Here is a 115343-nt window from a genome sequence, read left to right on the forward strand (position 1 = left end):
TCCGTGCGCAGTACGAAAGCTTTCCGTTCCTGGAAGCGACCGGTGAACCGGACGCCGGTAAAACCACGCTGATCATGTTCCTGTGGAAGCTCTTCGGTCGGCACTACGAGGGCTTCGACCCTACCAAAGGCACCCCGTCTGGGCGTAGCCGCTCGATGGGCCAGGTTGCTGGTATGCCGGTTGTATTGATCGAGGGCGATAGGAACAGCGACGGGGCGAACTCAAAATCCTTCGACATGAATGAACTCAAAGACTTTTTCGGTGGTGGCCTGCTGGGCACCCGAGGCGTGAAAAACAATACCAACGAGACATACGAACCTGAGTTCCGCGCAACGATTGCTATCGCCCAGAACGCCACGGTCACCGGTAATGAAGCAGTTATGAGCCGGATCGTAAAGCTGTTCTTCCTCAAGCCAAAAATCACGCAGGAAAGCAGTGCAGCTGCGGACGCACTCAGCCAGATGGAAATAGACGAAGTCAGCAATTTTCTTGTTCAAGCGATCAGCCAAGAGCCACAGGTAATGGCTCGGTTTGCCGAAACCTATCCAAAGCATCGCGAGCATCTGCGCTCGTTACGCACGCTTGGCTCGGCTCGAATCATCAAGAACCACAGCATGATGCTCGCCCTCGTTGATTGCCTCGCCCTGGTGTTGCGCCTGGACGACACCATGATCACCGGTGCACGTAAAGAACTCATCGAAATGGCTCATGAACGGCAGGCCGCCATCGTCTCCGACCCGCCGGAAGTGGTCGAGTTCTGGCAGGTCTACGAGTATTTGGAATCGCTCAGCAGCGAGCCTCTGGTTAATCACAGCAAGAAGCCCGACGTCATCGCAATCAACCTCAACGGCTTCGCCAAAGTCGCAGCCGAGCATCGTCAGAAGCTCGCAGACATCGGCACGTTGCGTCATCTGCTGCGCGACTGCCGCTCCCACAAGTTGATTGACGTCAACCGCACCACGTCCAGCGCTATCAACAGCATTCAACGCAAGAACATGCCTCTCAGCCCAGCCCCTGAATCGGTGAGCTGCTGGCAGTTCAAGGCCTGACCACCACGGAGAGAAAACATGCACGTTCAAGTCATCACCGGCGATGGTTCTATCAGAGATTCATTTCTTCTCAAACGCGTAAGTGGCCAGCTGGATTGGCTCGGGGTGACGATAAAAACTGTCTACGCGGAAGCATACGGCGGTGCTGCACTGGTCGAGATTCTGCATGTTTGTGCAGCCCATAAACGGGAACTTCTAGTGCTGGGCTGCACCGGGGAGCAGATCCGCTCGGTACTGGAATGGCAGTCAGCAACTTACGAAATGATTGAGCTTGAGGATCTGGTGATTCACCTGGTCAAGCGAATGGATTCAACAGCACACCCGGTCGGCCCCGATCGGAAATGAAGGTGGTGCCGAGGAGTTACAGCTCCCCGGCACCGACCACCACTGAGGGCAACACCATGCAAGCACAGCGCCACAGCGGCAGCGAATTGAAGGCTAACACACCGCCCAACGATGACACCCGGTCGGCGCGGCACCTGATGGCCATTCGGATCGTCGGCACCGCGTTGTTCGATTACCAGGTGCGGAAAACGGACGATGCGCGGATTCGTCTCGAATGCCTAACCAGCTTTGCAAAAGAACTTGGCGACATCAGTGCACACGAAGTCGCCGTAGTTGCTCAGTTGCTGGCCGGCCGAGGATCGTCAGGGGTAGCTATATGAGTATCCGTGAACGTCCAGCCATGGCCAGCAAACGGCTGGACCTGCCGAGCATCTGCGATATCTGCGGTACAGCTAGATCCACCCGCAAACACAAGAAATGCAGCCGTATCCGCCAGCACCGCAAAACTGACGAATGGGCCGCAGTGATGGCCGAAAAGGCTGCAATCAAGACAGCAAAGGAACGCCGCTATGTATAACTGCCGATCTCCAGTCAGGTTTTTAGTCCGCCTTCCCGGCGGGCTGCGCGTACAGCCAGAATCTGAAGCCTGGGTTTCTACTACGCTTGTACCTGAATCCGCCTCTAAACTCGGCTTCCATCAGGTGCGGAAATCGTCAGATTTGGGGGCCGTGCCGTGACCTTGGCCACATCAGGAATTTTGACTTTCCAAGACCTGCAGCACATTACTGGCTATCAACGCAGGTCAGATGTTGAACGATCTCTGATCGACCAGGGCGTGCGGTTGTTTCGTGGCCGTACTGGCCCATGGACAACCTTGGATTTGATTAATCATGCCGGCGGGGTCACTTCGGCCAGCGCTGAAAGGTACGACTCAGACATACTATGAGACGAGCGAGGAAGCGTAAGCACAACCCCCACATCCCTGCCCATGTCGATCAGGCCGCCCTTCCGGCGGCCATTTATTTCGATCATCGCGGCAGTGGGGTCTGGTACACCCTTCATTATGACGAGACGGGAAAGCAGCGCCGCAAGAACGTAGCCCCTGCAGACGTATCGTTGGCAGAACTTCACCGGATCATGGACGAGGCGTCCAACATCGACAGGGGAACGCTTCGCTACGTTTGTGATCAGTTCCACCTGAGCGACCGTTACAAAAAGCTCGCTCCGAAGACCCATGACGATTACTGCTATTCCCGGGATGTTCTGCTGAACATCCCCACAAAATTGAGCAAGCCTCTGGGCGAGCTGGCGGTGAAGAAATTCACCGCCGCCCTAGTGCAACGCATTGTCGATCGGCTCGCAGACGAGGGCACGCCCTCGAAAGCTGCTCACGCCCTGAGATACCTGCGCCGCGTTCTGCAGTGGGGACGCAATCGTGGATTCCTGGAAGTGAACCCAGCCCTGGGTATTGAAGCGCCGATTGAGCGAAAGCAACGCCGGTTGCCAAGGCAAACCGTAATGGACGTCCTGATCGATCGTGCAACAGCGCGCGGACGCCTGGCACGCAATGAGCCAGGAGGTTGCCCCGAGTACTTGGTCAGTGTGATGGAGCTGGCCTATCTGTGCCGACTGCGTGGTATCGAGGTCGTGACCCTTACAGATGCTAACGAGTTGGAAGTGGGGATACTGACCAATCGACGAAAGGGAAGTCGAGACAACATAGTGCGATGGACGCCGCGACTACGTGCGGTGTGGGATTGCGCGAAGGCTCTCCGCGCCAGAACTTGGGAACGCCGGAAAACGCCGGTCCCGATCGCAGCGTCCAAGCGATTCATCATCGTGGCCAACCACGGTGGTCCACTTCGCAAGACGAGCCTTGATACGGCCTGGCAGCGATTTATCACTCTGGCCATCTCAGACGGGAACATTGATCCAGGCGACCGCTTCGCACTGCATGACTTGAAGCGGCGCGGCATTACTGACACGACAGGCACCAGAGCAGATAAACAGGAAGCGAGTGGCCACCGTGACGCGAAAATGATGGACGTCTATGATCACAGCGTTCCGATCGTGTTTCCGTCAGCCAATTGATTGCGATCGTCACCGAAATGACACAAAAGCCCTGTACTGTATACCCATACAGTAGTAAAATGCCTTGCTCCCCGAAAAAGCTTGTGTTACGACGAGGGGTATAAAACTTACAGCTAATGCATATATACTCTCGCGCCGCTCGAAACGAGGCGTTTGAGAGCGAGGCAAAGGAGGCTAAGAGATGATTATTTCCACGCAAAAAGCAGTTGAGTTCGCAAAGCATGCGCTCCAGCTCGCCTGGGATGGCAATCTCCCTGTCAAGCCAGATGTGATCGCGCAAGGACTCGTGATCTTTAAAAAAGATCCAGCGACAGGGGATTCTCAAAATATCCCTATTAAAGTGCGGGCGCTTAATTCACAGACGTTGAATGCGAGTGGGCAAGCTTCACTGGAAAACACTCCAGGCGGATATGTTTTCTATTGTGACTATAATTCTGAAGAAATCAGCTATCGGAATAGGTTCACCATTGCCCACGAACTGGGGCACGTCCTGCTGGGACACGTGAACGAGGGGAATCCGAGAGAGCGTGATACTACTTTCGGAAACTCTAATCCAGTGGAGCGGGCGGCTAACATTTTTGCTGCAGAGTTGGTCATGCCCGAGATGAAAGTCCAAGAATTATTTAATGGCGCAAGCTCGGTGCAACAGCTCTCTGAAGTTTTCGGCGTGTCCAACGCAGCCATGTCGTACAGACTTCAAAACTTAGGTTTACTTAGATGACTGATAGCGATATGGAATTTGGTGCAACTGACCTGGGAGGGCCGAAAAACGCCTCTCCCAGCCAGGCCACCACCCCTGACGCTAGTCTGACTAATGAGATAATCAGAAGAAAAGTATTCAGCCGATGGTTCGCTGTATGTGCCCTTGCAGTAATGATGACTGCTGCCGTTGGATGCCTAGTATTTTCGCTCTACGTGGGCTGTCATTACCTCTATTCAATCGATAAAGACGCAGAAAGAAAGCACAAAGTTGAAGACGCAGCCCTGACTGAAAGTCATGTGCCTGACGTGACGACTCCACCTACAAATGGCAAGTCTGACAAAAATAAAACGTCAGGAAAGGCCGCAGCCACGACCGCTAAAACAGCGACTGTCGTAGCTGCTGAAAACCCTTATCTGAGGTTCTTCGCACCTTTGATTCCTGCATCGTTCTCTTCAGCTCTGGCGATAATCCTGTTTATCACTATCGCCCGTTTTGTAACCAATTTTGAACGAATGGGCGGTGAAGGAAAGGAACGCGAGCAAACAGAGGACTACGGCGCGATTGCTACTCTTGTTCAGGAAATTGGAAAGCTTATTCAAAGCTTACGAGGCAAGGAATAGCTGCCACGTTGCTACAAACTCAAAAGCCGCTCGATGCGGCTTTTTTGTGTCCATTTTTTGAGCTGAGCTTTCATCCCTAGGTTCGCCTTCTTATGCTCCTACTTCTATCAAGACACGCGTAACAACTACTTTGACCGCTTGACGAACCGGGGCCTGCGAAAAGGTCGCACGTAACAAGAAATCACGTAACTGATTGATTTTAATGTTTAAAGCACCTTCCTTGTAATCAGTAGGTATGCGTCCGGCCAACACACCTTCCTGACCCCGACGCCAAAGGCGATGGTGTCCACCTGATTTAAGTGGACACCATTTCTAGCCTTTTAAGCGGGTCTTTCATGCAGCCACAACGCCGTTCCTACTCCAAATCCTTCAAGGCCCAGGTCATTCAAGAGTGCTCCCAGCCCGGGGCCTCGATTGCCAGCGTTGCGCTGAGCCACAGCCTCAACGCGAACCTCGTCCATAAATGGATTCGAGTGCAAACGCAGAAAGCCATGGCGCTGCAACCTGCTTTCATTCCGCTGCCCTTGCAGTTAGCCGGAGCAAATTCGCAAGCCGCGTCATCGACTATCTGCCTCGAAATCCCACACCCGCGCGGCACCGTGAAAGTGAACTGGCCGACCGAAAGCGCCGCTGCCTGCGCCACCTTTCTGCGAGACCTGTTGCGATGATCCGCATCGACTCCATCTGGCTCGCCACCGAGCCGATGGACATGCGCGCCGGCACCGAAACCGCGCTGGCGCGGGTGGTTGCAGTGTTCGGTGCGGCGCAGCCGCACTGTGCTTATCTGTTTGCCAATCGCCGCGCCACGCGCATCAAGGTGCTGGTGCACGACGGGTTGGGTATCTGGCTGGTAGCGCGCCGCCTGCATCAAGGCAAGTTCTTCTGGCCGGGTTCTCGACACGGCTCTCAGATAGAATTGGGTGCCGAACAGCTACATGCCCTGGTGCTGGGTTTGCCTTGGCAAAGAGTCGGGCCTGGCAGCGCGATTTCCATCGTATAACACCTGCCATGGCCACCCAGGCCGTGCAATTGTCCGATGAGCCTATCGTCGGTTTTAGCCTGCTCTGGCAAAATCGGCGGCATGACTTCACTGCCCAATCTCGACCAACTAAACCCTGAACAACTGCGTGCTCTGGCGGCGCAGTTGATGCAGCGTGTCGAGAGTCTCGATCAGAAAATCGAGACAATGGGTAAGAAGATCCACCGCGACCAAACGGTTATCGAAAAGCTGACCCACGAGATTGCGCAACTCAAGCGCTTCAAGTTTGCCAAGCGCAGCGAGCAACTGAGCCCGGATCAAGCCAGCCTGCTCGATGACCTGATCGACACCGACATTGCGGCCATCGAGGCTGAACTTGAAGCGCTGAAACTTGCTCCCGCTTCGACCGAGGTTCGGCAAAAACCTAAACGCACCGCCTTGCCGCCGCAGTTTCCGCGCACTCTGATCCACCACGAACCCGACAACAGCCATTGCCAGTGCGGCTGCGCTCTCAAGCGTATCGGCGAGGATGTCAGCGAGAAACTCGACTACACGCCGGGCGTGTTCACCGTTGAGCGGCACATCCGTGGCAAGTGGGTCTGCGATCAGTGCGAAACCCTGATCCAGGCACCGGTTCCGGCGCAGGTCATCGACAAAGGCATCCCGACCGCGGGGCTGCTGGCCCACGTCATGATCGCGAAGTTCGCCGACCATCTACCGCTCTATCGCCAGGAATCGATTTTTGGTCGAGCCGGTTTGGCTATCGCGCGTTCGACCCTGGCGCAATGGGTCGGCAACTGTGGCGTGCAGTTACAGCCGCTGGTCGATGCCCTGCGTAATACTGTCCTCGAACATGGCGTAATCCACGCCGATGAAACGCCGGTGCAGATGCTCACGCCGGGTGCGAAGAAAACCCATCGAGCCTATGTCTGGGCCTACGCCACCAGCCAGTTCTCGGAATTGGCGGCGGTGGTTTACGACTTCAGCCCTAGCCGCGCCGGAGAACACGCCCGCAACTTCCTGCAAGACTGGAAGGGCAAGCTGGTCTGCGATGATTTTGGCGGCTACAAGGCCAGCTTTGAACTCGGCGTGACCGAGATCGGCTGCATGGCTCATGCGCGGCGCAAGTTCTTCGAGCTGCACGCCACCAACAAGAGCCAGCTTGCCGAGCAGGCCTTGAGGTACATCCAGCGGCTGTACGAAATAGAGCATGAAGTCCGCGACCTGGAACCGGATTTACGCCGCCGAATACGGCAAGAAAAAGCCGTACCGGTGATGGACGCTTTGCATGCCTGGATGATCGCCCAGCGCCAGCTCGTGCACGACGGCTCGGCTATTAGCAAGGCTCTGGATTACAGCCTCAAACGTTGGACGGCGCTGTCGCGCTATCTCGATGACGGTGCCGTACCCATTGACAATAATTGGGCCGAGAACCAGATTCGGCCATGGGCGTTAGGTCGCAAAAATTGGCTGTTCGCTGGGTCACTGCGCAGTGGCAAACGTGCAGCCGCGATCATGAGCTTGATCCAATCGGCACGGCTCAACGGACATGATCCGTATGCTTATTTGAAGGACGTCCTCACGCGCCTGCCGACGCAGCGGGCGAGTGCGATTGCCGAACTGCTGCCGCATAGATGGCAACCGGTTTAGTTGCGCAAGACGGTATGCCCGGCCGCACTTTCATCCGAAACCTCCTGCACTTTATTCAGCGCATCGAGCATCTGTTCTGCACCCGCCTGGCCAATCAATGGAATCAATATGCGGATAGCTGCCCCGTTTCGATTTCCATCAGCCAGGCCAACGAGTCTGTGCCACCACCTTTGCTTCTGAGCGCAAGGTAGAGATTTCCCGGCGCTCCTGGTGACCTTGACGGGGTAGCGAAGCCCTTCGCTAACAACGGGGAAGAGGTCGATAGCCTTTTGCAAACTTGAGGCGGCATCCTCCGCCCGTTGTCGAAGGTTCGCCGTATGTAGTGGTCAATCAGGTGCAGCAACGTGTCGCCTCTCGTGATGATCGACACACGAAACTGTTCCGCAAAATTCTCGGACAACTCAGCTATTTTCGGAGGGAACCGAGCAGGCTTCCCTCCGTCAACATCCTTCTTGGCAGTTTGGGTGCTTTGGGTGCGCGCTCTGCCCCGACCGGCACCATCACCGATCCATATAAACCCAGGAACGCCCCGCACCACACTCACCCAACCCTTATAAGCACCCACTGAGCACTCAGCGAGCCCTAATCCGCACCTAAAAAACACCGTCTATTTCTCGACGACTTTCAACTGAAAGCACCGTAGACGCACCTACGCCACACCATCTCAACCCGGACGCCACCCCTAACGCCCCGACACAACCCAGATCAGCACTCATATCGCACCGAGGGCGATATTGTCGTGGCGCACATGGACCCAATTCAGGTTCATTCACGCCTGCACTGGTCAAACCAGCATGGGGCTCCGGTTGCCTGGTCACGCAAGGGGGCCAAGCCAAAGCTAAAACATGGCCAATTGAATTCCGGCAAACCGATGGAGGGTGGCTGAAAACACTCTCGAATCAGTGCCAAATTTGGGGGACAGAAATCAGTTAAAACACCGTCTAATGTAATTATACGAACTGACCCATGTGTTACCTCTGTTTTCCTGCTCTCCCAGGGTGCAAGACGGGATGCCCGGACGCATACATCAGTAGGTCCCGGGTTCGACTCCTGGTGCCGGCACCATACAAAACAAAGCCCTCGTAGAAATACGAGGGCTTTGTTGTTTCTGGGGTGTCCACATTACGTCCACGCCTTAAAAACCTCCGGGCAACGATGGGCGCGCTGATCATCCGTTGTACACTGGCCGCTCGAATAAGGATTTTCGGGAATCAGTACGTTGGCATCCAACACTCAGGCAACAACCCTCGCAATTTTGGATTATTGGCATAAAGTCGAGTTTTTTATCCCTTACGGCCTGGATCAATTCCTGGACGATCTTGACGAGTGGCAAACCAAAACACTTCTTCGCAGCACGCTTGAGCAATCACTCGGCGCAGAGTGGCTGGGCATCGATGTAAATGAAGAAAAGGAAGTGGTTGGCTACAACCTGTTCCTCGGCATTTTCGATAAGTCGGCCATCAGCCAAGTCTGCGAACGTGTTTTGCCCAAGTCCGACACAGCCTCCAATAGCGCAAGCGCTTTTGAGGAAGAGGCGCGGACAGACCTTGAGGGCCTGACGTGCTTTGCCAAGCTGCCGCTGGACAAAGCGGGGCATCCCATCATTGACTCAATCTCCATTTCCACCGCCCCGTGGGCGTTAGGGCAGACGCTGACGGGTGGCCTCCATTCCCTGAGCTATGACGCTTTCGATGGAGCCCGGCAAAATCTGCTTGTGCTGCTGCGCAACTTCATGAGTCAACGAGGACCATTCGCGGGTCATGGGTTAGATGCAACGGAAGTGCTGACGCTTCAATCATTACTATGCGAATGGGCCAGTTTCAGTCCACCGACAGCTCAACCGATTGCGGTGCTCACCGCGAAGATCAAAACACGCAAATCTGCCAAACCTGTAGAAAAAGCCGCACCGCAGACACCACCGGCAGAGGACGACGACGAGGAAGAAGAGGTGCTAGAGGAGTTGGATATCCTCAACAGCTTCTATATCCGAGATATCGAGCGTGCAATTCAGGGCGTACGCAGTGGCAACGTTCCTCTAGCACTTGAGCAATACCTGATTCCCCTGGCGACTGAAAAACGCATCGATCTGTATTCAGACAAGGGCTGTGCGGCGCTTTTACAGGCACTGCGCCCGCGCTTTCTCAACCGGGACACTGGTTGGCCGCCCCTGACCAATCCATGAGCCTGATGCAGCAGTTTGCCCTCAACCAGATACGCGAAGATCTCAAGGATGGCGGTTTGTTCGCGGTCAACGGTCCACCGGGAACGGGCAAGACCACACTGTTGCGGGATTTGTTTGCCGATAACATCGTTCAACGAACGCGAGTACTGGCTGGCTTGGCCAAAGCCGATGACGCCTTTGTCAAAGAAACATCCAAAGTGCGTTTTAAAGGCGATTCGGGCTCAGTCAATTTGAGGCCGCTGATCGACGCATTGACCGGGTTCGAAATGGTTGTTACGTCAACCAATAATGCCGCCGTCGAGAACATCTCCGTCGACCTGGTGAAACGAAAGGCGTTGAACAAACCTTGGCAGTCCGCCGCCTACTTGCAGCCCGTGGCTCACAACATTGCGGTACAGGAAGGCAAGCGCGTCGCGACTTCTCCTGTGGGCGACCAGATGCCATGGGGGCTTATAAGCTGTGCGCTGGGTAACGCCCGAAATCGTAGCCGCTTCAATGAACGCTTCAGCATGTTCACACTTGAAACCCAGAACAACGAGAAGGCATTGCGTATCTGGGATTGGCTCAAAGAGCCGAATGCGCTGACCTTCATTCAGGCCCGTGAGGCGTTTAAAAAGGTCGATCAAGCCGTGCGCGAGGCGCTGGTTGAGCGCGAAAGGCTCGCCGAGCTGCTGGACATATTCAGCCAGGGAACCGAGGTTGATTTTCTCGCCGCCGCTGCTGTCCTGGCGGAACAGGCAAACAGTCGGGTCAGCGGCCTCACGGCATTGAAAGTCACTCATTGCAAAGACCAACAGTCGGCAAAACATACCCTGGAACAGTTGACCGAAGAGCAACACCTTATTGACCGCACTGCACCGGGTTGGTGGGCACGGTTGTGGAGGACTCGCGAAGCAAAGGCTTACGCTGAACGTCGCAAGAGCAACGCGCAAAGTCAGCTGGATGCTCACGAAAAACTCAAGGGTTTGAACTCAGTAGCAACGGCGCTCGCGGAGGATTTGCACGCAGCGACAGAAAGCGCCCGGACCTGTGAACAGCAGCTAAATGGCCGGCAGGCTGAATGGCAAGGCTGGGTTAAGGAACGTGACAACCTTCAGGCCAAGCTGGGCAAGCCACGCCTACCGATCAACCCAATGGAGCTGATGAGCGATGAACAGTTCCAGATAAAAGGTCTCTGGCACGACGAAAAACTGGATCTTCTGCGCTCAGAGCTCTTCGCCAGCGCACTGACTCTGCAACAAGCCTGGGTGCACGAAACGGCGCAGAAGGGTGGCGCGCTTTCCAGTAACCTCGTCGCTATATCCAAACTGCTTTCCAACAAAACGCCTGAAGACCCAAGCCATGCCCTGCAAATCTGGCAAAACCTTTTCATGGTCGTGCCCGTGGTTTCCAGCACCTTCGCGTCCTTCGCCAATCAGTTCCGTGGTGTAGGCCCCGGTTCGTTGGGTTGGGTCTTTATCGATGAAGCCGGACAGGCGGTTCCTCAAGCCGCAGTCGGTGCACTCTGGCGTGCGCGACGATGTGTCGTGGTCGGCGATCCGTTGCAAATCGAACCCGTCTTTACACTCCCTACCCCCCTGATCAATGCGCTGGGCCAGCTCAACCCAGTCACCGCAGACGGCGCATACGCGCCTCATACCGTCTCCGTGCAACGTCTGGCCGACCAGGCCAATCGTTTTGGTGCCTACGCGCCATTCATGGATGAAATGTTGTGGGTGGGTAGCCCCTTACGCGTGCACCGTCGCTGCCACGACCCGATGTTCACCTTGGCCAATCGCATCGCCTACGATAATAAAATGGTCTTTGGCCTGTCTGATCGAAGCCCTGCGGCCCCCCTTTGATTGACCTGCCAAGTGGCTGGGTAGATATCCGCGGAGCCGTTGAGCACAAACAAGCGGTGCCCGAGCAGATTGAATTCATGATCAAAGTGATCGATCACCTTTTTCATCGCGACGAGGTTTTGCCAGCGCTTTACGTGATTTCGCCCTTCAAGGCTATTCGTCTCGCATTGCGTGCACACATCATGAACCACGCCTGGAAACACCCAGCGCCTGACCGCCAAGACCTTAAACGCTGGGCTAAACGCAGCATTGGCACCGTACACACGTTCCAGGGCAAAGAAGAAAAAACGGTATTCATGGTGCTGGGCGCGGACCCCGAAAACGATGGCGGGGCGAAGTGGGCATCCTCCAAACCCAACCTGCTGAACGTGGCACTGACCCGTGCCCAACACCATGTTTACCTGGTAGGCGATATCGAACTCTGGGGGAAGCTGCCTTACTTCGAAAAAGCTGCGATGGGTGAGTCAGCCATGCCTTGTTGGAAGAGACAGGATTTTGGAGTCATCACGCAAAAGGCCGAGGCCTGATTTAAAGCGTATGGATGGTTACCAACTACCCGCTGTGAAGTCTCAAACAACAAAGCCCTGATCGAACGATCAGGGCTTTGTTAGTTATGCATTTTGGAAACGTCTTAGTGTCCGGCGCTCTGCCCACCATCAACGTGCAAAATCTCGCCGGTAACAAAGTTTGCAGTGTCCAGATAGACAATCGCTTGAGTAATGTCGTGAACTTCACCCATATGCCCAACCGGATGCAGTGCGCCCAGGGCCGTGTGAGTTTCTTCACTGTGCATCGGCGTCTTGATAATCCCAGGGCTCACCGCATTCACCCGAATCCCACGCTTGGCGTACTCAATGGCCAACGACTTGGTCGCCGCATTCAAGCCACCCTTGGTCAACGAAGCCAATACCGACGGCACGCCACCAATCGCATGGTCCACCAGGCTGGTGGTGATGTTGACCACATGACCGCTGCCCTGCTTTTCCATCTCGGTAATCGCAAGTTGGGTGATGTAGAAGAAGCCATTCAGGTTCACCGACAACACGGCGGCGTAGTCTTCCTGGGTGTAGGCGGTGAACGGTTTGGCGACGAAGATCCCGGCGTTGTTGACCATGTCCTTCAGGGAAGATCTCTTCCTCGAACTCTTTATCGCGATGTTTGTTTTTTCCAACTGAGTGCTGAGCACCACGTACAGCGGTTTGATCCCCGAGCCAGGAGGGAAGACAAGGATGAAGTTCTTGAATTCGGGCAGATATGGCGCGCGCGAGCAATACGGTTTCGTCCCGTAGCAAAAGCAGCCATTGCGGCAGAGCATCACTTACCCTGGCAGCTCTCTCTGTGTCTTCGTGGCTCATAACCTCGGCACCAACCGTTGAAAAATACTTTATAGATACACAGCATATTGAAGGCCGCCCCCCATGCACTCGCTCCAACGAAATGCGACTCGTCGATGCCGGTGGCAGGGGTCAGAAATAAACAAAGGCGCCATAGCCGCCTTCAATGTGTTTATTTCTATAATTCACTAATCTACTAATCAGACGGCCAGCTCTCGCAACGCCGCTGTGGCCAAAAAGCCGGAGCGTGATGCGTAGCGGTGATCTTTTTTGACCTTCTCGTCTATACGCAACAGTAGATTTTCAGGCAGAGAGGCGTTGAATCGAACTGACTTTCCAAGATAAGGAGTCAGATCGAAATCGACCACTGCCCACACACCGCCTTCGTAATCTGGATTGCCTAAATGGACGTCTACCTCTTTACCCTGGGGTAAAGCGGCACCATCAGCGACCATTCCTTCTAGATGCAACGCCAGTGCTTCGTTTACATTTTCAAGCGCTTGCGAAAAGGTGCTGCCGGAAGAAAAGCATCCAGGCACGTCGGGCACGGTCACCCCGTAATCAGAATCAGCGTCTTTGTGTAGTACGACTGGAAATTTCATTGGTCATTCTCTCCATTGCGGACGTGCTATACGCCCGGTCTATCGTGGAGCTCCAGCAAGATCCCGTAAGGACCATCACTGTTATTTCTACGCCGTCCCAGTGAAGGCCTTGCGATAAGCCTTAGCCGGTACGTGGCCTCATTTGAGGCCCGCGGATTTCAAAATGCTGTGTAGCGTTCCTTTTGCGATTTCCGACTTGGGGTGTGGAACCGTCACCCGACCCGGCTTTGTTGGATGCTTGAACTGGTGATGACTGCCTTTGACCGCAACCTCCTCCCATCCATCCGCCAACATCAGATCAATCACCTCTCTACTCCGCATCCTGCCCCCCCTTGCTCCTAGTTGTGTAAGGTACACACGGCCTCAGGTGTGCACAAGTTATTTATACACACGATACACAACGAAGAGCAAGGAGGATGGTGGCGTGCCTTTGCCAGGAAAAATCTCCGCTTCATGTAGCCCGCTCGGTAACGTGTCGCTATTTCTCAGTTTTTTGCGACACATCCTGAGGACGTTTCGCTGACGATGGCCTATGCGCTTTCCACCGCTTCTCACTGTTTAAGTGCTTGATCTGCGCGGGAGGAAGGGCTCGGCCAGCCTTCATCTCACGCACGGACGCCAGCAAATCCTGCTGAAACTGATTCTGTTCTTCATCCATTCCTGATGCTCCTTGAGCAAATCGACAAAGCGGTCGGCAGACAGTCCAGATTATCAAAATTATGGCTGGCCAATAATTATTGGCCAGCCATAAAAACCACTAAAACGTTCACCCTATGCCACCACCTTGCCACGATTGCGCGTTCTCCCCCCTCAAGCTACCTTCATGCCGTCGCTGCCAATTCAGCGACCGGGCCTGAGAACTCGAATTCGATGCATGGACCCATCGGAGTTCTTATTATGAGTGCCCGCAATATATTCAACATTTGCACTATTCATTTCCACCCCCGCCCAAAAACCGGAGGTGCCCAATGACCATCCCCCAAGACCTGAAAACCATTGGCCTCACCCCCTTCTCCTACCACGCCAATCAACCGCTGTTCCGCATCAACGCCGGTGTCCCGGTGGTCAAAGCCCTCTCCCATGCCTCCGACCTGCTCCACATCGCCAAACTGCTCGCCTACGACGCGGCCATGGTTCGCGACACCGACCGGCATGCCTGGGCGTCGTATTATTTACAGGATATGAGTAAGGCGATCATCGATGACGTGGTGAAGGTGCTCGATGCGCCGGGGAATAATCGCCGTAGTAACGTCGCCACATAACTCACGCTGCACGTATGAAAAAGCCCCGAATCAATCGGGGCTTTTTGCGTAGGCTGAGCGGGCCAAGTCGGTCATCTACCGACTGGCTGAGTAGGGTGATATCGATCACTCACGCTACTGTCTATCGGCTCCTCCTCCCGTACAGACTGAGCCAGCGCTTCGGTAATGGCAGACCAAATTTCCGGCCTGGTCAGCACCGGCATTTCCTTTGCCAATACGTTGGTCAGCTTGCCCTCATTCTGCTCCATCGATCGCAACAGCCGATCAGCCTGATGGTCCGGCATTTCAACGACCTCCATGATCGCCTGCCGGGCCTTTATGTGGCTGCGTAAATACCGCGACTCTTCTCGCATCTGTTCGGTGATGGTGCGACGAATGATGTTGGACATGAACACCACGTGGGGTCCCAGGTTTGGGTAGCGCCACACCGGGCGGGCCTGATCGTGGCCGGTGAATTCAATGTTTGAGACCACGCCGTCAGGATATTGCGTGCGGGTACTGGCGAACGTTACCTGGTCACGAATGCCCTGCATGAGCGGTTTTGAAACCTGGTCCAGCACGCTGTCATACAGGCGTCTCTCGGCAGAGTCGTCGGTGATCACCGCTGAAATCGGCAGAATCACCGTGTCTGGAATGGCCCCATCGCGACGCAAAATATCGTTGATCAGGAAGCGATGCACCCGGCCGTTGCCATCGGCCAGCGGATGGATATAGACAAAAGCGAACGCGGTGACAGCGCTGCGCATGACCGGGGACTGGCCCTTGGTGCGATTCAGAAAGACGCGAAGGCCTTCCAGCATCCGTTCCAGGTCGCTCTCGGGAGGCGCGACGTAATGGACAATTTCCTGATAGCGCACCGTCTCGCCAACAAATACCGGGGACTGACGAATCCCCAGGCGCGTGAGCGTTGTCACGGCGCCCAGGATTTCGTTTTGCATCTGCGCCAGTGCTGCGTCGGTGAGCGGCAGTTCACCCTGGCCGGTGCGTCGCGCCATGACATCGGCGAAACGCTGGATACGAGTGGAGCGATCCGCCTCCCCTTCGATTGCGAAGCTGGCTTTGCTTTCCCTGAGTGTCATCCATGCTGCCGCTCGGAGCAGAAGCGCTTCGCCAAACTCTGCAGTCAATTGACCAAAGAGCTGAGGCACATCGAGGTTGGCAGCCGACTTGACGGCCTCTGTCTTGACGATGGTTGGGCAGAAGTAGCGGGTGCCTGGCAGGTTGTCATTGACTCGCCAACGCGGGACTTTTACCGCCTCTTCAGGTGAGGCGGCCACCATCAAATCGGCGTTGATGGCGTCTATGTACTTACCGCCGATGGGCTCTGGCGCCTGCAGTTGCTCGCCAGTCAGCCACTCAAACAGGAAAGCCGCCCGGCGTACATATTGACCACTGGGCTCGGCGTTCAACCAATCCTGTACGGGTGCAGGGCCGACCTTGGTGAACAGTCGGGCCAGGAACTCAAGGCTGGGAACTTCATGCCGCAGGTGAAATTGCAGATGGGATGAGAGGTGCGAATCGGGGCGCATATTTTCCGTGTAGGTCTCAAGACGAAACCCATCCTCGACCTGAGTCGACCGTCGACTACCGATCTGACTTAACACCGGCAACCGTGCCATCGGCAGGACTGCAAATGTTGTCGCTAACCAGGCAGCACCGACGGGGTCTGCGGGAAAATCGCTCACGGTCACGCTCCTGTACACGCTTCGCCAAATCAAAAATGCCTATAACTGGAGAGTAACGCTCAAAATTAAGTTTTCCTGCATAAAAATGACTATTTTTTGATTGAAATGCATAAAAACGAACATTTATAGCGATTACAAAAGCATTTGCACCTTTAGAGATCAAGTTCTCTACATTTACGCCACATGCATAAAAATGAGTTTATGTGCTCAAAAACGAACATAAAACAGGACTTTTGCATAAAACCGTACAGAAATCGGTCAGCCATTCTGAATGGCCTAACTATTTTTACCCTTCCCTCTCACACCTCACTCACCTCAAACACAAACGAAATCCTCCGACTGCTCGCACTCCACACATACCGAATATGTTTCCCCTGCTTCGGAATGGACACGGCGGGCGGGCGAAACGCGGCAACACATTCATGCCCAGGCAACCGAACGCTGTTGTAGAGCAGCCCCCAGGACAAGGTTTCGCGCAGTTGTCGGGCGAAGGTTTGGGCCGGGCCGTACGCCGTCGTATCCGGATCATGCAGGTGCGGATAGTGCTGGCGAATGTCATGCAGCGGTTTGACGACTTTGTTGAGGTAGGTACGCATGGTCAACTCAAGGTCCGGCTCGTTGGTGGCCGCGAGGAAACGTTCCTGGTGGTAACTCGTTTCGGCAATGGCGGCAGCCTGGCTGCTGGCGGCGTAATAGACGCCGAAGGTGCCGTCGGTAAAGCGGCTGGTTTTGCCGATATGGGTAAAGGCGGCCATGACGGGCGTGGAGCCGGGCCCGGAGATTCGGTCTTCGGGGCGCACGCGAGAAAGCACGCCGGCCTCTTCCATCAATCGGTCATTGGTCAGCGCCTCGAGGGCGTAGGCGGTCGGCAAATCTTCGGGGGCGAGCACGTCTTCGAACAATGCGATCGGCGGGAAGCTGCTGTTGACGATCCGATAGGCCCGCGGCCACTGCGGATCGGCCAGCTCCGGCGCCATCAACCGCGCACGCCGTCGAGGTAGCGGCGCACGTCGGCGATGTCCACCACCCGCCCGACCAGCATGTAATCCAAGGCCGTCTGGCCATTGAACGGCGCGGCGGTGTTCGGGCTACTGACCCATTTGTAAGCACGTTCTCGGCTGTTGCTGAAGATGATGCTCAGCGCCTTGTGGATGCCCATCAGGTAGGAAATGCGCTCCAGGGTGTCGTGGGGCAAACGCACGTTGGGCGGTAGGTGTTTGTACTTGTAGAACGTGGTGTTGCCGACTTTGCCCAGCAAGGTGCGTTGCTGCTCGGCGCTGCAGCCCCAGCGCTCCATGAGGTTGAAAAAGAACTTGAGCGCGACCCGGCCGGCTTCGGGGGCGTCGAGTTGTTGCTGTGGGCTGAGTGCTGGGGATGAGGCAGGCATGCGGATGGCCTCCTTTTAAATAGCGTAAGTCCAGCCTAGTACAGATACGGATAGATAGGTGAATTTAATCCGTAAGCGAACACTGGTCCCTTGCTTCGCCGAATCTAAAAATCCGCACGCCCTTCGCATTTTTTTGATCCCAATCACCCTCAAGTCATCAAAAACCCCGATCCTGTGTAAGCCTCCAGCCATCGGCTGCGGAATCAATTCGCTACTAAAGCCGCGACAACTATGCTCAGGTGCAGGAATATAGCCGGCATAGGCGCCGGATAGGCCGCAAGGTACACAACAATTGCCAGCCCACTTTAGAGGGCATTACCCCATGGATAGCAGAACCTTACGCAACCTCATGCGCATCGTGCAGACCGGCTCGTTGTCGGCGGCGGCAGAGCATTCCTGTTTGACGGTGCAGGCGTTGGCCGCGCAGTTGAACAAGGTCGAAGAGCAGTTTGGTTTTCGCCTGTTTCGACGTTCCAACAAGGGCCTGACCCTGACCGCGCAGGGCACGGAGCTCACGCCCTATATAGACAAGGTCCTGGTCGCCACGCGGCAAATGGAAGAGAAAGTCACTGCATTGAAGGTGCCCGGTCAGCGCACGCTGAAGGTGGCGCTGAATACCACGCTGTCGGAGGATTTCAATCGGCGAATGATCGGACGCCTGTTTGAGGTGTTTCCTGATCATCAGCTGGAATTCAGCTACGCCGAGTCGATGGAAAACCTCAGTAAGCTGAAGAATGAAGATTTCGACCTGGCCGTGCTGATCGGCCCGCAAAAGCCCGGTTTGCCGAGCATTGTGCTGCCCGATGTCCACGTTCAGGTGGTGGGGGCTCATTGCGGCCAGGAGAATGATCCGTTGGTGTTGCTGGGCGATAAGCTTCAGGTGCGTCCGGCGGACGATTGTCCGTATTCCCACAGCTTTTTGCGCTTTCTCGACGCCGGTCTCGGTAATTACGAAACCGGTCAACGGACGATTTACTCCTGCAGCGAGACCCTGACCCTGTCGCTGATCACGCAAATGGACGGCCTCGGCATGGTGTCTCGCGAGGCGGCCCAGCGTAACGGCTTGAGCATTTTCCCGGGTTTCGAGGATTTCCTCGAAGTGCGGCTGGCGGTCAATAACCCCGACTTGTCGGGTCAGACCTTGAGCGATATCGTCGATTTACGCCTACATGAACGAACCGAGCGCAATGTACGCAGCCGTCCCAACCGCCACACTGAGAAAGAGGTTTTTGCTGAAATACGCACATAACAACGTCGGAATCGCGGCATAGAATTCCGGGCGATCGAGCTGCACATGCTGGTCCTTGATCAACAAGGGCGTGAGGCTGATCGCAGCGACGATCGCCACTGGCAGGTATTCCAGCGCCCGGGCGACGAAGGGTGGCCAGTGGTCGGTGTTCACTTGCAGCGGCAATGCGCGCGGCAGGAAGGTCACGGCCATCATCAGCACGACGACCAGGATCAGGAACGTTTGGTCAGGCATACACCCACCCCGCAGCCGACGAATGTGGCGATAAACACGTTGAACGGCGAGCTGCCGACCAGGCTCAGGGCGCCCATGCAGGCAACCGCGGCCAGGGCCGCGATCAGCTTGTTGCGGGTGTTGCACAGCGACACCAGCACGTAGAGCATCATCGAGGTCAGGGCGTAGTCGAGTTGATATTTGATCAGGTGCGCGGCGTACTGTGCGCAGATCGCCCCGAGCAAACCGCCGAGCACCCACGAGGTGTGGCAAAACAGGTTGAAGCCGATCAGGTAACGCACATTGACCGGCGCGCCGCTGCCCAGTTTCACACTGTGGAAGGCGAACGATTCATCGGTCAGCCCGCCGGCATAACACCAGCGCTCGAAACGACTGAGCCCCAACGCCCGCAATGCCTTGGCCATGTAGACCGACATCAGCATGTGCCGCGCGTTGATCAAAAACGTGGTGAGGATAATCGTGGTCAGCGAAGCGCCGCTGGAGATCAGCGCCAACGCGGCAAACTGCGAAGCGCCGGCATACACGAACAGGCACATCGCGACCGGCAACCACACGGGCAACCCGGCGTTGACGGCCATCAAGCCAAACACGAACGCCACCGTGAAGTAACCGGCCACTACCGGGCTGGCTTCGGCAAAGGTGCGCGAAGGTTGTGGCTCGACCATCAGCGGCTGGCTGCTGGACGTCTCATTCATAGGTCCCTCTCAAAGGTCGTTTCGCCACGTGGCTCGCAAAAACCCTGGGCAGTCCAAAAGCGTTTGCCGGCAAGGTTAGCATCGTCGACGAACAGGAACATCCGCAGCACACCGACCCGCTTCATGTCCGCCGAGGCCGCTTCCACCAGGCGTTGACCCACGCCCTGGGCGCGATATTGCGGGCTCACCGCCAAATGGTTGATGGTGCCACGGCTGCCGAGCATACCGCCCAGCACCGCGCCGACCACTTCGCCACTGAGGTCGAGCGCCAGGTACGCGGTGGTGGTCTTCTGCACCAACACGCCGCGCAGGCATTTGGCATCCTGCCACTCGCAGAACGACACTTCGTCGAACTGCCGAAAGAAGCGCTCCAGGCGCACGGCATCCTTTGCATTGGCCCGCCACATCATCACTGATGCACAGGCGCTGTCCATGGGGTCGAGCTGTTCAGCGAACAATGTCGAAAGCGGTCCCGGGCCGCGAGAAGGAAATCGCCAGGATTTGCCGGTACGCCATGTCGTGGGAATGGACATTGCGGGCCGGGGTCACGTAGTGACGCATGTCGCGATCGAGGAAGAAGGTGGTGTCGAGAATTTCCTGATAGGTCGTCGACGCCAGTTGCTCTTCGTGAGCGTTGTAGAGGCGGCTCTCGGCGCCGTCCACATTGTTGCGTCCCCAGAAGTGCACACCGCTGAACGGGTAACCGTCGCAATGAATACCTTCAGGGGTGATTTCCAGTTGTTTGCCCGGCTTGATCTCGATGCGGATCTGATGGATCTGGCATTGCCAGATTTCATCGTGCAACTCCGGCGGCAAGACGTTTTTGTACACTTCAAAATCGATGTCGATGAGGCTGCGCATCACCGGCGAATTGATCACTTCATCGGAGAAGTCCTGGAAGTGGCGAACCATTCCACCGACGTAGCTGTTGTTGGCCTTGGACTGAACATAGGCACGGTGTTCCAGCTGCGTCAAATCGCGGGTCACCGGGTTGTATTCGAAGTCGCTGTAACGACGGAAACGCATACCGGATTCGGCCTGGCCGTAGTAGCTGTCCGGTTCCATGTTTTCCCAACTTCTGGTCAGTCTGACGAAGTCGGCGAAATGACCGTAGAGATTGAAGTCACCACCCTGGACGTTGACAAATTTGTCGCGCCTTAGCGATTCGCCAACTTCTCTGTTTAACACGATCATTACTAGTCTCCGCTGCATTTAGCGGCTCAATCTAGTATCTGTAGGATTTTCGGCCCATGAGAAAGAATTTCAGGCATCTCAAGCGTTGCTTGAAGCGCGGTAAAAAGATCTCTTGAATCGACTTTTTTATGCCAAAAAAAGCGCTTTTAGAACGTTTTCACCAAAATACAGCCAAAAAAACCCCGAGCCAGTCGGGGTTTTTGAGTGAGTTTTATCCACTCAGCCGATCATCAGAAGATGTTGATCGGGTAATCCACGAACACACGTACTTCGTTACCGCTGACGTTGTACTCGCTGGATTTCTGCGACACGCGCAGGATCGAGCTGCGCAGTTTCACGCTAAGGTCTTTGGCCGGGCCACTTTGCACGACGTACTTGAACTGGTTGAAGATCTCGCGCTCGGTCCCGCCTTCGCTGGTGGACGTGGTGATGTTGTCACCGCGCACGTAGGCGAAGTTGTAGCTCAGGCCCGGAACGCCGAAAGCGCCGAAGTCCAGGCCGTAGCCCAACTGCCAGCTGCGTTCGTCTTCAGCGTTGAAGTCGGACCAGTAGGAGTTGGCCAGGTAGATGGTGTTGCCACCGTCGCCGACACGCCCCTGGTCTTTCTGGTAGCCGCCGTAGGCGTAGCCCAGGTTGCTGTCGCCAGTGCTGCGCTGGTGAGCGAGGGTGAACGAGTGCGGGCCGGTGGCGAACGTCGCTGCCAGGCTCCAGATCTTGTTGTCGTCGCCGGTGATCCCGTTTTCGCGGACATAGGCATTGTCCAGCTTGGTGCGGTAGCCGTTGAAGTCCAGGGTCAGGGACTGATCCTTGTCGATCGGGAACACGTAGTTGGCATTCACGTATTGCTTCTTCAACACGTCTTCGACGTCGGAAGCGTAAACCGCAGCCTTGAACTGTTCGGTGAACTGGTAGCTACCGCCCAATACGTTGATCGACTTCAAGCCACCGCTGTCACGGCCTTCAGCGCTCTTACGCGATTCAGCGGTAAAGCGACCGGCGTTCAGCACCAGGCCCTGGATTTCCTTGGAGGTGATCAGCGTGCCGGTGTAGCTTTCTGGCAGCAGGCGCGAGTTGTCGTAGTTCAGCACCGGCAATTCCGGCATCTGGTCGCCGTAGGTCAGCGTGGTGCTGGACAGACGGAATTTGACCGCTGCGCCGCCCTTGGACAGGTCATTGGCCGGGTTGCCGCTGTCGCCCTTTTTGAAGAAGTCGATACCTTGGGCACCGCTGCGGTCTTCACTGCGCTCAAGATTGAGTGCGTACAGACCAAACGCATTCACACCGACACCGACGGTGCCTTGGGTGAAGCCGGACGAGAACGTACCGATGGCCGCTTGGCCCCACTCGGATTTATCCGGGTTGCCGTCTTTGTAGTCACGATTGATGTAGGCGTTGCGCAGCAGCACTTTGAGGCTGCTGTCTTCAACAAAACCCTTGGATTGGGCCTGGTCGTTAGCCATGGCTTGTGTAGCGCTCAACATCCCCAGAGCGATCAGGCTGATTCGCTTGTTCAACATGTTATTTTCCTTATTACCGATTGATACGCGCTGTGCCGAACGGCTGAAATGGCGCTGTCGCGCTCTTTTTTCACCCAAAAACAAAAAGGCCCGCCCACGAAAAATCGCGGCGGGCCTTTTATTGTTTTGTGAGTCGTGGCGGTCGGCCACAGGCGTTGGCGCGAATCCTATCCGCGCCCTTAACCCTGTGTCAATTTCATGAATCGTCTGTGAATAGGCGAAAAACGTCTAAGAAATCAGTTGCCTGCGAGCGCCAGTTGTACGGTATGGCTGTCGACGAACTGCTCGAAGTGGGTGACTTTGCCATCGGCCAAGGTCCACAAATGCGCGACGCGCGCATTCATCGGGCGGCCGGTGGCTTTGTAGGTTGCGCTGTAGTTGCCGTAGGCAAACACCTTGTCGCCCTGTGCGACGTAGTTCTCGACCTTGAACTGAAAACCTTCCCATTCGGTGGCCAGGCGCTTGAAGACATTTTCGACAATGGCGTCGAAACCCACGTAGGTGCCGGCGTAGGGAAAACCTGCGGCCTCGGTCCATTGCGCATCAGCGGCCAGGACGGCGGCGGTGTTGCGCGCGTTTTCCTGGGCGTTCGCGCCTTCGTAAGTGCTTTTGATCAGGCTCAGGTTATCCATGGGTGACTCCAGGTGAAATCAGGGGGCGCAGCCGTCGAGGCCACAGGCTTTAAACTCGGACGAAGACGCTTGGGTTGGCAGCGACTGACGCAGCCAGGCCGCGAAGGCTTCGGGCTTGCCCAGCCAGGGGCCGATGTCGATCAAGGTGAATTGGCCATCCTGTTCCAGGGCGAAGGTGGGGAAGCCCTGGCCGCCGACTTTGGCTAACAGTGCGCGGCTTTCCTTGATGTGGCGATCGGTGTCGACTTGCTCGAAAGCCGCCTGGAACATTTGAGGTTCGAGGCCCAGACCCGTCGCGAGTTCAAACAACACCGCTTCATCGGCAATGCGTCGCCCTTGCACGTAGTGAGCGGTCTGCAAACGGCCCAGCAATTCCAGCCCGCGGCCGGCAATCTGCTCGGCGGCGAGCACCGCCGCCGTCGGCGGTGTGGAATCGAAGACTGCGCTTTCATCGCGCAGCAATCCTTCGAAATAGGCCTCACCGAACGGCTGGCCGGTGTACTCGGCGATGCGTCGATCATGGGGCATCACATAGTTGCGCAAGTGTGGCGAGACGGTCTGGCGATTGGCGCCGCTCATCATCCCGCCGCCGTGGGCAATCACTGGCAGGACGGTTTGGGCCGCTTGCACCAACGGTTTTGCACCGTAGCACCAGCCGCACAACGGGTCGTAAATGTAGTGAAGGCTCATGGGAAGGCTCCGGCAAAAAGGTAGGAAAACTCGATGCCGGCAGACTAGCCCTCAGATCGTGTCGGAAAAACGCCGGAATGGAGGTCAGTCTGTTTCAGGAATCGGTCGAATGCCCGGGTGGCCGGCAACCGCAACGACTTGAGCCCGGAGCGGACCCGACCAGACACCACCCAACCTGTGGGAGCGGGCTTGCTCGCGAAGAGGCCGTGTCAGTCGATAGAGATGTCGCCTCACCGACCGCTTTCGCGAGCAAGCCCGCTCCCACATTTGATCTCCAGTGATCAAGAAAAATCTTCGCCCATAAAAAAGCGCCGCCTTCCCGGCAGCGCTTTTATCAATCCGTTGTTTTTCTTTTTATCCTTCCATCACATCCCACAACGCTTCCAGCTCCGCTTCGCTGAATAAACCAGCGGGGTAGCGCTCGATCATCATCCGGCGCGGATCAGGTTCTCTGATCTGACGCGTTCCATTGGACTTCAACCAGTGCGCAAGGATCTGGAGCGATTCGCTATTGACTGCCAGGGGATGCAATGTCCGCTCGCTCACTACATTCACTTCGGCGTTCATTTCAGCGCTCTCTCCCGGTTTGTGAGCGGCTAACTTATCCAAGGTTTATGACAGAACATCGCAGCTCTCCCCTCCCTGTTTTGCACCATCACAGATACAAGAGCTGTGCCAATATTTCGCAAGTGTCGATCAGTGGATACAAAAAAGCCCGCGGTCCTGACGGGCTGCGGGCTTTCTCTCATACGCTGTGCGGCAATCGCTGCCCGGTTGAATATGCAATCAACTCAAGCTGTTACAACCCCACTCACTCCTTGTGCGGCGCGGGCTGCTGTTGGGTAAGGCAGTGGATATTCCCGCCGCCCAGTAACAGTTCGCGGCCCGGCACCATCACCACTTCGTGCTGCGGGAACAGGCCCTGCAGAATCTCTTTGGCCGGGCCATCCAGCGGATCGTCGAAGCTTGGCGCGATGATGCCGCCGTTGACGATCAGGAAGTTCACGTAGGAGCCGGCCAGACGAACGGTCGGGTTGCGCTCCTGTGTGCCGTCCACCGGATCGACACCCGCGCACTCTTGCTCGGTCGCATACAGCGGTCCCGGAATCGGCATTTTGTGCACCGTGAATGGGCGACCCTTGGCGTCGGTGCTGCTTTGCAGCACGTTCATCGCGGCCTGGCAGCGCGGGTAGTTCGGGTCTTGCGGGTCATCGGTCCAGGCCAGCAATACTTCACCTGGGCGCACATAGCAGCAGAAGTTATCCACATGACCGTCGGTTTCGTCGTTGAACAAACCGTCCGGCAGCCAGATGATTTTATCCACCGCCAGATTCGCGCCGAGCACCGCTTCGATGTCTGCGCGGTTGAGGTGCGGATTGCGATTGCGGTTGAGCAGGCATTCTTCGGTGGTGATCAGCGTGCCTTCGCCGTCGACGTGAATCGAACCGCCTTCGAGCACGAAGCCCTCGGTGCGGTAGCGCTGGCTGCGCTCGATTTCGAGGATCTTGCCGCCGACCTGCGAGTCACGGCTCCACGGCGAGTACAGGCCGCCGTCAAAACCGCCCCAGGAGTTGAAGTCCCAGTTCACCCCACGGACTTCACCACTGTTATTGATGACGAAGGTCGGGCCGGTGTCGCGGACCCAGGCGTCGTCGCTGGACATCTCGACCACACGAATATTCGGCACATCCAGACGGGCACGGGCGTTTTCGTACTGGCCGGCGGAAACCGCGACGGTCACCGGCTCAAAACGGGCGATGGCCTTGGCCACTGCGACGTGCGCGGCTTGCGCCGGTTTGCCGCCCAGGCGCCAGTTGTCCGGGCGCTCGGGCCAGATCATCCAGGTCTGGGTTTGTGCTGCCCACTCGGCCGGCATGTAGAAGCCGTCGGCGCGTGGGGTGCTGTGTAAAGTGCTCATGGGATCAGGACTCCAGGGAACCGTCGAGGGTTTTGATCGCATTGTATAGGTTCGGGCGACGATCACGGAACGAGCCCCAGGCACTGCGGATGTGCTCCAGCTCGTCGAGGTCGAAGCGTTGAACCAGCACGCCTTCTTCAGTTTCGTTGAGTTCCTGGACCTTCTCGCCAAACTGGTTGGCAATGAACGATGAGCCGTAGAAGGTAATGTCGTAGCCGTCCTGCTCTTCATTGCCGATGCGGTTGCTGGCGATCAGCGGCATCAGGTTGGCGCCGGCATGGCCCTGCTGCACGCGCTGCCAGTGGTCACGGGACGAAATCGTCTTGTCGTGCGGCTCGCTGCCGATGGCGGTCGGGTAGAACAGGATTTCCGCGCCCAGCAACGCCATGCTGCGGGCGCACTCCGGGAACCACTGGTCCCAGCAGATGCCCACGCCGATTTTCGCGTAACGGGTGTTCCAGACTTTGAAGCCGGTATCGCCCGGGTTGAAGTAATACTTCTCGTGGTAGCCAGGGCCGTCCGGGATGTGGCTTTTACGATAAATCCCGAGGTTTGAGCCGTCGGCATCGATGATCGCGATGCTGTTGAAACGCGCGCGGCCGGCCAGTTCGTAGAAGCTGATCGGCAGCACGACTTGCAGTTCTTTGGCGACTTTCTGGAAATGCTTGATGGCGACGTTGTCTTCAACGGTCGTGGCCAGTTGCAGGTACTCGGGGTTCGGCTTCTGGCAGAAGTACGGGGCCTCGAACAGCTCCTGGATCAGGATGATCTGCGCACCTTTGGCCGCGGCCTCACGGACCAGCTTCTCGGCGGTCTCGATATTGGCTTCAAGGTCCCAGGAACAAGCCATCTGGGTAGCGGCGACGGTAACGATACGGCTCATGAATCATCTCCTGGGCAATTGCTTGAAGGTCGAGTGTGAGGTCGACCGATGACAGAACGAGAAGCACCGGGCGTGGTTGATCACGCCGTGGGCAGTGGCGACTTTATAGCCGATAAATATCGGCTTTAAAAGCTACAACAACTCCATCCGTCTAAATAAAAGCAAATTAACCAGATAATAATCGAATTTAAACCCTGCCCCTGTGGGAGTGAGCCTGCTCGCGGTAGCGGTGGACCAGCCAGCATCAATGGCGCATGTTCCACCGCTACCGCGAGCAGGCTCACTCCCACAATGGATCAGGTGTTTACAGGCCCTCTGCGAGCACCTTCGAGAGCATGTCGACAAAGAAATCCACGCTCTGGCGCGAGGTCACCATCGGCGGTTTGATCTTCAGGACGTTCAGATAATCGCCGGTCGGCTGCATGAAAATCCCCAGCTCACGCAACCGGTCACACAGCGCCGTGGTTTCTTCGGTCGCCGGTTCCAGGGTTTCACGATGGCGGATCAGCTCGACACCCAGGTAGAAGCCGGAACCATGCACCGCGCCCACCAGCGGATGAATATCGATCAGCGCTTCAAGCCGTTCCTTGAAGTAGCCGCCCACGACCAGAGCATTTTCCCAGAGCTTCTCCTCTTCCATCACATCGAGCACCGCCATGCCGATCTGGCAACTGACCGGGCTGCCACCGGCCGACGAGAAGAAGTAACCCTCGGCCTCCAGCGCTTCAGCGATTTCCCGGCGGGTGATCACTGCGCCCAATGGCTGGCCGTTGCCCATGCCCTTGGCCATGGTGATGATGTCCGGTACCACGCCCTGCTCTTCGAAGCCCCAGAAGAAGTGGCCCATGCGGCCGTAACCAACCTGTATTTCGTCGGCGATGCAGACGCCACCCTGAGCGCGGACCCGCGCATACACCTGCTGCAAATACCCCGGCGGCAATGAGATACCGCCGGCATTGCCGTACACCGGTTCGCAGATGAAACCGGCCAGTTGGCGTTTCTGCCCGGCGATTTTCGCCAGGTTGTGTTCGACGCTGCGCACGTAGTCCGGCGCGCTGTCCGGGCCACGGAATTCGCCCCGGTAGGTGTTCGGCGCAGTCACCGGATGCACCCAGTCAGGGCGGCTGCTCAAGGCTTTCGGGTTGTCGGCAATCGAGGTCGAGACCGCGTCCGCGCCCACCGTCCAGCCGTGATAGGCCTCAAGCACGCTGAGCATGTCACGCCCGCCGCTGTAGGCCCACGCCAGGCGAATCGCCAGGTCGTTGGCCTCGCTGCCACTGTTGACCAGGAACACTCGGTCCATGGAATCCGGCGACAACTGCAACAGGCGCTCGGAGAACTCGGCAACCGCCGCATAGTTAAACCGCGAGTTGGTGTTGAGCATCGACCACTGACGGCTGGCGACGGCAGCCATGCGTGGATGACCGTGCCCCAGCACCGCGACGTTGTTGAGCATGTCGAGGTAGGAGCGGCCCTGCATGTCGATCAGGTGGTTGCGCCAGCCGCGCTCGATGCGTGGCGGGTCGACGTAATAGTGTTTTTGGGTGCGGGCGAAACTGGCGTCGCGACGGGCCAGCAATGTCTGCGAATCAAGCTCTGCTTCAGCGTCACAGGCCAGCCCAAGCAAGGCTGCGGGCGAAGGGCACAACGCTTGCCAGGCCGCCGCGCGTGACGGCGTACAAAACAACGGAGCGTTAAGCGAAGCCTCACGGCTCAACTGCACGACCAAAGACCCGCTGACCGAACCCAGCACCTGGCCTTTGACCAGCGCCGCACCGGTATGCAGCGACGGCGTGACGCCCCACAGCCGCACGCTCAGTTGCGGACCATCCAGTTGCAGCACACCCACTTCCGGCTGGTGGACGACACCGGCAAACGGTGACTCGACCGTCGTACCGTGGGGCACTCGTAGCTCGACGTGCAGCGGGCAAGTGTCCGGTTCTGCGGCACTGTCCGGTCGGGTACGGGACAAACGATATTGACCATAACGGCTGGCCGCCAAACCGTGGGCTGCCGCCGCTTCGGTCAGCAGACGCCGATCGATACCTGCTTGCTCCCAGTTACCAGCCTCAAAATGCGGACTGAGCACGCCCAGATCGATCAAGGCAAACTCGCACCCCACCAGCCCCGGCAATAACGGCGCAAACCCTTCCCTGCCAATACTCGGCAGGCTCTGGCCGACGGCGGTCAGGATCGCCGCTTCCATCAGCGCCAACGGCACCGATGTAGCAACGCGGAAAATTTCCCACTCATGAGTGAGATTGTCGCGACTGTAGGCGTTGCCCGGATCGATGCTGACCTGCTGCTCGCCACTGAGCACCAGCACCGCCGCGCGGGCCATGATCAGCGGCCACAACGCCAGCAGCTCTTCAGGCTGCAACGGATTGACCGCGTGATAGGCCTGAACCGCCGGCAAGATGTAAAACGGATCGCCATCGGCGTGATGCAGCAGCGCCGCGCACGTCACCGACAGATCGGTAATGCGCCAGGTACGAATCAGGTCGCCAAAATCGATCACCCCCTGCAACTGCCACCGGCGTTGTGCATCGCGCTGCCAGACCACGTTATCGTCGGTGACGTCCATGTGAATCGCCTGCACCGGCAGCTTCGCCACTAACGGCAGCAAACGTCGTTCTGCCTGTTCGGCGGCCTCGGCAATCGACGCGCGTTGCCGATCATCCTGGATGACTGGCAACAAATGGGCGATCAATGCGTTGGCGTGGCGGGCGTCCCATTGAAGGGTGCGTTCAAGGCCTGGATGGTCGAAAGCGGCCAAGGCCAGATCCATTTCGCCGCAGAGCCGGCCAAATCCGGCCACCACCGAGCCCGGCAAGTAATCGAGGTGCGTCAACGGCTGGCCTTCAATGTAATCCAGTAGGCGCATATGGACAGGCTGACCGCCGACTTCCAGCGAGAGCAGGTCTGCGCCATTGTTGGCGGGAATCACCCGCGGCACCTGCACACCGCCATGTTCGGCCAAATGCTTGAGCCCTGCGTGCTGGGCCTGCAACTCGAGCGCCGAGTAGTCGCCACGACATATTTTCAGGACGAAACGACCACGATCGCTGTCGACACGAAAGTTGAGATCCTGCTGACTGCCCAGGGGCTGCAATATCCCGTTCAACCCGTAATGTGCCTGCAACAGCTCTAGTGCTTGCTCCGCAGACACTTGCGGGCTGGGCAAACTGGCGCGGTGAATCAACGTGGCGAGCGGCATACAACGACCCCTGAAATTTTATTAGGCGCTTATATCGCCACCGCTTGGAGCCAGACGCAACCCCCGCCCTGGTTGGCGCACAGCAAAAGACAATCGCAGGACTCGCACCAGCCGGCACTTTGCGCAAGAATGTCGGTCATCAATGTCCCACGCTGGAGAAACCCATGAACATAGTCACCACCGACCTGCCCGGTGTACTGATCATTGAGCCCAAGGTATTTGGTGACGAGCGAGGTTTTTTTACGAAAGCTTCAACGCCAAGGCTTTCGAAGAAGCGACCGGCCTGAGCACTCAGTTCGTTCAGGACAACCACTCGCGCTCGCAAAAAGGCGTACTGCGTGGCCTGCATTACCAACTGGAAAATACCCAGGGCAAACTGGTACGTGTCACGGCCGGTGAAGTGCTCGACGTGGCCGTGGACATCCGTCGCAGCTCGCCGCACTTCGGTAAATGGGTGGCGGTACGTTTGTCCGCCGACAACCATCGTCAACTGTGGGTGCCAGAAGGTTTCGCCCACGGCTTCGTGGTACTGAGCGAGTTCGCCGAGTTCCTCTACAAGACCACCGACTACTACACCCCGTCGGCCGAGCGCAGCATTCGTTGGGACGATCCGGACCTGGGCATCGACTGGCAACTGGATGAAGCGCCAAAACTGTCGGGCAAGGACGCGGCCGCCTCGTTCTTCAAGGACGCTGACGTCTTTTCCTGAAACGCCGTGTGAATCTTCGTTTCAACTGCGCTCGCAACCCTAGGCATAATGCGTCTGTTCCCCCAGGCGCCCGATGCTCATGACTCCACCCCTCCCCGCAGACCCCGCTGGCGCAGCCTGGCCCTGCTCGCGCTGTGCCTGGCGCCGTTGCTGTGGCCGCTGCAGCATCTGGCCGAGCGTTACTACCGTAGCGAACTGGCCGGGCAGAACCGTCAGACCCTCGACCTCTATGTCGCCAACCTGCTGGGCACCCTGCACCGTTATGAAGTGCTGCCGCAGATCCTCGGCGACTTGCCCGCCCTGCGCGCCGTACTGGGCGCGCCCGACGATGGCGTCACCCAGGGCAACGCCAACCGCTTGCTGAAGAACATCAGCGCCCAGACCGGCGCCGAAGTCATGTACCTGATGGACACCTCCGGCAAGACGCTGGCGGCCTCCAACTGGGACAAACACGACAGTTTCGTCGGGCGTAATTTTTCCTTCCGGCCGTACTTCAGCGAAGCCATGGCCGGGCGGCTCGGGCGCTTTTTCGGGCTGGGTACCACCTCGGCCAAACGCGGTTACTTCTTCGCTGCCGCCGTACGCGAGGGCGAGAAAGTCGTCGGTGTGCTGGTGGTCAAAGTCGATCTCGATCTCACCGAAAGCCTCTGGGGCAAAACCCCGGAACAACTGCTGCTGACCGATCACAACGGTGTGGTCATCCTCACGTCCCGACCCGAGTGGCGTTTTCGCTCGACCCGTGTTTTGAGTGAGGAGGAAAACAAAGCCATCACCGCGATCCAACCCTACCCGACCCGCGATCCCAAGCCATTGATGCTCAATCCCGGCGCCTGGCTGACCCAGACCCGGCATATCGAGGAAACCGGCTGGAGCGTCAGCATCCTTGCGCCACGGACCCTGATTGACCGCCCGGTGCGCACGGTCGTGGCCATCGGTGGCGCGACGCTGCTGGTTGTGATGCTGTTGCTCGGCCTGATGATGCAGCGCCGGCGCCACTATCTGGAGCGGATAGCCTTCGAAGCCAAGGCCCGCCGCGAACTCGAAGGCCGGGTGGCCGAGCGCACCAGTGACCTCGAAGGCCTCAACCGACGCCTGAAACAGGAAGTGCTGGAGCGCGAACACGCCCAGCAAGAACTGGTGCGAGCCCAGGATGACTTGGTGCAGGCCGGCAAACTGTCGGCGCTGGGGACGATGTCGGCGAGTATCAGCCACGAACTCAATCAACCGCTGGCGGCGATCCGCAGCTACGCAGAAAACGCCGAAGTGCTGCTCGATCATCAGCGCACCGACGATGCCCGCGGCAACCTCAAGCTGATCAGTGAACTGACCGGGCGCATGGCCTCGATCATTGCGCACCTGCGCGCCTTCGCTCGCCGTGATCGCCACGCCCCGGAAAGCGTCGCCCTGCAACCAGCGCTGGACGACGCCCTGGCGTTGCTGGCCAAGCGTCGACGGAGCATGGAAGTCGAGCTGATCCGTGACCTGCCAGCCGCCACGTTGTGGGTCGAGGCAGGGGAAACCCGTTTGCGCCAGGTGCTCGGCAACCTGTTGGCCAACGCCCTCGACGCACTGACCGAAAAAGGCCCGCCGCGCAAACTCTGGCTGAGTGCCCAATCCACCAGCGAGGGCGTCAACCTGTACATTCGCGACAACGGCCCCGGGTTCTGCCTGGAGGCGCTGGGTCGCGCCGGCGAGCCCTTCTACACCACCAAGACCCGCACTCAGGGCCTTGGGCTGGGGCTGGCGATCTGCGACACCCTGATGCGCGCCTTCGGTGGTGAACTGTCGTTCGCCAACCATAAGGAGGGCGGCGCCCTGATTACCCTGAAGCTACGCGCAGGCGCACCCGGTGTGAGCCTGCAACCGCCCGAGGACCGAAGTGCATGACCATCGATAACCGCATCCAGGTCGTGCTGATCGACGATGATCCGCACTTGCGCCAGGCCTTGAGCCAGACGCTGGACCTGGCCGGCCTGAAGATCCTGCCGCTGGCCGAAGCCAGGGGCCTGGCCGGGCAACTGGAGCGCGACTGGCCGGGCGTGGTGGTCAGTGACATCCGGATGCCGGGCATGGACGGCCTCGAGTTGCTGAGCGAACTTCACGCCCAGGACCCGGAGCTGCCGGTACTGCTGATCACCGGCCACGGCGATGTACCGTTGGCCGTGCAAGCGATGCGCGCCGGGGCCTATGACTTTCTGGAAAAACCTTTCGCCAGCGACGCCCTGCTCGACAGCGTGCGCCGCGCCCTGGCCCTGCGCCGGCTGGTACTGGACAACCGCAGCCTGCGCCTGGCCCTGAGCGACCGCAATGAATTGAGCGCCCGACTGGTCGGGCAATCGGCGCCGATGCTGCGTTTGCGCGAGCAAATCGGTGCACTGGCGGCGACCAGGGCCGACGTATTGATACTCGGTGAAACCGGTGCCGGTAAAGAGGTGGTCGCCCGGGCACTGCACGACTTGTCGAATCGTCGTAACGGCCCGTTCGTGGCGATCAACGCCGGGGCGCTGGCCGAATCGGTGGTGGAAAGCGAGCTGTTCGGTCACGAGCCCGGCGCGTTTACTGGCGCGCAAAAACGCCGCATCGGCAAGTTCGAATTCGCCAACGGCGGTACGTTGTTCCTCGATGAAATCGAAAGCATGACCCTGGATGTGCAGGTGAAACTGCTGCGCATGTTGCAAGAACGTGTAGTCGAGCGCCTGGGCGGCAATCAGTTGATCCCGCTGGACATCCGCGTCATCGCCGCCACCAAGGAAGACCTGCGCCAGGCCGCCGATCAAGGGCGCTTCCGGGCCGACTTGTATTACCGGCTGAACGTCGCACCGCTGCGCATTCCACCGCTGCGCGAACGTGGCGAAGATGCTCTGGTGCTGTTCCAGCATTTCGCCGACGAAGCCAGCACTCGCCACGGTTTGCCGCCCCACGAACTGCAGCCGGGGCAACGGGCGCTGTTGCTGCGTCACGCCTGGCCAGGCAACGTGCGCGAACTGCAAAACGCCGCCGAACGCTTTGCCTTGGGCCTGGAACTGGAACTGGACAACAGCGCGCCGCAGGGCAGTGCCAGTACCACGGTGGAAGTGCTCAGCGGTGGCCTGAGCGAGCAGGTGGAAAACTTCGAAAAAAACCTGATTGCCGCTGAGCTCGCGCGCTCTCACAGCTCGGTACGCAGCCTTGCCGAGGCCTTGGGCATTCCGCGCAAGACCCTGCACGACAAGCTGCGTAAACACGGTCTGAACTTCGCCGACAGTGGCGCCAGCAGCCACGCCGACGACCTTGATTGAATCCAACCGCAGAGGCCATGCATGAATCGCGACAGTCGTTACCTGGAATCAATCCTGCACCATGACATTCCCCTGACCCGGGACATGGGCCTCAAGGTCCTCGACTGGCACGACCAGCAACTGCGCCTGCACTTGCCGCTGGACGTCAACGTCAATCACAAGAGCACCATGTTCGGCGGCAGCCTGTATTGCGGCGCCGTGCTGGCCGGTTGGGGCTGGCTGCATTTGCGTTTGCGTGAAGAAGGCATTGAAGACGGGCACATCGTGATTCAGGAAGGGCACATCAGCTATCCGCTGCCAGTGACGAGCGATGCCACGGCGATTTGCCAGGCGCCGAGTGCGGCGGTGTGGAAGAAGTTTCTGGCGATGTATGAGCGCTATGGGCGGGCGCGGCTAACACTGCATTCACGGATTGTGAATGCAGGGACTGAGGAGGATGCGGTAACGTTTAGCGGGCAGTACGTGCTGCATCGGTAAAGCAAAAGATCGCAGCCTCGTTTCACTCGACAGCTCCTACAAGGAAACGCGCCCCCCTGTAGGAGCTGTCGAGTGAAACGAGGCTGCGATCTTTTGATCTTCAGGCCCGAGCTAACGCCAACAATTTCTCGCGCCACGCAGCCTTCGCCGGCAACGCCAAAAAGAACTCATTGAGCAACGATTCCCGCGCCGGATAACAAAACGGCGCGCCACTCAAATCCAGCACCTCACCGCCCGCCCCTTCCAGCACGCCTTGCGCCGCCGCCGTGTCCCACTGAGAGGTCGGTGCCAACCGCGGATAACAATCCGCCGCCCCTTCCGCCACCATACAAAATTTCAGTGAACTGCCAAAGTTCGCCAACTGCAGCTCACCCAGGCTCTCACTCAACCCCGCCAGCAAGCGCTCCTGCTCAGGGCTCGAATGCCGACGACTGGCGACCACGGTAAACGCCTCGCCTGCCGCCGGTACGTCGCGAACCTGAATCGGCAACGGTGTTGCGCCGGCATCACCCCGCCACGCCCCCAAACCGCTACCACCGACATAGAACCGCCCGCTGGTCGGCATCGACACCACGCCAAATACCACACGGCCCTGCTCGATCAGCGCGATGTTGACGGTAAATTCTTCACTGCCGGAGATGAACTCCTTGGTCCCGTCCAACGGGTCCACCAGCCACCAACGCTGCCACCCGGCGCGTACGCTTTGGGGGATGTTGGCGTCTTCTTCGGAAAGCACCGGAATGCTCGGATCCAGTGCGCTCAGCCCATCCACGATCACATGGTGAGCGGCCAGATCAGCCGCCGTCACTGGCGAGTCATCGGACTTTGCAGTAACCGCTACGCCGTTGCGCCAGAACGGCAGGATCGCTTCACCCGCCTTCAAGGCCAGTTCAACCACTGGCGCCATCAAAGGATGAGGAAAATTCAAACTCATGGCAAAAACACCCCACGCTGGGTCAATAAGTCTCGGGCCAGATACAGCGCCGCCAAGGCACGGCCCTCGGTGAATTGCGGGTTCTGGGCCAGGGCCGACAACTCACGCAGGTTGACCTTGTCCACCCGCATCGGCTCGGGCTCGTCACCCTCAAGGCTTTCTTCGTACAGATCGGTGGCCAAGACCACCTGGATCTTCTGGCTCATGTAACCGGGCGACAACGACAACTCGGTCAGGTGTTCCAACTGCCGCGCGCCAAACCCGGCCTCTTCCTTGAGCTCGCGCTCGGCGGCGGCCAGCACGTCTTCGCCGGGCTCGATCAAGCCTTTGGGCAAGGACAGTTCGTATTCATCGGTGCCGCCGCAATATTCTTCGACCAGCACCGCGTGGTCTGCATCGAGCATCGCCACGATCATCACCGCGCCATATCCGGCACCCCTGCCGACCAGACGCTCGTAAGTGCGCTCCACGCCATTGGAAAAGCGCAGCTTGAGCTCTTCGACGCAGAATAAACGGCTGGTGGCGACGATCTCGCGGGCAAGTACGGTGGGTTTCTGGCGCATAGACGGCTCCTTGGCGTGAACGCGTTACTATACCCGGCCTATCCTGATTGTTTACCTCGGATATCTTTTTACCGCTGGAGAAGTTTTTATGTCCCTGCTGCCCTGGCGCGACATCGACACCGTTCTGCTGGATATGGACGGCACGCTGCTGGACCTGCACTACGACAACCATTTCTGGATGGAGCACCTGCCGCAGCGCTATGCCGAATTGCACGGGGTGAGCCGGGCCATGGCGCAGATGGAGTTGCAGCCACTGTTCGAACGCAACGCCGGCCAGTTGCAGTGGTACTGCCTGGATTTCTGGAGCGCAGAGCTGAAAATTCCGGTACGCGAGCTGAAGCTGGAAACAGCCCATCTGATTGCCCTGCGCCCGGATGCGGATACGTTTCTGGCGGCGATCAAACAGGCTGGCAAGCGTGTGGTGATGATCACCAATGCCCATCGCGATTCGCTGTCACTCAAGTTGGAGCGCATAGAACTGGCGCCGTATTTCGAGCGGTTGATCAGTTCCCACGATTACGGCTTCGCCAAGGAGAACCCGCAGTTCTGGGATGCGTTGCAGGCGGACATCGGTTTTGATCCGGCGCGTAGTCTGTTTATCGACGATACGTTGCCGATCCTGCGCAGTGCGCGGAATTTTGGGGTGGCGCATTTGTTGGCGGTGCGTGAGCCGGACAGTCGCAAAGGGCCGAAGGACACGGCGGAGTTTGCGGCGGTCGGGGATTATCGGGAGTTGATCGAAGGGCTCTGATTCCCTGTAGGAGCTGCCGAAGGCTCGGGCCGCGTTCGGACGATCTTTTGATCTTGATCTTCGGCAGCTTTGAAACCGCCAAGATCAAAAGATCGCAGCCTTCGGCAGCTCCTACGGGCCTCACATTATTCAGGAATGCGCAACGACTGCCCCGGATAGATCTTGTTCACATCCTTGAGCATTGGTTTGTTGGCCTCAAATATTTTTTGATACTTGTTGGCATCGCCATACACGCGCAGGGAAATCGCGCTGAGGGTGTCGCCCTTCACGACCGTGACAAACTTCGCGGCCACTACCACCGGCCCGGTCACGGTGATCTGGTCGTCCACGCTGCCGACACCGGCGATATTGCCCACGGCCAGCAGGATTTTTTCCTTCTCTTCCTGACTCGCGACTTCACCGGTGACCGTGACCTTGTCGCCATCCACCGTGGCCTGCACATTCGGATTACCCAGGCCGACCTTGCTGATGTGATCCTTCAACTGCTCACTGGCATTGGCGTTGCCCGGTGTCAGCAGATCGATAAGCTTTTCGCCTGCTTCTTTCACAAAGCTAAAAATACTCATGGTGCACTCTCCTTGGGTTTAGGGTTCCAGACGCAAAAGACTAGACCAAGGCTGCAAGCCACGGTTCCAACCCGACCAATGACCCCACCCCCTTGCAAGCGCTAGAATCGCAAACCCTGCCAGCGCCCTGGAGCGAAGATGGACATCAAGCAGCTCAAATTCCTCATCGCCCTCGACGAAACCCGGCACTTCGGCCAGGCGGCCGCGCGCTGTCACATCACTCAGCCGACCCTGTCCATGCGCCTGCGCAGCCTTGAGGAGGAACTCGAGCTGCCGCTGGTCAATCGCGGCCAGCGCTTCGAGGGCTTCACTGCGCCGGGCGAGCGGGTGCTGGCCTGGGCGCGCACGGTGCTGGCGGCTTATGACGGCTTGCAGGCCGAAGCGGCGGCCTGTCGCGGCAATCTGGTGGGTACATTGCGGTTGGGCGTGGTGCCGCTGTCGAGTTTCGATCCGCTGCCTTTGATGCAGCGCCTGCATGCCAAACACCCGAACCTGCGCTTCGAGCTGTCGGCGCTGAGTTCCGAGCAGATCCTCGAACAACTGGCGAACAATCGTCTGGACCTCGGTGTGTCCTACCTGGAGCGTCTCGACGGCGAGCGCTTCGACTCCCTGGCGTTCAGCGAAACCCGCATGGGGTTGCTCTACGACCAGCGCTTTTACACCTTCGGCGAGGCGCCGCTGAGCTGGGAGTCGCTGATCGAACTGCCGCTGGGCATGCTCACCAGCGGCATGCACTTTCGCCAGTCCATCGACCATAACTTCCACAGCCGCGGGCTGACGCCACAGCCGTTGTTGCAAACCGATGCGGTCCATCAATTGTTACAAGCCGTGCACGGCGGGTTCTGTTGCGCGGTGATGCCGTTGGACGGCGGCCTCGAAAACCTGACCGACCACCTGCGCCTGCAACCCATCGAAAACGCTCAAACCCTTGGCCGGCTGGGGTTGATCATGCGCCGCAGCGCCCCGCGCTCAGCCCTGGCGGAAGCCTGTTTCGCGATTTATCAGAAATCGCTGAAGGACTCTTGATCGACGGCATCTATCGGTAGATCGGTATTAGCGATTAGACGCGACATGTTGACGCGCCTAGTCTTAAAGCTACCCAAACCGTCGGTGATGCCCCATGAACGCCAAGCGCCCAGCCTGCGCGGCGCCCGCCCTCGAAACGCCCGCGCCCGCCGCCAGCCAGACCTACAGTTACAGCACACTCGACTACGCCGAAACGGACAGCACCGCGCTGGCCGAGGAAGTGGCGTTGGCGATCGCCTTTAATGGCATCAGCCAGGCTGTGATGCTGGTCACCCCGACCGATCTGGAAGACTTTATCGTCGGCTTCAGCCTCGGCAGCGGCATCATCGAAGACGCCGCCGACATCTATGACCTGCAACTCAGCGGCTCGGGTTCGGCGCAGTACGCGCAAGTGACCATCGCCAACCGCGCCTTCTGGAACCTCAAGCAGCAACGTCGGCAACTGGCCGGCACCAGCGGTTGCGGGCTCTGTGGCGTGGAAGCCGTCGAGCAAGCGCTGCCAGACCTCAAGGTCTTGCCCGGCGCACCGTTGCCACCCGCCGCCTGGCTCGATGGCCTGCGCCAGCGTATCGGCGCGTTTCAGCCGCTGGGCCAGCATTGCGGCGCGGTGCATGCGGCGGTGTTCATGAATGGCCAGGGCGAGTTGCTGTTGGGCCGCGAAGACATCGGCCGGCACAACGCCCTCGACAAGCTGATCGGCGGACTGATCCGCCAGAACATCCCGACCACCGGTGGCCTGGCGATTGTCACCAGCCGTTGCAGCCTCGAACTGATCCAGAAAGTGCTGCGCGCAGGGATTCAAACCCTCGTCAGCCTGTCGTCGCCCACGGGCCTTGCCGTGCAATGGGCCCGGCGTCACAACCTCAATCTCATCCACCTGCCGCAAAAAGTGCACCGCGGGTCTACAGCCCAGCGATGGAGAATCAAGCGTGAGCCAACATCAACAAGCCGATCAGAAACCCGTTCCCCGTTACAAGCCCTATAAAGGCGCGGCCGGTGGCTGGGGTGCGCTGGCCAGCGTTGCCCGGGCCTGGCTGACCAGCGACAACGCGCTGAAAAATCTGCGCATGATGCTCAAAACCAACAAGAACGGCGGGTTCGACTGTCCCGGTTGCGCCTGGGGCGATTCCAAGGAAGCCGGCATGGTGGCGTTCTGCGAGAACGGCGCCAAAGCGGTGAACTGGGAAGCAACCAAACGTCGGGTGGACGCTGCGTTCTTCGCCAAACACAGTGTCAGTTCGCTGCTGGATCAGAGCGACTACTGGCTTGAGTATCAGGGCCGCTTGACCGAGCCGATGAGCTACGACGCCGAAACCGATCGCTACAAACCGATCAGTTGGGAAGCCGCCTACGCCCTGATCGGCAAACACCTGCAAGGCTTGTCGAGCCCGGATCAGGCCGAGTTCTACACCTCGGGCCGTGCCAGCAACGAAGCGGCGTATCTCTATCAGTTGTTCGTGCGTTCTTTCGGCACCAACAACTTTCCCGACTGCTCGAACATGTGCCACGAGGCCAGCGGCGTGGCGTTGGCGCAAAGTGTCGGCGTCGGCAAAGGCACCGTGACCTTCGACGATTTTGAACACGCGGATGCGATTTTTGTCTGGGGCCAGAACCCCGGCACCAACCACCCCGGATGCTCGAACCCCTGCGTGAAGCGGTGAAACGCGGCGCCCAGGTGGTGTGCGTCAACCCGCTCAAAGAGCGTGGCCTGGAACGCTTCCAGCATCCGCAACATCCGATCGAAATGCTCACCAACAGCGACAAGCCGACCAACACCGCGTACTTCCGACCTGCGTTGGGCGGCGACATGGCGCTGCTGCGCGGCATGGCGAAATTCCTGCTGCACTGGGAGCGCGAAGCGCAACAAACCGACCAGCCTTCGGTGTTCGATCACGACTTCCTCAATGAACACAGCGCCGACGTGCTGGAATACCTGGGCGCCATCGATGACACGCCGTGGGCGCAGATCGTCGAGCAGTCCGGCCTGACCCTGGTGGAAATCGAGCAAGCGGCGCGCATGTACGCCAAGGGCAAGAACGTCATCATGTGCTGGGCGATGGGCATCACCCAGCATCGCCATTCGGTGGCGACCATCCAGGAAATCGCCAACCTGATGCTGCTGCGCGGCAACATCGGCCGGCCGGGCGCCGGTCTGTGTCCGGTGCGCGGGCACAGTAACGTGCAGGGCGACCGGACCATGGGCATCAACGAACGTCCGCCGGTGGCGTTCCTTGATTCCCTGGAGCGGCGCTTCCAGTTCAAAGTGCCGCGTGAAAACGGCCACAACGTGGTCGAGGCGATTCACGCCATGGCCGCTGGCCGCGCAAAAGTATTCATCGGCCTGGGCGGCAACTTCGCCCAAGCCACCCCGGACAGCCCGCGCACCTTCCAGGCCTTGAGCAATTGCGACCTGACCGTGCAGATCAGCACCAAGCTCAACCGCAGCCACTTGGCTCACGGCAAGGACGCGCTGATCCTGCCGTGCCTGGGCCGTACCGACATCGACATCCAGACCGAAGGCCCGCAAGCCGTCACCGTTGAAGATTCGTTCAGCATGGTCCACGCCTCCAACGGCCAGTTGCAGCCGCTGTCGAACCAGATGCGTTCGGAGCCGGCGATCATCGCCGGCATCGCCGCCGCGACCCTGGGCAGCAAACCGGTGGACTGGAACTGGCTGGTGGCTGATTACGCACGCATCCGCGACCTGATCGCCGACACCATCCCGGCTTTCGCGACTTCAACCAGAGGGTGAAGAATCCGGGGGTTCTACCTCGGCAACAGTGCCGGTGCCCGCAAGTGGAGCACCCCGTCGGGGCGGGCCAATTTCCGTGCGAACGTCCTGCCCAGGGATCTGGTTCACGAGCGCACGCGCGCCACGGGGATTTTGCCGGATCTGATCATGCAGTCGATGCGCTCCCACGATCAGTACAACACCACGATTTATGGTCTTGATGACCGCTATCGCGGGGTGAAGGGCCAGCGGGATGTGTTGTTTGTGAACGAAGCCGACATCATTCGCCTGGGGTTCAAACCGGGGCAGAAGGCTGACATCGTTTCGATCTGGGACGATGGCCGTGAGCGTCGGGTGAAGGGCTTCACGCTGCTGGCGTTTGATATTCCTGCCGGGCAGGCCGCCGCGTATTACCCGGAAGTGAATCCGTTGGTGCCACTGGAAAGCACCGGGGATGGCAGCCATACACCGACGTCGAAATTTGTGGCGATTCGGTTGGAAATGGCGAGTGAGACCGGGTTGATTATGGCCAAGTCGGCTTAACGCAAGATCAAAAGATCGGGCCGCGTTCGGACGATCTTTTAGCAATGGCGCTGACACGACACTGTCCAATCGCCCACAAAAAAGGCCGTTTTTTCACAAAAACGGCCTATCCCAAGTAGCTAAAGACCGGCGAAAAATATTTAAGTTCCGCCCTAAAAACAGTTACTTATAGAATTGTGTACAAGTCGTGTTACTCGTCGGATTTCGATTGTCACAACTATGACACAGCCTCAGGATCGCGCCGTCATCCCCTTGAGGTTCCTCTATGAAGTTCTCCTCGATTCTCTTGTTGTCCCTTAGCCTGGCCAGTGGCTTCGCTTCTGCCGGAGGCACTGCCGAAGCAGGTGTGGGCGGCGCATTGGGCGGGGTGTTGGGCTCGGTCGTCGGTCAGTCACTAGGCGGCAATACCGGTTCTACCATCGGTGCGGCCCTGGGCGGCGCGGGTGGTAGTGCCGTCGGCGCAGACAGACACAGCCGTGGCCAAGCCGCCATCGGCGGTGCGTTGGGCGCAGCCGGCGGTAACGTGGTCGGCCGCAGCATCGGCGGCACCTCCGGCAGCCTGATCGGCTCCGCAGCCGGCGGTGGCGCTGGTGGCGCGCTGGGTAACTACATGGGCAACTCGAGTCGCGAGGATGATCGTGGTTCCTATCGTGGCGACCATGATGATCGTCGCTACTACCGTGATGACCGCCGTCACCGCGGCCATGCTTATGGGCATCGCAAGCATCACGACTACTATCGTCATCGCTGATTGCTGATTGCTGATTGCTTAGCGAGAAGATCAAAAGATCGCAGCCTTCGGCAGCTCCTACGGGTGTACACAAATCCCTGTAGGAGCTGCCGGAGGCTGCGATCTTTTTTTGCTCGTCAAACCACTAACAGCTCCAGCGCCCCGCGCAAACCGGCAGGAATCGCCACGGGCTGATTCGACGCCCGATCCACGAACACATGCACGAAGCGCCCGGCCGCACAGGCTTCGTCTTCCCCTTGCTTGAACACTGCCAGCTCGTACTGAACCGAGCTGTTGCCCAACTTAGCGACCCGCAGGCCGATCTCGATGCGATCAGGGAAGGCGATGGACGCGAAGTAATCGCAGGCCGAACTCACCACAAAACCCACGACTTCGCCGTCATGAATATCCAGCCCGCCAACGTCGATCAGGTAGGTGTTCACCGCGGTGTCGAAGAAGCTGTAGTAGGTAACATTGTTGACGTGACCGTAGGCGTCGTTGTCGTGCCAGCGGGTAGTGATGGGCTGGAAGTGCGGGTAGTCGGTGCGTTGGGGCATCGGGTTGGACATTAGCGTCGGTTCCTGGGGTTGGATGGCCAGTCTAAGGGGAAAACCGCGTTATCGTTCTTCGCGAGCAAGCCCGCTCCTACAGTGGATTCTGGTCGTACAAAAAATCTGCGTTCACTGAAGATCAAATGTGGGAGCGGGCTTGCTCGCGAAGGCGCCCTGACAGACGCCACATCAATCACTTATCAGCAAACCCCTTACCCACTGCCGCCAACTCCCCGATCAACCGCGCCGGTTTCCACTGGTCACCCTGCCTCGTCTCCAGCGCCAGCAACCGCTGATGAATATCCGCCAACCCTTGCTGATCCGCCCAGGCCATCGGCCCGCCCTTGTCCGCCGGGAAGCCATAGCCGTTGAGGTAAACCAGGTCAATGTCATGGGCCGATCCCGCAATGCCTTCCCGGAGGATCTTCGCCCCTTCGTTGACCAGTGCCAGCAAGCAGCGCTCCAGAATCTCCTCCGGGCTTATCTCACGCCTTTGGAAGCCCAAACCCTCGCTGACCTCCAGCACCAGCGCATCAACCTCTACGTCGTGCTCAGCCTGCCGACTGCCCGGCTCATAGTGGTAGTAGCCGGCGCCGCTCTTTTGACCAAACCGGCCCAGCTCGCACAACCGGTTGTCTATCTGGACTTGCGGCGCATCCTGCCCTTTGCCGGCCAGTTGCCGGGCACGCCATCCCAGATCGATGCCGACCACGTCGTACATGCGGAACGGCCCCATGGCGAACCCGAAACCTTGCAGCACAGCATCCACCTGATAAGGAAACGCCCCCTCAAGCAGCATTTTGCGCGCCTCAAACACGTAGGTATTGAGCATTCGATTGCCGATAAAACCATGACAGTTGCCGGACACCACGCTGACCTTGCCCATGCGTTTGCCCAGCGCCAACGCAGCATCGAGCACCGCCGGGGCGGTTTGCGCGCCGCGGACGACTTCCAGCAGTTTCATGATGTGTGCCGGGCTGAAGAAGTGCAGGCCCAGGACGTGTTGCGGGCGGCGAGTGGCAGCGGCAATCGCGTCGATGTCCAGTGCCGAGGTGTTGCTGGCCAGGATCGCCTGGGGTTTGAGCAGGCCATCCAGTTCACGGAAAATTTTCTGCTTCAGTTCGAGGTTTTCGTAAACCGCCTCGATCACCAGGTCGACATCACGGATCGCCGCGTAATCCGCCACGCTGGTTACTCGCGCAATACGGGCGTCTGCTTCGGCCTGATCGATCCGGCCCTGACGCACATTGTGGGCGTAGGTGTCGGCGACAGCGGCCAACGCCTGTTCAAGCATCTGCGGATTGTTATCGACCCATTGCACCGGCACCCCGGCGTTGGCCAGGCACATGACAATGCCACGGCCCATGGTGCCCGCCCCGATCACGGCGGCGCGCTGAATATTGAACGGCGTCTGGCTCATTGTTGTTCTCTTGTTGGCGATCCAAAGACAGCCTTCACCATAGTCAGCCGCCGCGTTGTTTTGAAATTTATTCCTGTGATGAGCAACATTCAGCGGATGGATGTTGGCCGCGAATACACCGCAGCTCCCTGTAGGAGCTGCCGAAGGCTGCGATCTTTTGATCTTCAGTGGTGCTGAGACTGCCAAAGACCAGGATCAAAAGATCGCAGCCTTCGGCAGCTCCTACGGGTCAGAGGTGTGATAGCGCCCACTCCCGCACTTGGGCATATGGATAATCCTCAAGCGCTCCAGACCCCGGAATCGCCCGCGCCTTGAGCTTGGTAAACAGCGGCACGCTGATCCCGCACAGGAACCGCGTCACCCGTTCCGCCGACGGCACATGCCCGGTGTGTTGTTCGTGCCTGTGGATAAAGTCGCCGCATAACGCTTCGAAGTTTTTATCCACAAGCGCCGGCAACGCTGGCGGTGCTGGCAGTCGCGCCACGTCCCCGTGACACACCGAACAATGCCCGCACTGCCGTGGCGCGTTTTCGTCGCCGAAATACTCGGCCAGGCGATAGCCCAGGCAATGGTCGGTGGCGAACAGATCAAGCATCGCGTGAATACGGGCGATCTCGGTTTGTTCGTGGCGGGTGAAGTAGGCGTGCAGTTCCTCGCTCAGGGCTTGAGCATCAAAGTCGGTTTGCAGCAGGCTGTAGACCTCGGTCATCTGCTTGCTTTCAAGCTCGACCCAGCCTTTTTCCTGGAAGTAATCCAGCGCCTTGACCACCCGATTGCGCTCGGCCGAATGCTGTTCGTACAGCGCATCGAAATTCACCGTGGCCCAGGTTCGCGCACGGCTGGAGGTCTGGATGATCGCCGCGACGAAGTCCTTGCGCTCACCCTCGAAACGGGCGAGCAAGACCTCCGGTTCCTGCAAATACTTAAAGCGGTATTCAGCGTAATAGGCATATCGCGGGGCGATGATTGCGCGCAGCTCCAACTGCACCAGCAAGGTCTTGAGCGGCAACTGGCGAATGTTGCTCTGATCCGCCAATGGCCCCAGCAGAAACTCCCACTGCCCCTGCGGCGCGGCGGCTTGCAACTCGTCGAGTACGCAGCGGATGCCATCCAACTCCGGGGTGTCGCCGTAGACGAAGTTTTCCAGCACGTTGAGGCTGTCGCGGTTGGCCAGCACCAGGCAGTCCGACGGCTGCCCGTCACGCCCGGCGCGGCCGATTTCCTGGCTGTAGTTTTCGATGGATTTGGGCAGGTCGAAATGCACCACGTTGCGGATGTCGCTCTTGTCGATGCCCATGCCGAAGGCGATGGTGGCGACGATGCAATTGGACTGCCCGCCCATGAAGCGCTTTTGAATGCCTTCACGTTGCTCGTGTGGCAAACCAGCGTGATAGGCCTCGGCCTGAATGCCGTTGCGGCCCAGATGCTCGGCGATGTGCTCGGCGGTTTTCTGCAAGGTGACATAGACGATGCTCGGCTGGCCGGGACGCTGGCTCATCCACTCGACCAGACGTCGGCGCTTGTCCTGGCCGCGAACCGGTTCCACCAGCAGGTTGAGGTTCGGCCGGTAGAAACCGGTGGTCACCACGTCTTCAGGCGCGATGGCGAATTTCGCCTCCATGTCCGCGATCACTTTGGGCGTCGCAGTGGCGGTCAGCAGCAGCGCTTGGGGGATGTTGAACTGACGCTGGTAGTCCGGAAGCTTGAGGTAGTCGGGGCGGAAGTTGTGGCCCCACTCCGAGATGCAGTGCGCCTCGTCCACCACCAGCAGCGAGATCGGCACTTGCTGCAAGAAATTACGGAAGCGCTCGTTCTTCAGGCGCTCCACGGAAATCATCAAAATCTTCAATTCGCCGGACTTGGCCCGGGCCATCACGTCACTGGCGTCGTCGCGGCTCTGGGCCGAATCGATGCTGCCGGCCGAGATGCCGTGGCGTTGCAGGAACGCCAGTTGATCCTGCATCAGCGCCAGCAGTGGCGAGACCACCAGCGTCAGGTGCGGCAGCAGCAATGCCGGCAATTGATAACAAAGAGACTTGCCCGAGCCGGTGGGGAAAATCGCCGCCGCCGAGCGCCCGGCCAACACCGCGCTGACCGCCGCCTCCTGGCCGGGTCGAAACTGTGGATAACCGAAAACCTGTTCCAGGGTGTTGTGCATAAGCTGTCACTCCGTTGACCTGCGACGCCAAAAGCCTAGCCGGCGATTGCAGCGGGTCGAGAAAAGGTCGGGGCCAAAACGATACGGGATGATACAGCGGATGGCTCGGGGGAATTGCCAGGCTGGCGCAATGATCGACGTCCACAACAGCGTAAAATCAGGCTTAATCCGTCTCATCGACACGCCCCAAACGGAAGATGCACCATGAACCTCGCCCCCGATTTCCCCGACGACCACACCATGCACCTGCTCATGCAGCTGCTCCACGAAGAACTCGGCCTGCCCGAACGCAAAACCATCGGCCTCACCACCTCGATCAATTTCGACCTGGGCTGCGACGGCGCTGATGCGCGGCATTTGATGGAAGCGCTGGAAGAACAGTTCGGGATCGACTTCGTGGACTACGACGCCTATCGCTACTTCCAGCCCGAAGGCTACGATGTGTCCCTCAAACGCAGGGCCAAGGGTCGTGGCGACAAAGTCCCGCTGACCATCGGCATGCTGTACCAGGCGGTCAAAGTGCAACGCTGGGATACGCAACCTCTGGAAGGTCTCTAACGAATACGTAAGTGGCAATATTCTGGCTGTTTATCGAGAATTCAGCTGGAACAATGGCAGTTATAACAATCCGCCGATGGCTACGGCCGTACTGATAGATGGCGTCTTGATACGCCCTGAAGGCGTCCGGCAAATCACAACATAAGTGCTATTATTCTGGCAGTTAACGCCTAAAAGTGAAGGAATAATGGCATATGGCTAAGAAAACAGCGCCTCTCATGCCTTCCGCATCCAGACTGCTCGCAGAATTTGGCGAACGCCTGAAACTCGCTCGACTGCGTCGCAGGCTGACCGCAAAGCAAGTCGCCGAAAGAGCAGGCATGTCGCTGACAACGCTTCGCTCACTGGAGTCCGGCAGTTCAGGCGTGACAATGGGCGCCTACATGTCCGTGATGCAGGTACTGGGCTTGGAGAAAGACGTGAGCAAGCTCGCAGCAACGGATGAGTTAGGACGCCAATTGCAAGATGCGCAATTAACCCCGCAAGCGAATGCAGCCGCCAGTAAACGCCAACGAGTGCGCAACGTGGCTTCAACGAAAGCGTCGTCACCGATCCAAGACCAGACGTTGGAAGCGGCGCAAAGCCCTATCTCAGATGCGGATATAGAGGTTGATTTTCCATTGAACAGCCACTCTTTTTCCAAGCTGTTTACCAAGAAAAAACCCAAACCTGAGACGAATTAAAAATGACACTGATCGCGGTGTATGCCGATTGGGAAACCCTGAACGGGCCAAGACGTCTTGGGTTCCTACATGCCAGACAAGCTCGCTCCACCAACGTGTTCGAATTTGAGTACGACACTGCCGCTTTGGCCGATCCTCAGTTGAACTTCACCACGCTGGATCCCCGCATCAAGCTCTTCGAAGGTCAACAATTTCCCGGACAGCACCAGACTCGCTTCGGCGTTTTTGCCGACTCAAGTCCGGATCGCTGGGGCCAACTGCTGATGAAGCGCCGTTTGGAACGAGACATCCGCGACGGCCTGGTCCTAAAGGGCACCAAGCTCTACGAGTCAGATTTCCTGTTGGGTGTTCATGACCTCTATCGAGTCGGCGCTATCCGCTACAAGCTCAATGACGAAGGCAGTTTTCTGGACGATCGAGATGGGTTGGCAGCGCCCCCTTTATCAAGTTACGTGAGCTGGAGCAGGCAAGTCGTGCGCTGGAAAACGATCCAGATAACACCTCACTCGATGGGCGCGAGTGGCTGAGAATGTTGATTGCACCCGGCGGTTCACTGGGCGGCGCCAGACCCAAGGCCAGCGTTGCTGACAAGAACGGTCATCTGTGGATCGCCAAGTTTCCGAGCACTCGCGACGACTATGACGTCGGTGGATGGGAGTTCGTGGTGAATGTCCTGGCTAAACAATGTGGTCTGCGTGTGGCGAGGGGGATGGCGCAACGTTATGCGAGCGATCATCACTGCTTCATGGTCAAACGCTTCGACCGCACGACAATGGGAAAGCGACTGCATTTCGCCTCAGCCATGACCATGACCGACCGCGTGGACGGTGACGATGCGTCGGTAGGCGCCAGCTACATTGAGCTGGCTGAAGTGCTCCTGCAGCACGGCTCAGAACCCGACGAAGATCTCCGAGAGTTGTGGTCACGGATCGTATTCAACATCCTGGTCTCCAATACCGACGACCACCTGCGCAACCATGGTTTTCTCCTTGATCCCGGTCGGGGGTGGCGCCTGTCTGACGCCTACGACATGAATCCGGTAGCACACGCCGAAGGGTTGATGCTCAACATCACAGATGCCGATAATGCTTTGGATCTTGAGCTTGCTCGCGAGGTGGCCGAGTACTTTCGGGTTAGCCGAGATGATGCAGAAGAGATTATTGGAAGTTTCCAGGATGTGGTGAGCCAGTGGTCAAAAGTGGCCAGCAGAGCGGGGCTGTCGAAGCGCGAACAAGACAATATGGCGCCGGCGTTTAGGCTATCAGGCAAATAGCTGAGCGGAGGCCATTGCCTCTTATCATCGAATAAGACGCCTATCGCTACTTCCAGCCCGAAAGCTACGATGTGTCCCTCAAACGCAGGGCCAAGGGTCGTGGCGACAAACTCCCGCTGACCATCGGCATGCTCTACCAGGCCATCAAGGCCCAACGCTGGGACACTCAGGAGCTTGAAGGCCTCTAAACGTGCGCAGCGAACATCTATAAGGACATAGCGTGGACGTACTGATGGGTTTACTTGCCGCCCTGCTCTGGGGCGGTACGGATTTTTTGGTGGGGCTGAACGCCCGAGCAGTCGGCGTCAAACGCGCCGTGTATTTCGGTCAGGCGCTGGGTTTTACCATCATGAGCCTACTGCTGATCGCCTTCCCTGCCTTCCTCCTCAAGTCCATGGCAGCACCCCTCGACATTTGGCTGATCGGCATTGCCGCCGCCATTCTGACCGTGTCTGGTGCTTTGGCCCTGTCCAAAGCGTTCGCCCTTGGCAAAGCCTCCATCGTCGCACCGCTGGTGACGTCCTATGGCGTAGTGACGACGTTGCTGTCGTGGGCCGGCGGTCAGCAGATCAGCCTGACCCAGTCGCTGTGCATCGCCTTGTGCGTGCTCGGGGTCATTCTCTCCAGCATCCACTCTGACCCCAAGGTTCCACACACCACTGCCGCCAGCAGTTCGATTGCCTACGCATTGTTGGCGGCAGTGTTTTACGGCACCAGTTTCTGGTTGCAAGGACACTTCGTCCTACCCGTTCTGGGGCCGGTGACGATGCTTTGGCTCGCCTACCTGGTTGGGCTAATCGTGCTGGTTGTCATGGTTTTGAAGATCAAGGACGGGTTGAAAATTCCGCCGTTGAAAAACTGCATGGCGCTGACGGGTGCGAGCCTGATGAACCTGGGTGGTTTTTCGTCGTTCGCTTGGGGTGCGGTGGCGGGATCAGTTTCGGTGGTGACCGTGATCAGCACATTGTCGGGCGCAATTGCGGCGATTTTGGGGTATGTGTTTTTCAAGGAGCGATTGGCAAGGGTGCAGGTGCTGGGCGTTGTCTTGGTGTTGGTCGCAGCGTTTGTGCTGCACCTCAAAACCTGAAGCAAGCGCCCACAAAAAAGCCGCCCTGAAAGGGCGGCTTTTTCATTTTGCTACATCCAAGCCTTACAGCTTAGGACCCGCAGCCTTGATCGCATCGCTCACATCGAACTTCTTGAAGTTCTCAACAAACAACCCGGCCAACGCCTTGGCAGCTTCATCGTAAGCAGCCTTGTCAGCCCAGGTATTACGTGGGTTCAACAGGCCAGTCTCGACACCAGGAACAGCCAATGGCACGTCCAGGTTGATAGTGTCCAGGTGCTCGGTTTCAGCACCGATCAAAGCACCGCTCTGGATCGCTGCAATCACGCCACGAGTGGTCGGGATGTTGAAGCGTTTGCCGACGCCGTAGCCGCCGCCGGTCCAGCCGGTATTAACCAGGTAAACCTTGGAGCCGAAGCCGCGGATGCGCTTGATCAGCAGTTCTGCGTATTCGCCAGCCGGACGCGGGAAGAACGGTGCGCCGAAGCAGGTGGAGAAGGTCGACTTGATGCCGCTGCCGGAACCCATTTCGGTCGAGCCCACCAGTGCGGTGTAGCCGGACAGGAAGTGGTAGGCCGCTTGTTCTTCGCTGAGGATCGAGACTGGCGGCAGGACGCCGGTCAGGTCGCAGGTCAGGAAGATCACAGCGTTTGGCTCGCCACCGAGGTTTTTCGGTGCGCGTTTTTCGATCAGTTCACGCGGGTAAGCGGCGCGGCTGTTCTGGGTCAGGCTGTCGTCGGCGTAGTCGGCCTTTTTGTTGGCATCGAGTACGACGTTTTCCAGTACGGCGCCGTGCTGGATGGCTTTCCAGATGACGGGCTCGTTCTTCTCGGAGAGGTCGATGCACTTGGCATAGCAACCGCCTTCGATGTTGAACACCACGCCCACGCCCCAGCCGTGTTCGTCGTCGCCGATCAGGTAGCGGCTTTCGTCGGCGGACAGGGTGGTTTTACCCGTGCCGGACAGGCCGAAGAACAGGGTTACATCGCCCTCTTCGCCCATGTTGGCAGCGCAGTGCATCGGCAGAACGTCGACCGCTGGCAGCAGGAAGTTCTGAACCGAGAACAGGGCTTTTTTCATTTCGCCAGCGTAACGCATGCCAGCCAGCAGCACTTTTTTGCCGCGAAGTTGATGATCACGGTGCCATCGGAGTTGGTGCCGTCACGCTCTGGTACGCACTCGAACTCAGGGGCGTTGATCACCTGCCATTCATCTTTGCCACCCTGGTTGTATTGCTCAGGGTTGATGAACAGGCAACGGCCGAACAGGTTGTGCCAGGCCGTTTGCGTGGTCATTTTGACCGGCAGGTAGTGCGCAGGGTCGGAACCTACATGCACGTGGGATACAAAACGCTCGCGCTCGCCCAGGTAGGCTTCAACGCGGTTCCACAGGGCGTCGAACTTGTCGGCCGGGAACTTGCGGTTGATCGGGCCCCAGGCAATGGCGGCCTGAGTGGTTGGCTCTTCCACGATGAAACGATCGACTGGCGAGCGACCGGTGCGGTGACCGGTGCGAACAACCAGCGCGCCGGTATCGGCAAGTTCGCCTTCACCGCGATTCAGAGCTTCTTTTACCAGATCATCAACACTCAGATCGGTGTACACGGCGTTATTGGCTTGCGTCATGAGATTCCCCGTCGGCCAGTGGCCGAGTGTGCTCCAAACGTTTTGTAGTAGAAAGTCGTGCACTACTACCGCGACAAAAAGTGGGCCGGATTATGCCAGAAACGCCCAAAAATAGTAGGGCCCTCCCGTCGTAACGGCGTTATTCCGGCGCCAAGCAGTGAATTTACCTACGCTGAACCGTTTTAGTGCCGGGTATCTGACGGCGTATCAACGCCCGCACCCGCGAACAATTGGGTGATATCCGCGGCATCAAACAGGTAGCGCTGGTTGCAAAACTGGCAATCGATCTCGATATTCCCGCCATGTTCGATGACCAGCGACTGGGCGTCTTCCAGACCCAGGCTGACCAACGCATTGGCCGAACGCTCGCGCGAGCAGCTGCAACGGAAGCGCAGTTTCTGCACATCGAACAGGCGAACCTGCTCTTCGTGGTAGAGGCGATGGAGCACGGTTTCGTTGTCCAGGCTCAGCAACTCATCGGCGGTCAGGGTGCTGCCCAACGCGGTGATGTGCTGCCAGCTGGCGGCGCGTTCTTCTTCGTCTTTCAGGCGGTCGGCGGGCAATTGCTGCAGCAGCAGGCCACGGGCGCGACGGCCATCGGCGTACAGCCAGAAACGCGTGCCGACTTGCTGCGACATGACGAAATAGTTGGTAAAGCACTCGGACAGGGTTTCGCCGTCAAGGTCGACGATGCCCTGGTAGCGCTGGCCCTGGGTCGGGTCGACGGTCAGCGCCAGTACGCCGTTGGGCATGAGGTCGGCGAGGGTCGCGTCAGGGGCGATCCGATCGGCGTCGTAACGGGCCAGGCCACGGATATCGCGCTCGCTGGAGCACTCGATCATCAGCAGCGGAATCGGGCCATCGGAACGGGCCTGCAGGATCAGCAAGCCATCGAACTTCAAGGTCCCGACCAGCAATGATGCGGCCGCCATCAGTTCGCCCAGCAGTTGCGCGACCGGCTCCGGATAGGGGTGTTTGGCGAGCACTTCAGCGTAGCTACGTTCCAACGCAACCAGCTCGCCACGGGTGTCGCTGTCATCAAAGATGAAGCGTTGGGTGAAGTCGGTATCCGATAGATCGGTCATAGGTCTGGGTATCTGAATGGATGACAAAAAGGTTACGGAACGTAGAATTGCGCCTTTTCAGCACCTTTTTGGTGCGCTACGTTCAGCCATTGGAGGCATTTTATGAACAATCCGGGTTTGTTCCAAGCAAGGTGAAACCTGCGCCGGCTGGTTTTGCGCGATTTTGTGCCTTTGGCGCTGTCGCGCATTCTGGTTATGGCCTACGGGTCAGATGTTGTGCGTGCTTTTCGACGAGTGGCTGGTTCGCCGACTCAATGCCCCGTTGGCCAGTCACCCGATATGGCTCCATGTGTGGGCAATTGCAAGTCTGGGTCCATTAGACGCGGTGGTAACGAGGTGAAGCTGAAAAGATCGCAGCCTTCGGCAGCTCCTACGGGTGTACGCATTCCCCCTGCAGGAGCGGCCGAAGGCTGCGATCTTTTGCAGGCAACACACATTTGACGGCCCTACTCGTCGTTGCTGCTGCCCCGAAACTTGAACAAATCCCGCCGCTGCTTCTTGCTCGGCTTGCCATCGGTGCTCACGCCCAGCGACCCGGCCTTGCGCATCGCCGCAGCCGCTTCACGCTTGACGACGCTCGCCTCCGTTTCGGCATACAACGCCTGAGCCTCTGGCGCGCCACGGCGCACGATCGATAGCGCCTGTACCACTATCGTCTTTTCCTCAAACCCGATGCGGATCTGAAACTCGTCACCGATACGTGGTTCCTTGCCCGGCTTACAACGTTCGCCCCGGCAATGCACCTTGCCGCTCTCGATGGCCGACTTGGCCAAGGCACGTGTTTTGTAAAAACGCGCGGCCCACAACCATTTATCGAGACGGACCTTGTCGTCCTCTTCCTGTTTTTGTGCCATACGAATTCCTCTTTCAGCCAATAGTCGGAACTGTACTACCGATTCTGTCGGACGCAAGAACCTGGCCCGCCAGCTAGAATCTGGTCTCGGCCGGCTCACCGGCATGGAGTAATCGAGTGACTATATATCCGTCTTCATTAACTTCTCCCCAAAGCGGCTGCAAGGGTTGCCAGGAAAGCGAACCACTGGGCTTCGATTTTGCCTTCGCCTACCAGCCCATCGTCGATCTGCGCGATCAGACGATTTTCGCCCACGAAGCCTTGGTACGGGGCCTGGCCGGTGAAGGAGCACTGTCGGTCCTGGACCAAATCACCGACGCCAACCGCTACCGCTTCGATCAGCGCTGCCGGACCCTGGCCATTGAAGGGGCGGCGAATCTTAATATGCAGACACATTTGTCGATCAACTTCATGCCCAACGCCGTGTACCGTCCGGAGCTCTGTATACGCAGCACCCTGGAGGCAGCGAAAAAACACAATTTTCCCATCGACCGGCTGATTTTCGAAACACTGGAAAGCGAGCACGTAGATAACTATCGCCATTTGACCAATATTCTGCGTGAATACCGCGAATTCGGCTTCATGACGGCCATCGACGATTTCGGTGCCGGTTATTCGGGGCTCAATCTGCTGGCTGATTTCCAACCGGACCTGATCAAACTCGACATGGCGCTGATCCGCGATGTCGACCGCGACCGTGTTCGTCAGGCTATCGTCCGGGGGATTGTCACAATCTGTGCGGAGTTGAACGTTACAGTCATTGCCGAAGGCATTGAGAGTGCCGGTGAACGGGATTTCCTGGCGGACTGTGGAATTTTTCTGATGCAGGGTTACTGGTTCGCCAAACCTGCATTCAAAGCGTTGGCCCAGGTAAAACCTGAAGCCTGGACGCGCTAATCGCTGGTTTTTCCTATTGAAGACATTTGACCATTTGACCGTTGTCGGTCTGCGCGAGTGGGTGGCGCTTCCGGATTTGGGAGTCGCGGGCCTTCGGGCAAAAATCGACACCGGCGCCAGCACCTCCAGCCTGCACGCCACCGACATCGAACCCTTCGAACGGGACGGGCAAGAGTGGGTGCGCTTCACCGCGCACCTGGGCACGGTGGTGCAATTGCGCCACCGACGCTGCGAGGCGCCGCTGGTGACGATGAAAACCATTAAAAGCTCCAATGGCCACGCGCAGATGCGCTACGTGGTCAGCACCACCCTGGCCCTCGGTGATCGGGTCTGGCGGGTCGAATTCACCCTCGCCTGCCGAAAATCCATGCGCTATCGCCTGCTACTCGGTTCCAAAGCCCTGATCGACGGCCAGTTGGTGGTCAATCCAGGGATTAAATACGTACAAGACAAGCCGGTGTTCCCGGTATCTACCTCCTCCACAGGTGTTGCATGAAGATCGCTGTGCTGTCGCGGAACCCGCGTCTGTATTCCACCCGTCGTCTGGTCGAAGCCGGTATCGAGCGTGGCCATGAAATGGTGGTGATCGACACCTTGCGCGCCTACATGAACATTGCCAGCCACAAGCCGCAGATCCACTACCGCGGCAAGCCGCTGGAAGGCTTCGATGCGGTGATCCCGCGGATCGGTGCCTCGGTGACGTTTTATGGCTGCGCGGTGTTGCGCCAGTTTGAAATGATGGGGGTGTTCCCGCTCAACGAGTCGGTGGCCATCGCCCGTTCGCGAGACAAACTGCGTTCGTTGCAACTGCTGTCACGCCGGGGCATCGGCTTGCCGGTCACCGGGTTTGCGCACTCGCCGGACGACATTCCCGACCTGATCGACATGGTCAACGGCGCACCACTGGTGATCAAGGTGCTGGAAGGCACCCAGGGCATTGGCGTGGTGCTGTGTGAAACGGCGACGGCGGCGGAGTCGGTGATCGAAGCGTTCATGGGCCTGAAGCAAAACATCATGGTTCAGGAGTACATCAAGGAAGCCGGCGGTGCGGACATTCGTTGCTTCGTGGTCGGCGACAAGGTGATCGCGGCGATGAAGCGCCAGGCCAAGCCCGGGGAGTTCCGCTCCAACCTGCATCGCGGTGGCAGCGCGAGCCTGATCAAGATCACCCCGGAAGAACGCATGACTGCATTGCGTGCAGCCAAGGTGATGGGGCTGGCGGTGGCGGGTGTCGATATCCTGCGTTCCAATCACGGGCCGCTGGTGATGGAGGTGAATTCGTCGCCGGGCCTGGAAGGGATCGAGACCACCACAGGGAAGAACGTGGCGGGGATCATCATTGAACATCTTGAGAAGAATGGTGGGCCGAATATGACTCGGACCAAAGGCAAGGGCTAAAGCGAAAAGATCAAAAGATCGCAGCCTTCGGCAGCTCCTACATGGGAATGCGTACCCTGTAGGAGCTGCCGAAGGCTGCGATCTTTTTCAGCGGTTAAACCGCATCCCGCGGCAGCATCAACCCCAACGGCAACCGCACCCGCGCCTCAAGCCCGCCACCCGAGCGGTTACGCAACTCAACATTGCCGCCATGCATCGAGGCAATCCGCTTCACGATTGCCAGGCCCAACCCGGTACCCTTGCCGCCCCGAGCCCGATCGCCACGGGTAAACGGATTGAAGATCGCCTCCAGCTCCGACGGATCAATCCCCGCCCCACGGTCCATCACGCTCAGTACCACATACGGCGCGCTGGTATCCCCGGACACATAAGCCGCGACCTCAACACCGTTGCCCGCATGGTGCAAGGCGTTGCCGATCAGGTTGTTCAACAAGCGCTTCATCGACACCCGACGCAGCGGGAACGGCTGGATCGGTTCCAGGCGCAAGCGCACTTTCTCTTCGTTCTGGTTGTACGGCGCGGCGACTTCGCGCACCAGATCGCTCAGGTCCACCTCTTCCACCGACTCGTCACGACCGTCGCGAATGAACGCCAGGAACTGGTCAAGAATCGCGTCCATGTCTTCGATGTCGCGCACCATGTCGTCACTCAGGTCGCTGTGGTTGCCCATCAGTTCCAGGGACAACCGCAGGCGGGTCAGCGGTGTTCGCAGGTCGTGGGACACCCCGGCCAGCATCAACTCGCGCTCGCGCCCTGCCTGTTCGACGTCTTCGGCCATCTGGTTGAAGGCGCGGTAAACCTCGGCCATTTCGCTTGGCGTGTCACTGATCGGCAGGCGCACGCTGCGGCCCTGGCCGAGCTGCCTCGCGGCATAGACCAGGCGTTTCAACGGTTGATTGAGCTGGCTGACGAAGATCCACGCCGAGGCGGTGGACAGCAAGCCGATGGCGAGGAACCAGCCGAGCACGTTCCAGATTTTCTGGCCACGCAACGGATGCGGGTACAGCGGCACTTTCAGCCAGCCATCGCCCAGGCTTGGCGCCCGGACCCACAGCGCCGGCGGGGAATGCATGCGTAACCGGACCTCAGTGTCGGCACCCAGCTCCGCCTGCATCTGCCGCTGATAGATTTCGCTGTACGGCCAGTGTTGTTCGCCTTCCGGCACACCCGCGCCAACTACCCGGATCAGGGTTGCGGCATCGGCAATCTTGGCGCGGTTTTCTTCATCGGCGGCCCAATAGGCGCGCAGCGTCAGCGCGACGCCGTGGCTGTATTGGCGGTCCACCAGCACGTCTTCGTTCATCAACAGATAAACCAGGGTCAGCGCTTTGGAGAACAGGACGACAATCAGCACCAGCCACAGGGTGCGGGAGAAGAAACTCTGGGGGAACCAAACGGGGGTTTTCATGAATAACCGCTACACACTTGCAGGAGCGAGCGATGCTCGCACATTGCGGGTCGCGAGTCTGCGGGCAAAGTCGATTGACCCGTTGCCCGCACACCCGCTCCTACAAATCGCCGATCACTTGGTGGCGGCGCCGTCCGGAACAAACACGTAGCCCACGCCCCAGACTGTCTGGATGTAGCGTGGCTTGGATGGATCGGGCTCGATCATCCGGCGCAGACGGGAGATCTGCACGTCGATGGAACGCTCCAGGGCATCCCACTCGCGGCCCGGGCCAGGTTCATCAACTTGTCGCGGGTCAGTGGCTGACGGGCGTTCATGACCAGGGCCTTGAGTACCGCGAACTCACCGGTGGTGAGCATGTGCACTTCATCGCCGCGCTTGAGTTCGCGGGTGGCCAGTGACAACTCGTAGTCACCGAAGGTCACGCTTTCGTCTTCGCTGCCCGGCGCGCCCGGCACGGGTGCAGCCTGACGACGCAGGACCGCTTTGACCCGGGCCATCAGCTCGTCCGGGTTGAACGGTTTGGCCAGGTAATCGTCGGCGCCCAGTTCCAGGCCCTTGATGCGGCTCAGCTCATCGCCCTTGGCCGTGAGCATGATGATCGGGATCTGATTGTTCGCGCCGCGCAGACGGCGGCAGGCGGTCAAACCGTCTTCACCGGGCAGCATCAGGTCGAGGACGACCAGGTTGAACACTTCACGGGCCAGCAAGCGGTCCATCTGCTCGGTGTTCGGTACGGCACGGGCACGGTAGCCCTTGCTGACGAAAAAGCGTTCCAGCAGGCTGCTCAGCCCTGGATCGTCGTCAACAATAAGAATTTTTTCGCCTTCAGCATTGTTTACAGTGCTGCTCATTGGATGCTCCTTTTAGCTCGGCGCGCATTATGGCGTAGCTGCCGTTATACGCACCGTGTGCATTGTTAGCAGATTTTTCCTTCAGCGCCAGAAAACCGGCTTTTATGCCTGCAGGGTGCAATGCCCCCGAATCGCGGAACGCTGGTTATAATGCGCGGCGTTTTGTGTCAGGCAACGTCTGATCGTTACTGTAGTAGGCCGCTTTTTATTTTTAAGGCGTGCGCAGTAATTGTTCGATTTCACGGGTCAACGGGATGCCTGTTGACCCAGGTAGCGGCGCAGGCCAGGCCGCTCAACCAGTCTCGCCGAGCCTTTAACCCTGCGCCTGCGAGCCTGCTTTCACAATTTGTCAGGTGGTTTTATGGACAGCATCAACAGCCGCATCGCCGAGGAACTCGGTGTACGCCCACAACAGGTCGAAGCGGCCGTCGCGCTACTCGATGAGGGCTCTACCGTTCCCTTCATCGCCCGCTACCGGAAAGAAGTGACCGGCAGCCTCGATGACATCCAGTTGCGGCACCTGGAAGAGCGTCTGCGCTACCTGCGGGAACTCGACGAACGGCGCATCAGCATCCTCGCCAGCATTCAAGAGCAAGGCAAGCTGACCCCGCAACTTGAGCGTGACATCAAACTTGCCGACACCAAGACCCGCCTCGAAGACTTGTACCTGCCGTACAAGCAGAAGCGCCGCACCAAGGGCCAGATCGCCCTGGAAGCCGGCCTCGGCGACCTGGCCGACGGCCTGTTCAACGACCCGTCCCTGACGCCAGACACCGAAGCCGCGCGCTTCATCGACGCCGAAAAAGGCGTGGCCGATGTGAAGGCCGCCCTCGAAGGCGCCAAATACATCCTGATGGAACGCTTCGCCGAAGACGCCGGCCTGCTGGACAAGCTGCGCAGCTACCTCAAGCAGGAAGCGACCCTCAGTGCCCGCGTGATCGCCGGCAAGGAAGAGGAAGGCGCCAAGTTCCGCGACTATTTCGAACACGATGAACCACTGAAAAGCATGCCGTCGCACCGCGCGCTGGCGATTTTCCGTGGCCGCAACGAAGGCATTCTGAGTTCGGCGCTGAAAGTCGGCGACGAGCTGCCGGGCACCATGCACCCGTGCGAAGGCATGATCGGTCAGCAATTCGGTATCCAGAACCAGAACCGCGCCGCCGACAAATGGCTGGGCGAAGTGGTGCGCTGGACCTGGAAGGTCAAGCTCTACACCCACCTCGAAACCGACTTGCTGGGCGAACTGCGCGATGGCGCGGAAACCGAAGCGATCAACGTGTTCGCGCACAACCTGCACGACTTGCTGCTGTCGGCCCCGGCCGGCCCCCGCGCCACCCTGGGCCTCGACCCGGGCCTGCGCACCGGTTGCAAGGTGGCCGTGGTCGATTCCACCGGCAAGCTGCTGGATCACGCCACGGTTTACCCGCACGTGCCGCACAACAAGTGGGACCAGACACTCGCGGTCCTCGCCGCCCTGTGCGCCAAGCACGCGGTGGACCTGATCGCCATCGGCAACGGCACCGCCAGCCGGGAAACCGACAAACTGGCCGCTGAGCTGATCAAAAAATACCCCGCCATGAAGATGACCAAAGTCATGGTCTCCGAGGCCGGCGCATCGGTTTACTCGGCGTCGGAACTGGCTTCCAAGGAATTCCCGGACCTCGATGTGTCGATCCGTGGCGCGGTGTCCATCGCCCGTCGCCTGCAAGACCCGCTGGCCGAGCTGGTGAAGATCGATCCGAAATCCATCGGCGTCGGCCAGTACCAGCACGACGTGTCGCAGCTGAAACTGGCGCGCGGCCTGGACGCCGTGGTCGAGGACTGCGTAAACGCCGTGGGCGTGGACGTGAACACCGCTTCGGTGGCGCTGCTGGCGCGTATCTCCGGCCTCAACGCGACCCTGGCGCAGAACATCGTCAGCCACCGCGACGAGCACGGCGCGTTCAAAACCCGCGCGGCGTTGAAGAAAGTCGCGCGGCTGGGTGAAAAACCTTCGAACAGGCTGCCGGTTTCCTGCGCGTGATGAACGGCGACAACCCGCTGGATTCCTCGGCCGTTCACCCGGAAGCCTATCCGCTGGTGCAGCGCATTGCCGCTGAAACCGACCGCGACATTCGTTCGCTGATCGGCGATGCGAGTTTCCTCAAGCGCCTCGATCCGAAGAAGTACACCGACGAAACGTTCGGTCTGCCGACGGTCACCGACATCCTGCAAGAACTGGAAAAACCTGGCCGCGACCCGCGTCCCGAGTTCAAGACCGCCGAGTTCCAGGAAGGCGTCGAAGACCTCAAGGACCTGCAACTGGGGATGATCCTCGAAGGCGTGGTGACTAACGTGACCAACTTCGGCGCGTTCGTCGACATCGGCGTGCATCAGGACGGCTTGGTGCACATCTCCGCGCTTTCGGAGAAGTTCATCAAGGATCCGCGTGAAGCGGTGAAGGCCGGTGATGTGGTGAAAGTGAAGGTCATGGAAATCGACATCCCGCGCAAACGCGTCGGCCTGTCGATGCGCATGAGCGACACCCCGGGCGAGAAAATCGACGGTGCCCGTGGCGCACGGCCGGGGTCGGCGCCGCGCCAATCCCAGAACACCGCACCGCGCAAGGAAACCACGGCGCCAGCCCCGGCCAACAACGCCATGGCTTCGCTGTTCGCCAACGCCAAGCAGTTGAAGAAACGCTGATGGACATCCCTGCCGGCCTGACCGAAAGCGCTTTTTTCAAGCTGCTGGGGTGTCGCTTGCACAGCCTGGAAACCGGGGTGGCGCAAGTCGCCCTGGCGCTTGAGCCAGAGCTGCGCAATCGCGGCGGCAAGCTGCACGGCGGGGCCTTGTTCAGTCTGGTGGACATTGCCATGGGGCTGGCCTGTTCCAGCACCCACGGCTTTGACCAGCAGAGCGCAACCATCGAATGCAAGATCAACTACATTCGCGCCGTTGAAAGCGGCGAAGTGCTGTGTACGGCGCGGGTGATCCATCCGGGCCGTCGTACGCTGGTGGTTGAAGCTGATGTAATGCAAGGCGACAAACTGGTCGCAAAAGCACAAGGTACGTTCGCTGTCCTGTAGATGAATGCCATCAATTTGAGTTAATTTCGGCGCTACAACTGCGGCGTCGAACTTTTCCGTGTCCGCGACAGCCAGATTCAGGGAGTGAAGTTGGCAATTAACTGTGAGCCTGTGCGGCTGATGCCCGCCAGTTAAGACGCGCAACCTGTGGGAGCGGGCTTGCTCGCGAAAGCGGTGTGTCAGGCGACGTTAATGTTGACTGACACTCCCTCTTCGCGAGCAAGCCCGCTCCCACAGGGGGTTGCGGTGATCAATCCTTAACTGGCAGGCATCAGGTCTGTATGACTCAAGAACCAGGCGAAAACGCCAGTTTTAACTTCACCCTTGTAGACCGTCTTGCCCACCCCCATATTGGGGCGACTGACGCGTGAAGGAATCCAACTTGAGCGAACTTCTCAACCGCCGCCTGGCTCTGCTCGGCGAGCGCGCTAACCTCTCTCTGCTCGAACAGTGCCTTCACGGCATCGAACGTGAATGCCTGCGCGTGACCGATGAAGGTCGCCTGGCGCAAACGCCGCACCCGGAAGAATTGGGTTCCGCGCTGACCAACGAACAAATCACCACCGATTATTCCGAATCGCTGCTGGAGTTCATCACGCCCGCCCTGCCCGACCCGGCAGACACCCTGGCAAGCCTGGACAGCATTCACCGTTTTGCCTACAGCAAACTCGGCAACGAGTACCTGTGGAGTCCATCGATGCCGTGCCCGTTGCCGGCCGAGGAAGACATCCCGATTGCCTATTACGGCACGTCCAACATCGGTCAGCTCAAGTACGTCTACCGCAAGGGCCTGGCCCTGCGCTATGGCAAGACCATGCAGTGCATCGCCGGGATTCACTACAACTTTTCCCTGCCGGAAAAGCTCTGGCCGCTGCTCAAGGAGGCTGAAGGCTTTGTCGGTACCGACCGCGACTATCAATCGTCGGCCTACATCGCGCTGATCCGTAACTTCCGTCGCTACAGCTGGCTGCTGATGTACCTGTTCGGTGCCTCGCCAGCGCTGGACGCCGGCTTCCTGCGCGGTCGCGCGCACCAGTTGGAACAACTGGACCCGGACACCCTGTACCTGCCGTACGCCACCAGCCTGCGCATGAGTGATCTGGGTTACCAGAGCAACGCCCAGGCCGGCCTGACGCCGTGCTACAACGACTTGGCCAGCTACACCGACAGCCTGCGCAAAGCGGTGGCCACGCCGTATGCGCCGTATGTTGAAGTCGGCACGCACAAGGACGGTGAGTGGGTGCAGCTCAACACCAACATCCTGCAGATCGAAAACGAGTACTACTCCAACATCCGCCCGAAACGCGTGACCTACACCGGCGAACGGCCGATTCAGGCTTTGGTGGCCCGTGGCATTCAGTACGTCGAAGTGCGTTGCCTGGACATCAACCCGTTCCTGCCGATGGGCATCGACTTGCAAGAATCGCGGTTCCTCGACGCGTTCCTGCTGTATTGCGCGCTGAACGACAGCCCGCTGCTGGCCAGCAATACATGCAACAACGCGACTTCGAACTTCCTCAGCGTGGTCAAGGAAGGTCGTCGCCGGGCCTGCAATTGCAGCGCGACGGTCAACCGGTGGACATGAAGGAATGGGCCACCGAGTTGCTGGAGAAGATTGCCCCATTGGCGGCGTTGCTCGATCAGAGCCATGGCGGCGATGCGCATAGCAAGTCTCTGGACGTGCAATTGGAGAAGATCAAGGACCCGTCCCGCACTCCATCGGCCCAAGTGTTGGCGGCGATGGCGGAGCATAAGGAAAGCTTTGCTCAGTTCTCCCTGCGCCAGAGCCGCGTCCACGCGGAGTACTTCCGTAGTGAGCCGTTGAGCGTTGAGGACCAGGCGAAGTTTGAAGCACGGGCGCGCTCGTCGCTGGCTGAACAGGCGGAGCTGGAGCAGAACGAGGTGGGCGATTTCGATGTGTTTGTCGGGTCGTATCAGGCGAGTATTTTGTCAATCAGCAACTAAGCGGCGCCTGTTAAAAGATCGTCCGAACGCGGCCCGAGCCTTCGGCAGCTCCTACGGAACGGTGCCAGGGCTGCGATTTTTTTGCCCGCACCACACAATTTCGGATCCACACGCTACCTTTGTAGGAGCTGCCGCAGGCTGCGATCTTTTGATCCTTGTAGGAGCTGCCGCAGGCTGCGATCTTTTGATCTTGTAGGAGCTGCCGCAGGCTGCGATCTTTTGATCCTTTAGAATTTTCCGCTCATAAGCTAATTCGAAAAAGTTATTTATTTTCTAATTCTTATATCATTTAGTCTCCTTTCACGCCGACTCTCGGTCGCCTGACAAGGAGCTTCCCCAATGAAACTGAACGTCCCTCTTCGCCTCCTGGCGGCCGCGGCCCTGGCTGCGGCGAGTTTCTTTGTCCAGGCGGCTGACGTGACCGTCGCCTACCAGACCACCGTGGACCCGGCCAAAGTCGCCCAGGCCGACGGCGCTTACGAAAAAGCCACCAACGCCAAGATCGACTGGCGCAAATTCGACAACGGTGCCGACATCATTGCCGCCATCGCGTCCGGCGACGTGCAAATCGGCTACCTCGGCTCCAGCCCTCTGACGGCGGCCATCACCCGCAAAGTCCCGGTCGAAACCTTCCTCATCGCCACCCAGATCGGCGCCGCTGAAGCGCTGGTCGCTCGCGACGGCTCCGGGATCAAGACCCCGCAAGACCTGATCGGCAAGAAAATCGCCGTGCCATTCGTTTCCACCGGCCACTACAGCCTGCTCGCCGCGCTGAAGCACTGGAACATCGACCCGTCGAAAGTCACCATCCTCAACCTCGCGCCGCCGGCGATCGTCGCTGCGTGGAAACGCGGTGATATCGACGCCACCTACGTTTGGGACCCGGCCCTCGGCGTAGCCAAGGAAAACGGCAAAGTGCTGATCACTTCCGGCGAACTGGCCAAGTTCGGTGCACCCACCTTCGATGCCTGGATCGTGCGTAAAGACTTCGCCCAGAAGCACCCGGAAATCGTCACCGCGTTCGCCAAAGTGACCCTGGATGCCTACGCCGACTACCGCAAAGACCCGAAAGCCTGGCTCGCCAACCCATCCAACGTCGACAAACTGGTGAAACTCTCCGGCGCCAAGGCCACAGACATTCCATTGCTGCTGCAAGGCAACGTCTACCCGCTCGCGGCTGACCAAGTGATCACCCTCGGCGCGCCGACCACCAAGGCCATCACCGACACCGCCGCGTTCCTGAAAGAACAAGGCAAGGTCGAAGCCGTACTGCCGGACTACGCCCCGTACGTCAGCGCCAAATACATCACCAACTGATCGGAGTTAACCGCGATGGCTTTGCTACAGCTGGAGCGCATCAGCGCACAGTACCCCGGCAGTCCGGAACCGGTACTGACGGATATTTCCTTGAGCCTTGGGCCCCAGCAATTGCTGGTGGCCCTCGGCCCGTCCGGCAGTGGCAAGACTTCGCTGTTGAACCTGATTGCCGGTTTCGTCGAGCCCAGCGCCGGGCGTATCACCCTTGACGGTGTGCCGGTCAAAGGCCCGAGTGCCGAACGCGGCGTGGTGTTTCAGGACGACGCGTTGCTGCCTTGGCAAGACGTTCTGGCTAACGTCGGATTCGGCTTGGAACTGGCTGGCGTTTCCCGCGATAAACGGGAAATCCGCGCTCGGGAAATGCTCGCGTTGGTCGACCTTTCCGGATTTGAAAACCGCCGCATCTGGCAGCTCTCGGGCGGCCAGAAGCAACGTGTCGGTTTGGCCCGAGCCCTCGCCGCCGACCCGCGCGTGTTGTTGATGGACGAACCCTTCGGCGCCCTCGATGCTTTCACCCGCGAACAGATGCAAGAGCTGCTGTTGCAAGTCTGGCGGCGCACCGCCAAACCGGTATTCCTGATCACCCACGACATCGAAGAAGCGGTATTCCTCGCCACTGATTTGATTCTGCTGGCTCCAAACCCTGGGCAAATCGTCGAGCGCTTGAGCCTGGACTTCGGCCAGCGTTACGCCGCTGGCGAGTCGGCACGAGCGATCAAATCCGACCCGCGCTTTATCGAAACCCGCGAACACGTGCTCGCCAAGGTGTTCTCCCAACGCAGTGCCGCCCAGCGGCAGGAGCGCGCATGAGCAGCTATGAAATTCCGGCCGTGACGGTTAAACCGGGGTCGACGGTGATCCCGGTCCGTCGCAGCTTCAGTACTCGCTGGATCAGCGTGCTGACGCTGGTCGCTCTCGTGTTCATTTGGTGGGCGGTGACTGCCACAGGAATGATCGAACCGCTGTTCCTGCCCCCACCGTCCGCCGTGCTGCAAAAAGGCTGGCTGCTGGCGACCACCGGCTACATGGATTCAACGTTGTGGCAGCACTTGGGCGCGAGCCTGAGCCGCATCGGCCTGGGCCTGGGCTTCGCGGTGCTGACCGCCGTGCCGGTCGGCATCGCCATTGGCCACAACCGCATCGCTCGCGGGATTCTCGATCCGCTGATCGAGTTCTACCGCCCTATTCCACCGCTGGCTTATCTGCCGCTGATCGTGATCTGGTGCGGCATTGGTGAGCTGTCGAAAGTCTTGCTGATCTACCTGGCGATTTTCGCCCCGATTGCCATCGCCACCGCGACGGGCGTGCGCACGGTTGACCCGGCCAAGTTGCGCGCCGCGCAGTCCCTGGGCGCGACGCGAGCGCAGTTGATTCGGCATGTGATTCTGCCGAGTGCCTTGCCGGATATTTTGACCGGCGTGCGGATTGGCCTGGGCGTGGGCTGGTCGACGCTGGTTGCCGCCGAATTGATTGCCGCCACCAGCGGCTTGGGGTTCATGGTGCAATCGGCCGCGCAATTCCTGGTCACCGATGTGGTGGTGCTGGGGATTCTGGTGATCGCGCTGATCGCCTTCGCCATGGAAATGGGCCTGCGTGCCCTGCAACGCAAACTGGTGCCATGGCACGGCCAGGCACACTGAAGCTTCTGAATTGGATCAGCCCTGTAGGAGCTGTCGAGTGAAACGAGGCTGCGATCTTTTGATCTTGCTCTCTAAAAACAACATCAAAAGATCGCAGCCTCGTTTCACTCGGCAGCTCCTACAGGTGCGGTGTCGTTCACAAAATTCATATACGACACCCAGAATTGAAGAGAACCTCCATGAGCATTCTGACCATCGTCCCTTTAAGCTCGGCCCTCGGCGCGCAGATCAGCGGCATCGACGTCAGCCAGCCGCTGAACCTGGAACAGCGCGACGCCATCGAACAGGCGCTGCTCAAGCACCAGGTTTTGTTCTTCCGCGACCAGCCGATCACGCCGCAGCAACAGGCGCGTTTCGCCGCCAATTTCGGCGACCTGCACATTCACCCGATCTACCCCAACGTCCCGGAACAACCGCAGGTGCTGATCCTCGACACCGCCGTCACCGACGTGCGCGACAACGCGATCTGGCACACCGACGTGACCTTCCTGCCCACCCCGGCCATGGGCGCAGTGCTCAGCGCCAAGTTGCTGCCGGAGTTTGGTGGCGACACGTTGTGGGCCAGCGGGATTGCGGCGCATGAAGCCTTGTCGGCACCGATGAAAACCTTGCTCGAAGGGCTGACTGCTACTCACGATTTCACCCGTTCGTTTCCGCTGGAACGCTATGGCAACACGCCCGAAGCGTTGGCTCAGTGGGAAGAAGCTCGGCGCAAGAACCCGCCGCTGTCACACCCGGTGATTCGCACACATCCGGTGAGCGGGCGCCGTTCGTTGTTCGTCAATGAAGGGTTCACGTCGAAGATTAATGAGCTGTCGGAGACGGAGAGTGAGGCGATTTTGAAGCTGCTGTTTGCTCATGCGACGCGGCCGGAATTTACCATTCGCTGGCGTTGGCAGACGGATGACGTGGCGTTCTGGGATAACCGCGTGACGCAGCATTACGCGGTGGACGATTACCGGCCGGCGCGGCGGGTGATGCAGCGGGCTACGGTGTTGGGGGATGTGCCGTTTTTTAAGTAAACCCTGATTCCCTGATTGACTGATATGGCCCCTTCGCGAGCAAGCCCGCTCCCACAGTTGGAATGCGTTCCAACTGTGGGAGCGGGCTTGCTCGCGAAGGCGATATGACAGGCGCCAGATAATCCGGCGCCGAGCGCTTACTCAGCCGTCGAAGGCTTCTCCCACAGATTGATCCCGCCTTCCTGGGCAAACCGATCGATCTCCGCCAACTCTTGCGCGCTAAAGCTCAAGTTCTTCAACGCCCCGACGTTTTCGATGATCTGCTCCGGCCGGCTCGCGCCGATCAGGGCCGAGGTCACGCGCGAGTCGCGCAGGGTCCAGGCCAACGCCAGTTGCGCCAGGCTCTGGCCGCGACGCTTGGCGATCTCGTTGAGCCCGCGTACGTGGGCGATGTTGGCTTCGGACAGGTGCGATTCCTGCAACGAACCACCACCCGGACGATTAACCCGCGCATCCTTCGGAATGCCGTTGAGGTATTTGTCGGTCAACAGACCCTGGGCCAACGGAGTGAACGCAATCACGCCGGCACCGAGTTCGTCGGTGACGTCCAGCAGGTCTTTTTCCACCCAGCGATTGAGCAGGTTGTAGGCCGGTTGGTGAATCAACAGCGGTACTTTCCACTCTTGCAACAGCGCGGCGATTTCACGGGTTTTTACGCCGGAGTAAGACGAGATACCGATGTATAGCGCTTTGCCCTGCTGCACAGCGGTGGCCAGGGCGCTGGCGGTTTCTTCCAGCGGGGTGTCCGGGTCGAAGCGGTGGGAATAGAAGATGTCCACGTAATCGAGGCCCAGGCGTTGCAGGCTCTGGTCGAGACTGGCCAGCACGTATTTGCGCGAGCCGCCGCCCTGGCCGTAAGGGCCTGGCCACATGTCCCAACCAGCCTTGCTGGAGATGATCAGCTCGTCGCGGTACTGCTTGAAGTCTTCGCGCAGCAAACGGCCGAAGTTGATTTCGGCGCTGCCGTACGGCGGGCCATAGTTATTGGCCAGGTCGAAGTGGTTGATGCCCAGGTCGAATGCGGTGCGCAGCAACGAGCGCTGGGTGTCGATCGGCGTGCTGTCGCCGAAGTTGTGCCACAGCCCCAGGGAGAGGGCCGGCAAAACCAGCCCGCTGCGGCCTACGCGGCGGTATGGGATGGAGTCATAGCGGTTTTCGGCAGCGGTGTAAGGCATCGAATCCTCTCTTGTCTGTTTTGTCTGAAATCTTTTCGGTCGTGCCGACCTGATCTTTTTGTAGGAGCCAAGCTTGCTGGCGAAGGCGTCTTCAAGATCGCCTTCGCGGGCAAGTCGGAACGCCGCCCGCTCGCTCCTACAAGGGGGTGTTACGCAAATCTATTGTCTGGCCTGACGAGCCCAAGGTTCTGGCGCAAGGTCCGGCCTTCGTACTCTGTTCTGAACAACCCGCGTCGCTGCAGTTCCGGAACCACGCCATTGGCGAAGTCTTCCAGGCCGCCCGGCAGGTGCGGCACCAGCACATTGAAGCCATCTGCCGCGCCCTGTTCGAACCAATCCTGCAAGTGGTCGGCAATCTGCGCCGGCGTTCCCACCAAACTGTAATGCCCCCGGCCGCCGGCAATCTTGCGGCCCAACTCGGCGAGGCTGAGGTTTTCCTGGCCGGCCAGTTCGGTCAGCAGTTTCTGACGACTTTGCTGACCGCTTTCTGTCAGTGACAACGCCGGCAGCGGTCCGTCCAGCGGGTACTTCGACAAGTCGAAGTTGCCCAGCATACGCCCAAGTAATGCGACGCCAACCCCGGGTTCGACTAATGGCTGAAACGTTTCATATTTTTCCGGGCTTCGCTTTCGGTACGCCCGACGACCACAAAAACACCGGGCATGATTTTCAGCGAATCGGCGCTGCGACCGTACCGAGCCAAGCGGCCCTTGAGGCCGGCATAAAACGCCTGGGCGCTGGCCAATGAGGTCTGCGCGGTGAACACCACCTCGGCAGTTTGTGCCGCCAGGTCACGACCGAGCTCGGATGAACCGGCCTGCACAATCACCGGTTGGCCCTGGGGCGAGCGCGCCACATTCAGCGGGCCTTTGACCCGGAAGTGTTCGCCGACATGATCAAGGATGTGTACTTTTTCCGGGTGGTAGTACGTACCGCCGGCCTTGTCCCGTACAAAGGCGTCGTCCTGCCAACTGTCCCAGAGCCCGTGACCACCTGATAGAGCTCCCGAGCCCGGCTGTAGCGGTCTGAATGGCCGATATGCTCGTCGCGGCCAAAATTCTGCGCCTCAGCAGCAGGGTCGGAAGTCACCAGATTCCACCCCGAGCGCCCCCTGAAAGATGGTCCAGAGAGGCGAATTTTCGTGCTACATGGTACGGTTCGTTATAGCTGGTTGTGGCCGTGGCGATCAGCCCGATGCACTCTGTCACGGCGCTTAATGCAGACAGCAAAGTCAGGGGCTCAAAGTGGTCTGAGCGCGCCATGCGGCTGGCAATCGGTCCAGTTGGCGCCGCCACGCTGTCAGCGATGAACAACGCGTCAAACTTCGCCGCTTCGGCGATCTGTGCCAGTCGCTTGTAATGGCCGAAGTCTAGTCCCGCATCGGCCGGCACGTCGGGATGCCGCCAGGCGGCAACGTGGTGCCCGGTAGCCATCAGGAACGCGCCGAGCTTGAGCTGTCGAGCCATGGTCAGAAGTCCTTGCGCAATTTCTCGGCTGGTCGCCGGCAGCGTTGGTGCTGACCCGCCACTTCCACGGCGCCGGCATCGAAAAGATGATCGCCGATATCCCTGTGATCGAAACCCGGGATTACCAACCCGAGCACGAGCCACTGCAGATTGGTTTTCCGCATGTTGAGGTCGACGTGACAGCCGCGCAGTATCTGCACGGCAAGGGCTATCGGCGGATCGCGTTTGTGCAGAACAGCGCACCGGGGATTCAAACGCGCTGGAATGGCGTGACGGCTATGCGGCGACGATGTGCGAGTTGGGGCTGGAACCGTGGGTGTTTGCGCCAGAGGCGGATCGTGCGCCGTTTGAGGCGGGTAAACAGGCGACGGAAGCGCTGATGAACACCTCACCGCGCCCTGACGCGATCATCTTCGCCAACGACAACCTGGCGGCGGGTGGTTTATTGGCCGGGCAACGCGCCGGACTGAAAATCCCCGCAGACTGCGCCGTACTCGGGTTTGGCGATTACCCGTTCGCCGAAATGCTGCTGCCAAGCTTGAGCACCATCAAACCGCCAGCGCTGGAGATTGGCGTGCTGGCGGCGACGCGGGTGTTGGAGAGTTTGGGGCTGTTGCCAGTGGAAGATGAAGTGCAGCGATTGAATTTGCTGGAGTGTCAGGTGATTGAGCGCGAGAGCGCCTGACACCCTGTAGGCATCCTGAAAAGATCGGAGGCTCGGGCCGCGTTCGGACGATCTTTTGATCTTGATCCTCGCTCAAACGGCCCCCGAAAATACCTCCCCCAACCAATCCACAAACACCCGAACCCGTGGCGACATGTGTCGATTGTGCGGGTACAGCACCGAAACCGGCATCGGCGGCGGTGGTGTGTCGGTGAGGATTTCCTGCACCAGCCCCTGGGCTATCTGCGTTTCCATGCGGTAATGCGGGCACTGGATGATGCCGAGCCCGGCAATCGCCGACGCCGCATAAATCTCAGCGCCGAACACCGACAGCGCACCATCGATGGCCACTTCTTTCAGTTCGCCATCGACCATGAATTCAAACGGAAACTGTTTGGCGGTGGTACGTGAAACGTAGTTCACCGCGCGGTGCTGGCTCAGGTCGGCAAGGCTTTTCGGTTCGCCGTATTTGCGCAAATACGCCGGGCTGGCGCAGGTGATCTGGCGCAGGCTGGCGACGCGTTTGCCGATCAATGCCGAGTCGCCCAAGGTGCCGGCACGCAACACGCAATCGACGCCTTCGGCGATCAGGTCGACAAAGCGGTCGGCCTCGCTGAAGGACAACTCGATGTCCGGATAACGGGCCATGAACTGCGGCAATGCCGGGATCACAAAGTGCTTGGCCAAGGTGCCGTGCAAATCCACCCGCAACCGCCCTTTCGGCGCCACGCCACGAAACGCCAGTTCGGCCTCTTCCAGCTCCGCCAGCAACTGCACGCAACGCTGGTAATACGCCTCGCCGTCCAGTGTCGGACGGACCTTGCGCGTGCTGCGCTCCAGTAAACGCGTGCCGAGCCAGGCTTCGAACTGGTTCAGCGTATGGGTCAGCGTGGCCCGCGGCAGGTTCAGGTCATCGGCCGCCAACGTGAAGCTGCTGCGCTCGTAAATCCGCACGAACACCTTCATTGCTTTGACTTGGTCCACGGTCGGCCCCTGACTTTCGATTGTTGGTGATTATTGAACAGTCAAGGCAACTCTGGTGCATTTATCGCCCTGAGTAAACATGTGAATCTGGCTTCACCCCAAGCAAACACCTTCAAAGGAACCACCGCCATGACTACTCAGACTTCAAAAGTTGCCATCGTGACCGGCGCCTCCCGCGGCATCGGCGCGGTGATCGCCAAACAACTGGCCAGCGAAGGTTTCGCCGTCGCCATCAACTACGCCAACAGCGCCACCGAGGCCTCGAAACGGGTGGTCGAATTACGTCAGGCCGGTCACCGGGCCATAGCGATCAAGGCTGACGTGGCGAGTGCCGACGACGTACGCCGGTTGTTCGACGAGACCGAAGCCCAGTTGGGCAAGGTCGACGTGCTGGTCAACAACGCCGGCATCCTCAAGGTCATGCCGCTGGCGCAACACACCGACGAGTTGTTCGACCAGAACTTCAACATCCACACCCGCGGTACGTTCAACGCCCTGCGTGAAGCCGCCACGCGCCTGAACAGCGGCGGGCGGATTATCAACTTCTCCAGCAGCACCGTCGGCATGAACCTGCCGGGATACGCGGTGTACATCGCCAGCAAAGCGGCGGTGGAATCCCTGACCCAGGTGTTCGCCAAGGAAATGCGCGGTCGCAACATCACCGTCAACGCCGTCGCACCTGGCCCGGTGGCCACCGACCTGTTCCTGCACGGCAAGAGTGAAGAGCAAATCCAGACGTTCGCCAAGATGGCACCGCTGGAGCGCCTGGCTCAGCCGGAAGACATTGCCCGCGTCGTGAGCTTCCTGGTTGGCCCGGACTCGGCTTGGGTCAACGGGCAAATCCTGCGGGTTAACGGCGGTCTGGTCTGAGGATAATCCCATGAAAAACGTCATTCTGATCACGGGCGCCGGCACCGGCATCGGCAAACTCGCCGCCGAATCCCTCGCCCGGGCCGGGCACATCGTTTACGCCAGCATGCGCGACGTGAACGGGCGCAACGCCACACGGGCCGAGGCCTTTCGCCTCTGGGCCAAAGAACAAAACGTCGAGTTGCATCCGCTTGAGCTGGACGTGTTGTCACAGGATTCGGCCGACGCTGCGGTGGCGACCATCGTCAAAGAACAAGGTCGTCTCGACGTGGTCATGCAGAACGCCGGGCATCTAGTGATCGGCCCGACCGAAGCCTTCACCGCCGAAGAAATCATGAAAGTCTTCGACACCAATTTCTACGGCGCCCAGCGGGTCAGCCGTGCGGTGTTGCCGCAGATGCGCGCTCAGGCCTCGGGGTTGGTGTTGTGGATCAGCAGCACCACGACCAAGGGCGGTTTCCCGCCGTTCATGGGCCTGTATGCTGCCGCGAAAGCGGCGATGGATTCCCTGGCGGTGAGCATGTCCTACGAACTGACCCGCTTCGGCATCGAAACCTCCATCGTGGTGCCCGGCGCCTTCACCCGCGGCACCGATCATTTTCCGAGTGCCGGCAAACCGGCCGATGTGGCGCGCAGCAACGCCTATGCTCGATATGACGGGGTGATGGATAAAGTCGGCGAACGCCTGAGTGCGTTGACCCCGGACGATGCTGACCCGCAAGCGGTGGCAGATGACATCGCGAGGATCGTCGGACTGCCGCAGGGCTCGCGGCCGGCGCGGTCGGTGATCGATTTTGTCGGGGATGGCGCAGCGCAAGTACTGGAAGTGTCGGAGCGGGTTCGGATCGAGTTTGCCGAGCGGATTGGTATTGATGATTTGCTCGAGCTGACACCTCAGTGACCCCTTCGCGAGCAAGCCCGCTCCCACACTGGATCTGCGTCGAACACAACACGGTTGGACACACAGACCTCATGTGGGAGCGGGCTTGCTCGCGAAGGCGGCCTATAAGGCAACACATCGCTAAAGGACGGAACACACCATGCACACCACCATCATCATTTTCTTCGGCCTGGTCCTGCTGGCAATGATGCTCTACATCGGCGAACGAATCGGCTTCAGCCGCCAAACATTGACCTACAGCTTCGTCGCCTTGTGGCTGGCATTGACGGTGATCAACGGCGCAATCGGCGTGGTCACGGCCGGCCAGCCCGTCAGCTCGGAACTGGTGGTCGGCACGGTGGTGTTTGGCGTGCCGGTGGCGGCGCTGGTTCTGTTCATGGTGTTGAACAATGCCTAGGCGCCACCGGTTATCGATCAACGAACCAGGTGCAGGAACTGCATGTGCCGTTCGTACTGGTCGAGGATGTCGTTGATGATCTGGTCCTTGGTGTACCCCACCAGATCGTAGTCCTGACTGCCTTCGGCCAGATGCACTTCGGCGCGGTAATAACGACGGTTGTTGAGTTGCTTGGACCCCATACCGCCACGGGCAAAGGACGGCGTGAAGTAACCGCGCATCTGCACCTGGTAGATGAACGGATGCTGCTCGCCATGACCGATTTCCAGGCTGACACTGTCATTCGCCGGATCCGGCTGAGTGACCACACTCAAGCCCTTCTCGACAAACACTGCCGTTACTTCTTCAATCGCCGGACGCACCGTCGTTTCGAGGAAGCGGTAAACCTCATCCCGCGACGGGAAGTGCACCGCCTGACCCAAACGCTGACGCCAGCCGCCACGCTTTGAACCGGAGACCGGTGCCAGGGAATGCATCTGCGCGATCTGCTTCTGCGATTCCAGATAAAACGCTTTGTGCAGCCCCCACATCATCAGCAGCAGGATCATCGAGAACGGCAACGACGTCAGCACCACCGCTGATTTCAGCGCATCGATGCTGCCGGAGAACAACAGCGCACTGGTCACCAGCGCGGTCATCGCGCCCCAGAACACCCGCAGCCATTTCGGCCCGTCTTCATCCGGATTGCCGCCCTTGGCGGACAGCGTCGACAGCACCACAGTGCCCGAGTCGGCGGACGTCACGAAGAACACGAAGCTGATAAACACCGTGACCGCAATCACGGTTTTGCTCCACGGGTAGGTTTCCAGCAGCAGGTACAGGGTCATCGACGGGTTATCGATGGCCGACATACCGAGCGCGCTCATGCCGTGATTGAGCACTTGGTCGATGGCACTGTTGCCAAAGATCGACATCCACGCCAGGGTAAAACCGAGCGGAATCAGCAGCACGCCGAAGACGAATTCGCGGATGGTCCGGCCACGGGAAATACGTGCGATGAACAGGCCCACGAACGGCGACCATGCAATCCACCAGGCCCAATAGAACACCGTCCAGCCGCCCAGCCAGTCGCTGGGTTTGTCGTAGGCGTAGAGGTCGAAACTCTTCATCGGCAACGCGCCGAGGTAGTCGCCGATGTTCTGGATCAAGGTGTTGAGCAGGTGCTGCGTCGGGCCGGCGAACAACACGAACAGCAGCAGCGCACAGGCCAGCAGCATGTTGATATCGGACATGACCCGCACGCCTTTATCGACGCCGGACACCGCAACAATGATTGCCGCGCCCATCATCAGCGTGATCAGGCCGACCTGAATCCACTGCGTATGGGCGATACCGAACAGGTAGTCCAGGCCCGAATTGAGGTGCAATACCCCAAAGCCCATGTCGGCGCCGAGGCCAAACACCGTGGCGATGATGCCAAAGCCGTCCACCGCGTAACCGATGGGGCCGTTGATGCGCTTGCCGATCAGCGGGTACAGCGCTGAACGCAAGGCCAGCGGCAGGTTATGTCGATACGCAAAATACGCCAGCGCCATGCCGACGAAGGCGAACACGCCCCAGCCATGCAAGCCCCAGTGCAGAAACAGAATCTGCATCGCCTGCCGCGCCGCTTCCGGCGTACCGGCCGTGCCTTGGGGGGGTTGCGACAAGTGCGTCAACGGTTCGGATACGCAGAAGAAAAACAGCGTGATGCTGATCCCGGCGGCGAACAGCATGCCGGCCCAGGACAGGTAACTGAATTCGGGTTCGTCGTGGTCGGCACCGAGCTTGATCTTGCCGTAGCCAGACAAGGCGGTGACCACCACGAAGACCAGATACAGGGTCATTGCGAGCATGTAGTACCAGCCGACCGTATTGGCCGCCCAGTTTTGCGCTTCCAGTAACCAGGCACCGGCCTGTTTGGGCATGGCGATGACGACAATGCCGAACAACAGAATGAACCCGGCCGAGAAATAAAACACCGGCGGATTCATGCGGACCTGGCCGCTGGGAGGGGTGGACGGCGCACTCATGAAAGGCGCACCTCAAGGGGGTGAAACAAGGCAATCAATAACGGACTCGGCAAGGGCAAGCCTCCTGTTGTGAGCGGGCAGCAAACCGGCGGTTTAACTTGAATGAGTGTTCAAGTTAAACATGGATGGGCTCTGAGGACTAATCGCAAGGCTCGGCGGTACCTTTCGTACGCTAGCTCAAGGAAGCGTATGACGTGGGGTTTGGGGGATGATGTAGGAGCTGTCGAGTGAAACGAGGCTGCGATCTTTTGATCTTGTTTTTAAAATCAAAGTCAAAAGATCGCAGCCTCGTTTCACTCGACAGCTCCTACAGACAGCGAAGGCAATTCTTACTTCTGCGTCCCATCATCATGCTGCAAATTCGCCTGCGTCAGGTTGCACCCCGCCGGCACACTGCGGGTCAGCCACACGTTGCCACCAATGGTCGACCCCTTGCCGATGGTGATCCGCCCCAGAATCGTCGCCCCGGCATAGATCACCACATCATCCTCAACAATCGGATGCCGCGGGTGCCCCTTCTGCAACTGGCCGTCCTCGTCCGCCGGGAACCGCTTGGCGCCCAGCGTCACCGCCTGATAAATCCGCACCCGCTCACCGATGATCGCCGTCTCGCCAATCACCACACCCGTCCCGTGATCGATAAAGAAGCTGCGGCCGATTTGCGCTCCAGGGTGAATATCGATGCCGGTCGCCGAGTGAGCGATTTCGGCGCTGATCCGCGCCAGTAATGGCAACCCGGCGCGGTACAAGTGATGGCCGAGGCGATGGTGAATCACCGCCAGAATCCCCGGATAGCAGAGCAACACTTCATCGACGCTGCGGGCCGCCGGGTCGCCGTGATAGGCCGCCAGCACGTCGGTGTCCAACAGACTGCGCAGCCCCGGCAAGGCGAGGGCAAATTCCTGGATGATCTGGATGGTTTTGGCCTCGACTTCAGTGTCGGCCTGGGCGCTGTGGCGAGCGGCATAACGCAGTTCGAGCCGCGCCTGGGCCAACAACGCGTTCAGCGCAACGTCGAGGGTGTGCCCGACGTAGAAGTCTTCACTCTCTTCGCGCAAATCCACCGGCCCCAACCGCATCGGGAACAACGCACCGCACAAGGCTTCGAGAATGTCCGCCATGGCCGCCGGGACGGTAACTCGCGACCACCCTGCTCGCCGCTGGCGCGGCCGTTTTGTGCACGCCATTGATCACGCGCCGTGCGCAGCTGGCTGACGATGGTCTGCAATTGCCAATGGCTGGAACGCTCACTCACGGTAAAAACTCCTCACGGGCGGCCGGACTGTCTGGCCGCGTTGACGGCGATTACTCTACGGCATGGTCCGGAAGCGGAATTAAGAACCAATAGTGCTGTGCTCAGCATATTCGGATATAAGCGATTGGCGGTTGCCGGTACAAATAGCCGTGCTTATAGTCCTGACATCCTCCCCCGCCAGTACGGACCCATGATCAAACAACAGCTTGCCCGCTTTAACCGCCTCGACCTGCTTGGCCACCCTACGGCGCTGGAAAAGCTCGAACGCCTGTCGACCTGGCTCGGCCGCGATGTCTATGTCAAACGCGATGACCTGACGCCATTGGCCATGGGCGGCAACAAGCTGCGCAAACTCGAATACCTGGCCGCCGATGCGCAGGCACAGGGCGCCGATACCTTGATCACCGCAGGTGCGCTGCAATCCAACCATGTGCGCCAGACTGCCGCCATCGCCGCCAAACTTGGCTTGGGCTGTGTTGCGCTGCTGGAGAATCCGCTGGGCACCGACGACGCCAACTATGTTGGCAACGGCAATCGGCTGTTGCTGGACCTGTTCGACGCCAAAGTCGAGTTGGTGGAAAACCTCGATAACGCCGACGACCAACTGCAAGCCTTGGCCGATCGTCTGCGCAACAATGGCAAGAAGCCGTACCTGGTGCCGATTGGCGGCTCCAATGCCCTGGGCGCTTTGGGTTACGTACGCGCCGGGCTGGAACTGGCCGAACAGATCAAGGACACCGGCCTGCAATTCGCCGCGGTGGTCCTGGCCTCGGGCAGTGCCGGTACTCACAGCGGTCTGGCGCTGGCCTTGAGCGAAGTACTGCCGGATCTGCCAGTGATTGGCGTAACGGTCTCACGCAGTGAAGAAGATCAGCGGCCGAAAGTTCAGGGCCTGGCCGAACGCACTGCAGAGCTGCTGGGTGTAAGCCTGCCGGCGAGTTTCAAAGTCGAGCTGTGGGATGAATACTTCGGCCCGCGCTATGGCGAGCCGAATGCCGGGACATTGTCGGCAGTGAAGCTGGTGGCGGGGCAGGAAGGGTTGCTGCTCGATCCGGTGTACACCGGCAAGGCCATGGCCGGTTTGCTGGATGGTATTGGGCGCGGGCGTTTTGATGAAGGCCCGATTATCTTCCTGCACACCGGTGGGGCGCCGGCGTTGTTTGCCTACAAGGACTTTCTGTAATGCCTGGATAAGATCAAAAGATCGTCCGCACGCGGCCCGAGCCTTCGGCAGCTCCTGCAGGGCATCGGCGTACACCGTAGGAGCTGCCGAAGGCTGCGATCTTTTCAACAGACACCGCTTATCTCAAAAAAGAATAATAAAATCGATATTTAGTATTTTCCTATCTAACGACATCATCATATAGTCGCGCCGCAGGCGAATTTGGCGCGAGACGCATAAGCTGCTTTAGGGCAGGATATCGCAGTCGTCCAAATCCCGATTTTGCCAACTTTCCTAAAAGCGTCTTCATAAGAAAACACAGGGGCTTGTCATGAATTTTTCCGCACTACGTCGCAACCTGCTGGTCGGTTCGCTGGGCCTGGCATTGAGCGCTGGCCTGTTGGGGCAAGCGGTTGCCGGTGAGCAGCTGCAAAAAATCAAGGACGCAGGCGTGATCAACGTCGGCCTGGAAGGCACGTACCCACCGTTCAGTTTCGTCGACGCCAACGGCAAACTGGCCGGCTTCGAAGTCGAGCTCTCCGAAGCCCTGGCCCAAAAGTTGGGCGTCAAGGCCAAGATTCAGCCAACCAAGTGGGACGGCATCCTCGCCGCTCTGGAATCCAAGCGCCTGGACGTAGTGGTCAACCAGGTGACCATCTCCGACGAGCGCAAGAAGAAGTATGACTTCTCCGAGCCGTACACCATCTCCGGGATCCAGGCGCTGGTTCTGAAGAGCAAGGAAGCCGCGCTGAACATCAAGACAGCCGCTGACCTGTCCGGCAAGAAAGTCGGTGTAGGCCTTGGCACCAACTACGAACAGTGGGTCAGAGCCAATGTGCCGGGTGCTGACGTGCGCACCTACGACGATGATCCGACCAAGTTCGCAGACCTGAACAATGGCCGTACCGACGCCATCCTGATCGACCGCCTGGCTGCACTTGAATACGCCAAGAAAGCACCGAAAACCGTTGCTGCCGGCCAGGCATTTTCCCGTCAGGAGTCCGGCATTGCCCTGCGTAAAGGCGAGCCAGAACTGTTGGCTGCAGTGAACAAGGCCCTCGACGAGCTGCGTGCCGACGGCACCCTGGCCAAGATCTCGGCAAAATACTTCCAAGCTGACGTCACCCAATAATGGAAGAAGCTTTCCAACTCGCACTGGACTCCGCGCCCTTTCTGCTCAAGGGCGCGTACTACACGGTCATCTTGAGCCTGGGCGGGATGTTCTTCGGCCTGGTGATGGGCTTCGGCCTGGCGTTGATGCGCCTGTCGCGTTTCAAATCGGTAAGCTGGCTGGCCCGCATCTATGTGTCGTTCTTTCGCGGCACGCCGTTGCTGGTGCAGCTGTTCGTGATCTATTACGGCTTGCCGCAATTGGGTATCGAACTTGATCCGTTGCCGGCAGCCCTGATCGGCTTCTCGCTGAACATGGCCGCCTACGCCTGCGAAATCCTCCGTGCCGCGATCAGCTCCATCGAGCGTGGCCAGTGGGAAGCTGCCGCCAGTATCGGCATGACCCGCGCGCAGACCCTGCGCCGGGCCATTCTGCCGCAAGCGATGCGCACGGCCCTGCCGCCGCTGGGCAACAGTTTTATTTCGCTGGTCAAGGACACCGCGCTGGCCGCCACCATCCAGGTGCCGGAACTGTTCCGCCAGGCGCAATTGATCACCGCCCGGACTTTCGAAGTCTTCACCATGTATCTCGCCGCCGCGCTGATCTACTGGGTTCTGGCCACGGTGCTGTCGCACCTGCAGAACAAGTTGGAAGAGCGGGTCAATCGGCACGACCAGGAGTCCTGACCCAATGATTGTCGTGGAAAAACTGACAAAGCAGTTCAAGGGTCAAGTGGTGCTCAACGGCATCGATCTGGAAGTGAAGGAAGGCGAGGTCGTCGCGATTATCGGACCAAGCGGTTCGGGTAAAACCACGTTCCTGCGTTGCCTGAACTTCCTTGAAGAACCCACCAGCGGCCGGATCAAGGTCGGTGACATCGAGATCGATGGCAGCCGCCCGCTGAACCAGCAGCAAGGTCTGGTGCGTCGTTTGCGCCAGCACGTCGGTTTCGTGTTCCAGAACTTCAACCTGTTCCCTCACCGCACGGCCCTTGAGAACGTGATCGAAGGCCCGATCGTGGTGAAGAAAATGCCCCATGCCGAAGCCGTTGCCCTGGGCAAAAAGCTTTTGGCCAGGGTCGGTCTGGCAGGCAAGGAAGACGCTTACCCGCGACGCCTGTCCGGTGGTCAGCAACAGCGTGTGGCGATTGCCCGCGCGCTGGCGATGGAGCCGGAAGTCATTCTGTTCGATGAACCCACCTCAGCGCTCGACCCGGAACTGGTCGGCGAAGTGCTGGCAACCATCCGCAGCCTCGCCGAGGAGAAGCGCACCATGGTCATCGTCACCCACGAAATGGGCTTTGCCCGTGACGTGGCGAACCGCGTGGTGTTTTTCGACAAGGGCGTGATTGTTGAGCAAGGCGAAGCCAGGGCGTTGTTTGCCAATCCGAAAGAAGAGCGGACGAAGCAGTTCCTCAGCAAGTTCCTGAATAACACGCACAACTGAAACATCATTTCACTGCTTGTTAACTTCCAGGGACGGAAGTGGCATTTATCTCGTTTTATTAAATCCCTCGTTTTTGCTTATTCAAATCCCACCAATAATAGATCGACCCTCGCCCCTGTGTGCGTTACCTATTTATGTCCTGCAACAGACTCATTTCGTCTGACCTTCATAAAAACCATCGCTGACAAGGCTCCAGGCGTCGTCGACTCACGCCCGTGAACCCCGCAAACGCTGAGGTCGCTGCAGCAACTGCGACGTCCGCCTGTAGCAGCTGTCGAGCAGCGCGAGGCAGCGTTCGACGGCGAAGCCGTCGTGAAATCAGACAACCCGGTATCTCAGAAAGACCGCGCACTCAGGTTTCACGACGGCTTCGTCCGATCGCGGCCCACACCGAACGCTGCCTCGCGCTGCTCGACAGCTGCTACAGGCGAACTCAGGCGCCACTGTTGCTCCATCAACAAGTGTTGCTCTGCAGACAGACACCCTTCTATGCATATTCCTAAAAGTTAGTTTATTAATTATTTATACGCGTTTAGGGTATATGCACCGGACCACCGGACATTCTTGTTATTCGTTCGCCGCATTGATCGCGGCGTTTCCATGAGATGTGAGGTAGGTATGGTCCGGAACACAATCACCCCAGTGCAGAACGCCAGGGCATTGCGTGCAGCCAAGGAGTGGCGCTGATGTCCAGTCTGGCAGAAGCCACGATCCAGAGTGATCTGGATATCGCCCCCCTGTTGTTGCCCGCGCAGGTTTTGCGCAACGACGCACACGCCATCAAGGCGGCCCACGAGCTGGCGCAAGTCGCCCGTCTGCAAGCCGCCAAACGTGACCAGCAGCGCAAGCTGCCGTGGGCGGAAATCGAACAATTCACCCGCAGCGGCCTGGGCAGCATTGCCATCCCGCGCGAGTACGGTGGCCCGCAGGTTTCGTTCGTCACCATTGCCGAGGTGTTCGCGATCATTTCCGCGGCCGACCCGGCACTCGGGCAGATCCCGCAGAACCAGTTCGGCATCCTGAACCTGGTGCTCGGCAGCGCGACGGAATCGCAGAAAAAACAGCTGTTCAAAAGTGTCCTCGAAGGCTGGCGCATCGGCAATGCCGGGCCAGAACGCGGGACCAGGAACACCCTCGAACTCAAGGCGCGGATCACCGCTGACGGTGACGGCTTCGTCATCAGCGGCCAGAAGTTCTACTCCACCGGTGCGCTGTTCGCCCACTGGGTCGCGGTCAAGGCGTTGAACGATGACGGCAAGCAAGTGCTGGCCTTCGTCCGCCGTGGCACACCGGGCCTGCGCATCGTCGATGACTGGTCGGGCTTCGGCCAGCGCACCACCGCCAGCGGCACCATTTTGCTCAACAACGTGCGGGTCGATGCCGAGCTGGTGGTGGATAACTGGAAGATCAACGACAGCCCGAATATCCAGGGCGCCGTGTCACAACTGATTCAAGCGGCCATCGACGCCGGGATTGCCCGCGGCGCCATCGACGACGCCATCGAATTCGTCAAAACCCGCGCCCGGCCTTGGATCGACGCCAACGTCGAACGGGCCAGCGATGACCTGTACGTGATTGCCGACATCGGCAAACTGAAAATCGAATTGCACGCCGCCGAAGCGCTGCTGCGCAAGGCCGGGCAGGTGCTCGATCAGGTCAACGCCGCGCCGCTCACCGCCGAGTCTGCTGCCCGCGCGTCGATTGCCGTGGCCGAAGCCAAAGTGCTGACCACCGAGATCTCGCTGCTGGCCAGCGAAAAGCTGTTCGAACTGGCCGGCAGTCGCGCCACCCTCGCCGAATTCAACCTCGACCGTCACTGGCGCAACGCCCGCGTGCACACGCTGCACGATCCGGTGCGCTGGAAATACTACGCAGTCGGGACTTATCACCTGAACGGTACTTTGCCCGCACGGCACTCCTGGATCTAACGACCAGAACACTTTTGACCAGATCTCTGGAGAAACACATGACTCTTTCTCACCACGTCGCGGTCATAACCAGCGATGAGCAAGCCCTGATCGTCGCCAGTGACCTGGCCGAAGATTTCAAACGCGACAGCGCCCTGCGCGACCGCGAACGTCGTTTACCGCACCCGGAGCTGGAAGTGTTTTCCCGTTCGGGCCTTTGGGGCATCAGCGTGCCCAAGGAGTACGGCGGCGCCGGGGTTTCCAACGTCACCCTGGCCAAAGTGATCGCCTTGATCGCCCAGGCCGACGGCTCCCTTGGCCAAATCCCGCAGAACCATTTCTATGCCCTCGAAGTGCTGCGCGTGAACGGCAGCGAAACGCAGAAAGAACGCCTGTACGCCGAAGTATTGGCCGGCCAGCGCTTCGGTAACGCCCTTGCCGAGCTCGGTACCAAAACTGCCCACGACCGGGTCACCAGCCTCAAGCGCGACGGTGACGGCTATCGCATCAACGGCCGCAAGTTCTACGCCACCGGGGCGATTTACGCCCAGCGCATTCCGACCTCGGTGGTGGATGAACACGGCGTGCAGCAACTGGCATTCGTGCCGCATAACAGCAAAGGATTGACCGTCATCGACGACTGGAGTGGTTTCGGCCAGCGCACCACCGGCAGCGGTTCGGTGGTGTTCGAAGACGTCTACGTCGGCGCCGAAGACGTGATTCCATTCCAAAGCGCTTTCGAACGTCCGACCACCGTCGGCCCGCTGGCGCAGATCCTTCACGCCGCCATCGACACCGGCATTGCCCGCGCAGCCTACGAAGACGCCCTGCATTTCGTGCGCACCAAAACCCGGCCGTGGATTGACGCCACCCATGAAAAAGCCATCGAAGACCCGCTGACCATCAAGAGCTTCGGCCACCTGGCCATTCGCTTGCACGCCACCGAAGCCCTGCTGGAACGCTCCGGCGAATTCCTCGACCAGGCTCAGGCCCAGATGAACGCCGAGACCGTGGCAGCGGCGTCGATTGCCGTCGCTGAAGCGCGGGCCATCAGCACCGAAATCTCCCTCGCCGCCGGCAGCACGCTGTTCGAACTGGCCGGCAGCCAGGCCACCCTGATCGAACACGGTCTGGATCGCCACTGGCGTAACGCCCGGGTGCATACGCTGCACGACCCGGTGCGCTGGAAGTATCACGCCGTGGGCAATTACTACCTCAACGATGAAAACCCGCCACTGCGGGGGACCATCTGATGAGCGAGGCCAAGAAAAAGATCCTGCTCAACGCGTTCAACATGAACTGCATCGGGCACATCAACCATGGTCTCTGGACGCATCCCCGGGACAACTCGACCGAATACAAAACCATCGAATACTGGACCGAACTGGCTCAATTGCTGGAGCGCGGGCTGTTCGACGGCTTGTTTATCGCCGACATCGTCGGGGTATACGACGTCTACCAGAACTCGGTGGACGTACCGCTCAAAGAGTCGATCCAGTTGCCGGTCAACGACCCGCTGCTGCTGGTCTCGGCCATGGCTGCCGTGACCAGAAACCTCGGCTTCGGCCTGACCGCCAACCTGACTTATGAGCCGCCGTATCTGTTCGCCCGGCGCATGTCGACGCTTGACCATTTGAGTCGCGGCCGGGTCGGCTGGAACATCGTCACCGGTTACCTCGACAGCGCCGCCAAGGCCATGGGCCTGAGCGAACAGGTCGAACATGACCGCCGCTACGACCAGGCCGACGAGTACCTGCAAGTGCTCTACAAACTCTGGGAAGGCAGCTGGGAAAACGGCGCGGTGCTCAACGATCCCCAGCAACGGATCTACGCCCAACCGGAAAAAGTGCACAAGGTCGAACACAAGGGCGAGTTCTATCAGGTCGAGGGTTATCACCTCTGCGAACCGTCGCCGCAGCGTACGCCGGTGCTGTTCCAGGCCGGCAGTTCGGATCGCGGTTTGCTGTTCGCCGGACGCCACGCCGAGTGCGTGTTTATCAGCGGCCAGAACAAACCGTCGACCAAGGTGCAAGTGGACAAGGTCCGCGCCAGTGCCGTCGAGGCCGGGCGTAATCCTGAGGACATCAAGGTGTTCATGGGGCTGAACGTGATCGTCGGCGCCACCGAGGAGCTTGCCTGGAAGAAGCACGCCGAGTACCTGAGCTACGCCAGTGCCGAGGCTGGCGTGGCGCATTTCTCGGCATCGACCGCGATCGACTTTTCCCAATACGAGATCGACGAACCGATCCAGTACGTGAAGAGCAACGCGATTCAGTCGGCGACCAAGAACCTGCAAAGCAACGACTGGACCCGGCGCAAATTGCTTGAACAACATGCCCTTGGCGGGCGCTACATCACCGTGGTCGGCTCGCCTGAGCAAGTGGCGGATGAGCTGGAATCGTGGATCGCTGAAACCGGGCTGGATGGTTTCAACCTGACGCGGATTGTCACGCCGGAAAGCTATGCGGATTTCATCGATTTGGTGATTCCGCAGTTGCAGCGTCGTGGGTCGTACAAGACCGCTTACGACACGGGCAGCCTGCGCGAGAAGCTGTTTCACGGTGAGGCGCATTTGCCTGAACAACATACCGGCGCAGCGTTCCGCCGCTAAAAGCATCGCGAGCAGGCTTTGCTCCTACAGGTATTGGTCGTTCGGCACGCCCCCTGTAGGAGCAAGGCTTGCCCGCGATGAGGCCCGCACATACACCACATATCTCATGCACTGACTGGAAAACCCATCATGACCAAGCCATACCTCTCCCACCCAGTCAAAGCACTGGCCCTGGCCCTCGGCCTGTTTAGCTCCGTCACCTTCGCCGCCGAAGCGCCGCTCAAAGTCGGCACCACCGCCGCCTTCGCCATCCCGCTGGAAGCCGCCGTCGAAGAAGCCTCCAAACAAGGCCTGAAGGTCGAACTGGTGGAGTTCAGCGACTGGATCGCCCCGAACGTCAGCCTCGCCGCCGGCGACATCGACGTGAATTACTTCCAGCACATCCCGTTCCTGGAAAACGCCAAGGCTGCCGCCGGGTTTGACCTGGTGCCGTTCGCGCCGGGGATCATCAATAACGTCGGCCTCTACTCGAAGAAATACAAAAGCTTCGACGAGCTCCCGCAAGGCGCCACCGTGGCCATCGCCAACGACCCGATCAACAGCGGTCGTGGCCTGCAACTGTTGGCCAAGGCCGGCCTGATCAGCCTCAAACCGGGGGTGGGCTACAAAGCCACCGAAGAAGACATCATCGCCAACCCGAAGCACATCAAAATCCTCCAGGTTGAAGCCGTGCAACTGGTCCGCGCCTACGACGACGCCGATCTGGTCCAGGGCTACCCGGCCTATATCCGCCTGTCGAAGACGTTCGATGCCGGCTCGGCGCTGCTGTTTGACGGGCTCGATCACAAGGAATACGTGATTCAGTTCGTGATCCAGCCGAAAAGCAAAACCGACCCGCGCCTGATCAAATTCGTCGACATTTACCAGCACTCGCCAGCCGTTCGAGCCGCGCTGGATAAGGCTCACGGCAAGCTGTATCAAGCCGGCTGGGAAAGCTGAACATGACGGCCGCCAGCCAACGGCGACTGGATATTCCAGAGCCTCAGAACGCCGAACAGACGGAACTGCACCCGGACCTGAACCGCGCCCATGTGCGCTTCATCGGCCTGGGTAAAACCTACAAGGGTCAGCAAGGCCCGGTAGCGGCATTGCATGGCATTGATTTGGCGATCCAGCGTGGCGAAGTGTTCGGCATCATCGGCCGCAGCGGCGCCGGCAAGTCGTCGCTGATTCGCACCATCAATCGCCTCGAACAGCCGAGCACCGGGCGGGTGCTGATCGATCAAGTGGACATCGGCGAGTTCGATGAAGACCGCTTGGTGGCGCTGCGGCGGCGGATCGGGATGATCTTCCAGCACTTCAATTTGATGTCGGCCAAGACGGTTTGGCAGAACGTTGAGTTGCCATTGAAAGTGGCGGGCGTGCCCAGGGATCAGCGTGATCGCAAAGTCCGTGAACTGCTGGAATTGGTGGGCCTGCAAGAGAAGCACAAGGCCTACCCGGCGCAGCTTTCCGGCGGGCAGAAACAGCGCGTCGGGATTGCCCGGGCATTGGTGCACGACCCGGAGATTTTGCTGTGTGACGAGGCGACTTCGGCGCTTGATCCGGAAACCACGCAATCGATCCTCGGCCTGCTGCGCGAGATCAATCAGCGCCTCGGTTTGACCATCGTGCTGATCACCCACGAGATGGCGGTTATCCGCGATATCTGCGACCGCGTCGTGGTGCTTGAGCACGGACGTGTCGTCGAGCAAGGGCCGGTGTGGGAAGTCTTCGGCAACCCGCAGCATGAGGTCAGCAAGACCTTGCTCGCGCCGCTGCAACACGCCTTGCCGGAGGAATTGCAAAGCCGTTTGCGCCCACAGCCACAGTCTTCGGAGGCCTCGGTGGTGCTGCGCTTGCAATTCACGGGCAGCGCGACGGATGAACCGGATTTGGCGGCGCTGTTTGCCGCGCTCAACGGTCGTGTGCGCCTGCTTCAGGGCGGCGTCGAGAGGATTCAGGGCCATGCACTGGGGCAATTGCTGCTCGCGGTCGCAGGCTCGTCCCTGGGCGTCGAGCAATTGCGTCAGCGTGCCGGCCACTGGGCGCAACAGGTGGAGGTGCTGGGTTATGTGGTTTGATCGCTTGCTGCAGGGTTTTATCGACACCTTCCTGATGGTCGGTGTTTCGTCGCTGATCGCGCTGCTGGCGGGCATTCCGCTGGCGGTGATTCTGGTGACCAGCGCCAAGGGCGGCATCTACCAAGCTCCGGCGCTGAACCGCGCATTGGGCGTGTTCGTGAACCTGTTTCGCTCGATTCCCTTTTTGATCTTGATGGTGGCGTTGATTCCGTTCACGCGGTTGATCGTCGGCACCACTTACGGTGTTTGGGCGGCCGTCGTTCCGCTGACGATTGCCGCGACACCGTTTTTGCGCGCATCGCCGAAGTCAGTTTGCGCGAGGTCGATCACGGCTTGATCGAAGCGGCGCAAGCGATGGGGTGCCGGCGCTGGCATATCGTCTGGCATGTGTTGTTGCCGGAAGCGCTACCGGGGATTGTCGGGGGCTTCACCATTACCTTGGTGACGATGATCAATTCGTCGGCCATGGCCGGGGCGATTGGTGCGGGCGGGTTGGGGGACATTGCGTATCGGTATGGGTATCAGCGCTTTGACAGCCAGATCATGTTGACGGTGATCGTGCTGCTGGTGGTGTTGGTGGCGATTATTCAATTGGGTGGGGATCGGTTGGCTCGGGGGCTGAACAAGCGTTGAGCGAAGATCAAGAGATCGCAGCCTGCGGCAGCTCCTACGGGGATTCGTGGTGCCACGGAACATGGTCGCCTCTACCCGGAATTTTCGGCGGGCACGGCTTCTGTAGGAGCTGCCGAAGGCTGCGATCCTGGCGGCACTGAATTCCCCACCGGATCGGGAATTTTTCCTACAAGAAAATCAGAGTGCCAGCAGGCCCGTTCCCTTTCTTTTGCAGGACATTTCCTAGATCATTCCGCTCGCTTGCGCCGACAGATTTCCGTGCCTAATCTCCGTCCGTCACTGCTCATCAGTGATCGGGTTTAGTAGCCCGCCTCAATAGGTGCATAGCGTCTCATGCTCATGCCCGGCACTCTGTCGGGTACTGAATATGGCGGCTGTGCGTGGGGCATCTTCGGGTGCACCGGGTTTCCTATTGACCGGTCTACTAACCTGCGCACAGCTGCCACCCATCGTTTTAGTAGGCGAAAAGTGTCGGCTCCCACGCAGCAATAGGAGCAACACAGATGAAAAAACCTGTCCCTGATCCACCCTCCAATTCAACCAAAAACGATGAACGACCCAGAGACCGCTCCGCGCTCTATCGTGCAATCGATTTCTACCTGACCGGCGAACAACCCTCAGCACCGGATGAGCTACGGTTCTACAACATCAGCGACGACGTGAGCTTCGAAGACATCCAGCTCTATGTCGCCGATCTGCTGCGCTGTGCGTCGGTCACGGCGTATCAATGTGGTGATCACCTCAAGGGGGCCGATCGAGCCTTGGTGTTTTCGGTTTGGCATTTGCTGGAGATTGCCAAAGCGATGGTTGATCGCTCGATTGATTGCCTGGGGATGAAACAGGCCTGAGGCAAGATTAAAAGATCGCAGCCTTCGGCAGCTCCTACAGGGTGTCGGGCATGATCCATGTAGGAGCTGCCGCAGGCTGCGATCTTTTAAAGCGCGAAAGCGCTTATAGTTTGCGCATCTCCAATTGCCTGCGCAGCCGACCATGAAACAAACCCCCGACGACCTCCAGAAAATCACCGCCACCACCCTGGGCCATTACAACTCGGTGGCCGAAGGTTTTCGCGAGGGGACGCGCGATCACGATGTCAGCCAGAACATCGATGCGCTGTTGCGGCACATCCAGGGTGAAGCGCCGTTCAGCATTCTCGACTTCGGCTGCGGGCCGGGGCGGGATTTGCAGACGTTTACGCGCATGGGCCACACCGCCGTCGGCCTCGACGGGTCGGAAAAATTTGCGCAGATGGCCCGGAGGACAGCGGATGCGAGGTCTGGCAGCAGGATTTTCTGAAGCTGGATTTGCCGGCGGAGCGCTTTGACGGGATTTTTGCCAATGCGGTGCTGTTCCACATTCCGCGTCAGGAGTTGCCTCGGGTGTTGAAGCAGATGCACGGGACGTTGAAGCCCGCTGGGGTGTTGTTCAGTTCCAACCCGCGTGGGGAGAACCAGGAAGGCTGGAATGGGCCGCGGTATGGGGCTTATCACGACTTGCAGGCGTGGCAGGCGTTGCTGACCGAGGCCGGGTTTGTCGAGCTGGAGCATTACTATCGGCCAGCGGGGTTGCCGCGCGAGCAGCAGCCTTGGTTGGCGAGTGTTTGGCGCCGCGCTGACTAGGGCGAAGATCAACAGATCGCAGCCTGCGGCAGCTCCTACAGGGTGTACGTCATCCCAATGTAGGAGCTGCCGCAGGCTGCGATCTTTGCTTTTGATTACGCAGCGCCCTCCTTCGGCTCGCGGATTTTGTACCAGGCCACGTAAAGCGCCGGCAAAAACAGCAGTGTCAGCAACGTCGCGATGATAATCCCGCCAATCATCGCGTAGGCCATCGGCCCCCAGAACACTTCCCGCGCAATCGGGATCATCCCCAGGCTCGCCGCCGCCGCCGTCAACAGAATCGGCCGGCGACGATGTTCCGTCGCCTGCACCACGGCGTCCCATGGTGAAGCACCGCTCTTCTCGAACTCATCGATCTGGGTCACCAGAATCACCGAGTTGCGGATGATGATACCGATCAGCGCCAGGATCCCGAGGATCGCTACAAAGCCCATCGGCGTACCGGTCGGAATCAGCGCCAGCACCACGCCAATGAGGCCGAGCGGCGCGACGCTGGCCACCAGGAACAGCTTCTGCACGCTGTGCAGCTGGATCATCAGGAACGTCGCCATCAAGAACAGCATCAGCGGCACAACCTTGGCTATCGGCCCTTGGGCCTTGCCGCTTTCTTCAACGGTGCCGCCGGTGGCGACCTTGTAGCCCACCGGCAGACCGGCAGAGAATTTATCGATGGTCGGTTGCAGTTGTTTCACCAGGTCAGTCGGCTGGATTTCGTCGCGCACCGCCGCCTTGATGGTGATGGTCGGTTTGCGGTCGCGACGCCACACCAGCGGTTGCTCCAGTTCATAACGAACCGTGGCGAAGGCCAGCAGTGGAATAGAGGTGCCGCCCGGCGTGACGATTTGCAGGTTTTGCAGGGTTTCCGGCGTACCACGCTCGGCGTCTTCGGCGCGACCGACGACGTTGATCAGGTAGATATCGTCGTCAACCTGAGTGATCGGCGAGCCGACGACGATGCTGTTCATCAGGTTGGCCACGTCTTCCGACGACAGCCCCAATTGCCGCGCCTTGTCCTGGGCGATGTCGATGCGCAAGACTTTGCCCGGTTCGTTCCAGTCGTAAATGATCTCGCCGATGTGCGAGTTTTTATCCAGCTCGGTGGCCAGTTCGATCGCGTGTTTGCGCACCTGATCGATGTCCTTGCCGCTGACCCGGTACTGAATCGGCCGCCCCACTGGCGGCCCCATTTCCAGGGCCTGGACGTAGCTGCCAATGCCGACAAAGTCTTTGCGCAGCCGCTCACGCAAGCGCTGGCTGAGCGCGGTGCGCGACTCCAGGCCTTTGCTGACGATCACCAGTTGCGCGTAGTACGGGTTCTGCAATTGCTGGTCGAGGGGCAGGTAGAAACGGATCGCGCCCTCGCCGATGTAGGTGCTCCAGCGCACGATGTCCGGGTCATCCTTGAGCGTCGCTTCGAGCTTGTCCACCGCCTTGCGCGTCTCGTCGATCGAGGCGTTTTGCGGCAGGTTGAGGTCGACGAGGATTTCCGGGCGGTCCGAGGACGGGAAGAACTGGTTCTGCACAAACTGCATCGAGAACACCGACGCCACGAACAGCGCGACGGTGATGCCAATCGCCCACCAGCGATTGCGCATGGCCCAGAGCATGCCGTAATTGAAGGCACGGCCGATGCGGCCAGGCTCGGCGCTGTGCGGTTTAACGTTGGTGCTGAGGATGTGCACGCCGATCACCGGGGCGAACAGCACCGCGACAATCCACGACACCAGCATCGCCACGGCAATCACCGCGAACAGCGTGAAGGTGTATTCACCGGCCGAACTGGCGTTCAAGCCAATCGGCACAAAACCGGCCACCGTCACCAACGTACCGGTGAGCATCGGGAATGCCGTGGAGGTGTAGGCGAACGTCGCCGCCTGCTCCTTGGTCTCGCCCATTTCCAGGCGCGTGACCATCATCTCCACGGTGATCATCGCGTCGTCCACCAACAGGCCGAGGGCGATGATCAGCGCACCGAGGGAAATCCGCTGCATGGTGATGCCGCTGTATTCCATGAAGACGAAGACCATCGCCAGCACCAGCGGGATCGAGCACGCCACCACCAGACCGGCGCGCACCCCGAGGCTGATGAAGCTGACGATCAGTACGATCACCACGGCTTCAAACAGCGCGCTGGTGAAGCCGCCGACGGCTTTTTCCACCACATCGGCCTGGTCGGACACGTTGTGCACACCCACGCCCACCGGCAGGTCGGCGGTCAGGTCGGTCATGCGCTGGTGCAGGGCCTTGCCGAATTCCTGGATGTTGCCACCCTTCTTCATGGCAATCGCCAGGCCGATGGCTGGGTGACCGTTGAAGCGGAACTCCGGGGTGGCAGGGTCGACGTAGCCACGGCTGATGTCAGCGATATCGGCCAGGCGATAGAAGCGGTCGTTGAGCCGCAGGTTGACGTTGGCCAGGTCTTTCTCGGACGCAAACTGCCCGGAGGTGCGCACGGAAATCCGTTCCGGCCCGGCCTCGATCACCCCGGCCGGCGTTACGGCGTTCTGCGATTGCAGGCTCTGCACAACCTGGCGCTGATCGATGCCCAAGGCTGCAAGTTTGCGCGTGGAGAAATTCAGATAGAGGACTTCGTCCTGCTCGCCGACCATCTCGACCTTGCCCAGTCCTGGCACGTCGCGAATTGCGGCGCGCACCTGTTCCACGTAATCGCGCAACTGACGCATCGACAAGCCGTCGGCGGTAAAGGCGTAGATCGAACCGAACACATCGCCGAATTCGTCGTTGAACCCCGGCCCTTGCAGGCCTTTGGGGAAATCGCCGCGAATGTCGTTGATCTTCTTGCGCACCTGGTACCAGATTTCCGGGATGTCCTTGGCGCTGGTGGTGTCGCGCAGGTACACGAACACGGTCGATTCGCCGGGTCGGGTGTAGCTTTTCACGTAGTCGAGGGAGTCGAGCTCTTCGAGTTTTTTCTCGATGCGGTCAGTGACCTGCTTGAGGGTTTCCTCTTGGGTCGCACCCGGCCAGCGGGTCTGGATCACCATGGTTTTGATGGTGAACGAGGGGTCTTCCTCGCGACCGAGGTTCATGTACGAGAACACGCCCATCAGCAGCGCGACGAACATCAAATACCAGACAAACGACTGATGTTTGAGGGCCCATTCGGATAAGTTGAAACTCCCTTTCATCGCGGGCTGCCCTCGTCGACTTTGACTTTTTGCCCGGGTTTCAGGCTGTTCACACCGGCGCTGACTACTCGCTCACCGGACTTCACGCCATCGACCAGCACCACCGTTGAGTCGGTGCGGCTGATCAGGCTGACGTCCCGTGGGGAAACGGTCTGGTTCTGCGGGTCGATGACCCAGATACGGGTTTTGCCATCGACCTCTTGCAGGGCGCTGGCCGGCAATTCGATGCGCGGCTTGATCGCCGAGCTGAGGGTCACGCTGATTGCCGTGCCGAGGCGAAAGCCCGGCGGCGTATCCGCCAGGGTCAGCCGGGCGCGTCGGGTACGGGTGGCACTTTGGGCCTGGGGTTCGATTTCGCGCAGGGTCGCGGTGCTGGTGATGCTCGGGTCCAGTTGCGCGGTGACCTGGAACACTACGTCCGCAGGCAACCGATCGACCAAGGTGTCGGGCAGGTCGATCACCGCTTCCTTGATGTCCGGTTGCGCCAGCGTGACCACTTGCTGCCCGGCGGTGACCACTTGCCCGGCTTCGGCATTCCACGCGGTGACGATGGCTTTGTGATCGGTGCGCAGTTCAACGTAGTTGAGCTGGTCCCTGGCCTGGCTGACCGAGGCCTTGGCCTGATCGAGGGACGCCTGGGTGGTTTTCAGGTCAGTCTGGGCAATGTCCAGTTGCGCCTGGGCTCCGACTCCGCGATTGAACAGTTCCTGCTGGCGGCGGGCGCTGGCCTGGGCATTGATGAATTGCGCCCGGATGCGCGCCAGATCGCCCTCGGCCGAGCGCAATTGGTTCTGCTGATCGGTAGGGTCAAGGGTGGCGAGCAACGCGCCCCTCTCCACTTCGGCGCCGACATCGACATTACGACTGGCGATGCGACCCGGCACGCGAAAGCCGACATTGCTTTCGTAACGGGCCTGGATGCTGCCGGCGAAGCGGCCGAGTTCTTCCTGATTCAACGCTTTGACTTCGATGGAGAGCACCGGGCGCACCGGTTCGGGCGGCGGTTCTTTTTCGAGCAGGCGACCAGCAGCAGGCCGGCGGACAACAGCATCAGGCGCTTCATGGCTGGGCTCCCGGTGCCAGATCCTTATAGGTGTTTTCGGCGATCTCGACTTTCATTCCCGGTGCAGCAACTGGCCGCCGGCGATGATGACTTTTTCGCCGCCCTCCAGACCGGCGCTGATGATCACTTTGCCGGTCAGGTAGCGGCCGACGGTGACGGTGTGTAATTGCGCCTTGCCGTCTGCGTCCACCAACCACACGGCCGGGTCGCTGAGGTTTTTGGTCAGGGCTGACCACGGCAGTTCCACGGCGGATTTGCCCGGTGCCTTGGCGGTGGCGCTGACCACCGAACCGAGTTGCATGCCTTCGGGCAGGCCGTTGAGGGTGACTTTGACCTGCACGGTGCCGGTCTGCGCGGACACGGCCGGGGTGATTTCCCGAACGGTGCCGGAGGTTTTGATCGCGGGGTTGTCGAGCAGGCTGACCACCACCGATTTGTCCGAGGGCGGCTCGGCCAGCAGCGATTCGTAGACGTTGAACACCGCGTCGCGCTCACCGTCCCGGCCAGGCTGTAGATCGGCACCGTGGCTTGCACCACCTGGCCGACTTCGGCCTGGCGCGCGGTAATCACGCCCGGCGCTTCGGAAATCAGCGCGGTGTAGCTCAGTTGTTCGCGGGCGTTGGCCAGTTGCGCCTGGGCGGCGGTCAGGGCGCTTTGGCTGCTGCGCAACGCCGCTTGGGCGGCGTCATATTCGCTTTGACTGGTATAGCCCTTGGGCAGGAGTTTTTGCTGGCGGACGAACGCGGCGGCGGTCTGTTTGACGCGAGCCTGTTCGGCGACGACCTGGGCCTGGGCCGAAGCGACGTTGGTCTGCAGGTCTTTCGGGTCGAGTTTGGCGAGTACCTGTTTGGCCGAAACCCGGTCACCCACGTCAACCATGCGCTGGATGATCTTGCCGCCCACGCGGAACGATAACTCGGTCTGAACCCGGGCCTGGACGTCGCCGGTGAGTGTCACCGAAGCGGCGTAATCCGCGGGCTTGACGGTTTGCACGAAGACACGCGGCAGGTCTTTCTCGACTGGTTTTTTATCGCCGCAGGCGGATAGCAGGGCGAAGACGCCCAGGCCCACTATTATTTTCAACCCGGTACCCGCCATGCAGACTCCTTTTCGTTGTACGAACGTGCAAGTGACGATACGACTGTGAGCTTAGAACAGGGTTCCACCTTCGCTTGCGTGAATGGGCATTTGCCCCTGTAGGAGCTGCCGTAGGCTGCGATCTTTTGATCTTCTGGCGAGCTCGCCATCATTAAAATCAAAAGATCGCAGCCTTCGGCAGCTCCTACAATGTAAATTCGCCAACGCGGTTATCCTGATATGGATTCGGACCACAGAGAACGTCCTCCATGCTCAAAACCCTCGCGGTGGCCAATTACCGCTCGATCAATAAACTGGTGATCCCGCTGGGTCGGTTGAACCTGATCACCGGCCCCAACGGCAGCGGCAAGTCCAACCTTTATCGCGCGTTGCGTCTACTGGCGGAAACCGCCCAGGGCGGCGTGGTCAATGCGCTGGCCCGTGAGGGCGGGCTCGATTCGACGTTCTGGGCCGGCCCGGAAACCATCACCCGGCGCATGCGCAACGGTGAAGTGCCGATCGAGGCCACCGTGCGCCACGGCGTCAAACGCTTGCGTCTGGGCTTTGCCGGGGAAGACTTCAGCTATTCGATAGCCCTGGGTTTGCCAGCGCCGACAGAGTCCTGCTTTGCCCTCGACCCGGAAATCAAAAAGGAATGCATCTGGTCCGGGCCGTTCTACCGCCCGGCCAGTTTGCTGGTGGATCGCGACGGCCCGATGATTCGTGCCCGCGAGGGTCGCAATTGGGAAGTGCTGGCCCAGCACACGCCGAATTTCGACAGCCTGTTCGATCAGGTCGGCAGTTTTCGCACCTCGCCAGAAGTGATGCAGTTGCGTGAGTTCATCCGCCGCTGGCGCTTCTACGATCACTTTCGCAGCGACGCCGATGCTCCGGTGCGTCAACCACAGCTGGGGACGCGCACGCCGGTGCTGCATCACGACGGTCGCGATCTGGCGGCAGCGTTGCAGACCATCCGCGAAATCGGTGACCCGGACGCTTTGCAGACGGCCATCAGCGACGCATTTCCCGGTGCGCGGTTGAACATCGCACCGTTGCAGGGAGGACGGTTTGCGATTGAGTTTTATCAGGAAGGGTTGCTGCGACCGTTGTCGGCGGCGGAGTTGTCGGACGGGACGTTGCGTTATTTGCTGCTGGTCGCGGCACTGCTGACGCCTCGACCACCGACGCTGATGGTGCTGAACGAGCCGGAAACCAGCCTGCATCCTGACCTGTTGCCAGCGTTGGCGCGGTTGATCATCCGTGCGTCCGAGCAGTGTCAGGTGTGGGTGGTGTCCCACGCCCGGCGGTTGATTTCGGCGTTGCAGGAGGACCTGGAGTGCAATTGCATTGTGCTGGAGAAGACGTTGGGCCAGACCGGGATTGTCGGGCAGCGGATGCTGGATGAGCCGGCGTGGTATTGGCCGGATTGATTGAAAAACGCAAAAGATCGCAGCCTTCACCAGCGCCTACAGGTATACGCGTTCCTCTGTAGGAGCTGCCGAAGGCTGCGATCTTTTCAACGATCACTTACCGCTTGGGCCAATCACCCCTGCCACTTCCCACCCTCAACAATCACACTCTCAGGCTTGGTGTCATCGCTCAGTTCTTTACGCACATATTGGTCGTACAGCTTGAGCAGATATTTCTCTTCACCCAACTTCGCCAACTCGGTGTTCACCCAGTCACGCAGTTCGATGTTGCCCTTCTTCACCGCCGGCGCAATCGGTGCTTCTGCGCCCAGGGTCTGTTCCAGCACGCGGTAGCCTGGATTTTGCTTGGCCCAGCTGAACAGCACCAGATTGTCCTGCGCATACGCATCGCCACGACCATTGGCCAGGGCTTGCAGGGATTCGGAGTTTTTCTCGAACTTCAGCAGCTTCCAGTCCGGGTGGTTTTTGGTCAGCCAGATATCGGCGGTGGTGCCCGTGGTGACGATGGTGGTGCGGCTCGCCAGGTCATCGAGGTTTTTCACCGAGCTGCCCTGCGGGACAAGCGCCTGCACCGCAACCTTGAGGTTCGGGTTGGTGAATTCCACCGCTTCCTTGCGCTCCGGGGTGACGGTCATGTTGGCCAGGATCAGGTCGACCTTGTCGCTTTGCAGGAATGGAATCCGGCTGGCGGGCTCCACCGCGACGAACTCGACCTTGTTTTCATCGCCGAGCAGATCCTTGGCGAATTGACGGCCGATGTCGGTATCGAAACCGACATAGCGCCCCGCCTCATCGACGAAACCGAACGGCGGTTTGTCGGTAAACACGCCGACGATCAACTTGTCCCGGGCCTTGATTTTTTCCAGGTAGCTGGCCGCCGGGGCCGCACTGGCGCTGGTGGCCGCAGGCTTGGCGGGGGCTTCGGATTTGTTGCAGCCGGCCAGCAGCGCGAGGCCGAACAGCGGCAGTAGCAAGAGTGAAGACTTGGCAGTTTTCATAGCAGTTCCAGTTCCTTTGTTTGAGTCTTTCTGGGCAGGGCTTCGACGTAGGAGAACTTCTCCAGGAACTGCTGCGCTCGTGCGGTTTGCGGGTTCGTAAAGAAAAGCTCGGGAGGGTTTTGCTCAAGGATGCGCCCGGCGTCCATGAACACGATGCGATCGGCCACCGCGCGGGCGAAGGCCATTTCGTGGGTGACGATCAACAGGGTCATGCCTTCGCGGGCCAAGCCCTGAATCACCTCCAGCACTTCCTTGACCATTTCCGGATCGAGGGCGGCGGTGACTTCATCGAACAGCATCACTTTAGGGTTCATGCACAGCGAGCGGACGATGGCGATGCGTTGCTGCTGGCCGCCGGAGAGCTGGCGCGGATAGGCATCGCGCTTGTCCAGCAGGCCGACGCGTTCGAGCAAAGCCTCGGCCTGGGTGCGGGCGTCGCGGCGATCACGTTTCTGCACTTTGAGCGGACCGAGCAGCAGGTTATCGAGCACGTTCATGTGCGGGAACAGGTGATAACTCTGGAACACCATGCCGATCTGCTGCCGCACGTCGCGCCAGTCGGTGCCCTTGTCCAGCAGCTCGCGGCCGTTGAATTTCAAGCCGCCGCTGTGGGCGACTTCCAGGCCATTGAGGCAGCGCAGCAAGGTGCTTTTACCGCAGCCGCTGGGGCCGAGGATCACGATGACTTCGCCTGACGTTACTTGCAGGTCGATCTCTTTGAGCACCTGCTGCTCGCCGAAAAACTTGTTGAAACCCTTGAACTCGATCAATGCGCTCATACTTGCGTCCAGCGCCGCTCCAGCACACGCGAGGCGGCCGACAGCGGGTAGCAGATGAAAAAGAAAAACAGGAACAGTGCGCCGTAGATCAGCACCGATTCGTAGGTGCGCTCAATGATCTGCTGGCCGACCTTGATCACATCCACCACACCGATCAGCACCGCCAGGGAACTGGTCTTGATGATTCGCGTGTAGACGTTGATGGTCGGTGGCGTCATGCGTTTCAGCGCCTGGGGCAACAGTACGTAGCCAAACAGTTGCGGGCCGTTCAGACCGATCGACAACCCCGCCTCACGTTGCCCGCGCGGCAACGAAAGCAATGCGCCGCGCACCACTTCGCCAACCTCGCTGGCGCCCCACAACGACAGCACCAGCACCGCGCACCAGAAGCTTGGAATGCTCAGGCCGAAGAAAATCGGCAGGCCGAAAAACAGCAGGTACAGCCAGACCAACACCGGGATCGCCCGGAACAGTTCGAGGTAGACCCGCAGGATCGCGTTCAGCCATTTCGAATTCAGCGTGCGCAACACGCCATAGAGCACGCCGCCGACGGTGCTGATGGCGATGCTCAGGAAGGAAATCGATAACGTTTGCACAGCGCCCTTGCCCAGTTGCGGCAACGACACCCAGAGCAACTCAAGACCCGAACTGGCCATGCTGGAGCCTCCTTTCCAGACGGCTGAGCAACAGCGACAGCGGCAAGAACAGCAGCACGCAAATCAGCGTCAGCACGGCGAGCATTTCGTAGGTTTTGTAGTAGAGCGCGATGTAGCTTTTGGTGGTGTAGAGAATCTCCGGCACCGCCACCGCCGAAACCACGGTGGTTTCCTTGAGCAGGAAAATGAAATTGGCGAACAGCGACGGCAGGCTGAGGATGCCGGCCTGAGGCAAGATCACGTAGCGCAGCAATTGCCCGTGGGACAGGCCGATGGAGCGACCGGATTCGAGTTGTGCTTGCGGTACGGCATCGACTCCGGCGCGCAGCACTTCGGTGAGGTAAGCACCGCCGAGAAAGGTCATGGTGATGATCGCCGCCGCAAACCCGGAAACGCTGATACCCAGCGCCGGCAAGGCGAAGTAGACGAAGAACAGTTGGATCAACAGCGGCGTGTTGCGCGCCAGCTCCACGTACAGTCCGACCAGGCGCTGCAAGTAAGGCGTGCGTAACACCAGAATCGTCGCGTTGATCAGCGCCACCAGCAGCGAGGTGCCGATGGCAATGAAGCCGACCTGCAGCGTCACGCCCACGGCTTTGAGAAACGCCGGCAGGGTGCTGAGGATAAAAGCGTAATCGAAGGTCATTGAACATCCTGGACGCCGCTCGGTAAGCGGCGGTGGTGCAGTCCATGGGCGGTGGATAACCACCCGGCAGGCACTGACTTTAAAGGTATAAAAATAAGAATTTAAATACCGTTAAAGCATATTGATATCACGCAAAAAACTATCTCGCGGATTTGCGGTGACCTAGGAAGACGACTATTTTCCTTTGCGCTGTAGGAAGGATCTTTTTTTCAAAAAACCCCTCCAAGGACGGACAGCTTTTGGCCAGACTCCCCGGCCAAACCATCACAAGGAAGAGAAAAATGGCTGACGTAAAAGTGCCGCAGCGGCTGGACCCACAAGACATCTTGAAATTGCTGGTGGCGTTGCACAGGGCGTTGAAGGCCAGGGTGGCTTAGGTCCAAATCAAAATCAAAAGATCGCAGCCTTCGGCAGCTCCTACGCGCCTGTGGGCGCTGCCGACGGCTGCGATCTTTTGACCTTCTGGCGTAATAAAAAACGCCGACGCTATGACCAGCCGTCGGCGTTGAAACCTTGAAGGGGTTTGATCTTGCGTCGAATCAGAACGCCGGCAGTACCGCGCCTTTGTATTTCTGCTCGATGAACGCTTTCACTTGCGGGCTGGTCAAGGCTTTGGCCAGTTTCTGGATGGCATCGCTGTCCTTGTTGTCCGGACGAGCGACCAGGAAGTTCACGTAAGGCGAATCTGCACCTTCGATCACCAGCGCATCTTTAGCCGGGTTCAGGCCCGCTTCCAGTGCATAGTTGGTGTTGATCATGTCCAGGTCGACCTGGTCCAGGACACGCGGCAACATCGCGGACTCAAGCTCCTTGAACTTGAAGTTGTGCGGGTTCTTGGCGATGTCTTTTGGGGTAGCCAGGGCGTTTTTCGGGTCTTTCAACTCGATCAGGCCAGCCTTCTGCAGCAGGATCAGGGCACGGCCGCTGTTGCTGCCTTCGTTAGGGATCGCGATGGTTGCGCCGTCCTTGAGCTCAGCCAGGGTTTTGACTTTCTTCGAGTAGCCGCCGAACGGTTCGACGTGCACGCCGATCACGGTGACCAGGTGAGTGCCTTTGCCTTCGTTGAAGCTTTTCAGGTACGGCAGGGTCTGGAAGTAGTTGGCGTCCAGACGCTTCTGGTCGACCTGCACGTTCGGCTGAACGTAGTCGGTGAAGACTTTGATTTCCAGATCCACGCCTTCTTTGGCGAGGGTTGGCTTGATCAGTTCAAGAATCTCGGCGTGGGGGACCGGGGTCGCCGCAACCACCAGTTTCTCGTTAGCCTGGGCCAGGCCCGCAGTCAGGGCAGCCGCCAATGCGGTGAACAACAGAACCTTTTTCATGCAGTGTCCTTATGGAAAATCACGGTCGTTTATGACGACGGCTATTAGTACGAGTGCCAGTGAAGTGCTATCGCTGGCGTGAAGCGGACAATACCGGGATTTTTTATTCCCGAACAATATCTTTTATTCACTTTGATATTCCATTTTGTTCATACAGCGTAGGAGCTGGCGCAGCCTGCGATCTTTTGATTTGGCAATGCTCTGGATTGCCAAGATCAAAAGATCGCAGGCTGCGCCAGCTCCTACAAAAGCGCGGTGTTTTTGAGCAGTTGTTTCAGGGCCGCTTGATCGGCGGCCGAACCACTGGCGAGGATCTGTTTGAGTTGCCGCTCGATCTGCACCAATGAAGCAGGTACCTCGGGCAGATTCAGATGCTCCGGCAAGATCTCGTCCCCGGTACTCACCAGCAGCGCAAAGTGAATGACGTTCTCCAGTTCCCGGGTATTACCGGGCCAGCTATGCGCCTCCAGCACCTGCTGCGCCGCTTCGCTGATCAACGGCACCGGCAAATCCAGACGCTGGCTGTAGATGCCGAGGAAATATTCAGCCAGGGACAAAATGTCGCCCACCCGCTCGCGCAACGCAGGCAGTTCGAGCTGCCCCTCGCTGAGGTAGTGATAAAGCCGTTCGTGGAACTTCCCGGCCGCCACCGCTTGGCCCAGGTCGATGCTGGTCGCAGCGACCAGGCGCACGTCGACCGGGCTCGGCTGATGAGCGCCAACGCGGGTGACTTCGTGGTTTTCCAGCGCTGAGAGCAGTTTGATCTGGATCGGCAGCGGCAAGTCGCCGATTTCATCCAGATACAGCGTCCCGCCATTGGCCGAACCGAACCACCCGGCACGGCTGCTGGCCGAGCCGGTGTAGCTGCCGGCGGCATAGCCGAACAACTCAGCATCAGCGTACGTCGGGCTGATCGCGCCGCAATTGACCGATACGAATAACCCGCCGCGATCACTGGCGCGGTGGATGTGGCGGGCGAGCAATTCTTTACCGCTGCCGGTTTCACCGCGAATCAATACGGAAATGGCCCGCGGTGCCAGTTGCTCCAATTCCTGGCGCAACTGCCGCGAACGCGGATCAACAAACACCAGCGCTTTGGCGCGGATGCTCAGGGGACTTTTTCTGCGTCGGGGAAGGTCAGCAATGGCTGACCGAAGGCTTCAAAACTCATGGCAGACTCCCGCCCAAAACCGCCGGGAGACGGGGGCGTTTAAAAAAGAAAAAATTCAAGCGCGGCGCAGGGCGTGATGTTCCATGCGGTTTTGCAGGCGATAGAGATAGGCAAAACCCTGCTCCCAGCGCTGGTGGCCGGACTTGACGTTGATGTGCCCGGCACCCGCCAGAATCCCCGCCTCGGCGCCCCAATTGCGGGCCAGCTCCATGGCGCGGGACGCGCTGACGGCGCTGTCGTTGTCGGAACTGACGACCTGGCTCGGGAACGGCAGCAGGGTGGCCGGAATCGGTGCAAAGTTGCGCAGGGCCGGCGAGCAGGCCGGGCGTTCGACGTCTGCCGGCGCAACCAGCAAGGCACCACGCACCTGACGCAAAAACTGCAACGGCGCAGTGGCCGCCCAATGGGCAACGGTGATGCAACCCAGGCTGTGGGCGATCAGGATCACCGGCGTGCTGTCGGCGGCAATCGCCTCGGCCAGCGCTGCGACCCAGTCTTCACGGCGCGGCGTCAGCCAATCGGCCTGCTCCACCCGTGCACTGTTCGGCAGACTGTTCTGCCAATGGCTTTGCCAATGATCTTCTGGCGATCCTTGCCAGCCCGGCACAATCAGGTAGCGAATTGATTCGTTGCGCATGGGGAGCTCTCCTGCTGCGTGTCTGTTCCTGATCGAGTATAGGGACGAGAGTTATATTCGTTAAGGAATAAGAAGCTATTTATTAAGACCTATATCGAATATTAAACATCACTCCCCGTAGGAGCTGCCGAAGGCTGCGATCTTTTGATCTTGCTTTTAAAAATCAAAATCAAAAGATCGCAGCCTTCGGCAGCTCCTACAGGGGTTGGTGTTTCAGGCATAAAAAAGGGCCGCACCCTGCCAAGGAGACGGCCCCGGAAAACTTGAAAGGGGTTAACGCGCGGTAATCACCGACAACTTGGTAATCCCCGCGCGCTCAATCGAGGCCATGGCTCGCGCCACTTCGCCGTAATTCACCCCGTCATCCGCCTGCAACTGCACACGCACTTCGGGGTCCTTGGCTTTCGCCGCTTGCAGCTTGAACTCCAGTAAACCCGGCTCAATCTGGTCCTTGTTGATGAACAACTTGCCGGCGCCATCGATGCTCACCACCAGCGGGTCTTTCTGCTCCACCGGGGCCACGGCCTCGGTCTTGGGCAGGTTGATCGGAATCGCGTTGGTCAGCAGTGGTGCAGTGACGATAAACACCACCAGCAGCACCAGCATCACGTCCACCAGCGGTGTCACGTTGATCTCGCTCAGCACCTCATCGCTGTCTTGCGTGGAGAAGGCCATATCAGGACGCCTCCTTCACTTTCTGTGCGCCGCCCTGGGCCACGACTTTGTGCGAGGTCGGGTGTATCAACAGGCGGAACGAACTCTTCTGCGCCAGGCTGTAGAAGTCATGGGCGAAGTCATCCAGGTCCGCCGCCGTCAGCTTCAGGCGTCGCAAAAAGTAGTTGTAAACCAGCACCGCCGGCACCGCGACCGCGATCCCCACACCGGTGGCGACCAGTGCTGCACCAATCGGCCCGGCCACCGTTTCCAAGCTCGCCGAACCTGCCGCGCTGATGCCTTTCAACGCTTCCATGATTCCCCACACCGTGCCGAACAAGCCAATGAACGGCGAGGTGCTGCCGATGCTCGCGACCACCGCCAGCCCGGTTTCCAGTGAACGACGCTCGCGCACAATCTGCTGACGCAAGGCCCGCTCCAGACGATCCTGATGATTGATCGCCTGGCTCAAGTCATTCGCTTGCGGCGCTTCACCGACCTGAATCGCCGCATATCCGGCCTGGGCCACACGCGCCGCAGCACCCGGTTGGGTTTCGCTCAGCTCGGCCGCTGAGTCGAGACTCGACGCGGCCCAGAACTGCTTATGAAATTTTTTATCCTGGGCTTTCAGGCGAGCAAACTGCACGCCCTTGAGCAATGCCAGGCCCCAAGTGGCAACAGAAAAAATCACCAGCAGCCAGATTACCGCGCCTTCGATGGATTCAAGTGGAGAGGCTAGTAACGTCATGATGTATTCCCTCGTGTGTGGGAGCCGAGCTTGCTCGCGATGGCGGTTCCAGACACACCGCGAGATTAGCGCCGGCTGATTACCAATTAATGAATCTTGAAATCGATGGGCACGCTGACCCAGCCATCCTGGGCCACATCACCTTGCTTGGCCGGCACGAAACTCCAACGCTTCACGGCGGTTAGCGCCGCGTCGTCGAGCTGGTCGCGACCACTGCTTTTCTGAATCTGGATCTCGCCGGGCTTGCCGTTGGCCAGCACATGCACCCGCAACAACACCGTGCCTTCCCAACCGCGACGCTGAGCCAGCGACGGGTATTCCGGCGCCGGGTTTTTCAGGTACGCGGCGTTGGCCGAGGCCGGGGTCACTGGCGCGGGCGCCGGTGGTGCAGGTGGCGCCGGGGCCGCGACAGGTGCCGTCGATTGTGGCGGCGCTGGCGGTTGTTCGACGGCTTTGGGTGCCGGTTTCGGTACGGGTTTAGCGACCGGTTTGGGCACGGGTTTCGGAATCGGTTTTGGTGGCGGCGGTTTCACGGCCAGCTCGTCTTCGACGGGCGGCGGTGGCTCGTCCACGGGCTGAGCAGGTTGTGGCGGTGGCGGCTCGACCACCGGCGGTGCCGGGCGCGAAAACTCGATGGTCATCGGCGGAATTTCCGGTGGCACGATCGGCAGCACGGTGGTCGGTTGCTGATTGACCCAATAGATCACGGCGCCATGCACCAGCAACGCCAGCACACCAAGCAGGATCGCTTCGCGCCGGCTCAGAATGCCCTTGGGCGCACGCTGCAAACGCAACTGACCCAACGGCACGCGGTGCACCCGGCCGAGGTCGACCAAGTCGCCACTCGGCGCCTGGCGCCAGAGCACCTCATGTGCGCCAGCGGCGGTCTGGACATTGCCCATTGATTAACTCCCTGCGGTCTTTTGCGATCTCTTTACAAAAAACGCGATACACCCGCACTTGAATCCCCCGCGAGGCGTATCGACGGGCCAATCATTGGGCCAGACGCTTATCTCTTAAAGTAATATTTGAAGTCATGTATAGATCTTAATCGAATATAAAAAGTAGTCAATTTCGCCAAAGCCCCGTCCTGCAAGGGCTGGAGCGATGCGCGCGAAAAACGATGCTTTTCAAGCATTGAAAGTATTCGCCGAAGGCATCGATTCAGGATAGAAGTGCGACGTAGAACAGCCAAAAACAACTAACAACAAAGTGATAGCCCACACAAAAAAACAGGCTGATGCACATTCAGCGCATCAGCCTGTTAGTTATTACAGCGATGTTTATTGCTTGACGAACTCGCCACCCAATGTCACGACATCACCATCAAAGTTATTACGCGAACCCGCGGCCCGTAGTCGGGAATAATTGTGGTCCGGCGAGAACAGCGTCCAGGCTTGATAACCCGTACCATCATTCAACCCGGTGAGGGTGATGATGGTCGGTTGCCCGGTGCTGTTTTGGAAGTGGTAGTGCCCGTAGCTGACATCGTAGTTCACACCGCCCTGGCTCAGCTTGCCGCTGAAGGTGCCATTCGAATCATTACCATCGGTAATAACCAGTTTGGCGCCAGAGTTTGAATTAACGTAAGTACCATTAATGCTCGACATGGTTCGACTTCCTTTATCGTTTAAATTAAGTGTCTTCCGATGAGAGCAAGTTTCCTCCTGGAAACTCACGAAACAAAGCATGGTTCCACATTCGCTTATTGTCCACGCCGAAACGCAGTTATTAATCAACGAAAAAGCGATATTAACTATGCAAAGTCTTCATAAGTTATTCCAGATAGAACCACTATTACTTCTGCTGGCGATAAGCCGAAAAATTCAACGACTGGCACTCGTCTGCTGCACGCCCGCCGCAGGTGCAATCACCGCCGTTTCCGACCGTGGCGTCCCCTTTGGCACCCCGTCATAACTCACAGGCAACACACGATAGACCCAGTTGCTGACGGCCTCGCTGCCCGGCGCCTTGTCACCCCACTGCCAGACCACTTTAGCGTTCCAGTCCAGTTCGCCGACACTCTGGTTGTCCAGGCCATTACCGGCCGAGCCGAGTTTGCCGGGGTCTTTTTCGCTCAGTTGCAGCAACATATGGCCACGTTCGCCGCCGACCAGTTTCAGGTCGATGATTGCCGAAGGGAAACCGGCCTGGGACCAGGTTTTCTCCGCATTGCCGTTCATGTCGATCAGGTGCGTCTGCTGGTCGGCGCCGCTGAAAATCACGTACTGGTTGAAGGCCTTGGCCGTGGCGTAACAGGTAACGCCGTTTTGATGCTCACTATGATGAAGCTCCCGGAGTTACCCATCAGAAGTCGTAGCGACCGGTCAGGCCGAGGGTGCGCGGCGTGCCGAGCAAGCCTTCATAACCGCCGTTGGCGCCGGTCCAGAGGGTTGTGTAGTAGGTTTTGTCGAAGGCGTTTTTCAGCCACAGCGAGACGTCCCACTGGCCCTGGTGGAAGTCGCCGCGCAGGCCTGTGGATAAGTTGACTACGGCATAGCTCGGGATCTGCCCGAAGTCCGAATCCTCCACCGTGCCGACCGCTTTGGAGCGGAAGGCGTAGCTGCCAGTGACGTACTCTTCCAAGCCGTTGCTCAGGTTCCATTTGTATTCGCCGTTGGCGTTGCCGATCCATTTCGAAGCGCCGACCACTTGGTGGCCGCTGAGGTCGCAAGAGGCCGGTGCGCCTGGGCGCAGGCTGACTTCCGGCGGGCACGGCGCATCTTTGTAGGAGAGGTAGCTGACGTCGTTGAAGGAGCCGTTGAGGTTCAGGGTCAGGCCGCGCAACGGGATGATCGTGCTTTCGACTTCCACGCCACGGGAGCGCACGGAGCCGGCGTTGGTCAGGTATTGCACGCGGTTGACGTCGTCATAGGCGTTGGTCTGGTAGGCGTTGACCTGGGTCCAGAAGACGTTGGCGTTGAGTTGCAGGCGCTTGTCCCACAGGGTGCTTTTGAAACCGAGTTCGGCGTTGTTGGCGCGCTCGGTGCCGATCAGCAATGAGTCCGCGCCGGCCGTCGGTGCCGAGCCGACCGCAAGGTTCACGCCGCCGGATTTTTCACCGTGGGACAGGGTCGCGTAGCCGAGCAGGTCATCGGTGAAGCGGTAGCTCAGGTTCAGCAAGCCTGAAGGGCTGGAGCTGTACTGATTCAAATCGCCGGAATCGTAGGCGCCAGCACGACCGCGTCGTGCCGTGGCCGCCGCGCCCGTCACTGCCGCACCACCGACCGGCGCATCGCGCGTCACCCAGGCGTTTTTCTCTTCGTAGGTACCACGCAGCCCGGCGGTGAAATCCAGACGCGGGGTGAGGTGCCAAGTACCCTGGGCGAACAGCGCAAAGCTGTTGGTTTCGATATGGCCGTTGCCGACGCTGTCGACGTTGGCCAGTGCACCGCGTGGCGTGCCGTTCCAGATGTCGGCTTGCGGGCCGTAATAGGAGAAGGATTTGTTGTCCAGGTTCGAGCCGAAGTAATAGGCGCCGAGCACGTAGTCGAAGAACTCGCCTTTGGGTGACGCCAGGCGGAATTCCTGGGAGTACTGCTTATCCTCCACCGAGACCCCGGCGTTGTAGCTCGCCGGCACGTTAAGGCCATCGTCGTTGCGCGGGGTGAAATTCCAAAAGCGATAGGCGCTGATTGAGGTCAGGGTGAAGTCACTCGGCAAGGTCCAGTTGGCTTCCACCGAGGTGCCGCCCTGATGCACCGTGACGTGTTGATCGTTGTCGAGATTGACCTCGCGATGAGAGCCGTTGACCAGCGTCGCGCCAGCGGTAGCGGCCCGCTGCGAGTAGAGGTTGAGGCCATTGATGGTCGGCCCGGTGTTGTACAAGACACGGGTGCCGGCGCTGGAGTCTTCTTCGTTGTAGTCGCCGATCCAGCGCATGTTGAACGATTCGTTGGGCTTGAACAGCAACTGGCCGCGCAAGCCATCGCGCGAGCCGCCGTTCAGTTCATGGCCGTTGTATTCGTTCTTGATGTCGCCGTCACTGCTGGAGCGATAGGCCGAAAAACGCCCCGCCAGTTCATCGTTCAATGGACCGGAGATCGTACCCTTGGTCTGGAAGTAGCCGTCCTCGCCCACCGAGGTTTCGATGCTGCGCTCGGGGGTAAACGACGGCGCCCGAGTGCTGATGTTGATCACCCCGGCCGTGGTGTTTTTGCCGAACAACGTGCCTTGCGGACCGCGCAAAACTTCGAGCTGCTCGATGTCCATCAGGTCGAACACCGCCATGCCCGGGCGCCCGAGGTAGACGTTGTCGATGTAGAGCCCGACGCTGCCTTCCAGACCGTCGCTGGCCGGGTTGTTACCGAGGCCACGGATCGACACGCTGGACTGGCGCGCATGCATGTAGGCGACGTTGACGCTGGGCACCAGTTGCTGCAAATCCTGGATGCGATAAACCCGCTGGGTTTCCAGGGCCTGGCCGCTGATCACGCTCATCGGCGTTGGCACGTCCTGGGAACTTTCTTCCCGGCGGCGGGTGGTGACGGTCACGGTTTCCAACTGCGAACTGTCGGCCGACGTTTTGCCGGTGGGCGCTGCTTCCGGGGGCGTGGTGTCGGCCGCATAAGCCTGGGCGCTCCCCGCCAGCAACAGGGCCAGGGGCAGGCGTTTGAGCCGTCGGGGCGAAAGGGGTGAAGCAAGGTTCAACGGACTCATAGGGCGGCTCCTGGTCAAAAAACACGCAGTGACATTTAGCAGTGCATATTCTTTTAAGTTATTTATTTATGTTTTTACAAAGATTTACTGCATAAGAGATTGCCTTTATAAGGAGTCCACCTGATGCATATCCAATGCATTCGCCCGATATTTTTATGTGAAAAATGCATATCGATTTGCGCCAACTCCGCCACTTCATCGCCCTCGCCGACCAGCGCAGCTTCGTCGCGGGTGCGCTGACGGTGAACCTCTCGCAATCGGCGTTCAGCCGCAGCATTCAGGCGCTGGAACACAGCGTCGGTTGTCAGTTGGTGGATCGCGCACGCAAGGACCTGGCGCCGACCAAACAAGGCCAGGTGTTACTCGAACATGCGCGGCGGCTGGTCAGCGGCGCGCAGCAGATGGCCAACGAGATCAGCCAGTTCAATGGCCTGGAGGCCGGCGAATTACGCTTCGGTTGCGGCCCGGCACCGGCGGCAGGATTGATCCCGCGGGCGATTGGCGCCTTCATCGGGCGTTATCCAAAAGCGCGGGTGCAGTTTCAGGTCGACGATTGGCAGAGCCTGAGCAAGCGACTGCTGGGTGAGGAGTTCGAGTTCTTCGTCGCCGACACCCGCTATTTCGAGGCAGACCCGGACTACCTGACCCAACGCCTGCGCCCGCGCAAATGGCATTTTTGCTGCCGCGCCGGGCATCCATTGGCGGGACGTGAAAGCGTCAGCGCTGCCGAGTTGATGAGCTATCCGATGGCGGTGAGCATCCGCCCGCCGAACCTGCGTAAAGTCATTGTCGACTTGAGTGGCCGCCCGGATTTCACGCCGAATGTGGAATGTGAGAACAGCTACAGTTTGCTGAGTGTGGTGATGCGTTCGGATGCCATCGGGATTGTCGGCGCGTATTCAGATGCGCTGCACCTGGCCAAGGGTGAACTGGTGTGTTTGAAGATCGACGGGGTGGCGGATGATCTGGAGGAGCTGTATACGCGGTACGGGATTGTCAGCCGGGCGGGGTATCGGTTGTCGCCGTTGGCCGAGGCGATGATTGCGCAGATCAAAGAGATTGATGTGCAGGATGAGGAAGTGTGTTCGCTGGAGAATCTTGCCGTTTGAACCACCGCTTTCGCGAGCAGGCTCGCTCCCACAGGGAATGCGCAAGACCTTGTGGGAGTGAGCCTGCTCGCGATAGCGTCATCCCCGACACCGATGCACCCACTGCATAAACCCCATTCCCCAAATGCACTTGCCTCAACCCCGCCCCAGCAGCGAAAACCCTCGCCTGTCTTCTGATCGGTGAACCCCATGCCCAACCCCCAAAACCCCGTGCGCAATGTGCTGTACATCATGTGCGATCAGCTGCGCCGCGATTACCTGTCGTGCTACGGCCATCCGCATTTGCACACGCCAAACATCGATCGCCTGGCCGCTGCCGGCGTACGTTTCAGCCGCGCTTACACCCAAGGCACGATCTGCGGGCCGTCGCGGATGTCGGCCTATACCGGACGCTATGTCAGCAGCCATCAAGTGACGTGGAACGCGGTGCCGTTACCCCTGGAAGAATTGACCATCGGCGACTACCTGCGCCCGTACGGCATTCGCACTGCGCTGGTGGGCAAGACCCACGCCACACCCAATCTGGATGCCTTGCTGCGGCTGGCCATCGACCCTTCCAGCGATCAGGCCTCAGGGCTCAACGAAGTCGGTTTCGAAGCTTTTTTCCGGCACGACGGCATCTTCCCCGACGACCCGTTGTTCGACGACAAACGCGAATCCGCGCCCTACACCCATTACCTGCGTGCCCATGGTTTCGAAGGCCGAAACCCGTGGCACGACTGGGCCAACGCTGCCGAAAGCGCGCAGGGGGAAATCCTCAGCGGCTGGAAAATGCGCAACGCCCGTTTGCCCGCGCGCGTGCCCGAGCAGCATTCGGAAACCGTCTACACCACCGACCGCGCCATCGACTTCATCGCCGAGCAAGGTGAACAACCGTGGTGCCTGCACCTGTCGTACATCAAACCGCACTGGCCCTATATCGCCCCGGCGCCGTATCACGCGCTGTATGGCGCCGATCAAGTGATTGATCCGGTGCGTGCAGCCGTTGGCGAGGAAAGCGATCACCCGGTGTACGGGGCGTTCCGACAGCATGAAGAGAGCCTGAATTTTTCCCGTGATGAGGTGCGCTTGAACGTGGTGCCGACCTACATGGGGCTGATCAAACAGGTCGATGATCAGCTCGGGCGCTTGTTTGATTTTCTTCAGAGCAATGGTCGCTGGGACGACACGTTGATTGTGTTCACCAGCGATCACGGTGACTTCCTGGGCGACCATTACTTGGGGGAGAAAGAGTTTTTGCTGGAACCGGCGGTGGGAATTCCGTTGATCGTGCGCGACCCGCGTGTGGCGGCGGATGTCACTCGGGGATCGGTGGATGATCGGCTGGTGGAAACCATTGATGCGCTGCCGACCTTTCTTGAAGCACTAGGATTGCCGAGCGCCGACCATCGTCTTGAAGGACGCTCGCTGATTCCCCTGCTGCACGGCGTGAAAACCGATTGGCGTCGTTATGCGATCAGCGAGTACGACTACGCATTCCAGGCCCCGGCGCGGGAGCGTTTGGAGCAGCCAATCGACCGTTGCCGCATGACCATGGTACGCAGCGAGCGCTGGAAATATTTGGCGTACGACGGGTTTCGGCCGCAGTTGTTTGATCTGTTGAATGATCCGCAGGAATTACGGGATCTAGGGGCGGATCCGGCTTATGCGGCGGTACGTGAAGAGCACGCAGGGTATTTGTTTGAGTGGGTGCGGGGGTTGAAGCGGCGCACGACCATCAGTCATCAGGAGATCGATTTGCGCGGGCAGCGGTTTCGTTATGGTGAGCCGGAGACCGAGAAGTTAGTCCAGATCGGCGTGTGGTAACCCAATCAAATGTGGGAGCGGGCTTGCTCGCGAAGACGGAGTGTCAGTCGATAAAAATGTTGACTGATACACCGCTTTCGCGCGCAAGCCCGCTCCCACAGGGGACCGTGTTTTACGCGCCTTTGATGGTCTGGCTCCGCTGCCCCGCCACACCCACCGGCACCTCGCCCTTCAACGTCACCCGGCGAACGATCCGATCCTGAGTCCCATAATCATCCACCGCGTAATGCTGAGTAGAGCGGTTGTCCCAGATCGCCACGTCGCCAGCCTTCCAGCGCCAGCGCACGGTGTTTTCCAAACGGGTGACATGGCTTTGCAGCAATCCGAACAAGTGTGCCGAGTCGGCTTGGGAATAGCCCTTGATGCGCTTGACGAAATGCCCCAGCAGCAAGCTCTTCTCGCCGCTGATCGGGTGCACACGGACCACCGGGTGCTCGGTCTCGTAAACGGTGGAGGTGAAGATCTTGCGGTAGCGCTCCAGCTTTTCCGCCGAGACGTCTGGCTTGGCCCCGGCGTAGTCGTATTCGTTGCTGTGCACGGCGACCAGTTTGTCCGCCAGCTCACGCAGCTCCGGTGCCAGTTCGTTGTAGGCCGTGGCGGTGTTGGCCCAGAAGGTGTCGCCACCGAAGGCCGGGGCCACCACCGAGCGCAGGATCGAAGCTTTCGGGTACGCGTCGACGAAAGTCACGTCGGTGTGCCAGGAGTTGGCGCGCTGACCTTCAGCACCGTCCAGCTCCAGCAGGTAACGGGTGCCATCGCGTACCGGTACGGTCGGGTGCGCCACGGGCTCGCCGAGCAGGTGAGCGAAGGCTTCCTGGCTTTGATCGTCGAGCTGGGTCTGCTCGCGGAAGAACACGACTTTGTATTGCACCAGCGCCTGCTGGATCGCTTCAACGGTGCTGGCGTCCAGCTCACCGGAAAGTTGCACGCCACGGATCTCGGCGCCGATCCGGCCGGCCACCGGATGGACTTCAAGCGCGTGAACAGCGGGTTTTACAGCTAAAGCGGCATTGCTCATGGGTAGACCCTCGATCGGACTGCTGACGGTTGGACGGCAGCGAAACAATGCTCTATCTATATTCAATTTAGGTCTAATAGATATTCACATGCTTCGTTGACGGAATAAGAGCTTGCATTTAAAACCTCTAGCAACCCTCGTCGCAAATGCCTTCGAGCTATTTTTAGGATGCCGGAAAAGCATATGGATCTTCGCCAGTTGCGCTACTTCATCGCCCTCAACGAACACCGCAGTTTTGTCCGCGCGGCCGACGCCATGGGCATCACTCAACCGGCGTTCAGCCGCAGTATTCAGGGGCTTGAACAAGAGTTCGGCTGTGTGTTGGTGGACCGTGGCAACAAGGATTTGCGTCCGACACCCGAAGGTCAGGTGGTGCTGCAACACGCCTTGACCCTGGTCCAGGGCGCGGCGCTGCTCAATGCCGAGGTCACGCAGATGACCAAGCTCGACGCCGGTGAACTGCGCTTCGGTTGCGGCCCGGCGCCAGCGGTGAAACTGGTGCCCGATGCGGTGGCGCAATTCATCAACGCGCACCCGAAAGTACGCACCTGTTTTCAGGTGGATAACTGGGAAAAACTCAGCCGCGCCCTGAGCCGTGAAGAGATCGAGTTCTTCATCGCCGACATCCGCCATTTCGAAGCCGACCCGAACTTCCAGACCCAGGCCCTGACGCCCAGGCGCGGAGTGTTCTTCTGCCGGCCGGGGCATCCGCTGCTGGTCAAGGACAGCCTGTCGACCAACGACATGTTCGACTACCCGCTGGCGACCACGTTGATCCCGCCGGGTATTCGCAAACTGCTGGCGAATCTCAGTGGCCGGATGGATTTCTCGCCGACCATCGAGACCGAGCACTTTCCGGCGCTGGTAAAGATCGTGCTGCAATCGAATGCGATTGGCATTGGTACGCAAGAGGCGTTTATCGAAGACATTGCCGAGGGCTCGCTGGTGTTGCTGCACTGGCGCAATCTGCCGCAGAACATTGAAAGCATGAATGCGCGGTGCGGGATTGTGAGTCGTACGGGGTTTCGCTTGTCGCCGGCGGCCAGGGCGATGATCGAGACGTTGGTGGCGGTGGATAAACAGGAGATATCTGTCGCTGTTTAGAAGATCAAAAGATCGCAGCCTGCGGCAGCTCCTACACGGTCGGTGTAGGAGCTGCCGCAGGCTGCGATCTTTTGATTTTAGAGTTTGGCCGCAGCCAACTCCGGCGCCACCCAATCCGTCACCTTGAACGGCTTGCGAATCAGCTTCTGCTGCGAAGCCAAATCCACCGAATCCTGCAATTTCCCGAGGAACGCCGGATCCAGCGTCGAGGGGAACACTTCGCTCAACTTCTGATCCCTCAAGTCCTGCTGAAGAATCACCGGCGGATAACTCGCCAGCCCCGACACCAACTGAATGTAAGCATCCTTGTTGCTGTCCTGGGTCAGCCACTCAACCGCTTGCTGCTGCGCCTTCAGCAGTTTCGCCACTGCCTCGGGATGTTCGTCGACAAACTTGCCGGTACCCACCAGCACGGCCTGAACACTGCCCGCCCCACCCAGATCCTTAGTGTTCAACGGCAACTCGGCCAACCCCTTGGCTTGCAACGCCGTCAATCCAGAACTGCCCCACGACGCATCAATCTGCTTGGCCGCCAGCGCCGCAACGGCGCCGTTGAAGTCCAGGTTGATGACTTTCAGGTCCTTCTCGCTCAAACCCTGGCTGGCCAGTGCCGCATCGAAGGACAACTGCGTGGCAGTGCCACGGAAGATCGCCACGCGTTTGCCTTTGAGGTCTTGCAGGGTTTTGATCCCCGAACCGGGCACCACGCCCAGGTACTGTTTCACGCCCCGTGCGGAGGCGCTGAGCAGCCGTGTATCCAGCCCATTGGACTTGCCAATGATCGCCGCCAAGTCACCGAGGTACGCCAGGTCCACCTGGCCGTTGGCGAACGCTTCATTGATCACGGGACCGGCGCCCTTGAAGAAACTCCATTGAATCTTGATGCCCTGCTCGGCGAAGGCTTTCTCAAAGATTTGCTGGTCACGCAACACGTCCGTTATGCCGCCGCCACTGTGTTGGGTGCCGGCACTCAGGTCGGGCACAGCGATGCGAATTTCCTTGAGTTCATCGGCATGGGCGGTGAACGCCAGCAACCCCGCCAGGGCCGGTATGGCAAACAGACTGATGACACGTTTGAAAGGACGATTCATGGGTGCGGCTCCTGGTGGCGACGGCGTTGAAGAGCAGAACGTAGGCTGAATCGGGTTCGACGCTTAAATACTATAAATTCACATTTTTATAGCTTTTTGATCTATGCCAGCTAAAGCGGGGCTCTGCGGCGGGTATGCATAAACAGCATTAAAAATATTCTTCGAATGCATTGGATGCGTGTGGGCTGGAGGCCTTAAATGGTCTCGCTTATCTCTCAATAGAATTGATATTTATTTTTATATAACCATTTTTAGTGAATTTTAGATCGCCAAGATCGTCCGAAGGCTGCGTTCGGACGATCTTTTGATTTTGACCCATGAAAAACCCGACAACGGAGGTCACCCATGGCCCGTATTTCCCTTCTCAGCCTGCCGCTGGCCGCCCCGCCGCTCAACGGCCGGCGCCTGTGGCCACGCCTGAGCCAGCGACTGCTGCCCTGGTTGTTGCCGATCAGCCTGTTCGCCTTGTGGTGGCTGGCCAGCCGTAATCACTGGATGAGCGAGCAGATCCTGCCGGCGCCCTCCCTGGTCTGGAACAGCGCCGTCGAACTGTCCCAAGGCGAGTTGTGGAGCCATCTGTGGATCAGCCTGCAACGCCTGTTCTGGGGATTGCTGGCGGGGATCAGCGCCGGTGCCCTCCTCGGCGCGGCACTTGGCTTCAGTCGGCGTCTGGAGCGGCTGGTGTTCCCGACCTTCGCGGGTTTGGCGCAGGTCCCGACGCTCGCGTGGATTCCGTTGTTCATGGTGTTTTTCGGCATCGGCGAAGTGCTGAAACTGGTGGTGCTGGTCAAAGCCATAGTGGTGCCGGTGACCCTGCACACACTGGTCGGCGTGCGCGATGCGCAACCCAAACTGCGCGAAGCCGCCGCCGTCCTGCGCCTGCCCACCCGATTGTTGATCCG

94 protein-coding genes and 21 pseudogenes (2 of these 115 cut by a window edge) are annotated in these 115343 nt (G+C 59.3%); 62 read left to right on the forward strand and 53 right to left on the reverse strand.

Annotated elements, in window-relative coordinates; translation table 11 throughout:
- The 14 genes from JFV26_RS11430 to JFV26_RS11490 form a co-directional block, all read left to right on the forward strand.
- Positions 1 to 1049: the end of a toprim domain-containing protein gene (locus tag JFV26_RS11430; RefSeq protein ID WP_201192318.1), read on the forward strand. Its footprint begins 1654 nt before the window's first position; 1049 of the gene's 2703 nt are visible here — the last part of the coding sequence; its start codon lies beyond the left edge, outside the window; it ends in the stop codon at positions 1047 to 1049.
- An 18-nt stretch (positions 1050 to 1067) separates the two neighbouring features.
- Positions 1068 to 1394 carry a hypothetical protein gene (locus JFV26_RS11435; protein WP_201192320.1) on the forward strand — a complete coding sequence of 109 codons (327 nt, stop codon included), beginning with the start codon at positions 1068 to 1070 and terminating at the stop codon, positions 1392 to 1394.
- The gene (locus JFV26_RS11440; RefSeq protein WP_342215444.1) at positions 1391 to 1714 is read left to right on the forward strand and encodes a hypothetical protein; all 324 of its coding nucleotides are present in this window, start codon (positions 1391 to 1393) and stop codon (positions 1712 to 1714) included. Before JFV26_RS11435 ends, JFV26_RS11440 begins: the two co-directional genes overlap by 4 nt.
- Positions 1711 to 1911, forward strand: a complete 201-nt coding sequence (locus tag JFV26_RS11445) for a hypothetical protein (RefSeq protein ID WP_201192322.1) — start codon at positions 1711 to 1713, stop codon at positions 1909 to 1911. Before JFV26_RS11440 ends, JFV26_RS11445 begins: the two co-directional genes overlap by 4 nt.
- Positions 1912 to 2067: 156 nt before the next feature.
- Complete coding sequence (locus JFV26_RS33440) at positions 2068 to 2280, forward strand: DUF4224 domain-containing protein (RefSeq protein ID WP_342215445.1); 213 nt, start codon at positions 2068 to 2070, stop codon at positions 2278 to 2280.
- Entirely contained in the window at positions 2277 to 3425 is a 1149-nt protein-coding gene (locus tag JFV26_RS11450; protein WP_201192324.1) for a site-specific integrase, read from the forward strand. Before JFV26_RS33440 ends, JFV26_RS11450 begins: the two co-directional genes overlap by 4 nt.
- A gap of 181 nt (positions 3426 to 3606) precedes the next feature.
- A complete protein-coding gene (locus tag JFV26_RS11455; protein WP_201192326.1) occupies positions 3607 to 4146 on the forward strand; it encodes an ImmA/IrrE family metallo-endopeptidase in 540 nt (179 codons plus the stop codon).
- Positions 4143 to 4748 carry a hypothetical protein gene (locus JFV26_RS11460; RefSeq protein ID WP_201192328.1) on the forward strand — a complete coding sequence of 202 codons (606 nt, stop codon included), beginning with the start codon at positions 4143 to 4145 and terminating at the stop codon, positions 4746 to 4748. The genes JFV26_RS11455 and JFV26_RS11460 overlap by 4 nt, the downstream gene beginning before the upstream one ends.
- Before the next feature lie 335 nt (positions 4749 to 5083).
- Positions 5084 to 5416: an IS66-like element accessory protein TnpA gene (gene tnpA, locus JFV26_RS11465; RefSeq protein ID WP_207203826.1), complete on the forward strand. Its 333-nt coding sequence runs from the start codon at positions 5084 to 5086 to the stop codon at positions 5414 to 5416.
- Entirely contained in the window at positions 5413 to 5748 is a 336-nt protein-coding gene (gene tnpB, locus JFV26_RS11470; RefSeq protein WP_201189253.1) for an IS66 family insertion sequence element accessory protein TnpB, read from the forward strand. The genes tnpA and tnpB overlap by 4 nt, the downstream gene beginning before the upstream one ends.
- Positions 5749 to 5829: 81 nt before the next feature.
- The gene (gene tnpC, locus JFV26_RS11475; protein ID WP_201189251.1) at positions 5830 to 7377 is read left to right on the forward strand and encodes an IS66 family transposase; all 1548 of its coding nucleotides are present in this window, start codon (positions 5830 to 5832) and stop codon (positions 7375 to 7377) included.
- A 1219-nt stretch (positions 7378 to 8596) separates the two neighbouring features.
- Positions 8597 to 9559 (forward strand): hypothetical protein, encoded by a 963-nt coding sequence (locus JFV26_RS11480; RefSeq protein ID WP_201192330.1) that lies wholly within the window; start codon positions 8597 to 8599, stop codon positions 9557 to 9559.
- Positions 9556 to 11400 (forward strand): AAA domain-containing protein, encoded by a 1845-nt coding sequence (locus tag JFV26_RS11485; protein ID WP_201192332.1) that lies wholly within the window; start codon positions 9556 to 9558, stop codon positions 11398 to 11400. Before JFV26_RS11480 ends, JFV26_RS11485 begins: the two co-directional genes overlap by 4 nt.
- Positions 11397 to 11927: an AAA domain-containing protein gene (locus JFV26_RS11490; RefSeq protein WP_201192334.1), complete on the forward strand. Its 531-nt coding sequence runs from the start codon at positions 11397 to 11399 to the stop codon at positions 11925 to 11927. The genes JFV26_RS11485 and JFV26_RS11490 overlap by 4 nt, the downstream gene beginning before the upstream one ends.
- A gap of 104 nt (positions 11928 to 12031) precedes the next feature.
- Here the strand turns inward: JFV26_RS11490 and JFV26_RS11495 are convergent, their stop codons facing one another.
- The 5 genes and pseudogenes from JFV26_RS11495 to JFV26_RS11510 all read right to left on the reverse strand — a co-directional run bounded on the left by JFV26_RS11495 (position 12032) and on the right by JFV26_RS11510 (position 13994).
- On the reverse strand, positions 12032 to 12589 hold the full coding sequence (locus JFV26_RS11495) for an SDR family NAD(P)-dependent oxidoreductase (protein WP_446739919.1): 558 nt from the start codon (positions 12587 to 12589) through the stop codon (positions 12032 to 12034).
- A gap of 3 nt (positions 12590 to 12592) precedes the next feature.
- Positions 12593 to 12715 (reverse strand): annotated as a pseudogene (locus tag JFV26_RS34825) (hypothetical protein); the annotation flags it as partial.
- Positions 12716 to 12934: 219 nt separating this feature from the next.
- Positions 12935 to 13336 carry a type II toxin-antitoxin system HicB family antitoxin gene (locus JFV26_RS11500; RefSeq protein WP_201192337.1) on the reverse strand — a complete coding sequence of 134 codons (402 nt, stop codon included), beginning with the start codon at positions 13334 to 13336 and terminating at the stop codon, positions 12935 to 12937.
- 138 nt (positions 13337 to 13474) lie between these two features.
- Positions 13475 to 13657, reverse strand: a complete 183-nt coding sequence (locus tag JFV26_RS11505) for a type II toxin-antitoxin system HicA family toxin (RefSeq protein WP_150747378.1) — start codon at positions 13655 to 13657, stop codon at positions 13475 to 13477.
- A gap of 157 nt (positions 13658 to 13814) precedes the next feature.
- The gene (locus tag JFV26_RS11510; RefSeq protein WP_201192339.1) at positions 13815 to 13994 is read right to left on the reverse strand and encodes a hypothetical protein; all 180 of its coding nucleotides are present in this window, start codon (positions 13992 to 13994) and stop codon (positions 13815 to 13817) included.
- Between the two features lie 310 nt (positions 13995 to 14304).
- Between JFV26_RS11510 and JFV26_RS11515 the strand changes: the two genes are divergently transcribed.
- On the forward strand, positions 14305 to 14598 hold the full coding sequence (locus tag JFV26_RS11515) for a DUF3077 domain-containing protein (protein WP_201192341.1): 294 nt from the start codon (positions 14305 to 14307) through the stop codon (positions 14596 to 14598).
- 71 nt (positions 14599 to 14669) lie between these two features.
- Here JFV26_RS11515 and JFV26_RS11520 read toward each other — a convergent pair whose 3' ends face one another.
- The 3 genes from JFV26_RS11520 to JFV26_RS11530 all read right to left on the reverse strand — a co-directional run bounded on the left by JFV26_RS11520 (position 14670) and on the right by JFV26_RS11530 (position 17670).
- A complete protein-coding gene (locus JFV26_RS11520; protein ID WP_201192343.1) occupies positions 14670 to 16283 on the reverse strand; it encodes a Fic family protein in 1614 nt (537 codons plus the stop codon).
- Positions 16284 to 16582: 299 nt separating this feature from the next.
- Positions 16583 to 17260, reverse strand: a complete 678-nt coding sequence (locus JFV26_RS11525) for an RES family NAD+ phosphorylase (protein ID WP_201192344.1) — start codon at positions 17258 to 17260, stop codon at positions 16583 to 16585.
- Positions 17260 to 17670, reverse strand: a complete 411-nt coding sequence (locus JFV26_RS11530) for an MbcA/ParS/Xre antitoxin family protein (RefSeq protein ID WP_201192346.1) — start codon at positions 17668 to 17670, stop codon at positions 17260 to 17262. Before JFV26_RS11530 ends, JFV26_RS11525 begins: the two co-directional genes overlap by 1 nt.
- Before the next feature lie 322 nt (positions 17671 to 17992).
- On the opposite strand from JFV26_RS11530, the gene JFV26_RS11535 reads away from it, so the two are divergent.
- Positions 17993 to 18919: a LysR family transcriptional regulator gene (locus JFV26_RS11535; protein ID WP_201192348.1), complete on the forward strand. Its 927-nt coding sequence runs from the start codon at positions 17993 to 17995 to the stop codon at positions 18917 to 18919.
- Here the strand turns inward: JFV26_RS11535 and JFV26_RS11540 are convergent.
- The 11 genes from JFV26_RS11540 to JFV26_RS11590 form a co-directional block, all read right to left on the reverse strand.
- On the reverse strand, positions 18836 to 19153 hold the full coding sequence (locus JFV26_RS11540) for an AzlD domain-containing protein (protein ID WP_010464672.1): 318 nt from the start codon (positions 19151 to 19153) through the stop codon (positions 18836 to 18838). The two genes, JFV26_RS11535 and JFV26_RS11540, sit on opposite strands and share 84 nt — an antisense overlap.
- Positions 19132 to 19848: an AzlC family ABC transporter permease gene (locus tag JFV26_RS11545; protein ID WP_201192350.1), complete on the reverse strand. Its 717-nt coding sequence runs from the start codon at positions 19846 to 19848 to the stop codon at positions 19132 to 19134. Before JFV26_RS11545 ends, JFV26_RS11540 begins: the two co-directional genes overlap by 22 nt.
- Positions 19845 to 20282: a GNAT family N-acetyltransferase gene (locus JFV26_RS11550; protein WP_201192629.1), complete on the reverse strand. Its 438-nt coding sequence runs from the start codon at positions 20280 to 20282 to the stop codon at positions 19845 to 19847. Before JFV26_RS11550 ends, JFV26_RS11545 begins: the two co-directional genes overlap by 4 nt.
- A 13-nt stretch (positions 20283 to 20295) precedes the next feature.
- Complete coding sequence (locus JFV26_RS11555) at positions 20296 to 21042, reverse strand: 2OG-Fe dioxygenase family protein (RefSeq protein ID WP_201192352.1); 747 nt, start codon at positions 21040 to 21042, stop codon at positions 20296 to 20298.
- A 230-nt stretch (positions 21043 to 21272) separates the two neighbouring features.
- Positions 21273 to 22559 carry an OprD family porin gene (locus JFV26_RS11560; protein ID WP_201192353.1) on the reverse strand — a complete coding sequence of 429 codons (1287 nt, stop codon included), beginning with the start codon at positions 22557 to 22559 and terminating at the stop codon, positions 21273 to 21275.
- A gap of 236 nt (positions 22560 to 22795) precedes the next feature.
- Positions 22796 to 23191, reverse strand: coding sequence for a nuclear transport factor 2 family protein (locus JFV26_RS11565; RefSeq protein WP_201192355.1), 396 nt, complete (start codon positions 23189 to 23191; stop codon positions 22796 to 22798).
- Positions 23192 to 23209: 18 nt separating this feature from the next.
- A complete protein-coding gene (locus JFV26_RS11570) occupies positions 23210 to 23881 on the reverse strand; it encodes a DsbA family protein (protein ID WP_201192357.1) in 672 nt (223 codons plus the stop codon).
- A gap of 354 nt (positions 23882 to 24235) precedes the next feature.
- Positions 24236 to 24448 carry a hypothetical protein gene (locus tag JFV26_RS11575; protein ID WP_123598111.1) on the reverse strand — a complete coding sequence of 71 codons (213 nt, stop codon included), beginning with the start codon at positions 24446 to 24448 and terminating at the stop codon, positions 24236 to 24238.
- Positions 24449 to 24692: 244 nt separating this feature from the next.
- Positions 24693 to 25799, reverse strand: coding sequence for an agmatine deiminase (aguA, locus tag JFV26_RS11580; protein WP_201192359.1), 1107 nt, complete (start codon positions 25797 to 25799; stop codon positions 24693 to 24695).
- A gap of 4 nt (positions 25800 to 25803) precedes the next feature.
- The gene (gene aguB / locus JFV26_RS11585; protein WP_201192361.1) at positions 25804 to 26682 is read right to left on the reverse strand and encodes an N-carbamoylputrescine amidase; all 879 of its coding nucleotides are present in this window, start codon (positions 26680 to 26682) and stop codon (positions 25804 to 25806) included.
- Positions 26683 to 26986: 304 nt separating this feature from the next.
- Positions 26987 to 29899 carry an aminotransferase gene (locus JFV26_RS11590; protein WP_201192362.1) on the reverse strand — a complete coding sequence of 971 codons (2913 nt, stop codon included), beginning with the start codon at positions 29897 to 29899 and terminating at the stop codon, positions 26987 to 26989.
- A gap of 164 nt (positions 29900 to 30063) precedes the next feature.
- On the opposite strand from JFV26_RS11590, the pseudogene rfbC reads away from it, so the two are divergent.
- The 4 genes and pseudogenes from rfbC to JFV26_RS11610 all read left to right on the forward strand — a co-directional run bounded on the left by rfbC (position 30064) and on the right by JFV26_RS11610 (position 34363).
- Positions 30064 to 30608: pseudogene (gene rfbC / locus JFV26_RS11595) on the forward strand (dTDP-4-dehydrorhamnose 3,5-epimerase).
- A gap of 48 nt (positions 30609 to 30656) precedes the next feature.
- Complete coding sequence (locus JFV26_RS11600) at positions 30657 to 32495, forward strand: sensor histidine kinase (protein ID WP_201192364.1); 1839 nt, start codon at positions 30657 to 30659, stop codon at positions 32493 to 32495.
- Entirely contained in the window at positions 32492 to 33886 is a 1395-nt protein-coding gene (locus JFV26_RS11605) for a sigma-54-dependent transcriptional regulator (protein ID WP_201192366.1), read from the forward strand. Before JFV26_RS11600 ends, JFV26_RS11605 begins: the two co-directional genes overlap by 4 nt.
- 21 nt (positions 33887 to 33907) lie before the next feature.
- Positions 33908 to 34363, forward strand: a complete 456-nt coding sequence (locus tag JFV26_RS11610) for a thioesterase domain-containing protein (protein WP_201192368.1) — start codon at positions 33908 to 33910, stop codon at positions 34361 to 34363.
- 100 nt (positions 34364 to 34463) lie between these two features.
- On the opposite strand, the gene cysQ is transcribed toward JFV26_RS11610, so the two are convergent.
- A complete protein-coding gene (cysQ, locus tag JFV26_RS11615) occupies positions 34464 to 35297 on the reverse strand; it encodes a 3'(2'),5'-bisphosphate nucleotidase CysQ (protein WP_201192370.1) in 834 nt (277 codons plus the stop codon).
- On the reverse strand, positions 35294 to 35860 hold the full coding sequence (gene nudE / locus JFV26_RS11620) for an ADP compounds hydrolase NudE (protein ID WP_201192372.1): 567 nt from the start codon (positions 35858 to 35860) through the stop codon (positions 35294 to 35296). Before nudE ends, cysQ begins: the two co-directional genes overlap by 4 nt.
- A gap of 88 nt (positions 35861 to 35948) precedes the next feature.
- Here nudE and yrfG point away from each other — a divergent pair, with 88 nt between their 5' ends.
- Positions 35949 to 36611 (forward strand): GMP/IMP nucleotidase, encoded by a 663-nt coding sequence (gene yrfG, locus JFV26_RS11625; RefSeq protein WP_201192374.1) that lies wholly within the window; start codon positions 35949 to 35951, stop codon positions 36609 to 36611.
- Between the two features lie 125 nt (positions 36612 to 36736).
- Here the strand turns inward: yrfG and lysM are convergent, their stop codons facing one another.
- Complete coding sequence (lysM, locus tag JFV26_RS11630) at positions 36737 to 37177, reverse strand: peptidoglycan-binding protein LysM (protein WP_201192376.1); 441 nt, start codon at positions 37175 to 37177, stop codon at positions 36737 to 36739.
- Positions 37178 to 37315: 138 nt separating this feature from the next.
- Here lysM and JFV26_RS11635 point away from each other — a divergent pair, with 138 nt between their 5' ends.
- From JFV26_RS11635 to JFV26_RS11650, 4 genes and pseudogenes are all read left to right on the forward strand, one after another.
- The gene (locus JFV26_RS11635; RefSeq protein ID WP_201192378.1) at positions 37316 to 38203 is read left to right on the forward strand and encodes a LysR substrate-binding domain-containing protein; all 888 of its coding nucleotides are present in this window, start codon (positions 37316 to 37318) and stop codon (positions 38201 to 38203) included.
- 94 nt (positions 38204 to 38297) lie between these two features.
- Positions 38298 to 39136: pseudogene (gene fdhD / locus JFV26_RS11640) on the forward strand (formate dehydrogenase accessory sulfurtransferase FdhD).
- Positions 39133 to 41477 (forward strand): annotated as a pseudogene (locus tag JFV26_RS11645) (FdhF/YdeP family oxidoreductase). The pseudogenes fdhD and JFV26_RS11645 overlap by 4 nt, the downstream one beginning before the upstream one ends.
- A 265-nt stretch (positions 41478 to 41742) precedes the next feature.
- On the forward strand, positions 41743 to 42228 hold the full coding sequence (locus JFV26_RS11650; RefSeq protein ID WP_201192380.1) for a glycine zipper domain-containing protein: 486 nt from the start codon (positions 41743 to 41745) through the stop codon (positions 42226 to 42228).
- A gap of 116 nt (positions 42229 to 42344) precedes the next feature.
- Here JFV26_RS11650 and JFV26_RS11655 read toward each other — a convergent pair whose 3' ends face one another.
- The 3 genes from JFV26_RS11655 to JFV26_RS11665 all read right to left on the reverse strand — a co-directional run bounded on the left by JFV26_RS11655 (position 42345) and on the right by JFV26_RS11665 (position 46336).
- On the reverse strand, positions 42345 to 42776 hold the full coding sequence (locus tag JFV26_RS11655) for an acyl-CoA thioesterase (protein ID WP_201192382.1): 432 nt from the start codon (positions 42774 to 42776) through the stop codon (positions 42345 to 42347).
- 175 nt (positions 42777 to 42951) lie between these two features.
- Entirely contained in the window at positions 42952 to 44178 is a 1227-nt protein-coding gene (locus tag JFV26_RS11660) for a 3-hydroxyacyl-CoA dehydrogenase (protein ID WP_201192384.1), read from the reverse strand.
- Between the two features lie 229 nt (positions 44179 to 44407).
- Positions 44408 to 46336: a RecQ family ATP-dependent DNA helicase gene (locus JFV26_RS11665; RefSeq protein WP_201192386.1), complete on the reverse strand. Its 1929-nt coding sequence runs from the start codon at positions 46334 to 46336 to the stop codon at positions 44408 to 44410.
- A 204-nt stretch (positions 46337 to 46540) separates the two neighbouring features.
- Between JFV26_RS11665 and JFV26_RS11670 the strand changes: the two genes are divergently transcribed.
- The 5 genes and pseudogenes from JFV26_RS11670 (at position 46541) to JFV26_RS11685 (ending at position 49937) form a co-directional block, all read left to right on the forward strand.
- On the forward strand, positions 46541 to 46894 hold the full coding sequence (locus tag JFV26_RS11670; RefSeq protein ID WP_201192388.1) for a DUF1493 family protein: 354 nt from the start codon (positions 46541 to 46543) through the stop codon (positions 46892 to 46894).
- Positions 46895 to 47088: 194 nt separating this feature from the next.
- Positions 47089 to 47577, forward strand: coding sequence for a helix-turn-helix domain-containing protein (locus JFV26_RS11675; RefSeq protein ID WP_201192390.1), 489 nt, complete (start codon positions 47089 to 47091; stop codon positions 47575 to 47577).
- Positions 47578 to 47579: 2 nt separating this feature from the next.
- A pseudogene (locus tag JFV26_RS11680) lies at positions 47580 to 48850 on the forward strand (type II toxin-antitoxin system HipA family toxin).
- 35 nt (positions 48851 to 48885) lie between these two features.
- Positions 48886 to 49038, forward strand: a pseudogene (locus tag JFV26_RS33445) (DUF1493 family protein); the annotation flags it as partial.
- Between the two features lie 44 nt (positions 49039 to 49082).
- The gene (locus JFV26_RS11685; protein ID WP_201192632.1) at positions 49083 to 49937 is read left to right on the forward strand and encodes a DMT family transporter; all 855 of its coding nucleotides are present in this window, start codon (positions 49083 to 49085) and stop codon (positions 49935 to 49937) included.
- A gap of 63 nt (positions 49938 to 50000) precedes the next feature.
- On the opposite strand, the pseudogene JFV26_RS11690 reads toward JFV26_RS11685, so the two are convergent.
- A pseudogene (locus JFV26_RS11690) lies at positions 50001 to 51541 on the reverse strand (phosphoenolpyruvate carboxykinase).
- Between the two features lie 182 nt (positions 51542 to 51723).
- Positions 51724 to 52626, reverse strand: a complete 903-nt coding sequence (gene hslO, locus JFV26_RS11695; protein WP_201192392.1) for an Hsp33 family molecular chaperone HslO — start codon at positions 52624 to 52626, stop codon at positions 51724 to 51726.
- A gap of 138 nt (positions 52627 to 52764) precedes the next feature.
- Between hslO and JFV26_RS33450 the strand changes: the two are divergent.
- A pseudogene (locus JFV26_RS33450) lies at positions 52765 to 52957 on the forward strand (phosphatase PAP2 family protein); the annotation flags it as partial.
- Positions 52958 to 53072: 115 nt separating this feature from the next.
- On the opposite strand, the gene JFV26_RS11700 reads toward JFV26_RS33450, so the two are convergent.
- Positions 53073 to 53480 (reverse strand): RNA-binding S4 domain-containing protein, encoded by a 408-nt coding sequence (locus tag JFV26_RS11700; protein WP_201192394.1) that lies wholly within the window; start codon positions 53478 to 53480, stop codon positions 53073 to 53075.
- Between the two features lie 116 nt (positions 53481 to 53596).
- On the opposite strand from JFV26_RS11700, the gene rimA reads away from it, so the two are divergent.
- The 3 genes from rimA to rimK are packed head-to-tail and all read left to right on the forward strand — an operon-like array spanning position 53597 to position 55774.
- Positions 53597 to 54376, forward strand: coding sequence for a S6 modification regulatory phosphodiesterase RimA (gene rimA / locus JFV26_RS11705; RefSeq protein ID WP_201192396.1), 780 nt, complete (start codon positions 53597 to 53599; stop codon positions 54374 to 54376).
- A gap of 16 nt (positions 54377 to 54392) precedes the next feature.
- Positions 54393 to 54872, forward strand: a complete 480-nt coding sequence (gene rimB / locus JFV26_RS11710; RefSeq protein WP_446739715.1) for a retropepsin-like aspartic endopeptidase RimB — start codon at positions 54393 to 54395, stop codon at positions 54870 to 54872.
- Positions 54869 to 55774, forward strand: coding sequence for a 30S ribosomal protein S6--L-glutamate ligase (gene rimK / locus JFV26_RS11715; protein ID WP_054047778.1), 906 nt, complete (start codon positions 54869 to 54871; stop codon positions 55772 to 55774). The genes rimB and rimK overlap by 4 nt, the downstream gene beginning before the upstream one ends.
- Positions 55775 to 55868: 94 nt before the next feature.
- Here the strand turns inward: rimK and JFV26_RS11720 are convergent, their stop codons facing one another.
- Together JFV26_RS11720 and ompR are read right to left on the reverse strand one after the other, a co-directional pair.
- Entirely contained in the window at positions 55869 to 57182 is a 1314-nt protein-coding gene (locus tag JFV26_RS11720) for an ATP-binding protein (protein WP_201192398.1), read from the reverse strand.
- Positions 57183 to 57296: 114 nt separating this feature from the next.
- Positions 57297 to 58036, reverse strand: a pseudogene (gene ompR / locus JFV26_RS11725) (osmolarity response regulator transcription factor OmpR).
- 361 nt (positions 58037 to 58397) lie between these two features.
- On the opposite strand from ompR, the pseudogene JFV26_RS11730 reads away from it, so the two are divergent.
- The 7 genes and pseudogenes from JFV26_RS11730 to tauD all read left to right on the forward strand — a co-directional run bounded on the left by JFV26_RS11730 (position 58398) and on the right by tauD (position 67048).
- Positions 58398 to 60721 (forward strand): annotated as a pseudogene (locus JFV26_RS11730) (Tex family protein).
- Positions 60721 to 61104 carry a PaaI family thioesterase gene (locus JFV26_RS11735; protein WP_201192400.1) on the forward strand — a complete coding sequence of 128 codons (384 nt, stop codon included), beginning with the start codon at positions 60721 to 60723 and terminating at the stop codon, positions 61102 to 61104. The pseudogene JFV26_RS11730 and the gene JFV26_RS11735 overlap by 1 nt, the downstream one beginning before the upstream one ends.
- A 382-nt stretch (positions 61105 to 61486) precedes the next feature.
- Positions 61487 to 63069: pseudogene (gene gshA, locus JFV26_RS11740) on the forward strand (glutamate--cysteine ligase).
- A gap of 339 nt (positions 63070 to 63408) precedes the next feature.
- Positions 63409 to 64386, forward strand: a complete 978-nt coding sequence (tauA, locus tag JFV26_RS11745; RefSeq protein WP_201192402.1) for a taurine ABC transporter substrate-binding protein — start codon at positions 63409 to 63411, stop codon at positions 64384 to 64386.
- A gap of 15 nt (positions 64387 to 64401) precedes the next feature.
- A complete protein-coding gene (tauB, locus tag JFV26_RS11750) occupies positions 64402 to 65196 on the forward strand; it encodes a taurine ABC transporter ATP-binding subunit (RefSeq protein WP_201192404.1) in 795 nt (264 codons plus the stop codon).
- Complete coding sequence (gene tauC / locus JFV26_RS11755; RefSeq protein WP_201192406.1) at positions 65193 to 66026, forward strand: taurine ABC transporter permease TauC; 834 nt, start codon at positions 65193 to 65195, stop codon at positions 66024 to 66026. The genes tauB and tauC overlap by 4 nt, the downstream gene beginning before the upstream one ends.
- Positions 66027 to 66205: 179 nt before the next feature.
- Positions 66206 to 67048: a taurine dioxygenase gene (tauD, locus tag JFV26_RS11760; RefSeq protein WP_201192408.1), complete on the forward strand. Its 843-nt coding sequence runs from the start codon at positions 66206 to 66208 to the stop codon at positions 67046 to 67048.
- A gap of 137 nt (positions 67049 to 67185) precedes the next feature.
- On the opposite strand, the gene mgrA is transcribed toward tauD, so the two are convergent.
- Together mgrA and JFV26_RS11770 are read right to left on the reverse strand one after the other, a co-directional pair.
- On the reverse strand, positions 67186 to 68223 hold the full coding sequence (gene mgrA / locus JFV26_RS11765; protein ID WP_201192410.1) for an L-glyceraldehyde 3-phosphate reductase: 1038 nt from the start codon (positions 68221 to 68223) through the stop codon (positions 67186 to 67188).
- Positions 68224 to 68372: 149 nt separating this feature from the next.
- Positions 68373 to 69689: pseudogene (locus tag JFV26_RS11770) on the reverse strand (LLM class flavin-dependent oxidoreductase).
- Between the two features lie 17 nt (positions 69690 to 69706).
- On the opposite strand from JFV26_RS11770, the pseudogene JFV26_RS11775 reads away from it, so the two are divergent.
- Positions 69707 to 70374, forward strand: a pseudogene (locus tag JFV26_RS11775) (substrate-binding domain-containing protein); the annotation flags it as partial.
- A 72-nt stretch (positions 70375 to 70446) separates the two neighbouring features.
- On the opposite strand, the gene JFV26_RS11780 reads toward JFV26_RS11775, so the two are convergent.
- Positions 70447 to 71337: a LysR substrate-binding domain-containing protein gene (locus JFV26_RS11780; RefSeq protein WP_201192412.1), complete on the reverse strand. Its 891-nt coding sequence runs from the start codon at positions 71335 to 71337 to the stop codon at positions 70447 to 70449.
- Between the two features lie 129 nt (positions 71338 to 71466).
- Between JFV26_RS11780 and JFV26_RS11785 the strand changes: the two genes are divergently transcribed.
- The 3 genes from JFV26_RS11785 to JFV26_RS11795 all read left to right on the forward strand — a co-directional run bounded on the left by JFV26_RS11785 (position 71467) and on the right by JFV26_RS11795 (position 73505).
- Positions 71467 to 72207 carry an SDR family oxidoreductase gene (locus JFV26_RS11785; protein ID WP_201192414.1) on the forward strand — a complete coding sequence of 247 codons (741 nt, stop codon included), beginning with the start codon at positions 71467 to 71469 and terminating at the stop codon, positions 72205 to 72207.
- Between the two features lie 10 nt (positions 72208 to 72217).
- The gene (locus JFV26_RS11790; protein ID WP_201192416.1) at positions 72218 to 73108 is read left to right on the forward strand and encodes an SDR family oxidoreductase; all 891 of its coding nucleotides are present in this window, start codon (positions 72218 to 72220) and stop codon (positions 73106 to 73108) included.
- A gap of 139 nt (positions 73109 to 73247) precedes the next feature.
- Positions 73248 to 73505, forward strand: coding sequence for a hypothetical protein (locus tag JFV26_RS11795; RefSeq protein ID WP_201192418.1), 258 nt, complete (start codon positions 73248 to 73250; stop codon positions 73503 to 73505).
- A 17-nt stretch (positions 73506 to 73522) separates the two neighbouring features.
- Here the strand turns inward: JFV26_RS11795 and betT are convergent, their stop codons facing one another.
- Together betT and epsC are read right to left on the reverse strand one after the other, a co-directional pair.
- Positions 73523 to 75478, reverse strand: a complete 1956-nt coding sequence (gene betT, locus JFV26_RS11800; RefSeq protein ID WP_201192637.1) for a choline transporter BetT — start codon at positions 75476 to 75478, stop codon at positions 73523 to 73525.
- A gap of 368 nt (positions 75479 to 75846) precedes the next feature.
- Positions 75847 to 76772 (reverse strand): annotated as a pseudogene (gene epsC / locus JFV26_RS11805) (serine O-acetyltransferase EpsC).
- A gap of 190 nt (positions 76773 to 76962) precedes the next feature.
- On the opposite strand from epsC, the gene JFV26_RS11810 reads away from it, so the two are divergent.
- From JFV26_RS11810 to JFV26_RS11865, 12 genes and pseudogenes are all read left to right on the forward strand, one after another.
- Complete coding sequence (locus JFV26_RS11810) at positions 76963 to 77955, forward strand: D-cysteine desulfhydrase (protein ID WP_201192420.1); 993 nt, start codon at positions 76963 to 76965, stop codon at positions 77953 to 77955.
- Between the two features lie 310 nt (positions 77956 to 78265).
- The gene (tcyJ, locus tag JFV26_RS11815) at positions 78266 to 79066 is read left to right on the forward strand and encodes a cystine ABC transporter substrate-binding protein (RefSeq protein ID WP_201192422.1); all 801 of its coding nucleotides are present in this window, start codon (positions 78266 to 78268) and stop codon (positions 79064 to 79066) included.
- A complete protein-coding gene (tcyL, locus tag JFV26_RS11820; RefSeq protein ID WP_201192424.1) occupies positions 79066 to 79731 on the forward strand; it encodes a cystine ABC transporter permease in 666 nt (221 codons plus the stop codon). Before tcyJ ends, tcyL begins: the two co-directional genes overlap by 1 nt.
- A gap of 4 nt (positions 79732 to 79735) precedes the next feature.
- Positions 79736 to 80491: an L-cystine ABC transporter ATP-binding protein TcyN gene (gene tcyN, locus JFV26_RS11825; protein ID WP_201192426.1), complete on the forward strand. Its 756-nt coding sequence runs from the start codon at positions 79736 to 79738 to the stop codon at positions 80489 to 80491.
- 686 nt (positions 80492 to 81177) lie between these two features.
- Positions 81178 to 82419, forward strand: coding sequence for an SfnB family sulfur acquisition oxidoreductase (locus tag JFV26_RS11830; protein WP_201192429.1), 1242 nt, complete (start codon positions 81178 to 81180; stop codon positions 82417 to 82419).
- 38 nt (positions 82420 to 82457) lie between these two features.
- Positions 82458 to 83651, forward strand: a complete 1194-nt coding sequence (locus JFV26_RS11835) for an SfnB family sulfur acquisition oxidoreductase (RefSeq protein WP_201192431.1) — start codon at positions 82458 to 82460, stop codon at positions 83649 to 83651.
- Positions 83651 to 85009, forward strand: a complete 1359-nt coding sequence (locus JFV26_RS11840; RefSeq protein WP_201192433.1) for an LLM class flavin-dependent oxidoreductase — start codon at positions 83651 to 83653, stop codon at positions 85007 to 85009. Before JFV26_RS11835 ends, JFV26_RS11840 begins: the two co-directional genes overlap by 1 nt.
- Before the next feature lie 129 nt (positions 85010 to 85138).
- On the forward strand, positions 85139 to 85948 hold the full coding sequence (locus JFV26_RS11845; protein WP_201192435.1) for a MetQ/NlpA family ABC transporter substrate-binding protein: 810 nt from the start codon (positions 85139 to 85141) through the stop codon (positions 85946 to 85948).
- A 2-nt stretch (positions 85949 to 85950) separates the two neighbouring features.
- Entirely contained in the window at positions 85951 to 87072 is a 1122-nt protein-coding gene (locus JFV26_RS11850; RefSeq protein ID WP_201192437.1) for a methionine ABC transporter ATP-binding protein, read from the forward strand.
- Positions 87062 to 87705 (forward strand): annotated as a pseudogene (locus JFV26_RS11855) (methionine ABC transporter permease). Before JFV26_RS11850 ends, JFV26_RS11855 begins: the two are co-directional and overlap by 11 nt.
- A gap of 503 nt (positions 87706 to 88208) precedes the next feature.
- Positions 88209 to 88553, forward strand: coding sequence for a DUF6124 family protein (locus JFV26_RS11860; protein ID WP_201192439.1), 345 nt, complete (start codon positions 88209 to 88211; stop codon positions 88551 to 88553).
- 142 nt (positions 88554 to 88695) lie between these two features.
- Positions 88696 to 89324: pseudogene (locus tag JFV26_RS11865) on the forward strand (class I SAM-dependent methyltransferase).
- A gap of 95 nt (positions 89325 to 89419) precedes the next feature.
- Here the strand turns inward: JFV26_RS11865 and JFV26_RS11870 are convergent.
- The 3 genes and pseudogenes from JFV26_RS11870 to JFV26_RS11880 all read right to left on the reverse strand — a co-directional run bounded on the left by JFV26_RS11870 (position 89420) and on the right by JFV26_RS11880 (position 94634).
- The gene (locus tag JFV26_RS11870; protein ID WP_201192441.1) at positions 89420 to 92473 is read right to left on the reverse strand and encodes an efflux RND transporter permease subunit; all 3054 of its coding nucleotides are present in this window, start codon (positions 92471 to 92473) and stop codon (positions 89420 to 89422) included.
- Positions 92470 to 93536 (reverse strand): annotated as a pseudogene (locus JFV26_RS11875) (efflux RND transporter periplasmic adaptor subunit). Before JFV26_RS11875 ends, JFV26_RS11870 begins: the two are co-directional and overlap by 4 nt.
- Positions 93533 to 94634: pseudogene (locus tag JFV26_RS11880) on the reverse strand (efflux RND transporter periplasmic adaptor subunit). Before JFV26_RS11880 ends, JFV26_RS11875 begins: the two co-directional pseudogenes overlap by 4 nt.
- A gap of 248 nt (positions 94635 to 94882) precedes the next feature.
- Between JFV26_RS11880 and JFV26_RS11885 the strand changes: the two are divergent.
- Positions 94883 to 96043, forward strand: coding sequence for an AAA family ATPase (locus tag JFV26_RS11885; RefSeq protein ID WP_201192443.1), 1161 nt, complete (start codon positions 94883 to 94885; stop codon positions 96041 to 96043).
- Positions 96044 to 96156: 113 nt separating this feature from the next.
- Here JFV26_RS11885 and JFV26_RS11890 read toward each other — a convergent pair whose 3' ends face one another.
- From JFV26_RS11890 to JFV26_RS11950, 13 genes and pseudogenes are all read right to left on the reverse strand, one after another.
- Positions 96157 to 97041 carry a transporter substrate-binding domain-containing protein gene (locus tag JFV26_RS11890; protein WP_201192445.1) on the reverse strand — a complete coding sequence of 295 codons (885 nt, stop codon included), beginning with the start codon at positions 97039 to 97041 and terminating at the stop codon, positions 96157 to 96159.
- Positions 97038 to 97820 carry an amino acid ABC transporter ATP-binding protein gene (locus JFV26_RS11895; protein ID WP_201192447.1) on the reverse strand — a complete coding sequence of 261 codons (783 nt, stop codon included), beginning with the start codon at positions 97818 to 97820 and terminating at the stop codon, positions 97038 to 97040. Before JFV26_RS11895 ends, JFV26_RS11890 begins: the two co-directional genes overlap by 4 nt.
- On the reverse strand, positions 97817 to 98476 hold the full coding sequence (locus JFV26_RS11900; protein WP_201192449.1) for an amino acid ABC transporter permease: 660 nt from the start codon (positions 98474 to 98476) through the stop codon (positions 97817 to 97819). The genes JFV26_RS11895 and JFV26_RS11900 overlap by 4 nt, the downstream gene beginning before the upstream one ends.
- Positions 98457 to 99122 (reverse strand): amino acid ABC transporter permease, encoded by a 666-nt coding sequence (locus JFV26_RS11905; RefSeq protein ID WP_201192451.1) that lies wholly within the window; start codon positions 99120 to 99122, stop codon positions 98457 to 98459. The genes JFV26_RS11900 and JFV26_RS11905 overlap by 20 nt, the downstream gene beginning before the upstream one ends.
- Before the next feature lie 539 nt (positions 99123 to 99661).
- The gene (locus tag JFV26_RS11910) at positions 99662 to 100444 is read right to left on the reverse strand and encodes a MetQ/NlpA family ABC transporter substrate-binding protein (RefSeq protein ID WP_201192453.1); all 783 of its coding nucleotides are present in this window, start codon (positions 100442 to 100444) and stop codon (positions 99662 to 99664) included.
- Between the two features lie 242 nt (positions 100445 to 100686).
- A pseudogene (locus JFV26_RS11915) lies at positions 100687 to 101615 on the reverse strand (sigma 54-interacting transcriptional regulator).
- Positions 101616 to 101670: 55 nt separating this feature from the next.
- A complete protein-coding gene (locus JFV26_RS11920) occupies positions 101671 to 102252 on the reverse strand; it encodes an alpha/beta hydrolase (protein WP_201192455.1) in 582 nt (193 codons plus the stop codon).
- A gap of 273 nt (positions 102253 to 102525) precedes the next feature.
- Complete coding sequence (locus JFV26_RS11925; protein WP_201192457.1) at positions 102526 to 102927, reverse strand: ExbD/TolR family protein; 402 nt, start codon at positions 102925 to 102927, stop codon at positions 102526 to 102528.
- Between the two features lies 1 nt (position 102928).
- Positions 102929 to 103654 carry a MotA/TolQ/ExbB proton channel family protein gene (locus JFV26_RS11930; RefSeq protein WP_201192459.1) on the reverse strand — a complete coding sequence of 242 codons (726 nt, stop codon included), beginning with the start codon at positions 103652 to 103654 and terminating at the stop codon, positions 102929 to 102931.
- 86 nt (positions 103655 to 103740) lie between these two features.
- Positions 103741 to 104556 (reverse strand): energy transducer TonB, encoded by an 816-nt coding sequence (locus tag JFV26_RS11935; protein WP_201192461.1) that lies wholly within the window; start codon positions 104554 to 104556, stop codon positions 103741 to 103743.
- Positions 104557 to 104937: 381 nt separating this feature from the next.
- A complete protein-coding gene (locus tag JFV26_RS11940; RefSeq protein ID WP_201192463.1) occupies positions 104938 to 105264 on the reverse strand; it encodes a hypothetical protein in 327 nt (108 codons plus the stop codon).
- A gap of 342 nt (positions 105265 to 105606) precedes the next feature.
- Positions 105607 to 105936: pseudogene (locus JFV26_RS11945) on the reverse strand (ArsR family transcriptional regulator); the annotation flags it as partial.
- A gap of 25 nt (positions 105937 to 105961) precedes the next feature.
- Positions 105962 to 108313: a TonB-dependent receptor gene (locus JFV26_RS11950; protein ID WP_201192465.1), complete on the reverse strand. Its 2352-nt coding sequence runs from the start codon at positions 108311 to 108313 to the stop codon at positions 105962 to 105964.
- Positions 108314 to 108477: 164 nt separating this feature from the next.
- Here JFV26_RS11950 and JFV26_RS11955 point away from each other — a divergent pair, with 164 nt between their 5' ends.
- Both JFV26_RS11955 and JFV26_RS11960 read left to right on the forward strand, forming a co-directional pair.
- Complete coding sequence (locus tag JFV26_RS11955) at positions 108478 to 109422, forward strand: LysR family transcriptional regulator (RefSeq protein ID WP_201192467.1); 945 nt, start codon at positions 108478 to 108480, stop codon at positions 109420 to 109422.
- Between the two features lie 189 nt (positions 109423 to 109611).
- Positions 109612 to 111228 carry an alkaline phosphatase family protein gene (locus JFV26_RS11960; RefSeq protein ID WP_201192469.1) on the forward strand — a complete coding sequence of 539 codons (1617 nt, stop codon included), beginning with the start codon at positions 109612 to 109614 and terminating at the stop codon, positions 111226 to 111228.
- A gap of 112 nt (positions 111229 to 111340) precedes the next feature.
- Here the strand turns inward: JFV26_RS11960 and JFV26_RS11965 are convergent, their stop codons facing one another.
- Positions 111341 to 112246, reverse strand: coding sequence for a TauD/TfdA dioxygenase family protein (locus JFV26_RS11965; protein ID WP_201192471.1), 906 nt, complete (start codon positions 112244 to 112246; stop codon positions 111341 to 111343).
- 183 nt (positions 112247 to 112429) lie between these two features.
- On the opposite strand from JFV26_RS11965, the gene JFV26_RS11970 reads away from it, so the two are divergent.
- Positions 112430 to 113350: a LysR family transcriptional regulator gene (locus JFV26_RS11970; RefSeq protein ID WP_201192473.1), complete on the forward strand. Its 921-nt coding sequence runs from the start codon at positions 112430 to 112432 to the stop codon at positions 113348 to 113350.
- A 77-nt stretch (positions 113351 to 113427) separates the two neighbouring features.
- Here JFV26_RS11970 and JFV26_RS11975 read toward each other — a convergent pair whose 3' ends face one another.
- On the reverse strand, positions 113428 to 114441 hold the full coding sequence (locus tag JFV26_RS11975; protein WP_201192475.1) for an ABC transporter substrate-binding protein: 1014 nt from the start codon (positions 114439 to 114441) through the stop codon (positions 113428 to 113430).
- Positions 114442 to 114786: 345 nt separating this feature from the next.
- Between JFV26_RS11975 and JFV26_RS11980 the strand changes: the two are divergent.
- A pseudogene (locus JFV26_RS11980) lies at positions 114787 to 115343 on the forward strand (ABC transporter permease) (it continues 1041 nt past the right edge of the window).

It is taken from the genome of Pseudomonas sp. TH31 (genome assembly GCF_016650815.1).
Lineage (GTDB): Bacteria > Pseudomonadota > Gammaproteobacteria > Pseudomonadales > Pseudomonadaceae > Aquipseudomonas.

Bases quoted from the DNA above. Each gene is read 5' to 3' on its own strand.
- JFV26_RS11835 (WP_201192431.1), top strand. From the start codon at position 82,458: ATGACTCTTTCTCACCACGTCGCGGTCATAACCAGCGATGAGCAAGCC.
- JFV26_RS11870 (WP_201192441.1), bottom strand. From the start codon at position 92,473: ATGAAAGGGAGTTTCAACTTATCCGAATGGGCCCTCAAACATCAGTCG.
- JFV26_RS11610 (WP_201192368.1), top strand. From the start codon at position 33,908: ATGAATCGCGACAGTCGTTACCTGGAATCAATCCTGCACCATGACATT.
- JFV26_RS11895 (WP_201192447.1), bottom strand. From the start codon at position 97,820: ATGAGCGCATTGATCGAGTTCAAGGGTTTCAACAAGTTTTTCGGCGAG.
- JFV26_RS11445 (WP_201192322.1), top strand. From the start codon at position 1,711: ATGAGTATCCGTGAACGTCCAGCCATGGCCAGCAAACGGCTGGACCTG.
- JFV26_RS11840 (WP_201192433.1), top strand. From the start codon at position 83,651: ATGAGCGAGGCCAAGAAAAAGATCCTGCTCAACGCGTTCAACATGAAC.
- JFV26_RS11505 (WP_150747378.1), bottom strand. From the start codon at position 13,657: ATGCGGAGTAGAGAGGTGATTGATCTGATGTTGGCGGATGGATGGGAG.
- JFV26_RS11845 (WP_201192435.1), top strand. From the start codon at position 85,139: ATGACCAAGCCATACCTCTCCCACCCAGTCAAAGCACTGGCCCTGGCC.
- JFV26_RS11655 (WP_201192382.1), bottom strand. From the start codon at position 42,776: ATGTCCAACCCGATGCCCCAACGCACCGACTACCCGCACTTCCAGCCC.
- JFV26_RS11930 (WP_201192459.1), bottom strand. From the start codon at position 103,654: ATGACGTTACTAGCCTCTCCACTTGAATCCATCGAAGGCGCGGTAATC.
- JFV26_RS11935 (WP_201192461.1), bottom strand. From the start codon at position 104,556: ATGGGCAATGTCCAGACCGCCGCTGGCGCACATGAGGTGCTCTGGCGC.
- JFV26_RS11900 (WP_201192449.1), bottom strand. From the start codon at position 98,476: ATGGCCAGTTCGGGTCTTGAGTTGCTCTGGGTGTCGTTGCCGCAACTG.
- JFV26_RS11850 (WP_201192437.1), top strand. From the start codon at position 85,951: ATGACGGCCGCCAGCCAACGGCGACTGGATATTCCAGAGCCTCAGAAC.
- JFV26_RS11955 (WP_201192467.1), top strand. From the start codon at position 108,478: ATGCATATCGATTTGCGCCAACTCCGCCACTTCATCGCCCTCGCCGAC.
- tnpB (WP_201189253.1), top strand. From the start codon at position 5,413: ATGATCCGCATCGACTCCATCTGGCTCGCCACCGAGCCGATGGACATG.
- JFV26_RS11500 (WP_201192337.1), bottom strand. From the start codon at position 13,336: ATGAAATTTCCAGTCGTACTACACAAAGACGCTGATTCTGATTACGGG.
- JFV26_RS11970 (WP_201192473.1), top strand. From the start codon at position 112,430: ATGGATCTTCGCCAGTTGCGCTACTTCATCGCCCTCAACGAACACCGC.
- JFV26_RS11600 (WP_201192364.1), top strand. From the start codon at position 30,657: ATGCGTCTGTTCCCCCAGGCGCCCGATGCTCATGACTCCACCCCTCCC.
- hslO (WP_201192392.1), bottom strand. From the start codon at position 52,626: ATGACCGATCTATCGGATACCGACTTCACCCAACGCTTCATCTTTGAT.
- JFV26_RS11590 (WP_201192362.1), bottom strand. From the start codon at position 29,899: ATGCCGCTCGCCACGTTGATTCACCGCGCCAGTTTGCCCAGCCCGCAA.
- JFV26_RS11920 (WP_201192455.1), bottom strand. From the start codon at position 102,252: ATGCGCAACGAATCAATTCGCTACCTGATTGTGCCGGGCTGGCAAGGA.
- tcyJ (WP_201192422.1), top strand. From the start codon at position 78,266: ATGAATTTTTCCGCACTACGTCGCAACCTGCTGGTCGGTTCGCTGGGC.
- JFV26_RS11535 (WP_201192348.1), top strand. From the start codon at position 17,993: ATGGATAGCAGAACCTTACGCAACCTCATGCGCATCGTGCAGACCGGC.
- JFV26_RS11720 (WP_201192398.1), bottom strand. From the start codon at position 57,182: ATGAAAACCCCCGTTTGGTTCCCCCAGAGTTTCTTCTCCCGCACCCTG.
- JFV26_RS11885 (WP_201192443.1), top strand. From the start codon at position 94,883: ATGCTCAAAACCCTCGCGGTGGCCAATTACCGCTCGATCAATAAACTG.
- betT (WP_201192637.1), bottom strand. From the start codon at position 75,478: ATGAATCCGCCGGTGTTTTATTTCTCGGCCGGGTTCATTCTGTTGTTC.
- JFV26_RS11735 (WP_201192400.1), top strand. From the start codon at position 60,721: ATGGACATCCCTGCCGGCCTGACCGAAAGCGCTTTTTTCAAGCTGCTG.
- JFV26_RS11565 (WP_201192355.1), bottom strand. From the start codon at position 23,191: ATGGATAACCTGAGCCTGATCAAAAGCACTTACGAAGGCGCGAACGCC.
- JFV26_RS11560 (WP_201192353.1), bottom strand. From the start codon at position 22,559: ATGTTGAACAAGCGAATCAGCCTGATCGCTCTGGGGATGTTGAGCGCT.
- JFV26_RS11685 (WP_201192632.1), top strand. From the start codon at position 49,083: ATGGGTTTACTTGCCGCCCTGCTCTGGGGCGGTACGGATTTTTTGGTG.
- JFV26_RS11635 (WP_201192378.1), top strand. From the start codon at position 37,316: ATGGACATCAAGCAGCTCAAATTCCTCATCGCCCTCGACGAAACCCGG.
- JFV26_RS11555 (WP_201192352.1), bottom strand. From the start codon at position 21,042: ATGATCGTGTTAAACAGAGAAGTTGGCGAATCGCTAAGGCGCGACAAA.
- tauC (WP_201192406.1), top strand. From the start codon at position 65,193: ATGAGCAGCTATGAAATTCCGGCCGTGACGGTTAAACCGGGGTCGACG.
- JFV26_RS11670 (WP_201192388.1), top strand. From the start codon at position 46,541: ATGAACCTCGCCCCCGATTTCCCCGACGACCACACCATGCACCTGCTC.
- JFV26_RS11790 (WP_201192416.1), top strand. From the start codon at position 72,218: ATGAAAAACGTCATTCTGATCACGGGCGCCGGCACCGGCATCGGCAAA.
- cysQ (WP_201192370.1), bottom strand. From the start codon at position 35,297: ATGAGTTTGAATTTTCCTCATCCTTTGATGGCGCCAGTGGTTGAACTG.
- JFV26_RS11795 (WP_201192418.1), top strand. From the start codon at position 73,248: ATGCACACCACCATCATCATTTTCTTCGGCCTGGTCCTGCTGGCAATG.
- JFV26_RS11650 (WP_201192380.1), top strand. From the start codon at position 41,743: ATGAAGTTCTCCTCGATTCTCTTGTTGTCCCTTAGCCTGGCCAGTGGC.
- JFV26_RS11450 (WP_201192324.1), top strand. From the start codon at position 2,277: ATGAGACGAGCGAGGAAGCGTAAGCACAACCCCCACATCCCTGCCCAT.
- JFV26_RS11515 (WP_201192341.1), top strand. From the start codon at position 14,305: ATGACCATCCCCCAAGACCTGAAAACCATTGGCCTCACCCCCTTCTCC.
- tauA (WP_201192402.1), top strand. From the start codon at position 63,409: ATGAAACTGAACGTCCCTCTTCGCCTCCTGGCGGCCGCGGCCCTGGCT.
- JFV26_RS11485 (WP_201192332.1), top strand. From the start codon at position 9,556: ATGAGCCTGATGCAGCAGTTTGCCCTCAACCAGATACGCGAAGATCTC.
- tcyN (WP_201192426.1), top strand. From the start codon at position 79,736: ATGATTGTCGTGGAAAAACTGACAAAGCAGTTCAAGGGTCAAGTGGTG.
- JFV26_RS11810 (WP_201192420.1), top strand. From the start codon at position 76,963: ATGATCAAACAACAGCTTGCCCGCTTTAACCGCCTCGACCTGCTTGGC.
- mgrA (WP_201192410.1), bottom strand. From the start codon at position 68,223: ATGCCTTACACCGCTGCCGAAAACCGCTATGACTCCATCCCATACCGC.
- tnpA (WP_207203826.1), top strand. From the start codon at position 5,084: ATGCAGCCACAACGCCGTTCCTACTCCAAATCCTTCAAGGCCCAGGTC.
- aguB (WP_201192361.1), bottom strand. From the start codon at position 26,682: ATGAGCCGTATCGTTACCGTCGCCGCTACCCAGATGGCTTGTTCCTGG.
- JFV26_RS11830 (WP_201192429.1), top strand. From the start codon at position 81,178: ATGTCCAGTCTGGCAGAAGCCACGATCCAGAGTGATCTGGATATCGCC.
- tnpC (WP_201189251.1), top strand. From the start codon at position 5,830: ATGACTTCACTGCCCAATCTCGACCAACTAAACCCTGAACAACTGCGT.
- JFV26_RS11675 (WP_201192390.1), top strand. From the start codon at position 47,089: ATGGCTAAGAAAACAGCGCCTCTCATGCCTTCCGCATCCAGACTGCTC.
- JFV26_RS11510 (WP_201192339.1), bottom strand. From the start codon at position 13,994: ATGGATGAAGAACAGAATCAGTTTCAGCAGGATTTGCTGGCGTCCGTG.
- aguA (WP_201192359.1), bottom strand. From the start codon at position 25,799: ATGAGCACTTTACACAGCACCCCACGCGCCGACGGCTTCTACATGCCG.
- JFV26_RS11575 (WP_123598111.1), bottom strand. From the start codon at position 24,448: ATGAACGCCGAAGTGAATGTAGTGAGCGAGCGGACATTGCATCCCCTG.
- JFV26_RS11540 (WP_010464672.1), bottom strand. From the start codon at position 19,153: ATGCCTGACCAAACGTTCCTGATCCTGGTCGTCGTGCTGATGATGGCC.
- lysM (WP_201192376.1), bottom strand. From the start codon at position 37,177: ATGAGTATTTTTAGCTTTGTGAAAGAAGCAGGCGAAAAGCTTATCGAT.
- JFV26_RS11455 (WP_201192326.1), top strand. From the start codon at position 3,607: ATGATTATTTCCACGCAAAAAGCAGTTGAGTTCGCAAAGCATGCGCTC.
- nudE (WP_201192372.1), bottom strand. From the start codon at position 35,860: ATGCGCCAGAAACCCACCGTACTTGCCCGCGAGATCGTCGCCACCAGC.
- JFV26_RS11925 (WP_201192457.1), bottom strand. From the start codon at position 102,927: ATGGCCTTCTCCACGCAAGACAGCGATGAGGTGCTGAGCGAGATCAAC.
- JFV26_RS11890 (WP_201192445.1), bottom strand. From the start codon at position 97,041: ATGAAAACTGCCAAGTCTTCACTCTTGCTACTGCCGCTGTTCGGCCTC.
- JFV26_RS11525 (WP_201192344.1), bottom strand. From the start codon at position 17,260: ATGGCGCCGGAGCTGGCCGATCCGCAGTGGCCGCGGGCCTATCGGATC.
- JFV26_RS11435 (WP_201192320.1), top strand. From the start codon at position 1,068: ATGCACGTTCAAGTCATCACCGGCGATGGTTCTATCAGAGATTCATTT.
- JFV26_RS11665 (WP_201192386.1), bottom strand. From the start codon at position 46,336: ATGCACAACACCCTGGAACAGGTTTTCGGTTATCCACAGTTTCGACCC.
- JFV26_RS11545 (WP_201192350.1), bottom strand. From the start codon at position 19,848: ATGAATGAGACGTCCAGCAGCCAGCCGCTGATGGTCGAGCCACAACCT.
- JFV26_RS11940 (WP_201192463.1), bottom strand. From the start codon at position 105,264: ATGTCGAGCATTAATGGTACTTACGTTAATTCAAACTCTGGCGCCAAA.
- JFV26_RS11905 (WP_201192451.1), bottom strand. From the start codon at position 99,122: ATGACCTTCGATTACGCTTTTATCCTCAGCACCCTGCCGGCGTTTCTC.
- yrfG (WP_201192374.1), top strand. From the start codon at position 35,949: ATGTCCCTGCTGCCCTGGCGCGACATCGACACCGTTCTGCTGGATATG.
- JFV26_RS11660 (WP_201192384.1), bottom strand. From the start codon at position 44,178: ATGAGCCAGACGCCGTTCAATATTCAGCGCGCCGCCGTGATCGGGGCG.
- tauD (WP_201192408.1), top strand. From the start codon at position 66,206: ATGAGCATTCTGACCATCGTCCCTTTAAGCTCGGCCCTCGGCGCGCAG.
- JFV26_RS11460 (WP_201192328.1), top strand. From the start codon at position 4,143: ATGACTGATAGCGATATGGAATTTGGTGCAACTGACCTGGGAGGGCCG.
- rimK (WP_054047778.1), top strand. From the start codon at position 54,869: ATGAAGATCGCTGTGCTGTCGCGGAACCCGCGTCTGTATTCCACCCGT.
- JFV26_RS11950 (WP_201192465.1), bottom strand. From the start codon at position 108,313: ATGAGTCCGTTGAACCTTGCTTCACCCCTTTCGCCCCGACGGCTCAAA.
- JFV26_RS11440 (WP_342215444.1), top strand. From the start codon at position 1,391: ATGAAGGTGGTGCCGAGGAGTTACAGCTCCCCGGCACCGACCACCACT.
- JFV26_RS11975 (WP_201192475.1), bottom strand. From the start codon at position 114,441: ATGAATCGTCCTTTCAAACGTGTCATCAGTCTGTTTGCCATACCGGCC.
- JFV26_RS11860 (WP_201192439.1), top strand. From the start codon at position 88,209: ATGAAAAAACCTGTCCCTGATCCACCCTCCAATTCAACCAAAAACGAT.
- JFV26_RS11785 (WP_201192414.1), top strand. From the start codon at position 71,467: ATGACTACTCAGACTTCAAAAGTTGCCATCGTGACCGGCGCCTCCCGC.
- JFV26_RS11700 (WP_201192394.1), bottom strand. From the start codon at position 53,480: ATGGCACAAAAACAGGAAGAGGACGACAAGGTCCGTCTCGATAAATGG.
- JFV26_RS11965 (WP_201192471.1), bottom strand. From the start codon at position 112,246: ATGAGCAATGCCGCTTTAGCTGTAAAACCCGCTGTTCACGCGCTTGAA.
- JFV26_RS11550 (WP_201192629.1), bottom strand. From the start codon at position 20,282: ATGGACAGCGCCTGTGCATCAGTGATGATGTGGCGGGCCAATGCAAAG.
- JFV26_RS11960 (WP_201192469.1), top strand. From the start codon at position 109,612: ATGCCCAACCCCCAAAACCCCGTGCGCAATGTGCTGTACATCATGTGC.
- JFV26_RS11910 (WP_201192453.1), bottom strand. From the start codon at position 100,444: ATGAAAAAGGTTCTGTTGTTCACCGCATTGGCGGCTGCCCTGACTGCG.
- JFV26_RS11530 (WP_201192346.1), bottom strand. From the start codon at position 17,670: ATGCCTGCCTCATCCCCAGCACTCAGCCCACAGCAACAACTCGACGCC.
- tcyL (WP_201192424.1), top strand. From the start codon at position 79,066: ATGGAAGAAGCTTTCCAACTCGCACTGGACTCCGCGCCCTTTCTGCTC.
- JFV26_RS11570 (WP_201192357.1), bottom strand. From the start codon at position 23,881: ATGAGCCTTCACTACATTTACGACCCGTTGTGCGGCTGGTGCTACGGT.
- JFV26_RS11605 (WP_201192366.1), top strand. From the start codon at position 32,492: ATGACCATCGATAACCGCATCCAGGTCGTGCTGATCGACGATGATCCG.
- tauB (WP_201192404.1), top strand. From the start codon at position 64,402: ATGGCTTTGCTACAGCTGGAGCGCATCAGCGCACAGTACCCCGGCAGT.